Origin of the sequence: Streptococcus sp. VT 162 (assembly GCA_000688775.2) — a bacterium.
Classification (GTDB): domain Bacteria; phylum Bacillota; class Bacilli; order Lactobacillales; family Streptococcaceae; genus Streptococcus.
In genome coordinates, this window is record CP007628.2 from 1 (window position 1) to 115,343 (window position 115,343).

The window sequence follows — 115,343 nt, forward strand, 5'->3', positions numbered from 1 at the left end:
GTGAAAAGGCGGTGTCTTAACCCCTTGACCAACGGACCATCTATCTGTAGCAGATATAACCATTATATCAATTTCTTACTAATTGTCAATCACTTTTTAGATTTTTTCTCTAGAATATCTTTTAGTTTGCGGACTTTTAAACGAGTAATCGGACAACGATGATCTTCATAAAAGACAACTTCTAAATTCTTTCGATCAATTTCTCTCACATTTCCCACATTGACAAGGAAAGATTTATGGGAGCAATAAAATCGCTGGGTATGTTTGTCCTTTTCCTGAATATCTGTCATAGTTCCATAGAATTCTTTTGCAAAATTCTTCCCGATAATTCGCAGTTTATGAGAAACACCTGTGGTTTCGATATACAATATATCGTGGTAAGGGATTTTTAAATCATTTCCCTTATAGTTGTAATCAAAATAGTCTACAACATCTTCGTTTTCAAGTAGCATGCTTTTGGTATAGAAGATATTCTGCTCGATACGTTTTTTAAACAATTCATCATTGATGTCTTTATCAACGAAATCTAGGGCTGATACCTGGTATTTGTAGGTTAAGGTAGCAAATTCAGATCGACTGGTAATAAAGACAATAATAGCATAGGGATTGTGATGACGGATAAATTGTGCTACTTCAAAGCCCTTTTTCTCGATTCCATGAATATCGATATCTAGGAAATAAAGCTGGTTTACTTCATCATTTTCAATATATTCCTTAAACTCACGAACTTTTCCTGTTGTCTTATATGAAATAGGAATATTCGATTCTTCCGAGATTTCATTTAATATTCTCTCTAGTCTCACTTGATGTTCAATAACATCTTCTAAAATTAATACTTTCATTCGAATTCCCTCTTAAATCTAATAATTTGTCTGAATGTGTTGTCTTCCATCTCAGTTTCTAAGATAATGTTGTCATACTTATCTAAGATCTCTTTGACATTATTAAGTCCTAAACCTCTATTTCTTCCCTTGGTAGAAAAACCTAAGGCAAATAGATCCTCTGAAGGAGTCATAGTGATTTTGCATGAATTCTGGATAACTATAACTGTTTCAAAATCCATTTTAATGACTGCAACTTCCATTTGTTTCAAGTAACTATCTGCAGCACCTTCAACGGCATTGTTTAATAAAATGCTCATGATACGAACAAGATCAAGTAAATCTATTGACAGTCTAGTAATGATATCCTTTACTTCCAATGTAAACTCTACATCATTTTTTCGTGCATAGACAATCGATTGAGCAATTAAACTCCGTAAAGCAGAGTCTTCTATATTATTTAAATCAAAGTAAGTATATTTTTCTGATCTCAATTTCTGATTTGCTTTTACTAGGACTTCATTGTAAACCCTGTTAATTTCTTGTAAATCACCACTGTCAATCGCCATTTGCATGCTGACAAGCATCCCTGCATAGTCATGACGAAAACCTCGAATTTCATTATACAACTCCACAATTTCATCAGTATAAGTCTGTAAATGTTTTTGTTCAAATTTCTTTTGTTTTAGAGCAATCTCTTTTTCAATTTGAACCTTGTGAGAATTCATTGCAAAGAAAATCAATAACAAGCAAATAAAAACAATGGTTGATAAAATACTTCCGAAGCTATTTAAATGATGAGTTGTACTTACTATATCTGAAATAAACAATAAAATATGCAAACCAAAGAAAGCAACTATTACTTTTTTTAAAAAAGGGTACAGATAATCTTTATCAAAATATTTAATTTCCAGATGAAAATAACGAATTATTATTAGAATAGAAAAATAAGTCATCAACAATACTACTAAAAGGAATGTACTTTTATAGTGTAATACTACTTCATCTCCTGTTATAGAAGATAAGGTTACGGATATAAAAGTATGAGTACTGTGATATAATAAAGACAATAGTAAACTGATAAAAATAGCTTTGTATTTTTCAGACTTCTTTAACTTTCTTAAATAAAGGTACACAACCAAAGGAAATAAAAATTTAGACAAAGCAAAACTATTAGAAAATACTAGTGTAATAATTTCTTCAAGTATAAAAACTGAGATACATGTGTAACAGAAAAAAACAATTTGTTCTTTTCTATTTATTTTACAAATCCATTCATAACTTTTGCTAATGATGAGAAAATAAAAAATAGCTATCCCTAATCCAAATAAATCCATTACTCTCTACCTTTATTTCATTACTTTCTTCTTGGAAAAATAAGATTACGAATTGTTTCTGAAATTCTCCAATCTCCACCCCGAATCTCCTGCAATTCTGCCTCTGTTACTTCTTTAAATTGTTCCAACTTTACTGTATTTTTCATAATGAAATCTCCTGTATTATTTTTTCTTGTAAGTTAACTTACACACCTATTATACAAAATGAAGACCATGTAAGAAAAAATTCTTCCCAACTGTACATTTTTGCACCTGAAACGCACTTTTTTAAGAAAAAAGCTGGGATTTACCCCAGCTTCACATCTAAAATTGATCCCAGCAGGATTCGAACCTGCGACCGTTCGCTTAGAAGGCGAATGCTCTATCCAGCTGAGCTATGAGACCTAACATGACCATTCTATCAAAAAACAAGAGCTAAGTCAATCTTCTATTTGTGGTAAGGAGAACCCTGTTGAATTGTAAAAGCACGGTAAATTTGTTCAACTAAAACCAATCTCATTAACTGATGTGGTAATGTCAGACGTCCAAAACTGACAGAAAGATTGGCCCTATTTTTTACAACAGGAGCTAGACCCAAACTTCCTCCAATGATAAAAGTAAGCGTTGAATATCCTTTGATAGAAGCTTGCTCTAGTTGCTTACTAAATTCCTCTGAGGAGAGTGTTTTTCCTTCAATGGCTAGTACAACGACAAAGTCTCTTTCTCCAACCTTAGAAAGAATTCTTTCACCTTCTGTTTCCAAGATTTTTTGGTTTTCTAATTCACTGGCTTTGTCAGGTGTCTTCTCATCAGTGAGCTCAATCATTTCTAATTTGGCGAAACGTGAAATTCGTTTGACATATTCAGCAATTCCATCTTTAAGGTATTTTTCTTTTAATTTTCCTACTGTTACAATTTTTATTTTCATTCTTCTATTCTATCATATCCACACTTCATTTCACATCTTATACACAAAAAAATAATTCAAAATTACTAGTGAATTCACAGAATAAAATGAGTTATCCACAACTTGTGTAAAACTTTAAGCTTTTAAGTTTGGATTAAGTTAATAGGTTTATAATCTGAGTAAATAAATAACAAACGGAGGCGTTTATGAAACACTTACAAAAATTTTACAAAAAGGGAGTTAAAGTTCTTGTAATCATTCTAATCGGATTTTTAAGTGGTGCCTTAGGAAGTTTCGTAACATTACAACTTTATCAAAAACAAGGAAATCAAGCTACGAATAATAATTCTGGCACTGTCACTCAAACATCCTATAAAAATGAAAACTCAACCACTCAAGCAGTAAATAAAGTTAAGGATGCTGTTGTCTCAATCATTACTTATTCTTCTTCTAGCAGTAGACAAAGTAGTGTATTTAATGGTGATGAAACTAATTCTGATTCAGACAATCAACAAATCGCAAGTGAGGGATCAGGTGTTATCTATAAAAAGGATGATAAAGATGCCTATCTTGTAACTAATACTCACGTTATCAATGGAGCTTCAAAAGTTGATATCCGCTTAGCAGATGGTACCAAGGTTCCTGGTGAAATTGTCGGATCTGATACCTTCTCTGATATTGCTGTCGTTAAAATTTCTTCAGAAAAAGTTACAACAGTAGCAGAATTTGGGGATTCAAGTCAACTTAGTGTTGGAGAAACAGCGATTGCTATCGGTAGTCCTCTAGGTTCAGAATATGCTAATACAGTTACACAGGGAATCATCTCGAGTCTTAATCGAAATGTTTCTCTAAAATCTGAAGATGGTCAAGCTATTTCAACAAAAGCCATTCAAACAGATACGGCCATTAACCCTGGTAACTCTGGTGGTCCACTTGTAAACATTCAAGGACAAGTAATTGGTATAACATCAAGTAAAATTGCAAGTAATGGTGGAACATCTGTAGAAGGTCTTGGTTTTGCAATTCCTTCAAACGATGCTCAAAATATCATTAAACAGCTTGAAAGTGATGGTAAAGTGACTCGTCCTGCTCTTGGAATTCAAATGGTCAATCTATCAAATGTTGGAGCTAGTGATCTTAGAAAACTTAACATTCCAAGTGGCCTCACTTCAGGTGTAGTTGTTCGATCTGTTCAAAACAATATGCCAGCAAATGGACATCTTCAAAAATACGATGTCATTACCAAAGTTGACGACAAAGAGATTGCTTCATCAACAGACCTACAACACGCTCTTTACAATCATGCTATTGGAGATACTATCAAAGTAACCTACTACCGTAACGGTAAGGAGGAAACTACCTCAATTAAACTAGATAAGAATTCTGGTGATTTAGAGTCTTAATTGACATCAGTGTAAAGAAAACTTTACAGAAAGTAAAAGATATGTTAGTGTAGAATCATGGAAAAATTTGAAATGATTTCTATCTCTGAAATACAAAAGAATCCTTACCAACCTCGGAAAGAATTTGATGTAGAAAAATTAAAGGAATTGGCTCAGTCAATCAAAGAAAATGGGCTCATCCAACCAATCATCGTTCGTCAATCTCCTGTAATTGGTTATGAAATCCTTGCAGGAGAGAGACGATATCGAGCTTCTCTCTTGGCTGGTCTGACTTCTATTCCAGCCGTTGTAAAGCACCTCTCAGATCAGGAAATGATGATCCAGTCAATCATTGAGAATTTGCAGAGAGAAAATTTAAATCCTGTTGAAGAAGCACGCGCCTATGAATCTTTAGTAGAAAAAGGATTTACTCACACTGAGATAGGGGATAAAATGGGGAAATCTCGTCCTTATATCACTAATTTTATTCGTTTGCTTTCCCTACCAGAATATATCTTAACTGAAGTAGAAAATGGAAAAATTTCTCAAGCGCATGCACGTTCTCTAGTTGGTTTAGACAAAGAGCAGCAAGACTATTTCTTCCAACTAATCAAAAATGAAGATATTTCTGTGAGAAAGTTAGAAGCACTTCTTACAGAGAAAAAACACAAGAAGCAAAAAAAAAGTGATTCTTTCATCAAAGACGAAGAAGATAAATTAAAAAAACTACTCGGTTTAAGTGTAGAAATTAAACTTTCAAAAAAAGATACTGGAAAGATTATTATCTCCTTTTCAAGTCAAGAAGAATACGATAGAATTATTAACAGCCTGAGATAAGGCTGTTCTTTTATTTTCTCAACCCACAAATTTATCCACCAATTTTTTTATCAAAAAGCCTAATAAATCAAGGATTTTTCTATTTATCCCCAACCTGTGGATAAATACTACTAACATTGTGGATTCTTTTCCCCAATCTGTGGAAAAATCCTATTATCTATGGTAAAATAAGTCTAGCACTAAACTACTAAAATCATAGTAAAGGAGGAAAATTAGTTGAAAGAAAAGCAATTTTGGAATCGTATTTTAGAATTTGCTCAAGAAAGATTAACTCGATCTATGTATGATTTCTATGCTACACCTGCTGAACTCATCAAAGTAGAAGAAAACACAGCTACTATATTTCTACCGAGATCAGAGATGGAAATGGTGTGGGAAAAGCAATTAAAAGATATTATCATTGCTGCTGGTTTTGAAATTTATGATTCTGAAATCAAACCTCACTATATTTTCACTAAACCTCAGAGCACAGAATCTCCTCAAGTAAATGATACGAATAGTGTCTCTACTTACGATTACACACCTGCACTACCAACGATTCCCTATTCTGAAACAGGATTAAAAGAAAAATATACCTTTGATAACTTTATTCAAGGTGATGGGAATGTTTGGGCGGTGTCTGCTGCACTAGCTGTATCTGAAGATTTAGCTCTGACCTATAATCCTCTTTTCATCTATGGAGGACCTGGTCTTGGAAAGACTCACTTACTCAATGCGATTGGAAATGAGATTTTGAAAAATATTCCTGATGCGCGTGTCAAGTACATTCCTGCCGAAAGCTTTATCAATGACTTTCTTGAACACTTGCGACTTGGGGAAATGGAAAAGTTCAAAAAGACTTACCGTAGCCTTGATCTCTTGTTGATCGATGATATCCAATCTCTCAGTGGCAAAAAAGTCGCGACCCAAGAAGAATTTTTCAATACCTTCAATGCTCTTCATGATAAGCAGAAACAGATTGTCCTAACCAGTGATCGAAGTCCTAAACACCTAGAAGGCCTTGAGGAAAGACTTGTTACACGCTTTAGCTGGGGATTGACGCAAAATATCACCCCTCCTGACTTTGAGACACGTATCGCCATTCTTCAAAGTAAAACAGAGCACTTGGATTACCATTTCCAAAGTGATACTCTAGAGTACTTGGCTGGCCAATTTGATTCAAATGTTCGAGAATTGGAAGGAGCAATCAACGATATCACTTTAATTGCCAGAGTGAAGAAGATTAAGGATATTACTATTGATATTGCTGCGGAAGCTATTAGAGCACGTAAGCAAGACGCCCGCCAGATACTTGTTATTCCAATTGAGAAAATCCAAACTGAAGTTGGTAATTTTTATGGAGTGAGTGTCAAAGAAATGAAAGGTACGAGACGAGTTCAAAACATCGTTTTAGCACGTCAGGTTGCCATGTATCTAGCTAGAGAACTGACAGATAACAGTCTTCCAAAAATCGGAAAAGAATTTGGCGGAAAGGATCACACCACCGTTATTCACGCCCATGCTAAAATCAAATCATTGATTGACGAAGACGATAATTTACGTTTAGAAATAGAAGCAATCAAAAAGAAAATTAAGTAGCTTGTGGATAAGTTTTCCTTTCTTATCTTTTTTATCCACATTTTTTAAACAAGCTTAGAAGCTTAAGTTTACTAAATAGCACTCAGTTTTCCACAGAATTCACACACTCTATTATTACTATTAACTTTCTAATACTAAAAATAAATAAAGGAGAATCCATGATTCATTTTTCAATTAATAAAAATTTATTTCTACAAGCCTTAAATACCACAAAACGAGCAATAAGCTCTAAAAATGCTATTCCAATTTTATCAACAATCAAAATTGACGTTACCAATGAAGGAATTACTTTAATTGGCTCAAACGGGCAAATTTCTATTGAGAATTTCATTTCTCAAAAAAATGAAGATGCTGGTCTCTTAATCACTTCTTTGGGTTCGATTCTTCTTGAAGCTTCTTTCTTTATCAATGTTGTATCTAGTCTTCCAGATGTAACGCTTGATTTCAAAGAGATTGAACAAAAACAAATTGTTTTAACAAGTGGCAAATCAGAAATCACCCTAAAAGGAAAAGATAGCGAACAGTACCCACGAATCCAAGAAATTTCAGCAAGCACACCTTTGGTTCTAGAAACCAAACTACTAAAGAAAATTATCAATGAAACAGCTTTTGCTGCAAGTACACAAGAAAGTCGTCCCATCTTAACAGGTGTCCACTTCGTATTGAGCCAACACAAAGAACTAAAAACAGTTGCGACAGACTCACACCGTCTTAGCCAGAAGAAATTGACTCTTGAAAAAAATGGAGATGATTTCGATGTGGTGATTCCTAGCCGCTCTCTACGCGATTTTTCAGCGGTATTTACAGATGATATTGAAACTGTAGAGATTTTCTTTGCAAATAATCAAATCCTCTTTAGAAGCGAAAATATTAGCTTCTACACTCGTCTCCTAGAAGGTAATTATCCTGATACAGATCGCTTGATTCCAACAGACTTTAACACTACAATTACTTTTGATGTGGTTAATTTGCGTCAATCTATGGAGCGTGCACGTCTCTTATCAAGTGCGACTCAAAATGGTACTGTGAAGCTTGAAATTAAAGGTGGAGTTGTTAGCGCCCATGTTTACTCTCCAGAGGTTGGTAAAGTAAACGAAGAAATCGATACGGAGCAGGTGACCGGGGATGATTTAACTATTAGTTTTAACCCAACTTACTTGATTGATTCCCTCAAGGCTTTAAATAGCGAAAAGGTTACTATTAGCTTTATCTCAGCAGTTCGTCCATTTACTCTTGTGCCAGCAGATACTGACGAAGACTTCATGCAGCTTATTACACCAGTTCGAACAAATTAAGTGAAAGAGGTTGAGCCTGGCTCGCCTCTTTTATGATATAATCGAAAAAGAAAAGGAGAGTAGTATGTATCAAGTTGGAAATTTTGTTGAAATGAAAAAACCACATGCTTGCACCATCAAGTCAACAGGTAAAAAGGCCAATCGTTGGGAAATCACACGTGTAGGGGCAGATATCAAAATCAAATGTAGCAATTGTGACCACCTTGTCATGATGAGTCGCTATGATTTTGAACGAAAAATGAATAAGATTATTGACTAAGAACCCTTAGTTAGAGGGTTAGCAAGTTTTCCCTTTTTGTGTTATAATGTTAGGGATTGAAATGAGAACGGAGAATGAGAAACTATGGCTTTAACAGCAGGCATCGTTGGTTTGCCAAACGTTGGTAAATCAACCCTTTTTAATGCAATTACAAAAGCAGGAGCAGAGGCGGCAAACTACCCATTTGCGACTATTGATCCAAACGTTGGGATGGTGGAAGTTCCAGATGAACGCCTACAAAAACTAACAGAAATGATTACACCTAAAAAGACAGTCCCAACAACCTTTGAATTTACAGATATTGCAGGGATTGTAAAAGGAGCATCAAAAGGAGAAGGTCTAGGTAATAAATTCTTGGCCAATATCCGTGAAGTAGACGCGATTGTTCACGTAGTTCGTGCTTTTGATGATGAAAATGTGATGCGCGAGCAAGGACGTGAAGACGCCTTTGTGGATCCACTTGCAGATATTGATACCATTAACCTAGAGTTGATTCTTGCTGACTTAGAATCAGTTAATAAACGCTATGCACGTGTAGAAAAGATGGCACGTACGCAAAAAGATAAAGAATCAGTAGCAGAATTTAATGTTCTTCAAAAGATTAAACCAGTCCTTGAAGATGGAAAATCAGCACGTACTATTGAATTTACAGATGAAGAGCAAAAAGTAGTCAAAGGTCTCTTCCTTTTAACTACTAAACCAGTTCTTTATGTTGCTAATGTAGATGAGGATGTAGTTTCAGATCCAGATTCTATCGAATATGTGAAGCAAATTCGTGAATTCGCAGCGACAGAAAATGCTGAAGTAGTCGTTATTTCCGCGCGTGCTGAGGAAGAAATTTCTGAGTTAGACGATGAGGATAAGCAAGAGTTTCTTGAAGCACTTGGTTTGACTGAATCAGGCGTTGACAAGTTGACTCGTGCAGCTTATCACTTGCTTGGGCTTGGAACTTACTTTACAGCTGGTGAAAAAGAAGTCCGTGCTTGGACCTTTAAGCGAGGGATGAAAGCTCCTCAAGCAGCTGGTATTATCCACTCAGACTTTGAAAAAGGTTTTATTCGTGCAGTAACCATGTCATATGAGGATCTAGTAAAATATGGATCTGAAAAGGCTGTAAAAGAAGCTGGGCGCTTACGTGAAGAAGGAAAAGAATACATCGTTCAAGATGGCGATATCATGGAATTCCGCTTTAACGTTTAATAATATTTAATAAATAGTGTCAATTAGGTTGGAAAAAAAATTCCAACCCTTTTGGCTTTTGAAAGGAAAAATAAATGACCAAATTACTTGTAGGATTGGGAAATCCAGGGGATAAATATTTTGAAACTAAGCACAACGTTGGATTTATGTTGATTGACCAACTAGCTAAAAAACAAAATGTCACCTTTACACATGACAAGATATTTCAAGCTGACCTAGCATCTTTTTTTCTTAATGGCGAAAAAATTTATCTGGTCAAACCAACGACCTTTATGAATGAAAGTGGAAAAGCAGTTCATGCTTTATTGACTTACTATGGTTTGGATATTGAAGATTTACTCGTTATTTACGACGATCTTGACATGGAAGTTGGGAAAATTCGTTTAAGAGCAAAGGGATCGGCTGGTGGTCATAATGGCATTAAGTCTATAATTCAACATATAGGTACTCAAGTCTTTAATCGTGTTAAAATAGGTATCGGAAGACCTAAAAAAGGTATGTCAGTGGTTCACCATGTTTTAAGTAAGTTTGATCAGGATGACTATGTGGGTATTTTACAGTCTATTGACAAGGTTGACTATGCTGTAAACTACTATTTACAAGAGAAAAACTTTGAGAAAACAATGCAGAGGTATAACGGTTAAATGGTGACTTTATTAGATTTATTCTCAGAAAATGACCAGATAAAAAAATGGCATCAAAATCTGATAGATAAGAAAAGACAACTAATACTTGGTTTATCAACTTCTACCAAGGCTCTTGCAATTGCAAGCAGTCTAGAAAAAGAAAATAAGATTGTGTTACTGACTTCAACTTATGGAGAAGCAGAACGAATTATCAGTGATCTTCTTTCTCTCTTAGGAGAGGAACTTGTCTATCCATTTTTGGTTGATGACTCTCCTATGGTAGAGTTTTTGATGTCTTCGCAAGAAAAAATCATTTCGCGGGTTGAGGCCTTGCGTTTTTTGAGTGATCCGTCTAAGAAAGGGATTTTAGTTTGTAATATCGCAGCGAGTCGGTTAATTTTACCCTCTCCGACTAGATTTAAAGAAAGTATTATAAGGATTGCAGTCGGTGAAGAATATGATCAACATTACCTTCTTCACAAATTAAAGGAAATAGGCTATCGCAAAGTTACTCAAGTACAGACACAAGGTGAGTTTAGTATTCGAGGAGACATTTTAGATATTTTTGAGATGTCTCAGTTAGAACCTTTCCGAATCGAGTTTTTTGGCGATGAAGTAGATGGTATTCGTACTTTTGAAGTCGAAACACAATTATCGAAAGAAAATCAGACAAACCTCACTATCTTTCCAGCTAGCGACATACTTTTGAGAGAAAAAGATTATCAACGAGGACAGTCAGCTTTAGAAAAGCAAATTTCAAAGACTCTATCACCAATTTTAAAATCATATTTGGAAGATATTTTGTCAAGTTTTCATCAAAAACAAGTACATTCAGATAGTCGAAAGTTTTTGTCCTTATGTTACGATAAAGCATGGACTGTATTTGATTATATTGAAAAAGATACACCAGTATTCTTTGATGACTATCAAAAATTGATGAATCAGTATGAAGCCTTTGAAAGAGAATTAGCACAATACTTTACAGAAGATTTACAGAATGGTAAATCATTTTCCGAGATGCAGTATTTTGCAGATACAGAGCAAACCTATAAAAAACAAAGTCCAGTTACCTTTTTCTCTAATCTGCAAAAGGGCTTAGGAAACCTCAAGTTTGATCACATTTATCAATTTAATCAATACCCAATGCAAGAGTTTTTCAATCAATTTTCATTTTTAAAAGAAGAAATTGAGCGATACAAAAAAATGGACTACACTATTGTTTTGCAGTCTAGCAATTCAATGGGAAGTAAAACATTGGAGGATGTTTTAGAGGAATATCAGATCAAATTGGATTCCAAAGATAAGTCAAGTATCTGTAAAGAATCTGTAAACTTGATTGAGGGTAATCTAAGACATGGTTTTCATTTTGTAGATGAAAAAATTCTCTTGATTACTGAACATGAGATTTTTCAAAAGAAATTAAAACGTCGTTTTCGAAGACAACATGCTTCAAACGCAGAGCGATTAAAAGATTATAATGAACTTGAAAAAGGGGATTATGTTGTTCACCATATCCATGGAATTGGTCAATATCTAGGAATCGAAACAATTGAAATCCAAGGCATTCACCGTGATTATGTCAGTGTACAGTATCAAAATGGTGACCAAATCTCCATCCCAGTAGAGCAGGTTCAGTTACTGTCCAAATATGTTTCAAGTGATGGGAAACCTCCTAAACTCAATAAATTAAATGACGGTCATTTCAAAAAGGCCAAGCAAAAAGTTAAGAACCAGGTAGAGGATATAGCTGACGATTTAATCAAACTGTATTCTGAGCGTAGTCAGTTGAAGGGGTTTGCTTTCTCAACTGATGATGATGAGCAACATGCTTTTGATGATGCTTTCCCTTACGTTGAAACGGATGATCAACTTCGCAGTATTGAGGAAATCAAGAGAGATATGCAGGATTCTCACCCCATGGATCGACTTTTGGTTGGAGATGTTGGTTTTGGGAAGACTGAAGTAGCAATGCGTGCTGCTTTTAAGGCAGTCAATGATCACAAACAGGTGGTCGTTCTAGTTCCAACGACGGTTTTAGCGCAACAGCACTATACGAATTTTAAGGAACGATTCCAAAATTTTGCTGTTAATATTGATGTGTTGAGTCGCTTTAGAAGTAAAAAAGAGCAGGCAGAAACACTTGAAAAACTAAAGAATGGTCAAGTCGATATTTTGATTGGAACGCATCGTGTTTTGTCAAAAGATGTTGTGTTTTCAGATTTGGGATTGATGATTATTGATGAGGAACAACGATTCGGTGTTAAGCATAAGGAAACTTTGAAAGAACTGAAAAAACAAGTAGATGTTCTAACCTTGACAGCAACGCCAATCCCTCGTACTCTCCACATGTCTATGCTGGGAATCCGAGATTTGTCTGTTATTGAAACTCCTCCAACCAATCGCTATCCTGTTCAAACCTATGTATTAGAGAAGAATGATAGTGTCATTCGTGATGCTGTCTTGCGTGAAATGGAGCGTGGAGGTCAAATTTACTATCTTTACAATAAGGTTGACACGATTGACCAGAAGGTTTCGGAATTACAGGAGTTGATTCCAGAGGCTTCGATTGGGTATGTTCATGGACAAATGAGTGAAATTCAGTTGGAAAATACTCTACTTGATTTCATTGAAGGTCAGTATGATATTTTGGTGACGACTACTATTATTGAGACAGGGGTAGATATTCCAAATGCCAATACCTTATTTATTGAAAATGCAGACCATATGGGTTTGTCAACCTTGTATCAATTAAGAGGAAGAGTCGGTCGTAGCAATCGTATTGCTTATGCCTATCTTATGTATCGTCCAGAAAAATCAATCAGTGAAGTCTCTGAAAAGAGATTAGAAGCGATTAAGGGATTTACAGAATTAGGCTCAGGATTTAAGATTGCGATGCGAGATCTTTCGATTCGTGGAGCAGGAAATCTCCTAGGAAAATCTCAGTCTGGTTTCATTGATTCTGTTGGTTTTGAATTGTATTCGCAGTTACTAGAGGAAGCTATCGCTAAACGGAACAGTAATGGGAATAAAAGAATCAAAGGAAATGCTGAGTTGATTTTACAAATCGACGCCTATCTTCCTGACACTTATATTTCTGACCAACGACATAAGATTGAAATTTACAAGAAAATTCGTCAAATTGACAATCGTGTCAACTATGAAGAACTACAAGAAGAATTGATGGATCGCTTTGGAGAATACCCAGATGTAGTAGCCTATCTTTTAGAGATTGGTTTGGTTAAGTCATATTTGGACAAGGTCTTTGTAGAACGTGTGGAAAGAAAAGATAACAAGATTACAGTTCAATTTGAAAAAGTCACTCAACGACTATTCTTGGCTCAAGATTATTTTAAAGCCTTATCCGCAACGAACTTAAAAGCAGCCATAGCTGAGAATAAGGGATTAATGGAAGTTGTATTTGATGTCCGAAACAAGAAGGATTATGAAATTTTAGAAGGTTTGCTGATTTTTGGAGAAAGTTTATTAGAGATAAAAGAATCAAAGGAAGCAAATCCCATTTAACATTTTTCTTCTATAAAAAGGATAAAAATGGTACAATAATAATTTGAGGTAGTAAAAATGAGATTAGACAAGTATTTAAAAGTATCACGAATTATTAAGCGCCGCACAGTCGCAAAAGAAGTAGCAGATAAAGGTAGAATCAAGGTGAATGGAATCTTGGCCAAAAGTTCAACGGATTTGAAAGTTGATGACCAAGTTGAAATTCGCTTTGGAAATAAGTTGTTGCTTGTTAAAGTACTAGAAATGAAAGATAGTACAAAAAAAGAAGACGCAGCAGGCATGTATGAAATTCTCAGTGAAACACGGGTAGAAGAAAATGTCTAAAAATATTGTACAGATGAATAATTCTTTTATTCAAAATGAACATCAACGTCGTCGTTACCTGATGAAGGAGAGACAAAAACGAAATCGTTTTATGGGTTGGGTCCTTATTTTGATGATCTTGTTGTTTATTTTACCAACTTATAACTTGGCCCAAAGCTATGATCAGTTACTGCAACGACGTCAGCAATTGACAGAGTTGAAAGAGCAGTACCAAACTCTTAGTGACGAAAAGGATAAAGAATCTGCTTTTGCTGCAAAGTTGAAAGATGAAGACTATGTAGCAAAATATGCGCGCGCAAAGTACTATTACTCAAAGAAACGAGAAGCAATTTACACAATTCCTGATTTGCTTCCGAGGTAATGTCATGGAAAATTTATTGGAAGTTGTTGAGCAATTTTTGAGTTTATCAGATGAAAAATTAGAGGAATTGGCAACTAAAAACCATTTATTACGATTACAAGAAGAAAGGGAAGAGAAGAATGCGTAAGTTCTTAGTAGTTTTATTGCTACCTGCTTTTATCATAACTTCAAGAGTAGTTAGCACAGAAAAACAGCTTCCTTACTCTTCGCAAGAAATTTATTATCTAACTGAGTCTGATTATGGATTCTACTATAAAGAAACTCTGGAATCCCCAATGGTATACGGAGAAACAGCAGTCTATGCTAATGAGGATCTTGTCAAGGAGTCTGGTAAATTGACTCCTGAAAACACCTTTAAAATCATAGAATGGCGTTTGAATAGACAAGGTGTTCCTGTTTTTAAACTAGATAATCACCAGTTTATCCTTGCAGATAAGCGTTTAGTCTATGATCAAAGTCAAGTTCAAACTCAAAATAGACAAGTATGGTTGGAACCAGGGTTTGTTATCTATAACAGCCCCTATGATGCTAAAGAAATTTCTTCATCCCTCTCTCCTTATCAACGCGTAACAGTGGATAGAACCCTCTTTGCTGAGGGACAAGAATTTCTTCATATCGATCAAGTTGGGTGGGTATCAAAAGAGTTCACCTCAGAAGAAGACAATCGCATCCAGAAGGTTCAAGAAGTTTTATCAAACAACTATCAGAATGAAAATTATTCCATTTATGTTAAACAATTGAGTACAGGTAAAGAGGCTGGGGTGAATGAAGACAGCAAACTCTATGCAGCTAGCATCTTGAAACTATCCTACCTTTATTACGCTCAAGATAAGATAAATCAAGGGGAATATACGCTAGACAGTAGCTTCAAGTATATCCCGGAAGTAAATAGTTTCCCTGGGTCCTATAAACCAGAAGGTAGTGGTAGCTTACCTAAAAAAGAAGATAACAAAGAATACAGTCTTCAACAGTTAATTACCAAGGTAACAAAAGAGTCTGACAATGTTGCTCATAATATTTTAGGTTATTACGTGACCAATCAATCTGACGGGGCTTTTAAAGAAAAAATGTCCACTATTATGGGTGAAGATTGGGATGTGAATGATAAATTGACTTCTTCAAAAATGGCTGGAAAGGTCATGGAAGCTATTTATAATCAGAATGGTTTTGTCTTAGAGTCTCTAGGTAAGACTGATTTTGACAACCAACGAATCGCAAAAGGTGTTTCGGTTAAGGTAGCTCATAAAATTGGAGATGCCGATGAGTTTAAACATGACACTGCCATTGTTTATACGGACTCTCCTTTTGTTCTTTCTATTTTTACCAAAAATTCTGATTATGACACCATTACTAAGATAGCTAAGGATGTCTATGAGGTTCTAAAATGAGGGACCAGGATTTTTTAAATCATTTTCTCCGAAAAGAGTATTTCAAAAAACATTCGAAAGTCGTGTTAGCTTTGTCTGGCGGACTGGATTCAATGTTTTTATTCCAGCTATTGTCTACTTATCAAAATGAGTTAGAAATTGAGCTGATTTTAGCACATGTCAATCATAAGCAGAGAAGTGAGTCTGATTGGGAGGAAAATGAACTAAGGAAGTTAGCTGATGTAGCTGAACTTCCTATTTATATCACAAGCTTTTCAGGAGACTTTTCAGAAGCGCGTGCTCGAGAGTTTCGTTATGATTTTTTTAGGAAAATCATGAAAGATGTTGGAGCGACAGCCTTGGTCACTGCCCACCATGCAGATGATCAGGTTGAAACGATTTTGATGCGCTTGATTCGAGGAAGTCGGCTACGTCATTTAACAGGAATAAAAGAAAGTCAGGTAGTTGATGGAATTGAAATCCTCCGTCCCTTGTTGCCTTTTCATAAAAAGGACTTTCCACCAATTGTTCATTTTGAAGATCAAACAAATCAGGAAAATACCTATTTTCGCAATCGCATTCGGAATAGGTATTTACCAGAGCTTGAAAAAGAAAATCCTCGTCTTAAATCCGCCCTTTTAGATTTAGGAAGGGAAATTTCAGATTACCAAGCAACAATAACGGAACTTTCGAAACAAATTGATGTGGAAGATTTGAATGAGCTATTTTCATACTCTCAACAAACTCAAGGAATCTTGCTCCAAAACTATCTTAATCAATTTCCAGACTTAAATCTGACAAAGGCTCAGTTTGCTGAAGTTCGACAGATTTTAGCAACGAAAAGTCAGTATCGTCATTCTCTTAAAAATGGCTACGAATTGATAAAAGAGTATCAACGGTTTCAAATTTGTAAAATCAGTCCTCAGGCCGATGAAAAGGAAGATGAACTTGTGTTACACTATCAAAATCAAGTTCGATATAAGGGCTATTTATTTTCCTTTGGCATCCCTATTGAAGGGGATTTTGTTCAAAAAGTAACGGTTTCACGGGAAACATCTGTACATATTAGATGTCGAAAACCTGGCGATGTTATTATCCTGAATGGTCATCGAAAGAAACTGAGACGCTTATTTATAGATTTAAAAATCCCTATTAAAAAACGAAAAACAACCCCTATTATTGAGCAATTTGGAGAAATTGTCTCAATTTCAGGAATTGCGACCAGTGATTTGAGTAAAAAAACGAAAAATGATATAATGAACACTGTGATTTATATAGAAAAAATAGATAGGTAAAAAGATGTTAGAACACGATATTAAAAAAATCCTCGTTTCACATGATGAAATTACAGAAGCAGCTAAAAAGCTAGGTGCGCAACTAACAAAAGAGTATGAGGGGAAAAATCCAATTCTTATTGGAATTCTGAAAGGATCAATTCCTTTTATGGCTGAATTGGTCAAACATATTGATACGCATATCGAGATGGACTTCATGATGGTATCTAGCTACCATGGTGGAACTGCAAGTAGTGGTGTGATCAATATCAAGCAAGACGTGACTCAAGATACCAAAGGAAGACATGTTCTATTTGTAGAAGATATCATCGATACTGGTCAAACCTTGAAGAATTTGAGAGATATGTTTATTGCAAGAGAAGCAGCTTCTGTTAAAATTGCGACTTTGTTGGACAAACCAGAGGGACGCGTTGTTGAAATTGAGGCAGATTATACTTGCTTTACTATTCCAAATGAGTTTGTAGTAGGTTATGGTTTGGACTATAAAGAAAATTATCGTAACCTTCCTTATGTCGGAGTTTTGAAAGAAGAAGTTTATTCAAATTAGAAAGATTTATCTTTAATGAAAAAACAAAATAATGGTTTAGTTAGAAATCCATTTCTATACTTGTTAATTATCTTCTTCCTAGTGACAGGATTCCAGTATTTTTACTCTGGAAATACTGCTGGACGAAGTGAAAAAATTAACTATACAGAATTGGTAAAAGAAATTACAGCAGACAATGTAAAAGAATTAACCTATCAGCCAAATGGCAGCATCATTGAAGTGTCTGGTGTTTATAAAAATCCTAAGACTAGTAAAGAAGAAACAGGAATTCAATTTTTCACTCCTACAGCTACAACAGTAGAAAGATTCTCAAGTACTATTCTTCCGTCTGATTCAACAGTGTCAGAATTGCAAAAACTTGCTTCTGAACATCAGGCAGAAGTAACAGTCAAACATGAGAGTTCAAGCGGTATGTGGATCAATATCCTTGTGTCTGTTGTCCCATTTGCTATTCTCTTCTTCTTCCTATTCTCTATGATGGGAAATATGGGAGGAAATAGTGGCCGAAATCCAATGAGTTTTGGACGTAGCAAGGCCAAAGCTGCTAACAAAGAAGATATCAAGGTACGATTCTCAGATGTTGCAGGTGCCGAGGAAGAAAAACAAGAATTAGTAGAAGTTGTTGAATTCCTAAAAGATCCAAAACGATTTACAAAACTTGGTGCGCGTATTCCTGCAGGTGTTCTTTTGGAGGGACCTCCGGGAACAGGTAAGACATTACTTGCTAAGGCAGTTGCTGGGGAAGCAGGTGTTCCATTCTTTAGTATCTCAGGTTCTGACTTTGTAGAAATGTTTGTCGGAGTTGGTGCAAGCCGCGTTCGTTCTCTTTTTGAGGATGCAAAAAAAGCAGCGCCAGCCATCATCTTTATCGATGAAATTGATGCCGTTGGTCGCCAACGTGGTGTCGGTCTTGGTGGAGGTAATGATGAACGTGAACAAACCTTGAACCAACTCTTGATTGAGATGGATGGTTTTGAGGGAAATGAAGGAATCATCGTTATCGCTGCGACGAACCGTTCAGATGTTCTAGATCCAGCTCTTCTCCGTCCAGGACGTTTTGATAGAAAAGTCTTAGTTGGTCGCCCTGATGTTAAAGGTCGTGAAGCAATCTTGAAAGTTCATGCTAAAAATAAACCTCTGGCAGACGATGTTGATTTGAAACTAGTTGCCCAACAAACCCCAGGATTTGTGGGAGCTGACTTAGAAAATGTTCTAAATGAAGCGGCCTTAGTTGCTGCTCGTCGCAACAAATCAATCATTGATGCTTCAGATATTGATGAGGCAGAGGACAGAGTGATTGCTGGACCATCTAAGAAAGATAAAACAGTATCACAAAGGGAACGTGAATTGGTTGCTTATCATGAGGCTGGACATACCATTGTTGGTTTAGTCTTGTCAAATGCCCGTGTTGTTCATAAAGTTACCATTGTACCACGTGGACGTGCAGGTGGCTACATGATTGCCCTTCCTAAAGAAGATCAAATGCTTCTATCTAAAGAAGACATGAAAGAACAATTGGCAGGTTTGATGGGTGGTCGTGTAGCTGAAGAGATTATCTTTAATGTCCAAACGACAGGAGCTTCAAATGACTTTGAACAAGCTACACAGATGGCGCGTGCAATGGTCACTGAATACGGTATGAGTGAAAAACTTGGCCCAGTTCAATACGAAGGTAATCATGCTATGTTTGGTGCACAAAGTCCTCAAAAATCAATTTCAGAACAAACAGCCTATGAGATTGATGAGGAAGTTCGTTCATTATTAAATGAGGCACGAAACAAAGCTGCTGAAATTATCCAATCAAATCGTGAAACCCACAAACTGATTGCAGAAGCATTGTTGAAATACGAAACATTGGATAGTACACAGATTAAATCTCTTTACGAAACAGGAAAAATGCCTGAAACCGTAGAAGAGGAATCCCATGCACTATCTTATGATGAAGTGAAATCAAAAATGAGTGAAGAAAAATAAATTTAGAGAGGTTTAACCTCTCTTTTTATGTTCTAATGTGATGGCTACCGAGCGGATGCATTGATAGTTGACCCTCATCGTACAGGCTTAGATGATAAGCTGTTGGATACCATCCTGACCTATGTTCCAGACAAAATGGTCTATGTATCCTGCAATGTTTCGACCTTGGCACGAGATTTGGTTAAACTAGTAAAAGTCTATGACCTCCAGTATATCCAGTCAGTCGATATGTTTCCCCACACTGCACGGACAGAAGCAGTGGTTAAGTTAGTGAAGAAAAGAAAAAATCAACTTCACTGAAAAAAGTCCTTGACAAAGGTAAAAAAGTAGGTTAATCATGATGTCGTAGGTTCGAGTCCTACTGGCGGAGTATAAATCGAAACGTTCAACTGAACGTTTTTTTATTTATAAATATAGTGGACTGTTGAAATTTCAAATTTTAATTTTTAAATCTGTAATTACCTCTTTATTTTATTTTTAGTTCGTTTAGCTTTAAATTCTTCTTTTATAGGATTTGAAGCTTTTTTAGTTCCTTTTTTTGTTAGACTAGTGTTACTAATAAGAAAGGGAATTTTTATATGCTTCAGAAATTTTATGATCAAGCATTTGTCTTTTTGAAACTAGTTGAACAAGAATATGCCTCTTTAGGCCAGAGTTGTTCAGAGTGGGAATCACTTCATCTTCGTTTTTTACTATATTACTTAATCCGATTTAAAATAAAAAGTGATAGGGACTTTTCACTATATCACTTTAGAACAGCTTATCGTCTATATCTAGAGAAATTACTGCAAGGTGGTACAACTCTTATTCAATAGGAAGCATCTATATCATAATTACGAACGATAGTTGTAGTTAGTTTTTAAAAAATATAGAATTAGCTTATAATCAAAGGCTTCAGTATTCAGAAATGAAAGAATTTCCAAATCTTTTCTACTGTTTCTTCTTGATAAAATAGTGTTTTTTTCTTATAATAAATTGTAAGATATAATTGCGGGTGAAATTCCTGCCATGTATATGAGAAAGGACGAGCTACTAGTAGCTCAGACGAATTTTATTATGACTTCAGTTGTTGTTGTAGGTACCCAGTGGGGTGATGAAGGTAAAGGGAAAATTACAGATTTTCTTTCAGCTAATGCAGAGGTAATTGCTCGTTATCAAGGTGGTGATAATGCTGGTCACACGATTGTGATTGATGGTAAGAAATTTAAGTTGCACTTGATTCCATCTGGAATTTTCTTTCCTGAAAAAATCTCTGTTATTGGGAATGGGATGGTTGTAAACCCTAAATCTCTAGTAAAAGAGTTGACTTATCTTCATGAAGAAGGTGTGACAACAGATAATTTGCGCATTTCGGATCGTGCGCATGTTATTTTGCCTTATCACATTGAGTTAGATCGCTTGCAGGAAGAAGCTAAGGGTGACAATAAGATTGGTACTACAATCAAGGGAATCGGTCCAGCATATATGGACAAGGCTGCTCGTGTTGGAATTCGTATTGCGGATCTTTTGGATAAGGATATTTTCCGTGAACGTTTGGAACGCAATCTTGCGGAAAAGAATCGTCTGTTTGAAAAATTATATGATAGCACCCCTATTTCAGTTGATGATATTTTTGAAGAGTATTATGAATATGGTCAACAAATCAAGCAATATGTGACAGATACATCCGTTATCTTGAACAACGCACTTGATAATGGCAAACGTGTGCTGTTTGAAGGTGCGCAAGGTGTCATGTTGGACATTGACCAAGGGACTTATCCATTTGTTACGTCGTCAAACCCTGTCGCTGGTGGTGTGACGATTGGGTCTGGTGTTGGCCCAAGTAAGATTGACAAGGTTGTAGGTGTATGTAAAGCCTACACAAGTCGTGTAGGAGACGGACCTTTCCCAACTGAATTATTTGATGAAGTGGGAAATCGCATCCGTGAAGTAGGTCATGAATACGGTACAACAACTGGTCGTCCACGTCGTGTGGGTTGGTTTGACTCAGTTGTGATGCGTCACAGCCGCCGTGTATCTGGGATTACCAATCTTTCATTGAACTCTATCGATGTTTTGAGTGGTTTGGATATTGTGAAAATCTGTGTCGCCTATGATCTTGATGGCCAACGTATTGATTACTATCCTGCTAGTCTTGAGCAGTTGAAACGTTGCAAGCCAATCTACGAGGAATTGCCAGGTTGGTCAGAAGACATCACTGGAGTCCGTAATTTAGAAGACCTTCCTGAGAATGCACGTAACTATGTTCGTCGTGTAAGCGAGTTGGTTGGTGTTCGTATCTCAACTTTCTCAGTAGGTCCCGGTCGTGAACAAACTAATATTTTAGAAAGTGTTTGGTCATAGGAGATTTTTAAGATTAGTTTAAGACAGGTTGGGTATACTATAGACAGTTACAAGAAGACCTCCTAACTTGTTGTAACAAATATCCTAAACTTTTCTTTTTCATAATAATCTCCCTATTAAGTCACCGCATTCGGTGGCTTTTTTTGTGTTGAGAATCATGATATAATAATAAAATCGACAAGTAGGAAAAGAGAAAAACGATGAATTATACAGTTGAAGAAAAAGAAGCCTTTATGAGAGAGGCTTTGAGAGAGGCTGAGATTGCCTTAGAACACGATGAAATTCCAATTGGTTGTGTGATTGTCAAGGATGGAGAAATCATTGGTAGGGGGCATAATGCGCGCGAGGAGTTGCAACGGGCGGTCATGCATGCAGAAATCATGGCTATAGAGAATGCGAATGTGAGTGAGGAGAGCTGGCGCTTGCTGGATTGCACGCTTTTTGTGACCATTGAGCCTTGTGTCATGTGTAGCGGGGCGATTGGGCTTGCCCGTATTCCAAACGTAGTCTACGGGGCTAAAAACCAGAAATTTGGTGCAGCTGGGAGCTTGTACGATATTTTGACAGATGAACGTCTCAATCATCGTGTAGAGGTAGAAACGGGAATTTTAGAAGATGACTGTGCAGCGATTATGCAGAACTTTTTCCGAAATCGACGGAAAAAATAATTTCTCTTTAAAAACAGAGGGGAATGTGGTATAATGAATAATGGAGCAACAGTTCTGCGTGAAGCGGGTCAGGGGAGGAATCCAGCAGCCCTAAGCGATGTGAATTGTGTGCTCTTTTTTCGTGCTTTTTTCGAATAAATAAGATAAAATAGCCTAGAATAAATGATTATAGAAAAGAGAAAAATATGAAAATTCGTGGTTTTGAATTAGTTTCTAGTTTTACAGATGAAACTTTGTTACCCAAACGTGAGACAGCGCATGCAGCTGGCTACGACTTAAAGGTTGCGGTGCGTACGGTTATCGCTCCAGGAGAGATTGTTCTCGTCCCAACGGGTGTTAAGGCTTATATGCAGCCGACTGAAGTGCTCTATCTTTATGATCGTTCATCAAATCCTCGTAAGAAAGGTCTGGTCTTGATCAACTCTGTGGGTGTCATTGATGGAGATTATTATGGTAATCCGGGAAATGAAGGTCATATCTTTGCTCAGATGAAAAATATTACCGATCAGGAAGTTGTTCTTGAAGTTGGAGAACGTGTAGTTCAGGCTGTCTTTGCTCCATTTTTAATTGCAGATGGAGATGAGGCAGACGGAGTTCGTACTGGTGGATTTGGATCGACTGGGCACTAAGATGAAGATTATTTTTGTACGTCACGGGGAGCCAGATTATAGTATGCTTGATAAACTTGAAAATCCGCAACTATATAGTGGTTTTGGTCGTGATTTAGCACCATTGACAGGAAAAGGTCGCAGTCTGGCAAAAGAAGTTGCTAAAACTGCATGTTTTGGAAAGGCAGAGATTATTATTTCATCGTCTGTGACGAGGGCTTTAGAAACAGCCCATTATATAGCAGTTGAAACAGGATTGGACTTATTTGTGGAGCCGTTTTTTCATGAGTGGCGTCCAGACTTAGATGGCACTAACTCTGATTTAACTAGTGTATTGGTAGCTCATGAATATTATCTAAAGCATCAAGGAGGTTTATCTGAAGATTCTCCTTATCGCTATGAAACAGATCTAGAGATGCGTCATCGTTTTTTAAAAGCTTTGGAAAAATATAAAAATTATAAAACTATTATCATTGTAACTCACGGAATGCTCATGCGCCAATTTGTACCAGACGAGAAGATTGATTTTTGCCAAGTGATTGAGTGTGAGATAGAGATATAGAAAGAAGTACAATGAAATGAGCTATAAAGATTTTCAAGCTTTTACCGCCGAGAATTGTCGAGGGTATAAGAAGATTTTTGAGATTAGTATTGGAGGATTTCTTTACCTAGCATTTCTCCCTGATGCCTATCATGAAATTCTGTGTATTTCTTCAGACTACATGTCAATCATTGATAGCGAAAATGGGCAAGTAACACCAATAGACGGAGATTACGATGAGGTAGAGTTAGTAGCCATGTGTGAGGGCTGTGATTCTCCCATTTCTATTGCGGGACAATATGGTGGAAGTCTCCCTTTGGACAATGGGGAAGATATCCGAGTGACAATGGAAAAAGATCAATCTGGGAAGTATCCGATTTTAACCATTTTTTGGGAAAAGGATAAAGAAACTAGGGTACAAATTTATAAAGGTTATTTACCGTATATTTTTGGTTTTAGTCCGGATGGAGAGTATTATGCTTATGCAGATGATGGCGGATTGACTGTTTTAAAGAAAGATAGTTGATAGCGTGAAAAAAAGAAATTTTAAAATGAGAGGATTAGAATCATCGCAAAGAAAAAAGCGACATTTGTATGTCAAAATTGTGGGTATAATTCCCCTAAATATTTGGGACGTTGTCCTAACTGTGGGTCTTGGTCTTCTTTTGTAGAAGAGGTTGAGGTTGCCGAGGTCAAGAATGCGCGTGTGTCCTTGACAGGTGAGAAAACCAAGCCCATGAAACTGGCTGAGGTGACTTCCATCAATGTCAATCGAACCAAGACGGAGATGGAGGAATTCAACCGTGTACTTGGAGGCGGAGTGGTACCAGGGAGTCTCGTCCTTATCGGTGGGGATCCAGGGATTGGGAAATCAACCCTTCTCTTACAAGTATCGACTCAGCTGTCCCAAGTAGGGACTGTTCTCTATGTCAGTGGGGAGGAGTCTGCCCAGCAGATTAAACTCCGTGCAGAGCGCTTGGGGGATATTGATAGCGAATTTTATCTCTATGCAGAGACCAATATGCAGAGTGTTCGATCTGAGGTGGAGCGCATCCAACCAGATTTTCTCATCATCGACTCTATCCAGACGATTATGTCTCCTGAGATTTCAGGGGTGCAGGGGTCTGTGTCTCAGGTGCGTGAGGTAACGGCTGAACTCATGCAGTTGGCGAAGACTAATAACATTGCTATCTTTATCGTAGGACATGTGACTAAGGAAGGAACCTTGGCAGGTCCTCGTATGTTGGAGCATATGGTAGATACAGTGCTTTACTTTGAAGGGGAACGTCACCATACCTTTCGTATCTTGAGAGCAGTCAAAAACCGTTTTGGCTCCACTAATGAGATTGGCATCTTTGAGATGCAGTCAGGCGGATTGGTTGAGGTGCTCAATCCGAGTCAAGTTTTCCTAGAGGAGCGTTTGGATGGGGCGACTGGTTCATCAATTGTGGTGACTATGGAAGGAACCCGTCCGATTTTGGCGGAGGTTCAGGCTTTGGTGACACCAACTATGTTTGGAAATGCTAAGCGCACAACGACAGGTCTTGATTTCAATCGTGCAAGTCTGATTATGGCTGTTTTGGAAAAACGTGCAGGGCTTCTCTTGCAAAATCAGGATGCCTATCTCAAATCTGCTGGCGGTGTCAAATTGGATGAGCCTGCCATTGACTTAGCCGTTGCAGTGGCTATTGCCTCTAGTTACAAGGACAAGCCAACCAATCCTCAGGAATGTTTTGTGGGTGAACTGGGCTTGACCGGAGAAATTCGGCGCGTGAATCGCATCGAACAACGCATAAATGAAGCGGCAAAACTGGGCTTTACCAAGATTTATGTACCCAAGAATTCCTTGACAGGAATCACTCCACCCAAGGAAATTGAAGTCATTGGTGTGACAACGATTCAGGAAGTTTTGAAAAAGGTCTTTGCATAATCCGTGACAAATCCTCTTAAAAATGATAAGATAGGAGAAATATTTGATTATCAAATTTTTGAGGAGGGAATCGTGTCGTATTTTGAACAGTTTATGCAAGCCAATCAGGCTTATGTTGCCCTACATGGGCAGTTAAATCTGCCACTTAAACCCAAAACCAGAGTAGCGATCGTGACCTGTATGGACTCACGTCTGCACGTTGCGCAAGCTCTAGGTTTGGCCCTTGGGGATGCTCATATCTTGCGGAATGCGGGTGGTCGAGTAACTGAGGACATGATTCGTTCACTGGTGATTTCCCAGCAACAAATGGGGACAAGAGAAATCGTGGTGCTTCACCATACAGACTGTGGAGCTCAAACCTTTGAAAATGAAAGTTTTCATGAACAGTTGAAACACGAGCTCGGAGTTGATGTATCTGATCAAGATTTTTTACCATTCCAGGATGTTGAAGAGAGTGTGAGAGAGGATATGCAATTGCTTAGAGAGTCTCCACTGATTCCTGATGATGTGGTTATTTCAGGTGCTGTCTATGATGTGGATACAGGAAGTATGAGAGAAGTATACTAACTTTGTCTCGAAAAAATTTCATCCTAGCATAAAATCGATTGTTAAAATGTAGGATTTTCAGGTTTAATATAGCTAATATAAAATAGTATAAAACAAGGGTATAAATGTTTGCTCTTGTTTTATTTTTGATTGAAAAATAAAGGAAAAAGCGCTACAATGGTAGATGGAAAATGTTGTGTAAAAACAAGTGATACATAAATACCGGAGGAAATCATGTCTTTTTCTGATTTAAAGCTGTTTGCCCTTTCTTCTAATAGAGAATTGGCAGAGCGTGTGGCGCAAGAAATTGGGATAGAGTTGGGGAAATCGACTGTTCGCCAATTTTCAGATGGGGAGATTCAGGTCAACATTGAAGAATCAATCCGTGGAAAACACGTCTTTATCCTACAATCAACTAGTTCACCTGTAAATGATAATTTACTTGAAATTTTGATTATGGTGGACGCTTTGAAGCGTGCTAGTGCAGAATCTGTCAATGTTGTTATGCCCTACTATGGCTATGCACGTCAGGATAGAAAAGCGCGCGCGCGTGAGCCAATCACTGCAAAACTCGTTGCAAACATGCTAGAAGTTGCTGGCGTAGATCGTTTGTTGACGATTGATTTGCACGCTGCACAGATTCAGGGATTCTTTGATATTCCTGTAGATCACTTGATGGGTGCTCCATTGATTGCGGACTATTTTGAACGTCGTGGCATGGTTGGTTCTGACTACGTGGTTGTCAGCCCAGACCATGGTGGAGTGACTCGTGCTCGTAAATTGGCAGAGTTTTTGAAAACCCCGATTGCGATTATTGACAAACGCCGTAGTGTAGATAAGATGAATACCAGTGAAGTGATGAACATCATTGGTAAGGTAGAAGGTAAGACTTGTATCTTGATTGACGATATGATCGATACAGCTGGAACCATTTGTCATGCGGCGGATGCTCTTGCTGAAGCAGGTGCTGTTGAAGTTTACGCAAGCTGTACGCACCCAGTTCTTTCAGGGCCAGCTATGGACAATATCCAAAAATCAGCTATTAAGAAATTGGTTGTTTTGGATACGATCTACCTACCAGAAGAGCGTTTAATTGATAAGATTGAACAAATTTCGATTGCTCATCTTCTAGGCGATGCTATTATCCGTATCCACGAAAAACGTCCTCTTTCTCCTCTATTTTGTATTGAGAAAAAGATTTAATCTTTCACTTGAAGTAGACAGAACTCCTAGCAGGTTTCTTTTCTTGCTAGGAGATTTTTATAGTCAAAATCTGCAAGCCTTTTCAAAATGTGCTATACTGAGAAAAAGGAGGATTTCTATGAGCCAAGAATTTATCAATCCAAGTGATGGTGTGATCCGTCAGTATCTGGAGACCAGTAAAACGTTAGCGGTAGTGGGCTTGTCTGACCGTGAGGAAACAACTAGTAATCGAGTGACCAAGGAAATGCAAGCTCGGGGCTATAAAATCATTCCAGTTAATCCCAAGGTTGCAGGTGGGGAAATCTTGGGAGAGAAGGCTTATGCGAGTCTAGCTGTGATTCCTTTTCCTGTGGATATTGTCAATGTATACCGACGGAGCGAGTTTTTACCAGATGTGGCGCGTGATTTTCTCAAGGCTGATGCCAAGATTTTCTGGGCACAACTGGGACTTGAAAGTCTGGAAGCGGAAGAAATCTTACGTGCTGGAGGATGCGATGACATCGTGATGAATCGTTGCATCAAAAGAGAACATACACGTTTAATTCTTGAACAATAAAAAGGTAGCCATGGGCTACCTTTTTATTTTATAAAGTACCAATCAATGCTTGCATGCCAAGACTGGTAAGGATGATGGCAATCCAGCAAAGGGCTCCGAGGACAATAGATTTACCACTAGATTTGACCATGGCGACTAGATTGGTTTTGAGACCGATGGCACTCATGGCCATGATAATGAGAAATTTGGAGAGTTGTTTGAGAGGGGTGAAGAAGCTACTAGACACGCCGAGAGAGGTAAGGAGAGTCGTTAAGAGAGAGGCTAAGATGAAATAAAGGATAAAAAGTGGGAAGACTTTTTTTAGTTGGAAATCTTGGCTATTTTTTTGTTGGCGACTTTGCCAGTAGGAGAGAAAGAGCGTAATGGGAATGATTGCTAAGGTGCGTGTGAGTTTCACAATGGTTGCAGACTCAAGGGTATTGGTCTGGTAGAGACTGTCCCATGCGCTGGCTGTGGCCGTTACAGAAGAAGTATCATTGACTGCAGTTCCTGCAAAGAGGGCAAAACCGTCATTGGATAGGTGAAGCCAGGTTCCTAGAGTTGGAAAGATGAGTGCAGCCAAGACATTGAAGAAAAAGATAACGGAAATGGCTTGGGCAACTTCTTTTTCCTTGGCATGGATGACGGGCGCTGTCGCAGCAATGGCAGAGCCACCACAGATAGAAGAACCCACTCCAATCAAGGTAGCTAGTTTTGTGTCTAGCGCAAAGAAACGTTGGAAGAGGTAGGCAACGATTAAGGAAATCGAAATGGTGGAAAGGATGACAGGGAGTGAAGTTTGTCCAACTGCGAAGACTTGCGAGATATTGAGACCAAAACCGAGTAAGATAACGGCATACTGGAGCAACTTCTTTGAACTAAAGGTCAAACCTGCATCTAGTTGTTTGTAGGGTGAGAGCCAGGGGTGGAGGAGCATTCCAGCAAAAATTGCAAAGACAGGTGCACCTACGACGGGGAAAAATCCTCCCAGGAACCAAGATACGATAGAAATGAGAAGGCAGGCCAAGATTCCTGCTCCATTTTTTGATAAAAATGACATATAAACCTCCGAAAATAAGCACTTATTATTATAGTCCTGTCGAGAAGAAAAGTAAAATAGAAAGTGAAAAATACGGGTTTCAGATGGATTTTGCGGTCAGGAAGCTTTTGTAGTATAATAGTACTATGTTCTGTAAGCAAGGGGGATATCTATGGACTTAACCAAACGCTTTAATAAACAATTAGATAAGATTCAAGTTTCCTTGATTCGCCAGTTTGACCAGGCTATTTCAGAGATTCCTGGGGTCTTGCGTTTGACCTTGGGGGAACCTGATTTTACAACGCCAGATCATGTCAAGGAGGCAGCCAAGCGAGCCATTGACCAGAACCAATCCTACTATACAGGGATGAGCGGTTTACTGACCTTGCGCCAGGCTGCTAGCGACTTTGTAAAAGAAAAATACCAGCTAGATTATAATCCTGAAAATGAAATCTTGGTTACAATTGGGGCGACAGAGGCCTTATCTGCTACTTTGACAGCTATTTTGGAAGAGGGAGACAAGGTGCTCTTGCCAGCTCCTGCTTATCCAGGATATGAGCCGATTGCCAATCTAGTTGGGGCAGAGATTGTCGAGATTGATACAACTGAAAATGGTTTTGTTTTGACCCCTGAGATGTTGGAAAAGGCCATTTTGGAGCAGGGTGACAAGCTCAAAGCTGTCATTCTCAACTATCCAGCCAATCCGACAGGAATTACCTATAGTCGGGAGCAGTTGGAAGCCTTGGCAGACATTTTACGCAAGTATGAGATTTTTGTTGTCTGTGATGAGGTTTACTCAGAATTAACCTATACAGGCGAAGCCCATGTATCTCTGGGAACTATGCTGAGAGACCAGGCTATTATTATCAATGGCTTGTCTAAATCGCATGCTATGACTGGTTGGCGTTTAGGCTTTATCTTTGCTCCTGCGGCTTTCACAGCTCAGTTAATCAAGAGTCACCAGTATTTGGTTACTGCTGCAAATACTATGGCTCAACATGCTGCGGTGGAAGCCTTGACCGCTGGTAAAAACGATGCAGAGCCTATGAAGAAGGAATACATCCAGCGTCGAGATTATATCATCGAAAAGATGGCTGCTCTTGGTTTTGAGATTATCAAACCAGACGGTGCCTTCTATATCTTTGCTAAGATTCCAGCGGGCTACAATCAAGACTCCTTTGCTTTTCTGAAGGATTTTGCTCAGAAGAAGGCCGTTGCCTTTATCCCTGGTGCCGCCTTTGGAGGTTACGGAGAAGGCTATGTACGTCTGTCTTATGCAGCCAGCATGGAAACGATCAGAGAGGCCATGAAACGACTTGAGGAGTACATGAGAGAAGCATGATTCAGTCTATCACGAGTCAAGGCTTGGTGCTCTACAATCGTAACTTTCGTGAGGATGACAAGCTAGTCAAGATTTTTACCGAGCAGGCGGGCAAGCGCATGTTTTTCGTCAAACACGCTGGCCAGTCCAAACTAGCTCCGGTTATTCAGCCCTTGGTGTTGGCACGATTTCTCTTGCGAATCAATGATGACGGGCTTAGCTACATCGAGGACTATCACGAGGTGATGACCTTTCCAAAGATTAATAGCGATCTCTTTATCATGGCCTATGCAACTTATGTGGCGGCCCTTGCAGATGCTAGTTTGCAGGATAATCAGCAGGATGCTCCCTTGTTTGCTTTCTTGAAGAAGACTCTGGAGTTGATGGAAGCGGGCATAGATTATCAGGTTTTGACCAATATTTTTGAAATTCAAATCTTGACTCGATTTGGAATCGGCCTTAATTTTAATGAGTGTGTCTTTTGCCATCGGGTGGGTCAGGCCTTTGACTTTTCTTTTAAATATGGAGCCTGCCTTTGCCCAGAGCATTATCATGAGGATGAGAGACGATGCCATCTCAATCCCAATATCCCTTATTTGCTCAATCAATTCCAAGCCATTGATTTTGAAACCTTGGAGACTATTTCGCTTAAGTCCGAAATCAAGCAAGAGCTACGCAAGTTTATGGATCAGCTCTACGAAGAGTACGTTGGGATTCACCTTAAATCAAAGAAATTTATTGATTCCCTAGCAGACTGGGGACAATTACTAAAAGAGGAAAACAAATGAAAAAAATTGCAGTAGATGCTATGGGGGGCGATTACGCACCTCAAGCCATCGTTGAGGGTGTCAATCAAGCCCTTGCTGACTTTTCAGATATTGAGATTCAACTCTACGGAGATGAAAGTAAGATCAAGCAATATCTAACGGCTACAGAGCGCATTAGCATTATCCATACGGATGAGAAAATCAACTCAGACGATGAGCCGACAAAAGCTATCCGTAAGAAGAAAAATGCCAGCATGGTATTAGCAGCCAAGGCAGTCAAAGAGGGAGAAGCAGACGCCGTCCTCTCAGCTGGGAACACAGGTGCCTTGTTGGCTGCAGGATTCTTTATTGTGGGTCGTATCAAAAATATCGATCGCCCAGGACTCATGTCTACCTTGCCGACCATCGATGGAAAAGGCTTTGATATGCTAGATCTCGGTGCCAATGCAGAAAATACAGCCCATCATCTGCACCAATACGCTGTTTTAGGTTCCTTCTATGCAAAGAATGTTCGTGGGATTGCAAAACCACGTGTTGGTTTGCTCAACAATGGAACAGAAAGCAGCAAGGGAGATCCGCTTCGAAAGGAAACATACGACTTGTTAGTAGCTGATGAAAGTTTGAACTTTGTCGGAAACGTGGAAGCGCGTGATCTGATGAATGGCGTTGCGGATGTTGTCGTAACAGATGGTTTCACGGGAAACGCTGTTCTCAAATCCATCGAAGGTACAGCTTTGGGAATCATGGGCTTGCTTAAAAATGCTATTACGGGTGGTGGCCTTCGAGCGAAGCTAGGTGCTCTACTTCTTAAGGATAGTCTTAAGGGGTTGAAGACACAGCTCAACTATTCAGATGTTGGAGGAGCAGTCTTGTTTGGTGTCAAGGCGCCAGTTGTAAAAACTCATGGCTCAAGTGATGCCAATGCTGTGTACAGTACGATTCGTCAGATTCGTACCATGCTAGAAACAGACGTAGTTGCTCAAACTGCGCGTGAATTTTCAGGAGAATAAAAAAGATGACAGAAAAAGAAATTTTTGACCGTATTGTAACTATTATCCAAGAAAGACAGGGAGCAGATTTCGTCGTGACAGAAGCCTTGAGTTTGAAAGACGATCTCGATGCAGACTCAGTGGACTTGATGGAGTTCGTCTTGACACTAGAAGATGAATTTGGTATCGAAATCACTGATGAGGAAATCGATCAACTTCAAAGTGTAGCGGATGTAGTAGCAATTATTAAAGATAAAAAATAGCCAAAAGCAACATGCAAGTCATGTTGTTTTTTATTTGCAGAAAAAAGAGAAACTTTTAGTAGAAATTGCGAATAAAGAGATGAGAAAGAAAAAGGAGGAACGTTTATGTATGTGACCGGTTTTTATCCGTGGTTTATTAAGTGGTTTTTAAAATAAAAATGAATGAATTGTTTATTTTCGAATTGTTTTTCGAATAGATAGGTAAGGCAAAAGGGAAGGAGAGAAGAAAATGATTTCAGTAATTTACCCAATCTGGCTATTTAAGTGGCTTAGAGGTTAAGGATTAAATATATAAAAAAATAAGGAGAAAACAAATGACAAACTTTGACAACATGGAACAGAACTTTGTAGCTCTTACAGAAGAAGAGTTGACGGATGTGAATGGGGGGTCGGTTACCGCTGTAGTTGTAGGAGGTGTCTTACTAATTGGTGGTATTGCTTGGGGCTATTTTATGTAATAATAAGGAGAGAAAAAATGAATTTAAATAAATGGACAGAATTGACAGAAGAAGAATTGATGAATACAGAAGGTGGCTTAATTACCATAGCCACGATTGCTGGAGGAGTAGCAATTTTCCTTGGTGGGCGATTAATTGGTCAAGATTTAAAACGTAAATTTGGATAAAAGTAGACTTGTATGAAAAATCTAAAAAATGTAATGGGAGCATTTCTAATTATTTTTGGAGTGCTTTGCATATTGGGAGATTTAAATGTAATCACCTTTAAAGTTGATCAGTATGTAGGCTCGGAATTATGGATTCCTATCCTTATTTCAATGATGAGTTACTTGGATTCAGCTAAAGAAAAGGTTTAAAGAGAACTATTTTTAGTGTATGGCAACTGCTATTGAATAGTCATCTTTTAGTTATTATCAATGAAATAAGAACTAATTTAGGAATAGTAGGGCTTTTGGTTGGAGTAGCTATTGGATTAGCCAGTATTATTTAAAAAGGAGAGAGAAAAATGAGAAAAATGAAAGAAATGGATGAAAAATTTGATATCATGACAGAAGAAGATTTGGCTCTTACTGAAGGAGGCTTCATTGTCACTACTTCCACAGCAATAGCTTGGGGTGTATTAGGAGTAGCTGCTTATATGTATGGGCGTTATCTAGGAAGTAGACGTTAATCTAAATATAGAAGGAAATTAACTATGAATCGTAACCTAAATCTCAATACATTGTTACCTAAGCTAGCCACTATACTTCCTTTGTTAGGAATAGGTCTTAATCTTACGCTTCATCTAATTTGTACGGGTTCGCTAGTATCTTTTGATTGGCAATGGAGTTTAATAGGTTTGATTGCTGCAGTCTATTTTGGTATTTTTTGTAAGGATTTGAAGAAAAATAATCAAAACTATAAATGATGAATCTGAATGGAAAGGATTTTGTGCATGTAAATGGCGGAGTTTTTCCACCTTGTTTTATGTAGGATACAAGTACAAAACAAAAGAAAGTACGATTGGAAATTGATGAACCATCAGATCGGAGTTTGAGATGAAAGTTGTTCAATTACTACAAAAAGCTTGACCAGAGTTTATTGTATTGTTTAGCTCTATAGCTTATCTAATGATTAGAATTGTGGCTAATATAAACAAAATAAATCTACCTACGTGATTTGAATGTTTTGACATACCTAGGATTCCATCATCCTTGATGACATTTATCTTACTTTATAGAAATATCATTTCAGAATAGTTTATTTCTAGGCATTCATTTTTTAACGGTTACTTTAAGCAGGCAGAACTTTTGTTCTGCTTTTTACATTTAAATGATAGTTTATGCTTTTTAAAGTGCGTTTTAGGTGCAAAAATAGTTTATTTAGGAATATTTTCCTGTTTTTATCCTTATTTGGTTAAAATAATCTTACAAAGTTTTTAAGAGATTGTTAGAAAAAAGGAGATGGATATGAAATTTGGGAAAAGGCACTATCGTCCCCAAGTGGATCAGATGGATTGTGGCGTGGCTTCCTTGGCTATGGTATTTGGCTACTACGGTAGTTATTACTCCTTGGCTCATCTACGAGAACTAGCTAAGACGACCATGGATGGGACGACTGCTTTGGGTCTTGTAAAGGTGGCAGAGGAAATTGGTTTTGAAACGCGGGCTATCAAGGCGGATATGACGCTCTTTGACCTGCCAGATTTGACCTTTCCGTTTGTGGCCCATGTGCTCAAGGAAGGGAAATTGCTCCACTATTATGTGGTGACAGGTCAGGATAAGAAGGCAATCCATATCGCTGATCCAGATCCCAGTGTTAAGCTGACCAAGATTTCCCGTGAGCGATTTGCGCAAGAATGGACAGGAGTCAGTCTCTTTATGGCTCCTTCTCCAGACTATAAACCCCATAAGGAGAAAAAACAGGGGCTCCTATCCTTCTTGCCAATCTTACTCAAACAGCGGGGCTTGATTACCAATATCGTCCTAGCGACACTCTTGGTGACCTTGATTAACATTGTAGGTTCTTATTATCTGCAGTCTATCATTGATAGTTACGTACCAGACCAGATGCGTTCGACGCTGGGTATCATCTCAATAGGACTAGTCATCGTCTATATCCTCCAGCAGATTTTGTCCTATGCGCAGGAATACCTCTTGCTTGTTCTGGGGCAACGGTTGTCCATCGATGTGATTTTGTCCTACATCAAGCATGTTTTTCACCTGCCGATGTCCTTTTTTGCGACACGCAGGACAGGAGAGATTGTATCTCGTTTTACGGATGCTAACAGTATCATCGATGCGCTGGCGTCGACCATTCTGTCGATTTTCCTAGATGTGTCGACGATTTTGATTATCTCGCTTGTCTTGTTTTCACAAAATATGACGCTCCTTGTCATTAGTCTGCTTGCACTTCCTATCTATACCGTGATTATCTTTGCCTTTATGAAGCCTTTTGAAAAGATGAATCGGGACACCATGGAAGCTAATGCGATTCTATCTTCTTCTATCATCGAGGACATCAACGGTATCGAGACCATTAAGTCTTTGACTAGTGAAAGTTCACGCTATCAAAAGATTGATAAGGAATTTGTGGCTTATCTGAAAAAATCCTTTACCTACAGTCGGGCAGAAAGCCAGCAAAAGGCACTGAAAAAAGTTGCTCAGCTCCTGCTAAATGTTGCCGTTCTCTGGCTGGGAGCCATTCTCGTCATGGATGGGAAAATGAGTTTGGGCCAGCTGATTACCTATAACACCCTGCTTGTTTACTTTACCAATCCTTTGGAAAATATCATCAACCTACAAACCAAACTTCAAACAGCGCAGGTTGCCAATAATCGCTTAAATGAGGTTTATCTAGTAGCTTCGGAGTTTGAGGAGAAGAAAACGGTAGAAGATTTGAGCATGATGAAGGGAGATATGACCTTTAAGCAGGTTCACTATAAGTATGGCTATGGTCGTGACGTCTTGTCAGATATCAATTTGACCATTCCGCAAGGGTCTAAGATGGCTTTCGTGGGGATTTCAGGTTCGGGTAAGACCACCTTGGCCAAGATGATGGTTAATTTCTACAACCCTAGTCAGGGAGAGATTAGTCTGGGTGGTGTCAATCTCAATCAGATTGATAAAAAAGCCCTGCGCCAGTACATCAACTATCTGCCTCAACAGCCCTATGTCTTTAACGGAACGATTTTGGAGAATCTTCTCCTTGGAGCCAAGGAAGGGACGACACAGGAAGATATCTTACGAGCAGTTGAATTGGCCGAGATTCGGGAGGATATTGAGCGCATGCCGCTGAATTATCAGACAGAATTAACTTCGGATGGGGCAGGGATTTCAGGTGGACAACGTCAGAGAATCGCTCTGGCGCGTGCTCTCTTGACAGATGCACCTGTCTTGATCTTGGACGAGGCGACTAGCAGTTTGGATATTTTGACAGAGAAGCGGATTGTGGATAATCTCATGGCTTTAGACAAGACCTTGATTTTCATCGCCCACCGCTTGACCATTGCTGAGCGAACAGAGAAGGTTGTTGTCTTGGATCAGGGCAAGATTGTCGAAGAAGGCAACCATGCGAACTTGCTTGCCCGAGGTGAATTTTACGCCCATTTGGTCAATAGCTAGAAAGAGGAGAAGATGAAACCAGAATTTTTAGAAAGCGCAGAGTTTTACCATCGTCGTTACCATAATTTTTCCAGTCGCGTGATTTTACCCATGTCGCTTCTGCTCGTGTTTCTGTTTGGATTTGCAGTCTTTGCTGAGAAAGAGATTAGTTTGTCTACTAGAGCTACTGTCGAACCTAGTCGGATCATTGCCAACATCCAGTCAACTAGCAATCAACGCATTGTGGCCAATTATCTAGAAGAGAACAAACTAGTCAAGCAGGGGGATTTACTCGTTGAATACCAGCAAGGGGCGGAAGCTGTTCAAGCTGAAGCATACGCCAATCAGTTGGAGATGTTAAAGGATCAAAAAAAGCAGTTGGGTTATTTGCAATCCAGTTTGAAAGAGGGGACTGATCAATTTCCAGATGCGGATAAGTTTGGATATCAGGAGATGTTTCGAGACTATCTCAGCCAAGCTAGTAGTCTTAGGAGCAATGTTTCGCAGCAAAATGCCAACATCTCCTCGCAGAATGCGGCAGCAAGTCAGAGCCAGGCCGAGATTGGCAATCTTATCAGTCAAACACAGGATAAAATTCGAGATTACAAAACAGCTAAGTCAGCGATTGAAACAGGAGCTCAACTGGATAGTCAAAATGCAGCCTACTCATTTTATCAGACCTATAAAAACCAAGCTGAAGAAGATTCGCAAGCTAAATCGCAAGTTATTGCACAGGTGGATGCACAAATCGCCCAGCTAGAGTCTAGTTTAGCTACTTATCGTGTGCAGTATGCGGGTTCTGGAGCTCAACAAGCCTACGCAAGTGGACTGGATAGTCAACTGGAATCGCTCAAATCTCAGCACTTAGTCAAAGTCGGTCAGGAATTAACTCTTTTGGATCAGAAAATTTTAGAAGCAGAATCGGGTAAGAAGGTACAGGGAGGTCTCCTAGATAAAGGGAAGATTACAGCAAGTGAGGATGGGGTGCTACACCTCAATCCTGAGACTAGTGAATCTACGATGGTCGCAGAAGGAACCCTGCTAGCCCAACTCTACCCATCCTTGGAAAAAGAAGGGAAAACCAAACTCACAGCTTATCTCAGTTCAAAAGATGTTGCTAGAGTCAAGATTGGGGACTCTGTTCGTTATACTACGACTAATGATGCCAAGAATCAAATTTTCCTGGATTCTACGATTACAAGTATTGATGCGACAGCTACAAAGACTGAACAAGGAAATTTCTTTAAAATTGAAGCGGAGACTAATTTAACTTCAGAGCAGGCTGAAAAACTTCGTTATGGTTTAGAAGGTCGCCTGCAGATGATCACGGGAAAGAAAAGTTATCTCCGTTATTTTTGGGATCAATTTTTGAATAAAGATTAATATTCGTGTTTTTTAGAGGAAAAATGCTTTCAAAACTGTAAGGAGAGTTCATCTTGCAGTTTTTCTTTACGCTTAAAAAAGGGAAACGTTATTTATTCGTAAAAACCTTGAATTTTTCATGCTTTTGTGGTAGAATGTGCTCAAGTAAAACGAAAGGCGAACTTTAAAATGTCAAAACAACTGATCTATTCGGGAAAAGCAAAGGATATCTATACAACTGAGGATGAAAATCTTATTATTTCAACTTACAAGGACCAGGCAACTGCCTTCAACGGTGTCAAGAAGGAGCAGATTGCGGGCAAGGGAGTGTTAAATAATCAGATTTCATCTTTTATTTTTGAGAAATTAAATGCGGCTGGTGTAGCGACTCACTTTGTGGAGAAAATTTCGGACACGGAACAGCTCAATAAAAAGGTTAAGATTATTCCTTTGGAAGTTGTGCTCCGCAACTACACGGCTGGTTCCTTTTCAAAACGTTTTGGCGTGGAAGAGGGCATCGCATTTGAGACTCCGATTGTCGAATTTTACTACAAAAATGATGATTTGGATGATCCCTTTATCAATGACGAGCATGTGAAATTCCTTAACATTGCGGATGACCAGCAGATTGCTTACTTGAAGGAAGAAACGCGTCGTATCAATGAACTTTTGAAAGCTTGGTTTGCTGAAATTGGTCTTAAATTGATTGATTTTAAGCTAGAATTTGGTTTTGACAAGGATGACAAGATTATCTTGGCAGACGAGTTTTCACCAGATAACTGCCGACTTTGGGATGCAGATGGCAACCACATGGACAAGGATGTTTTCCGTAGGGGATTGGGAGAACTAACTGATGTTTACGAAGTTGTCTGGGAGAAATTGCAGGAGTTGAAGTAATAACCTAAAGGCTGTTTGGGAATATTGCAAGAGCTGAAATAAAGGAATAAGAATTGATGAATAAACGTATTTTTGTTGAAAAAAAGGCTGATTTTCAGGTCAAGTCAGAGAGTTTGGTAAGAGAACTCCAGCACAACTTGGGACTGTCAACTTTGAAAAGTATTCGCATTGTGCAAGTTTATGATGTTTTTGACTTGTCAGAGGACTTGTTTGCGCCTGCAGAAAAACATATCTTTTCTGAGCAGGTGACAGACCATGTCTTGGATGAAGCGGCTGTGCAGGCTGATCTTGCCAATTATGCTTTCTTTGCCATTGAAAGTTTGCCAGGACAGTTTGACCAGCGTGCAGCTTCTTCACAGGAAGCCTTGCTTTTGCTGGGAAGTTCTAGTGATGTGACGGTCAACACAGCTCAACTTTACTTGGTTAATAAAGATATTGATGCGACTGAGTTGGACGCGGTCAAGAACTACCTGCTCAATCCAGTGGATTCACGTTTTAAGGACATCACGACAGGGATTGCCAAGCAGGAATTTTCAGAGTCAGACAAGACCATTCCAAAATTGACTTTCTTTGAAAGTTATACGGCAGAAGACTTTGCTCGCTACAAGGCCAAGCAAGGGATGGCAATGGAAGTGGATGATTTGCTCTTTATTCAAGATTATTTCAAGTCAATCGGGCGCGTGCCGACGGAAACAGAGCTCAAGGTTTTGGATACTTATTGGTCTGACCACTGCCGTCACACGACTTTTGAGACCGAGTTGAAACAGATTGACTTCTCAGCTTCTAAATTCCAAAAGCAATTGCAGGCGACTTATGACAAGTATATTGCCATGCGTGATGAGTTAGGTCGTTCTGAAAAACCACAAACCTTGATGGATATGGCGACTATTTTTGGTCGTTATGAGCGTGCTAATGGGCGTTTGGACGACATGGAAGTGTCAGACGAAATCAATGCCTGCTCGGTTGAAATCGAAGTGGACGTTGATGGTGTCAAGGAACCTTGGCTCCTCATGTTTAAAAACGAAACCCACAACCACCCAACTGAGATTGAGCCATTTGGTGGAGCGGCTACTTGTATCGGTGGAGCCATTCGTGACCCGTTGTCAGGCCGTTCCTACGTTTACCAAGCTATGCGTATCTCAGGTGCTGGTGATATTACAGCTCCGATTTCAGAAACTCGCGCTGGTAAATTGCCACAACAAGTCATTTCGAAGACAGCGGCTCATGGTTATTCTTCGTATGGTAACCAAATTGGTCTGGCGACGACTTACGTTCGTGAGTACTTCCACCCAGGCTTTGTAGCCAAACGCATGGAGCTAGGTGCCGTTGTCGGTGCTGCTCCTAAGGAAAATGTAGTCCGTGAAAAACCGGAAGCCGGTGATGTGATTATTCTACTCGGTGGGAAGACTGGACGTGATGGTGTCGGTGGTGCGACAGGATCTTCTAAGGTTCAAACAGTTGAGTCTGTAGAGACTGCTGGAGCTGAGGTTCAAAAAGGGAATGCCATCGAAGAGCGCAAGATCCAACGCCTTTTCCGTAATGGCGATGTCACTCGTCTTATCAAGAAATCCAACGACTTTGGAGCAGGTGGTGTCTGTGTGGCTATCGGTGAATTGGCAGATGGTCTTGAAATTGATCTCAACAAGGTTCCTCTTAAATACCAAGGTTTGAACGGTACAGAAATTGCCATTTCTGAATCACAAGAACGGATGGCAGTTGTGGTGCGTCCTCAAGACGTAGATGCCTTCGTTGCGGAATGTAATAAAGAAAATATTGATGCTGTTGTGGTGGCAACAGTGACTGAAAAACCAAATCTTGTCATGCACTGGAATGGTGAAACGATTGTCGACTTGGAACGTCGTTTCCTTGATACAAACGGTGTGCGCGTAGTTGTTGATGCCAAGGTTGTGGACAAGGATGTCAAACTCCCAGAAGAACGCACAACAAGTGCTGACACACTTGAAGCAGATACCCTTGCGGTTCTGTCTGATCTCAACCATGCGAGTCAAAAAGGTTTACAAACTATCTTTGACTGCTCGGTCGGTCGTTCAACGGTCAATCACCCACTTGGTGGTCGCTACCAACTCACACCAACTGAGGCATCTGTGCAGAAATTGCCAGTTCAACATGGTGTGACTCACACTGCGTCTGTCATGGCGCAAGGATTCAATCCATACGTGGCAGAATGGTCTCCATACCATGGTGCTGCTTATGCGGTTATCGAAGCAACTGCTCGTTTGGTGGCTACTGGTGCAAACTGGTCCAAGGCTCGTTTCTCTTATCAAGAATACTTCGAGCGGATGGACAAACAAGCAGAGCGTTTTGGTCAGCCGGTAGCAGCTCTTCTAGGCTCTATCGAAGCACAAATTCAGCTTGGCTTGCCATCTATCGGTGGTAAGGACTCTATGTCTGGTACCTTTGAAGAATTGACTGTACCGCCAACCTTGGTTGCCTTTGGGGTGACGACGGCAGATAGCCGTAAGGTCCTCTCTCCTGAGTTCAAGACTGCTGGTGAAAACATCTACTACATCCCAGGTCAAGCCCTTTCTGCTGATATTGACTTTGACTTGATCAAGTCTAACTTTGCCAAGTTCGAAGCTATTCAAAAGGCTCACAAAGTGACATCTGCATCAGCTGTCAAATATGGTGGTGTCCTTGAAAGCTTGGCTCTTGCTACTTTTGGGAATCATATCGGTGCAGAGGTAACCTTGCCTGAACTTGAAAGTTCTTTGACAGCTCAGCTAGGCGGATTTGTCTTCACATCTCCTGAAGAGATTGCTGGAGTAGAGAAAATTGGACAAACAAAAGCAGACATTACACTCCTTGTCAACGGTGTGAAGCTAGATGGACAGAAACTTGACAGTGTCTTCCAAGGCAAACTGGAAGAAGTTTACCCAACAGAATTTACCCAAGCAAAAGAATTGGCTGAAGTGCCAGCTGTCGCTTCTAACGCAATCATCAAAGCTAAAGAAACTATTGAAAAACCAGTGGTTTACATCCCAGTATTCCCAGGAACCAACTCAGAATATGACTCAGCTAAAGCCTTCGAAAAAGAAGGGGCTGAGGTCAACTTGGTGCCATTCGTGACCTTGAATGAAGAGGCTATTGTCAAGTCAGTTGAAACCATGGTTGACAACATTAGCAAGGCTAATATCCTTTTCTTCGCGGGTGGTTTCTCAGCTGCAGATGAGCCAGATGGATCAGCTAAGTTTATCGTCAACATCCTGCTTAATGAAAAAGTGCGTGTAGCTATTGATAGCTTTATCGCTCGTGGTGGCTTGATTATTGGTATCTGTAATGGATTCCAAGCCCTCGTCAAATCAGGTCTTCTTCCATATGGGAACTTTGAGGATGCTAGCAGTACTAGCCCAACCCTTTTCTACAATGATGCCAACCAGCACGTAGCGAAGATGGTGGAAACTCGTATTGCCAATACCAACTCGCCATGGTTGGCTGGAGTGCAAGTGGGTGATATCCACGCCATTCCAGTATCGCACGGTGAAGGGAAGTTTGTCGTGACGGCTGAAGAATTTGCTGAACTCCGTGATAATGGTCAAATCTTTAGTCAATACGTTGACTTTGAAGGCAAGCCAAGTATGGATTCTAAGTACAATCCAAATGGTTCTGTAAATGCCATCGAAGGAATTACCAGCAAGAACGGCCAAATCATCGGTAAAATGGGACACTCAGAACGTTATGAAGACGGTCTCTTCCAAAATATTCCAGGAAATAAAGACCAGTACTTGTTCGCGTCGGCGGTTAAATACTTTACTGGGAAATAAGACTTGCAGATTTTCTAATAGATAGTATCCGTAATGTAAAAGTCATGTAGATTTAGTTCTTGGTGATTGCAAAAGGTTTGTTTTGCGAGTGAAACGAGCTTCTACCGTATCATTCGGCTCTACTGAAGGAATGATGCAAAAATAAAAATTAGGTATAAAAAATGACATACGAAGTAAAATCTCTTAATGAAGAATGTGGTGTTTTTGGTATCTGGGGGCATCCAGATGCTGCTAAATTGACCTATTTCGGACTCCACAGTCTTCAGCACCGTGGTCAGGAGGGGGCAGGAATCCTCTCTAATGACCAGGGGAACTTGAAGCGTCATCGTGATATGGGGCTTTTATCAGAAGTGTTCAGAAATCCAGCTAATTTGGATAAACTGACTGGAGCGAGCGCGATTGGGCATGTTCGTTATGCGACTGCTGGCGAAGCTTCTGTAGATAATATCCAGCCCTTTCTCTTCCGCTTTCACGATATGCAGTTTGGACTTGCTCACAACGGAAACTTGACCAATGCTGAATCGCTCAAGAAAGAATTGGAACAAAGAGGAGCTATTTTCAGTTCAACTTCGGACTCGGAAATCTTGGCTCACCTCATTCGTCGGAGTCACAATCCGAACTTGATGGGCAAAATCAAGGAGGCGCTCAGCCTTGTCAAAGGTGGCTTTGCTTATATCTTGTTATTTGAGGATAAGTTGATTGCTGCGCTTGATCCTAATGGCTTCCGTCCGCTTTCTATCGGAAAAATGGCAAACGGAGCGGTGGTGGTTTCGTCTGAAACCTGTGCCTTTGAAGTCATTGGTGCTGAGTGGATTCGTGATGTGAAACCAGGAGAGATTGTAATCGTAGATGACAATGGTATCCAGTACGATAGTTATACGAATGATACCCAGTTGGCGATTTGTTCTATGGAGTATATCTATTTTGCTCGCCCTGACTCTAACATCCATGGGGTCAATGTCCATACAGCTCGCAAACGTATGGGGGCTCAATTAGCGCGTGAGTTCAAGCACGAAGCAGATATTGTGGTCGGTGTGCCAAATTCCTCGCTGAGCGCAGCTATGGGATTTGCAGAAGAATCTGGTCTGCCAAATGAAATGGGTCTGATCAAAAACCAATACACGCAACGCACCTTTATCCAACCGACTCAAGAATTGCGTGAGCAAGGGGTGCGGATGAAGCTATCAGCCGTTTCGGGTGTCGTTAAAGGAAAACGTGTGGTGATGATTGATGATTCCATTGTTCGTGGGACAACCTCTCGCCGTATCGTTCAGCTCTTGAAAGAAGCGGGGGCTTCTGAAGTTCACGTTGCTATTGGTAGTCCAGCGCTAGCTTATCCATGCTTCTACGGGATTGATATCCAGACGCGTCAGGAGTTGATTGCGGCTAATCATACAGTCGAAGAAACCTGCCAAATCATTGGTGCGGATAGCCTGACCTATCTTTCGATTGATGGCTTGATTGAATCCATTGGGATTGAAACAGATGCGCCGAATGGTGGTCTCTGTGTCGCTTATTTTGATGGAGACTACCCAACTCCTCTCTACGACTATGAGGAAGAATATCGTAGAAGCTTGGGGGATAAGACCAGTTTTTACAAATAGACGGATAAAGACTCTCCATGAAAGGAAAGGAAGAGAAGATGACAAATAAAAATGCTTATGCTCCACGTCTCGCTACTGACTAAAAGCTAAAGCATTTGTCAGTAGACGCTTTGTCTTATGGGACCAAAGCTAGAGCCCTGACTAGTATTTTTAGATAAAATAATTGTTTATCTAAAAATACGTCGCAATCTTCTCAAAGAAAAGGAAAAATAAAATGGCAAATAAAAATGCGTATGCCCAGTCGGGTGTAGATGTTGAAGCGGGTTATGAAGTTGTTGAGCGGATCAAAAAGCATGTGGCTCGTACGGAGCGTGCAGGTGTTATGGGAGCTCTTGGTGGCTTTGGTGGCATGTTTGACCTTTCAAAAACAGGTGTAAAAGAGCCGGTCTTGATTTCGGGGACGGATGGTGTTGGCACCAAACTCATGCTGGCTATCAAGTACGACAAGCATGATACCATCGGTCAAGACTGTGTGGCCATGTGTGTCAACGATATCATCGCTGCAGGTGCGGAGCCTCTCTATTTCCTCGACTATGTGGCGACAGGGAAGAATGAACCAGCTAAACTAGAACAAGTGGTTGCTGGTGTGGCAGAAGGTTGTGTGCAAGCTGGTGCCGCCCTCATCGGTGGTGAAACGGCTGAAATGCCTGGTATGTATGGCGAAGATGACTATGACTTGGCTGGTTTTGCGGTCGGTGTGGCAGAAAAATCTCAAATCATTGATGGTTCGAAGGTAGCAGAAGGTGATGTTCTTATCGGACTTGCTTCAAGTGGGATTCACTCAAATGGTTACTCACTCGTTCGTCGTGTCTTTGCCGACTACACAGGCGAAGAAGTCTTGCCTGAGTTGGAAGGCAAAAAGCTGAAAGATGTCCTTTTGGAACCAACGCGTATCTACGTTAAAGCTGTTTTGCCACTCATCAAGGAAGGTTTGGTTCATGGGATTGCCCACATCACAGGTGGTGGTTTCATCGAGAATGTCCCTCGTATGTTTGCAGCTGACTTGGCTGCTGAGATTGAGGAAAGCAAGGTTCCAGTCCTTCCGATCTTCAAAGCCCTTGAAAAATACGGTCAGATCAAACACGAAGAAATGTTTGAAATCTTCAATATGGGTGTGGGCCTCATGTTGGCAGTTAGCCCTGAAAATGTAGACCGTGTCAAGGAATTACTGGATGAACCAGTCTATGAAATTGGTCGCATCGTCAAGAAAGAAAACGAAAGTGTCATCATCAAATGAAAAAAATAGCGGTTTTTGCCTCTGGTAACGGCTCAAACTTTCAGGTGATTGCCGAAGAATTTCCGGTGGAGTTTGTCTTTTCAGACCATCGTGATGCCTATGTGCTTGAGCGTGCAGACAAGCTTGGCGTTCTGTCCTATTCTTTTGAACTCAAGGAGTTTGAGAACAAGGCAGACTATGAAGCAGCACTTGTTGAGCTATTAGAAGAACACCAGATTGACTTGGTTTGTCTCGCAGGCTACATGAAAATCGTTGGGCCGACCTTATTGGTGGCTTATGAAGGTCGAATCATCAATATCCATCCAGCCTACTTGCCAGAATTTCCAGGAGCTCATGGGATTGAGGACGCTTGGAATGCTGGTGTTGCTGAGAGTGGCGTCACCATTCACTGGGTGGACTCCGGTGTGGACACAGGCAAGGTCATCAAACAAGTCCGTGTGCCACGTCTAGCTGATGATACCATCGAAAACTTTGAAGCTCGCATTCATGAGGCGGAGTACAAGTTGTATCCAGAAGTTATTAGAGAATTGTTGGATAAGTAAATGAAAGGAAATAACATGACTAAACGCGCCTTAATCAGCGTCTCAGACAAAGCGGGCATTGTTGAATTTGCCCAAGAACTCAAAAAACTTGGTTGGGATATTATCTCGACAGGTGGGACAAAGGTTACCCTTGATAATGCTGGGGTGGAGACCATTGCAATTGATGATGTGACTGGTTTTCCAGAAATGATGGACGGCCGTGTCAAGACCCTTCATCCAAATATCCATGGTGGGCTCTTGGCTCGTCGTGACTTGGATAGCCACTTGGAAGCAGCCAAGGACAATCAAATCGAGCTCATCGACCTTGTGGTGGTAAACCTTTACCCATTCAAGGAAACGATTCTCAAACCAGATGTGACGTATGCAGATGCAGTGGAGAATATCGATATTGGCGGGCCATCCATGCTTCGTTCAGCAGCGAAAAACCACGCTAGTGTAACGGTTGTAGTAGACCCTGCTGACTATGCAGTGGTGCTTGATGAATTGGCAGCAAATGGTGAAACTACTTATGAGACTCGTCAACGTTTGGCGGCTAAGGTTTTCCGCCACACAGCAGCTTATGATGCTTTGATTGCGGCATATTTCACTGCTCAAGTGGGTGAAAGCAAACCTGAAAAACTCACTTTGACCTATGACCTCAAGCAACCCATGCGTTACGGTGAAAACCCTCAACAAGATGCAGACTTCTACCAAAAAGCTCTTCCTACGGAATACTCCATTGCATCCGCTAAACAGCTAAACGGGAAAGAATTGTCCTTTAACAATATCCGTGATGCGGATGCAGCTATCCGTATCATCCGTGATTTCAAAGACCGTCCAACTGTTGTGGCTCTCAAACACATGAACCCATGTGGAATCGGTCAGGCTGACAACATTGAAACAGCTTGGGACTACGCTTATGAATCTGACCCAGTGTCTATCTTTGGTGGAATTGTCGTCCTTAACCGTGAGGTGGATGCTGCGACAGCTGAGAAGATGCACGGCGTTTTCCTCGAGATCATCATCGCACCGAGCTATACGGATGAAGCGCTAGCCATTTTAACCAATAAAAAGAAAAACTTGCGCATCCTTGCCTTGCCATTTGATGCTCAAGATGCTAGTGAGGTAGAGGCAGAATACACAGGTGTAGTAGGTGGACTTCTCGTGCAAAATCAAGACGTGGTCAAGGAAAGCCCAGCTGACTGGCAAGTGGTGACCAAACGCCAGCCAACCGAGACAGAAGCGACTGCTCTTGAGTTCGCTTGGAAAGCAATTAAGTACGTCAAATCAAACGGTATCATCGTGACCAATGACCACATGACACTCGGTGTTGGGCCAGGTCAAACCAACCGTGTGGCTTCTGTTCGTATTGCGATTGACCAAGCTAAAGACCGCCTTGACGGCGCTGTGCTTGCTTCTGATGCCTTCTTCCCATTTGCAGATAACGTGGAAGAAATTGCTAAAGCAGGCATTAAAGCCATCATCCAACCAGGTGGCTCAGTTCGTGACCAAGAGTCTATCGAAGCTGCTGACAAATACGGCTTGACTATGGTCGTCACAGGAGTAAGACATTTTAGACATTAAAAAACGAAAGGGAAGAAAACAGTTTCTTTCCTTTTTTGGTTTAAAATGCTAAGTGAAACAAGATTAAAACGAACGTTTGTGATATAATATTAGTAAATAATTCGCAAAAGAGGTTGAGAGATGAAGCTGTTAGTTGTCGGTTCTGGTGGTCGTGAACATGCGATTGCTAAGAAATTGCTTGAATCAAAAGACGTTGAAAAAGTCTTTGTAGCTCCTGGAAATGATGGGATGACTCTAGATGGTCTGGAATTGGTGAATATCTCTATTTCCGAACATTCTAAGTTAATTGAGTTTGCAAAGGTCAACGATATTGCTTGGACCTTCATCGGGCCAGATGATGCCCTTGCTGCTGGGATTGTAGATGATTTTAACCAAGCTGGGCTCAAAGCTTTTGGTCCGACTAAGGCTGCAGCGGAGCTGGAGTGGTCCAAAGATTTTGCTAAGGAAATCATGGTCAAATACGACGTTCCGACAGCAGCTTATGGTACATTTTCAGATTTCGAGGAGGCTAAGGCTTATATTGAGGAGAAAGGCGCTCCTATCGTCGTCAAGGCAGATGGTTTAGCGCTTGGTAAGGGTGTCGTCGTTGCTGAGACAGTCGAGCAAGCTGTCGAAGCCGCTCATGAGATGCTCTTGGACAATAAATTTGGTGACTCAGGTGCGCGTGTGGTCATCGAGGAATTCCTTGACGGAGAAGAGTTCTCTCTCTTTGCCTTTGTCAATGGGGACAAGTTCTACATCATGCCAACGGCTCAGGACCATAAACGTGCCTATGACGGCGACAAGGGCCCTAACACGGGTGGTATGGGAGCTTATGCGCCAGTTCCTCACTTGCCACAGAGCGTGGTTGATACGGCGGTTGAGACTATTGTCAAGCCAGTTCTTAAAGGAATGATAAAAGAAGGTCGTCCGTATCTTGGTGTCCTTTACGCAGGGCTTATTTTGACTGCTGACGGTCCGAAGGTTATAGAGTTTAACGCTCGATTTGGAGATCCCGAAACTCAGATTATCTTGCCTCGTTTGACATCTGACTTTGCGCAAAATATCACGGATATTCTCGATGGCAAGGAGCCAAACATCACGTGGACGGACAAGGGTGTGACTCTGGGTGTGGTTGTCGCATCCCAGGGCTACCCGCTAGACTATGAAAAAGGTGTTAAGCTTCCATCCAAGACCGAAGGCGACATTATCACCTACTATGCTGGAGCTAAGTTTGCGGAAAATAGCAGAGCGCTGCTATCAAATGGTGGACGTGTCTATATGCTCGTCACCACAGCAGATACCGTCAAAGAAGCCCAAGAAACCATCTACCAAGAACTCTCCCAACAAAAAACAGAAGGCCTCTTTTACCGAACAGATATCGGAAGCAAGGCCATAAAAGATTAACAGACATATTTGCCATGGCGAGCGAAAGCGAGCCACTACATTAGACGATTATTAAAAAGAAAAATAAAAATTCACAAAATACGTTAATGGTCGTATGGTTTGCGAGCATTAGCGAGCTAATATAGAGCAATCACCGCCGTTGTGAAAGAAGGCTTGGCTTTGTTAGCCAAGCCTTCAGGGAAATCGGAAGACCTTGGGCTTCCGATTTAGGCATGAGACACCTTTGGTGGCTGCTGCCGTCCCTCACAACCTAAGGTGATTGTTGAAAGGAAGAAAAAGGAGAAGAAATGAAACCAGTAATTTCCATTATTATGGGCTCAAAATCCGACTGGGCAACCATGCAAAAAACCGCCGAAGTCCTAGACCGCTTCGGTGTAGCCTACGAAAAGAAGGTTGTCTCTGCCCACCGGACACCAGATCTCATGTTCAGACATGCGGAGGAAGCTCGTAGCCGTGGTATCAAGGTCATTATCGCAGGTGCAGGTGGGGCAGCCCATTTGCCAGGTATGGTTGCAGCTAAAACAACCCTTCCTGTCATCGGTGTACCTGTCAAATCTCGTGCTCTTAGTGGTGTAGACTCGCTCTACTCTATCGTACAGATGCCGGGTGGTGTGCCTGTTGCGACTATGGCTATCGGTGAAGCTGGAGCGACAAATGCGGCCCTCTTTGCCCTCCGTCTCCTTTCAGTAGAGGACCTGGTTATTGCGACAGCTTTGGCTGATTTCGCAGAAGAACAAGGAAAAATCGCAGAGGAGTCTACAAATGAGCTCATCTAAAACAATCGGAATTATCGGTGGCGGTCAGCTAGGTCAGATGATGGCCATTTCTGCTATCTACATGGGGCACAAGGTCATCGCGCTGGATCCTGCGGCGGATTGCCCAGCTTCTCGTGTGGCAGAAATCATCGTGGCTCCTTATAACGATGTGGATGCTCTCCGTCAGTTGGCTGAGCGTTGCGATGTCCTCACCTATGAGTTTGAAAATGTCGATGCCAACGGTTTGGATGCTGTTATCAAGGATGGTCAGCTTCCTCAAGGAACAGACCTGCTTCGCATCTCCCAAAATCGCATTTTTGAAAAGGACTTCCTCTCAAACAAGGCTCAAGTCACTGTGGCACCCTACAAGGTTGTGACTTCAAGCCAAGACTTGGCAGATATTGATCTATCGAAAAACTATGTCCTCAAGACTGCGACTGGTGGCTACGATGGGCATGGACAAAAGGTTATTCGCTCGGCAGAAGATTTGAAAGAAGCCTATGCGCTGGCTGATTCTGCAGACTGTGTCTTGGAAGAATTTGTCAACTTTGACCTTGAAATTTCTGTCATCGTGTCAGGAAATGGCAAGGACGCGACAGTTTTCCCAGTTCAGGAAAATATTCACCGAAACAACATCCTTTCAAAAACTATTGTGCCTGCTCGCATTTCAGAAAGTCTAGCTGAAAAAGCAAAAGCTATGGCAGTACGAATCGCAGAACAGCTCAACCTGTCTGGAACACTTTGTGTGGAAATGTTTGCGACAGCTGATGACATCATTGTCAACGAAATCGCCCCACGCCCACACAACTCTGGGCACTACTCTATTGAAGCCTGCGACTTCTCACAATTTGACACCCATATCTTGGGTGTTCTGGGAGCACCATTACCAGCAATTAAACTGCATGCTCCAGCTGTTATGCTCAATGTCCTCGGCCAGCATGTCGAGGGTGCTGAAAAGTATGTCGCAGAAAATCCAAGCGCCCACCTCCACCTGTATGGTAAAATAGAAGCGAAGCACAACCGCAAGATGGGGCATGTGACTTTGTTTAGTGATGTGCCGGATAGTGTGGTTGAGTTTGGGGAGGGGATTGATTTTTGAAATGACAGAAGAATTTGATGAATTGCTAGATGATGAAATAACGACCGTAACACTGACTTATACGGACGATTTGGTTGTTCCAGAGATTTCGGATAGAGAGGGGATTCATATTTTAGAGAGAGCTGGCAATCAGCTAGTCTTAGAATATTCTTGTTCCGTGAAGGAAGTTAAGGATTATCTGAGTAGTTACGGCCTGCCTAGACATCCCGAGAGAATTTCATTTGAATTTTCTATACATGAAGACTCAGAAAATGATAATCTTTAAAGTTAAATGGAGACCAGTTTATGATTCAAATCATCGTAAACGCTTTTGTGGAAGAAGGCAAAGAAATTGCTGTTGTGGAAGTGCTCTTTGCCCAGTGCCGACCATGAAAAAGTAAAAACCAATATCAGGAATTAAAGATTCAATATCCAAACAATTATCTGGCTATCTATGATTTGCCATTGGATACAGATCTGAGTAGCTTGCCACACTATCCGTCGGTTGTGATAAGCAAGGAGGAGTTTAATTAGCCTATGAAAACTATTGGTCTGATTGGTGGTATGAGTTGGGAAAGTACCACATCTTACTACCAAATCATCAACGAAACCATCAAAAAAAAGCTGGGTGGCTTGCATTCAGCTAAGATTCTACTTTATAGTGTTGATTTTGCAGAGATTGAGCATTATCAAGCAGTCGGAGACTGGGAGAAAAGCGGTCAACTTTTGACAGATATTGCTCAGCGCTTGGAGCAAGCAGGTGCGGATTTCATCGTTATTTGTACAAACACCATGCACAAGGTTGCTCCGCAGATACAAGAAAAGATTACGATTCCAATCTTGCATATTGCGCAGGCAACCGCGCAGGCCTTGTTGGCTGACGGTATTCAAAAAGTCGGTCTCCTAGGGACCAAGTACACCATGACTCAAGATTTTTACAAGGAGAAATTAATAGAGTCTGGGTTAGAAGTGCTGATTCCAGACCAAGCTGGAATTACAGAGGTCAATCGAATCATTTATGACGAACTTTGCCTAGGGAACATCAAAGAAAGCTCAAAGCGGACTTATCTTGCCGTTATAGATGATTTGAAAAAAGCAGGCGCTGAAGCTGTTATCTTGGGATGTACCGAGATTGGTCTCCTCGTCAAGCAATCCGACACTGACCTGCCTCTCTACGACACAACAGTGATCCATGCAGAGAAAGCGGCGGAGTGGGCGGTAAATAAGTGACCATAGAAGACAAGCACAACCGTAGGGTAGGGCATATAACTTTGTTTAGTGATGCGCCGGATGAGGTTGAAGAATTATAGGAGATAAAATCTATGAGTAGAGAAAAACGTGTGACTAATCATGACCATGAAATTGTTTTTAATGAGTCGTTAAAATATGCTAAAGAGTACTTAGGAAAAGAACTTCATCAAAATGATGTTGAGAATGCTAGGACAGGATTTTATTATCTAGTATTTGATTTATTATTTGGAGTTAAAGATAGAGGGGATATTGATAACTATATTATTGATAATCATTTTTTGGATATAGTAAAATCAAAGAAGAATAATGATTTAGGTATTGATGCTGTATTGATTGAAGAGGAAGAAAAGAAAATTAATTTATTTAATTTTAAGTTCCGAAAAGAGTTTCAAGGTAAAGCTAAAGTTCCTAAACATTCGGAAATAAGAAGTTCGGAACCTTTTTTAAATTTAATGAGTTGTAGTGAGGAAGAATTTTACAAGTTTAAAGAACACGAAGATGTTGAAGACTACAGATATACTCTAAATAAGATAGAAGAGATTAGAGAATTAATTCAACAAGATAATTTTGGTATATACCTATATATGGTAACTAATGACCTTTCTAAAGTTAATGAAGATGATCTAGCTACAAAAGCTTTTAAAAATAATTATCCCTGGTTAATTTTAGTAAATTATAATTTGTCAAATGTAGTTAAAGGAATAGCTCTTAGCAGACCAGAAAATGAGGCTAAAATAGAAGTGGAGAACACGTCACTACTGGAGCATAACGTTCCGTATACAAATAGTAAGTCTTATATAACGGAGATGAGTCTTATTGATGTACTGAGAATTTCTAGCACTGACTTGGATTTAAGGAAACATATTTCTATTGGTGATAAAGAGGATGTTTTTGATTTAGAGTTGGACTTTGATATATTATTTGATAATGTTAGAGATTATTTGGGAAATAATAAGATTAATAAGAAAATTGCTACAACCTTATCAGATGAACCTTCTAAATTTTTCCTTTACAATAATGGCTTGACGGTTATTGCTGAAAATATTAAATCTGAGCCAGCAAAATTAAATAAAAGTACAAATTTAACTTTAAAGAACTATCAAGTTGTTAATGGTGGGCAAACACTAAGATCAATTTATCAATATAAAAGTAATATCAAAATTGATAACGAAGATACGCGTATATACAATTTAACTAATGCGACCGTGCTAGTAAGATTGTTAGAAACATCCAATGATGAGGAATTAATAAATAAAATTTCAGAATTTACAAATAGCCAAAATCCAATTAGAGAAATTGACTTACGTTCAGTTGACAATATTCAATTAAAAATTGAACGACGTTTGGAGCAAGAGAATATTCGTTACTATCGAAAGAGAGGGAAAGGTAGAATATTCTCTAAAAAATATGATTATACTATATCTATGGAAAAATTGGGCCAAATATTATTATCTTATGAAGGCAAACCGGAATCGGCTGCGAATAGTAAATCAAAGATATTTAGTGAGTACTATGAAAAATTATTTAATGACGATAAAACATTGTTAAAGAAAATAATTAAACAAATTAAAATATATAAGGAAATTGGGGAAGTATATAAACAACTTAATTATGAATACTATGAACAGAAAGCTTATTACATTTTATTTATGAAACGTTGTTTACAAAAGAATAGTATTGAAGAAATTATTGAAATTCTAGAAGATGTTCTTATAAATTATATTCCGGAAAAAGAAACTACTGAAGCTAGAAAATTTTTACAACCTGCATTTAAGGAACATGTTATTAAAAAAATAAAAAGTTTAGGTGGAGAAGTACAGGGAATCTTTATAGTTAAAAAGAAACGAAAAGATAAACAGGTTGAAGAAAATTTGAGCACAAATAATAAAGAACAATTTTGGAATGGGTTCACTAAATACTTGAATGAGTTAGAGGAATTTAATTATAACTTGCCAACAAAGAAAATTGCTTCATATTACACAATATCAAGAGTAGGACAGGATGATATTAAATGTGAATTTTCTGTTGGAGCTAGAACAATAGGGTTTATATATGGTAAAAAAAGAGACAAGGATTTTTATGATTTTCTAGTTTCAAATAAAAGTTCTCTTTCTGAGAAAATAGGAAGTGAGCTTATTATTAGAGACTGGAATGATACCAACATTTCTAATGTACAAGGTTTAAGGATCTCTATTAAAAATTTTGGATTAAATTATCCTGATAATAATGTTGAGGCCTATAAAATTTTGTCTAGTAAGTTCACTTCATTAGACAAAGCGGTGCAGGAATTATTAAAATAAAATTTGAAATAGAGAGTCAACAGAATATTAATTTTTTATCAACACAAATATTATATTTCTACTACAGCATAATAACTAAAAAAGAAAGGAACAAGGGCACCGTATCCTCTAAACTGAATACGGGCTACGGACTTCCTAATTGTAAACAAAGAAAGGAAAGGGCCATCTAGTTTGCAGAACTGAACCCGGACGGAAAGCTCGGAATTTAGATAAACCTCCTAGGACGTAAGCGTCCGTCGTTGGTTTCCTAAAATTCAGTCGCTTTCTAGTCGCCCTTGGTATCTTAATCATGATCAACCGTTACTCTCGCCCTGAGATGGCGAATATTTGGAGTGAAGAAAATAAATACCGTGCTTGGCTTGAGGTGGAAATCTTGGCTGACGAGGCATGGGCTGAGTTGGGTGAAATCCCTAAGGAAGATGTGGCTTTGATTCGCGAGAAAGCGGACTTTGACATCGACCGTATTTTGGAGATTGAGCAGGAGACGCGCCACGATGTGGTGGCTTTCACACGTGCGGTTTCTGAGACTCTTGGTGAAGAGCGCAAGTGGGTTCACTATGGTTTGACTTCTACCGACGTGGTGGATACTGCCTATGGTTACCTCTACAAGCAGGCCAACGACATCATCCGTCGTGACCTTGAAAACTTCACCAACATCATCGCTGACAAGGCTAAGGAGCACAAGTTCACCATCATGATGGGGCGTACTCACGGTGTGCACGCTGAGCCAACAACTTTTGGTCTTAAATTGGCGACTTGGTACAGCGAAATGAAGCGCAATATCGAGCGTTTCGAGCATGCGGCTGCTGGTGTGGAAGCTGGTAAGATTTCTGGTGCGGTTGGTAACTTTGCCAACATCCCACCATTCGTTGAAAAATACGTCTGCGACAAACTCGGTATCCGTGCTCAAGAAATCTCTACACAGGTGCTTCCTCGTGACCTTCACGCTGAGTACTTCGCAGTTCTTGCCAGCATCGCAACTTCTATCGAGCGTATGGCGACTGAAATTCGTGGTCTTCAAAAATCTGAGCAACGCGAAGTAGAAGAGTTCTTTGCCAAAGGTCAAAAAGGGTCTTCAGCCATGCCTCACAAACGCAACCCTATCGGTTCTGAAAACATGACAGGTTTGGCGCGTGTCATCCGTGGTCACATGGTGACAGCTTATGAAAACGTCGCTCTCTGGCACGAACGTGATATTTCTCACTCATCAGCTGAACGTATCATCACACCAGATACGACCATTTTGGTTGACTACATGCTCAACCGTTTTGGAAATATCGTCAAGAACTTGACGGTCTTCCCAGAAAACATGATCCGCAACATGAACTCTACTTTTGGTCTTATCTTTAGCCAACGTGCCATGTTGACCTTGATTGAGAAAGGCATGACCCGTGAGCAAGCCTATGACCTGGTGCAACCAAAAACAGCCTACTCTTGGGATAACCAAGTAGATTTCAAACCGCTTCTCGAAGCAGATCCAGAAGTGACATCACGCCTCACACAAGAAGAAATCGACGAAATCTTCAACCCTGCATACTACACCAAACGTGTGGATGATATCTTTGAACGTATCGGACTCGGTGATTAATTCTAACAATAAAAAGCGAGATTCAATCTCGCTTTTTCGTATTCTCTTAGAAGAATCTTAGTCTTCTTTTCTCTTAGTCAGTCCGTAGGCTGCTAGAGTCGCCATGAGTCCTGCTGCGACCAAGCCTGCAGAGTCTTGACTTCCTGTTGCAGGGAGTTGTTTTTCATCTGCTTTGACAGTAGTTGGTGCAGTTTGCTCAGCTTTCTCAACGGCAGTGCCGACTTCAACAACTTGAGTGACCGCTTCCTGTGTTACCACGCTATTGACAAGCGTTCTTTCTTCTTTTCCATCAGCAGTAGTGTTCACAGAGTAGAAGGCAGTACGGTGGCCGTTAGCTCCTTTAGTAACAACTTGCGTTTGTCCTTTTGGCAATTGAGGATTTTCACGTGTCACAGTAGTGAATGGAATTTCTTCCTCTTGGATATCCAGTCTTGGTTTTGTTTCTGCGGCTGGAGCAAGACCGTGTTCGTCTCCTACATGGGTTACAAGGGTTCCGACTTCAATAACTTGAGTCACTGCTTCTTGAGTCACAAGGCTATCTACAAGAGTTTTCACTTCCTTACCGTCAGCACTAGTGCTCACAGAGTAGTAATGGCTGCGACGACCGTTAGCGCCTTTAGTAACGACTTGAGTCTTCCCTTTGAGTAAGAGTGGATTTTCATGTGTTACGGTAGTGAACGGAATCTCTTCTTCTTGGATATCCAGTCTTGGTTTCGCTTCGGTAGCTGGAGCAAGGCCACTTTCATCCCCTTTGTGGGTAATAGGGGCACCGATTTCAACCACTTGGGTCACAGGTTCTTTGGTTACTTGGCTATCTAGAACGGTTTCTGTTTGTTTACCATTTTCAGTAAGGACAGAGATGTAATGAGTGCGTTCGCCATCTACACCTGGTGTGACAATCTTTTCTTGCTTAGCTGGGAGGTTCGGATTTTCCTTCTTGATAACTTCAAATGGAATCTTTTCTGCTCTTGTGATGAGTTCCGGTTTGGTTTCAACGTTGGCAGCTAGTTCGTTTTCATCGAGGCTTCCTGAGTGAGTTGCTGCTGGTTTGAGGCCTAGGCGGGCTGCTTTGAGTTTAGCTACAAGAGCGTCTAACTCGGCTTGTTTGCTGCGATTGAGGTTGTAGTTGAGAGCCTCTTTAGCTGCATTTAGAGCATCCAAGCTTTCCTGGCTGTATCCTTCCAAGTTAGTAGGGATTTGAGCAAGCTCCTCACGGAGAGCATTGTAGTCAGCACGGAAGTAGTCTTTGTTGTGATCTGCGAAGGCAGTCATGAGTTCAAAGATTTCTTCTTCCTTGTACTCGGCACTTGGTTTGTCTGCCCAGATAGCAAGCATACTACCAATAGTAGGAAGGTCAACTTCAGGGTATTTAGTTGATGCTAGTTGATTAAATGGAGTTTTCTCGGTATTTTCGAGAGCTTTTTTGAGGAAGCCACCGCCATCTTCTGGTTTTTGACCGAGAATGTAGTACCAGTCCCCGTTGGTATTAAGGAATTTATAGCCTTTACTTGCAAGGTACTGTGGAGATGCAAGGTTGTAGCCCCACCATCCTTTAGACCAGTAAGAGATGATGACATCCTTGTCAAACTCAACATCATCCTTGTCCTCGTAGTAGAAACCATCGTTGAAGGCCATTGGTTGAAGGCCTCTTTCTTTGGCCATGGCAGCAAGGGTGTTAGAGTACTCAGCAAACTTACCATAGAGTCCATACCATTTGAGGTAGTACCAGCCTTGAGCGTTGGTGGCATCATTGGCATATTCGTCTGTACCGTAGTTGAAGATCTTAGTCTTGCCTGCAAAGAAGTCCATGTACTTGCCGATGAGGGCTTTGACAAAGTTCATGGCTTCTTCGTTTTCAAGATCCATGGTTGTTTTGGAGACCTTGTCAAAGTTGGCTTGAGGATTCTTGATTCCAAGTTTTTCCATAGCAACGAGCATGGCGTCCATGTGACCTGGGCTGTTGATTGCTGGGATGATTCCGAGGCCTTTTGATTTTGCGTACTCGATCAATTCAGTGATTTCAGCTTGACTAAGAGTGGTTCCGTTTGGATCATCGTAGTAAGCTTTTGTTCCTTCGATGATAGCCTTCTTGACATCGTCACTTGCATAAGTTTTGCCGTTAGCTGTGATGGTCATGTCATCAAGGAGGAAGCGAAGTCCATCATTTCCTAGGAGAAGATGCACATCAGAGTAGCCGAGCTCGCTCGCCTTGTCTATGATACGTTTGAGTTGGTCGAGCGTGAAGTACTTACGTCCGGCATCGATAGAGATTACCTTGTTCTTGGCAAGCTTTTCAACTTCACGTTTCGCGTCTTCTTCTTTTTGAGCTTCTGGTGTGAAGGTCAAATTGCTGACAGCTTCTTGGAGTTTTGCGATTGCTTGGTCAATGGTATCTTGTTGGGCACGGCTGAGGTTGCTATCAAGTGAGCGAATGGCTTTTTCAGCTTCTTTTACAGCTGCGACACTTTCTGCAGTATAGCGGTTAAGGTCTGTTGGCACTTCTTTCAGGGCTTGCTCAGCAGACTCATAGTCAGCTGCGAAGTATTCAGCATTGGCATTTGCGAAGCTACGCATGAGTTTGAAGAGGCGTGATGGTGAATAGCGTGCAGATGGGGTATCCGCCCAAGCAGCTACCATACCCCCGATGAACGGGATAGTAGCCCCATCAGATTTTGGTACAGAAGTGATTGGAGTGTTCTTGATACCATTGAGTCCTTGGTCGAGGTTGTACCAGCCTTGACCATCGGCATTTCGTCCAAGGACGTAGTACCAAGCATCGTTTGTATTAAGGATTTGGTGGCCTTTTTCAACTAGAAGTTTAGAAGAAGCGACGTCGTATCCGCCCCATCCACCAGTCCACATTGAAACGATGATGTCTTTGTCAAAGGTTCCAAAGCTAGTGTCGCTATTGTAGTAGATTCCATCGTTGAAGGCCATTGGTTTGAGACCGTGAGATTTGACGATGCGAGCAAGGTCATTAGCGTAAGTGATGAATTTACTATATTTTCCTTGTGTTTGAAGGACAGTCCAACCTTTAGCGTTTGTAGCATCATTAGCATACTCGTCTAGCCCGATGTTGAAGATGTCAGATTTGCCAGCGAAGTAAGCTGCATACTTGTCGATTAAAGCTTTTGTGAATTCAACCGCTTCTTTGTTATCAAGGTCAACAGTACGAGCAGATTCCTTACCAAAGTAGTTGAAGTTCGGTTTTTGGATGCCTAGTTCTTTCATAGCATGCAAAATCGCATCCATGTGACCAGGGCTGTTTACAGTTGGGATGAGACCAATGCCTTTGTTTTTAGCATAGTTGATCAAGTCTGTCATCTGACTTTCTGTCAAATGGTTGCCGTTTGGATCCTTGTAGTAGGCATCGGTTCCGTTTTCGAGTGCACGTTTGACATCGTCACTTGCATAGGTTTTGCCATTGGCTTTGATCGTCATGTCGTCCAGCATGAAACGCATGCCGTCATTTCCAACTAGTAGATGAAGATCAGTATAACCGTAGTGTTTGGCTTTGTCGATGATCTCTTTGAGTTGGTCTGGAGAGAAGTACTTGCGTCCAGCGTCGATTGAGATCATTTTTCTTTTTGCCAGTTTTTCATTTACCTGAGCTGCTCGTTCCGTGCTAGGAGTGGCTACTGCAGGTGTGACGGCTTCATTTTTCTTTTCTGAAGAAGTACTTTCGGCAGGAGTTTCAGCTGGGGCAGGGCTTTCTTTCTCGGCAGTAGGAGTTGGAGTAGCATTTTCTGTCACAACTGGTGCGCTTGACTCTTCTGTTTTTGGAGCAACCGTTCGAGGAGCCTCCTGGTCTTCTTTGACCTCCTCTTTTACAGGTTTGTCAGCCTTTTCTTCCAGTTTTTCTGGAACTTTGGAGTCTACAGTTTCTTCGGTTGCTTGTGGACTCTCCTGAATCGTTTGAACAGTTTCTTCAGCTGTTGGAGCTGGAGTAATCCCGTCGGCAGATACGACTTGGGCGCTAAAAGCAAATCCTATAAGTACAGAAGCTGCCCCAACCGCGTATTTACGGATGGAGAAGCGCTGTTTCTTTTCTAGTTTCATGACAAAACCTCCTTGTTATTATCATATATGATAGCGTTTACATAAAACCAATTTTATTTTATTATCTAAGGAGTAAAATGTCAAGTGGGTTTATATAAGAACTATAATAAATAGAGGAAATCATAAGATTTAGGAGAAATTTACTAATAAGGGATAAAACAGAGGAAAAACCAAACGAAATTTTACCTTGTTTTTAGTAAAAATGCTACTAATTAAATAAGAGTTCTTTATAGCGTTTTCACAACTTTTTTCTCGTGCTATAATGAATATAGAAAAAGCCTGAGCTAGGCTCAGGCTTTTTCTTAATGACCTCGGTTACATGAGATGAATTTGATTTTGTAGTAGTCTGCTCGCTTATAAGTTTCACTATAGGCAAGGACTTGGCCAGTGGCCTCAAGTTTTGTAGTCTTCGTTTGGAAGACAGTTGGGAATTGTGTATCGATTCCGAGTACAGAAGCAGCATGCTCTGGTGTTGGGAATGCGATTTCGTTGATTTCCTCAAAATGTTCATCACTCATGTGAATGCGGTAATCCAATTTGAAACGTGTATAGATAGAGCTATAATAGTCAAGATTTGGATAGTTGGCATTGATGTATTGCTCAGGAATATAAGATGTGTGGTAGATGTATGTCACGTCGTTTGTCTGACGAATACGTTCAATCTTATAGTAGAATTGATCTCCACGTAGTCCAAGTTTATCTAAATATTCAAGTTTGTTTCCGCGCTCGATAGAAAGGACAGTAACTTTATCGTCTTTTGTTTCAAAGATTTCGACATCTGAAAACTCAACGAGTTTGTGCTTGCGGGCACGTGAAACGAAAGTACCTTTACCTTGTTGGCGGACAATGTAGCCGTCTTTAGCAAGGTCGTTCAAGGCACGAACAACTGTGATTGAACTCACATCGTACATCGCGATCAATTCGGCTTCTGTATAAAATTTATCTCCACTTGCAAATTGACCAGAGATGATTTTGTTTTTTAATTCATCTTTAATATATTGGTATTTAGGAATAGCCATAAATTTCACCTCGATTCTCTTTCTCCAATTTTGATTTTACCACAAATATAAAGAAAAGAGTAGTATTAAGGTCAAAAAATTAAAATAATAGACTAAAAATGTTATTTTACATGTAAAAAAATTCATTTGATGTTCTTGTGAATTATCATACATAAAAAGATCGTTTTCATGCTATTTTTAGATAATTTCGGTAAACGGTAAGTAAAAAAATAGAAAAATTTTAAATAATTTTCTAAAACCTATTGACAAATGCAAAAGATTTGATTATAGTTAATATTATAATAAATGAAAGCGCAAACTTAATTCGTCAGAGGTAATAACATGACCAGATTTAAAATTGAGGACGATTTCTATTTAGACGAAAAACCGTTCAAGATTTTGTCCGGCGCCATTCATTATTTTAGAATTCCAGCAGAGGATTGGTATCATTCTCTCTATAACTTAAAGGCGCTTGGCTTTAATACAGTCGAGACTTATGTAGCTTGGAATTTACACGAACCTGTTGAAGGGGAGTTTGATTTTGAAGGTGCCAGAAATTTGGAGAGATTTCTTCAAATTGCACAAGATCTAGGTCTCTATGCCATTGTACGCCCGTCTCCATTTATCTGTGCGGAATGGGAATTTGGTGGCTTGCCGGCTTGGCTCTTGACCAAGGACATGCGAATTCGCTCGTCCGACCCGGCCTACATCGAGGCTGTTGCTCGCTATTATGACCAATTATTGCCAAGGCTTGTGCCTCGCTTGTTGGATAATGGTGGAAACATTCTTATGATGCAAGTCGAAAATGAATATGGCTCTTATGGAGAAGATAAGTCTTATCTACGAGCAATTCGGAAATTGATGGAAGACCGAGGGATTGATTGCCCACTCTTTACTTCAGATGGCCCATGGAGGGCTACTCTGAAAGCCGGAACCTTGATCGAAGACGATCTCTTTGTGACAGGAAACTTCGGTTCTAAAGCTCCGTACAACTTTTCACAGATGCAGGAATTCTTTGATGAGCATGGCAAGAAATGGCCCCTCATGTGTATGGAATTCTGGGATGGTTGGTTCAACCGTTGGAAAGAACCCATCATCACTCGTGATCCTAAAGAATTGGCAGAAGCTGTTCGAGAGGTATTGGAGCAAGGCTCTATCAACCTTTACATGTTCCATGGAGGGACAAACTTTGGTTTCATGAATGGTTGCTCGGCTCGAGGGACTCTGGATTTGCCACAAGTCACATCTTATGACTATGATGCCCTTCTCGATGAAGAAGGAAATCCAACTGCTAAATACTTAGCAGTCAAGAAGATGATGGCAACCCACTTCCCAGAGTATCCACAGTTGGAACCACTCTATAAGGAAAGCATGGAGATAGGGTCCATTCCATTGGTCGAAAAAGTTTCCTTGTTTGAAACTCTGGATAGTCTCTCTAGTCCTACTGAGAGCCTCTATCCAAAAGCGATGGAAGAACTTGGTCAAAGTTATGGCTACCTTCTCTACCGCAATGAGGCAAGTTGGGATGCAGAAGAAGAACGTCTCCGTATCATCGATGGACGTGACCGAGCTCAACTCTTTGTAGATGGTCAATGGATTGCTACTCAATACCAGACAGAGATTGGTGAAGATATCTACTGTCAGGGCAACCGAGAAGGCTTTTCAGAGATTGACATCTTGATTGAAAATATGGGGCGTGTCAACTACGGACATAAGTTCTTGGCAGATACGCAACGTAAAGGAATTCGTACAGGTGTCTGCAAGGATCTACATTTCTTACTGAATTGGAAACAATATCCACTGCCACTGGATAATCCTGAGAAGATTGATTTTTCAAAAGGATGGACAGAAGGACAACCAGCCTTTTACGCTTTCGACTTTACTGTTGAAGAGCCGAAGGATACCTACTTAGACTTGTCTGAGTTTGGTAAGGGAGTTGCCTTTGTCAACGGGCGTCACTTAGGACGTTTCTGGAACGTCGGCCCGACCCTCTCACTTTATATCCCTCATAGCTATCTCAAGGAAGGTGCTAACCGCATCATCATCTTTGAAACTGAGGGCGAATATAAAGAAGAGATTCATTTAACTCGTAAACCTACACTAAAACACATAAAGGGGGAAAACTTATGACAATTGTAGGATGCCGTATCGATGGACGTTTGATCCACGGTCAAGTAGCCAATCTTTGGGCTGGAAAACTAAATGTTTCACGCATTATGGTTGTAGACGACGAAGTTGTTAACAACGATATTGAAAAGAGTGGTTTGAAACTTGCGACACCACCAGGTGTGAAACTCAGTATCTTGCCAGTTGAGAAAGCAGCAGTAAATATCCTTGCTGGTAAATACGATAGCCAACGTCTCTTTATCGTTGCACGTAAACCAGACCGTTTCCTTGGTTTGGTCGAAGCAGGTGTTCCGCTTGAAACACTCAACGTTGGCAATATGTCTCAAACACCAGAAACTCGCTCTATCACACGTTCTATCAACGTGGTAGACAAGGATGTGGAAGATTTCCACAAACTAGCAGAAAAAGGTGTGAAACTCACTGCTCAAATGGTTCCAAATGATCCAGTTTCAGACTTTTTGAGCTTATTAAAATAGGAAAAAATTTTTAGGAGGTCATTGTTATGATACAACCGTGGCAAATTTTACTTCTCACTTTGTACTCAGCTTATCAAATCTGTGATGAGTTGACAATCGTTTCATCTGCAGGTTCCCCTGTATTCGCTGGTTTCATTACTGGTTTGATCATGGGAGATGTGACAACTGGTTTGTTTATCGGTGGTAGCTTGCAGTTGTTCGTTCTCGGGGTTGGTACCTTTGGTGGTGCTTCTCGTATCGACGCAACTTCTGGTGCGGTTCTTGCAACAGCATTCTCTATCTCTCAAGGTATTGATACAGATCTTGCGATTACAACAATCGCTGTACCAGTAGCAGCACTTTTGACATACTTCGACGTTCTTGGACGTATGACAACTACTTTCTTTGCACACCGTATTGATGCTGCGATCGAACGCTTTGACTACAAAGGTATCGAACGCAACTACCTACTTGGTGCGCTTCCATGGGCTCTTTCTCGTGCCCTTCCAGTATTCTTCGCTCTTGCTTTTGGTGGAGAATTCGTACAAGGTGTTGTAAACCTTGTTAAAGAATACCAATGGGTTGCAGACGGTTTGACACTTGCAGGTCGTATGCTTCCAGGTCTTGGATTTGCAATCTTGCTTCGTTACCTTCCAGTTAAACGTAATCTTCACTACCTTGCAATGGGATTCGGTTTGACAGCTATGTTGACTGTTCTTTACTCATATGTAACAGGTCTTGGTGGAGCTGTTGCGGGTATCCTTGGTACTCTTCCTGCTGATGTTGCTGAAAAGATTGGCTTTGCTAACAACTTCAAAGGTTTGTCTATGATCGGTATCTCTATCGTAGGTATCTTCCTTGCAGTTGTTCACTTTAAGAACAGCCAAAAAGTAGCTGTAGCAGCACCTTCTACACCATCAGAAAGTGGGGAAATCGAAGATGACGAATTCTAATTACAAACTTACAAAAGAAGATTTTAATCAAATCAACAAACGTAGCTTGTTTACTTTCCAATTAGGTTGGAACTACGAACGTATGCAAGCTTCTGGTTACCTTTACATGATCTTGCCTCAATTGCGTAAAATGTATGGGGATGGAACTCCTGAATTGAAAGAAATGATGAAAGTTCATACTCAATTCTTCAATACTTCACCATTCTTCCACACAATTATCGCTGGTTTTGACCTTGCCATGGAAGAAAAAGATGGTGTGGGTTCAAAAGATGCCGTTAACGGTATCAAGACAGGTTTGATGGGACCATTTGCTCCTCTTGGAGATACAATCTTTGGTTCACTTGTACCTGCTATCATGGGATCTATCGCAGCAACTATGGCGATCGCTGGCCAACCATGGGGTATCTTCCTTTGGATCGCAGTTGCAGTTGCTTATGATATCTTCCGTTGGAAACAATTGGAATTTGCCTACAAAGAAGGGGTTAACCTTATCAACAACATGCAAAGTACCTTGACAGCTTTGATTGACGCTGCATCTGTACTTGGTGTCTTCATGATGGGTGCTCTTGTAGCAACAATGATCAACTTTGACATTTCTTACAAATTGCCAATCGGTGAAAAGATGATTGACTTCCAAGACATCTTGAACTCAATCTTCCCACGCTTGCTTCCAGCAATCTTTACTGCCTTTATCTTCTGGTTGCTTGGTAAGAAAGGTATGAACTCTACTAAAGCGATCGGTATCATTATCGTTCTTGCAGTAGGTCTTTCATTCATCGGTAAATTCTTGCTTGGAATGGGCGCATAATTTATGACAAAATCATTAATTTTGGTGAGTCATGGTCGTTTCTGTGAAGAACTTAAAGGTAGCACTGAAATGATCATGGGTCCACAAGACAACATTCATGCAGTGGCTCTTCTTCCAGAAGATGGTCCCGAAGAATTTACTGCTAAATTTGAAGCTGCTATCGAAGGATTGGATGATTTCCTAGTCTTTGCGGATCTTCTAGGTGGTACACCTTGTAACGTGGTAAGCCGTTTGATCATGGAAGGTCGCGACATTGAACTCTACGCAGGGATGAATCTTCCAATGGTGATTGAATTTATCAATGCAAGCCTTACAGGTGCAGATGCGGATTATAAGAGCCGTGCTGCAGAAAGCATCGTAAAAGTCAACGACCTGTTAGCGGGCTTCGATGATGACGAAGATGAATAAGATGTGACTTAGAGCATCTTATATAGAATATACATGGGAATGGGAGTCACTCCCATTCCCATATTTTCAATAGGAATGAAACAACAATAGATTAGAGGAACTCTATGCTAAATTACACAAAAGAAGAATTACTTGAACTGGGTGCAGAAATCACGACTCGTGAGATCTACCAACAGCCTGATGTATGGAAAGAAGCTTTTGAAGCCTATCAAGCAAAACGGGAAGAAATTGCAGCATTCCTACAAGGAATCGCTGGTAAACATGACTATATCAAGGTCATCTTGACGGGTGCTGGTACTTCTGCTTATGTGGGAGATACCTTGGTGCCTTACTTTAAGGAAGTCTATGACGAACGCAAATGGAATTTCAATGCCATTGCGACAACTGATATTGTTGCCAATCCAGAAACTTATTTGAAAAAAGATGTGGCGACTGTTCTTGTATCCTTTGCTCGTAGTGGGAATTCGCCTGAAAGTGTGGCGACGGTTGATTTGGCTAAAGCCTTGGTGGACGACCTTTACCAAGTGACCATTACTTGTGCAGCAGATGGTAAATTGGCTCTTCAAGCTCATGGTGATGACCGCAATCTTTTGCTCTTGCAACCAGCTGCTTCTAATGACGCTGGATTTGCCATGACTTCTAGTTTTACGTCCATGATGTTGACAGCTCTCTTGGTTTTTGATCCTACAGAATTTGCTGTGAAAGCTGAACGTTTTGAAGTTGTGTCTAGTCTTGCCCGTAAAGTTCTAGAAAATGCAGCAGATGTTAAAGAACTGGTTGACCTCGACTTTAACCGTGTTATCTACCTAGGCGCTGGTCCTTTCTTTGGACTTGCTCATGAAGCTCAGCTCAAGATTTTGGAATTAACTGCTGGTCAAGTGGCGACCATGTATGAAAGCCCAGTTGGCTTCCGTCACGGTCCAAAATCATTGATCAATGAAGATACAGTTGTTTTGATCTTTGGCACAACGTCAGACTACACTCGCAAGTACGACTTGGACTTAGTTCGTGAAGTGGCTGGTGATCAGATTGCTCGTCGTGTTGTGCTCTTGAGTGATCAAGCCTTTGGTCTTGAAAATGTCAAAGAAGTAGCACTTGGTTGTGGCGGTGTCTTGAATGATATTTACCGTGTCTTCCCTTACATCGTTTATGCCCAACTCTTTGCCCTTTTGACTTCACTCAAGGTAGAAAACAAACCAGATACACCGTCTCCTACAGGCACCGTAAACCGTGTGGTACAAGGTGTGATCATTCATGACTATCAAAAATAAGGAAGTGTTTATGAGTAAATTACAATTAAGTCCCAATAAAGTAGCTTGCTTGCAAAAACTCTCTGACGAGAACGGCATTATCTCAGCTCTTGCCTTTGACCAACGTGGTGCTTTGAAACGCCTTATGGCGCAATACCAAACAGAAGAGCCAACAGTGGCTCAAATGGAAGAACTTAAAGTCTTGGTAGCAGATGAATTGACAAAATACGCTTCATCTATGCTCCTTGACCCTGAATATGGACTTCCAGCTACAAAAGCGCTTGATGCCAACGCCGGCCTTCTCCTTGCTTATGAGAAAACTGGTTACGACACAACAAGCACCAAACGCTTGCCTGACTGTTTGGATGTTTGGTCTGCAAAACGTATCAAGGAACAAGGTGCAGATGCTGTGAAGTTCTTGCTTTATTATGACGTAGACAGCGCTGACGAACTTAACCAAGAAAAACAAGCCTACATCGAACGTATCGGTTCTGAGTGCGTGGCAGAAGACATTCCATTCTTCCTTGAAATCTTGGCTTACGATGAAAAAATCGCTGACGCAGGTTTTGCAGAATACGCTAAAGTCAAACCACACAAGGTTATCGGTGCCATGAAGGTCTTCTCAGACCCACGTTTCAACATCGATGTCTTGAAAGTAGAAGTTCCAGTCAACGTCAAATACGTTGAAGGCTTTGGCGATGGTGAAATCGTTCATACACGCGAAGAAGCAGCAGCTTTCTTCAAAGCGCAAGATGAAGCAACTAACTTGCCATACATCTACTTGAGTGCAGGTGTATCAGCCAAACTTTTCCAAGAAACACTTGTCTTTGCCCACGAATCAGGCGCAAACTTCAACGGCGTTCTTTGTGGCCGTGCAACATGGGCCGGATCAGTTGAAGCTTACATCAAAGACGGTGAAGCAGCAGCTCGTGAGTGGCTACGCACAACTGGATTTGAGAACATTGACGAACTCAACAAGGTTCTTCAAACAACAGCAACTTCATGGAAAGAACGTGTAGAAGCATAAAACAAGAATAGAAGAATCCCTTTTTGTTAAGAAGATACTTAAGGTTTTCTGACAAAGGATTCTGAAAATAAAAACTACAACCATAGATGGTAAATACACTCTCTATGGTTTGTTTACTTAAGAGAAATGGATCAAAGGAGAGAAGAATGAAAGCATACACAGAGCGTGTATTTGGAAATCATGAGGGCAAGGATGTCTTGGCTTATCGCTTTGAGACTGATGGTGGTTACCAGCTTGAAATTATGACTTATGGTGCGACCATTTTGCGCTATGTCACACCTGACAAGGCTGGAAATTTTGCTAATGTTATCCTAGGATTTGATGATTTTGCTAGCTATGTAGGCAATAGTCCCAAGCATGGAGCAAGTGTAGGTCCTGTAGCGGGCCGTATTGCAGGTGCGACATTTGAGCTTAATGGCCAGACCTATAATCTTGAAGTCAACAATGCCAGCAACTGTAACCACAGTGGTTCAACAGGTTGGGATTCAAGCTTGTTTGAATTGGTAGAGGTGAGCGCCCATGGCTTGACCCTCTACACAGAGCGTACAGATGGGACCGGAGGATTTCCTGGTAATCTCAAGATTTGGATTAGCTACCACTTGGAAGAAACTGGCGCCTACGAAGTCAGCTATAAGGTGACGACAGATCAGGATACGCTTGTCAATCCAACTAATCACAGCTACTTCAACTTGTCTGGTGATTTCACGCAGACAGTTGACCGCCATGTCTTCCAACTAAATACGGAGGGCATTTACCCAATCGCTCCGGACGGTGTTCCAGATAAGACTCCAGATGCTAATCGTGATGTGGTGAAACACATCTACAATGGAGCTTTGTTGAAGGACATCTTTGCAGAGGAAGATGAGCAAATCCAGTTGGTATCTGGTTTGGATCACCCATTTGCTCTTCCTGCGGGTCATGACAATGCTGGTTTCCTTTATGACCAAAACTCAGGTCGTTTCCTGCTTTTCAAGACAGAGGCCCCTTGCTTTGTGGTCTACACAGCAAACTTTGTGGATGAGAGTGTGCTCATCGGAGGCCAGCCAATGCTGCAACACAATGGGATTGCCCTTGAAGCGCAAGCTTTACCAGATGCTATTCACAGTGATCTCAAAGACCAAGTCATTCTCAAAGCAGGGGAAACTTTCACCAGCAAAACTCGCTATGAGCTTGTTGTAAAATAAAAAGAAGAGCTGGTTTCCAGCTCTTTTGAGTTGTCTTCGTTGACATTTTATCTCAATAGTGTATAATTGATGTAATCTATAAAGTTACAACGTTACAACGTAAAGGAGACACCCAGATGACTTATGCGTACCAAAGCCACATTTACCTAGCCGAGGTGGTTTTAAATGTCAAGGATTTGAAGACTCAAACGGCTTTTTATCACCAGATTATTGGCTTGGAGATTTTATCCCAAACAGAGACAGAAGCGATTTTGGGACTTGGTCGAAAAGCCTTAGTTCACTTGATTCAGGCAGAAAAGACAGGGGAAGTAAGGGAGTATTACGGCCTTTACCATCTGGCGATTTTGTCGCCGACACGAAAAGCCTTGGCAGATGTCTTGAAACACCTAAGTGACTTGCAGATTCCTCTGGTCGGGGGTGCAGATCATGGATACAGCGAGGCAATTTATCTAGAGGATTTGGAAGGAAATGGCATTGAACTCTACCGTGATAAGCCAGTGTCTTCATGGGATATTCGAGAAGACGGCCGCATTATCGGTGTGACCGAAGCTCTTGCGGCACAGGACATCTATGAGTTAGGGGAAAAGGTGGATCCCTTTATCCTAGCTGAAGGGACGAGAATGGGGCATATCCATCTATCGGTGAAGGATAGCCACGCGGCGAGCCAGTTTTATCAAAAGGTGTTAGGACTAGAAGATAAATTTAGCATTCCTAGTGCTAGTTGGATAGCGGCTGGTCAGTACCATCACCACCTGGCTGTCAACGAATGGGCTGGAAAAGGGCTAGCTCCGCGTGAGCAAGGCTTGCCAGGCTTGGCCTACTATGTTCTTGAGGTAGAAAGCAAGGAAGAACTCCTGAACATCGTTAAGCAAGCACAAGAGCTAGAAGTACCAATCAAGTGGTTAAATTCGAGTGAGTTGGATTTGGTAGATCCAGATGGGATTGTGACCCGTATTCGCTTAGCACGATGAGGAAGAGACGTCATTTGTTTTAGAGACATAGAAAAAGGCGGATAAGCTCGCATTCTGTTTTTAGAATGCGGACTTGTTCGCTTTTTTATGAAATGACGAACCCTTTCTTGGATCTAGCAAAGGTATCTGCCGGGGATATTTTACCTTTTCTGGGGGTTCATGCTATAATACTAATAAACTTTTCTTTCTCTAGACGGCAAATGCCGAAAATCGGCTAGACTGCTGGCAATCGTTGTCACGATGCTTTTAAGAGAAAGTAGGATTCTGTTTGAGTATCCGTATTGAGTTTAGGAGACGGGAAATAGATGGACACAAGTGTAAAAAATTTAATCAGTATGGGCCCTCTGGAGGACTCTTTTATCTATTATGATCTGAAGAATCAAGTATTCTATGAAGTAAAACAAGGCATGAATTATTCAGCCATTGCAGCTCCTATTGCAGTCTTTTCCTTGCAACGGCTGTCGAAGTTGCTCAACCAAACCTTTGGAGATGTCTCATCACCTCTTAATCTAATCTTCTTTATCCTGATGTCTCTGTTTTTGATTTTCGGGACCATTCTCCTTGCTAAATCTACTCGACGCAACATGAAGACAGATAGATTTAGAAAAGTTCGGCTGACAAAAGCCAACATCAAAACCCTTAGGAGAAAATCTAGGGCGTTGACAGTAGTTGGCTACATTTTTGTTTTAATAACGATTTTTTCAGCCTATCGTTATCTGGCTGTTTCTGATTTTCAATTTTTAATTATGTACATGTTAGGGATTGGTATTCTTACATATATAGTTTATGATTTTCGGATGAAAACGCGCAAACGACTGTTCAAGGAGCTGATGGAGACATTACAGGACGGTAGCCGAGGGAAAGAGGGAGAAATGTAAGATGAGAAAAATAATCTTTATTGGACAGAGCGGTGATGAAGCTGTCTACTATAACACAAGAACAAAAGAGGCTCTGGTAGCCGATAAGAGCGCCTTATTAAATACAGAAGGAGCTAGGAAGACCAATAAGGCTATTATTCCTTTGATATTACTTTTTGCGTTATTTGGTGGAGGTGTTGGACTTGCTATTTTTTCCTTTACTTCTCCATTTAGATTAAACGAGAGGATGATTCCAATCATTTTACTAGCCATATTTTTAGTTTTTGTTGGAAGTATTTATATGTTGGAAAAAGCATTGTATAAAAATGTTCGTTCCACAGTTTTGGCAAACGAAGAACAATTTAAAGCTGCAGTGAATGGAAATTTATTTTGGGAAGGATTTTCCGATAAGAAAGCAACATTAGGTAAAATTTTCTTTTTCTCGTTTGTTATCTTGGTTCTTCTGTTTTGTTTAGGAATTGTAAGTTTATTTGGAATATCAGGAATGCTTATTCCTTATTATAACCATGAGTGGTTTGATCTTTCATTATTATTTTCACCAGTGGCAGGGGTACTTCCAGCAGTGGTCGTAATTGCTCTATTCCAAAACAACCCTATCCGCTGGCTCTTAGCTGTGCGAAAGTATGAACAGGGGAAAGTGATATTTGCAGAAGAAGAGGAGAAACAATAGGTTTCATACTTATGCTATTGAGACCTTATTTGGTGTATGGGTAGGAACAGTGGTTGATGATGTTTTATCAAAAACCTATGACAAAATTGAAGTTTCTGATTATAGTGATTGATGGAAACCGTGGTGATTAAATATGAGAAAAATAATTTTTATTGGACAGAGCGGTGATAAGGCCGTTTACTATAACACGCGAACAAAAGAGGCTCTCGTAGCCGATAAGAGTGTTTTGTTAAATACGGAAGGGGCTAGGAAGACCAATAATGCTATCATTCCTTTGATGTTTGCTTTTGTTTTTTTGGGTATTATCGGAGGATTAGTAGCTATACCTGCATTTTCAGGTTTTCAATATAGCAGCTGGATGGTTCCGCCTTATATCGTTGCCCAATTCTTTGTCTGCTTTGGCTTTATATGGATGATGGAAGAGGCCTTGTATAAAGAGGTGAAACAGGTTCAAGGGGCAAGTTCTCAACAGTTTGAGAAAGCCGTTTATTCAAATCTGCTTTGGGAAAATTTCAGTAAGAAAAAAGCAACATTTGGGAAAATGATAGTTTTTCTAATAATACAGTTAGTAATTCTATTTATAGCATTTATAGGAATCGCTACCATACTAAATATTATAAATTCATTTATAAATCAGGAGAAATTTGACGCACAAATTTTATTTTCATTATTGATAGGTCTCTTTCCTGCCTTGTTGTACCTTTTCTTATTCCAAAACAATCCTATCCGCTGGTTCTTAGCTGTGCGAAAGTATGAACAAGGGAAAGTGATATTTAGGGAAGAAATAGAAAAGAGGGAATGCTAATGTCACAAGAGAGATATTTGCAGATCAAAAAAGAGCATCAAGTTCGTAAGTTTGTGGGGCGTTTCCTCTTCATTCTTCTCGCTATCCTCGATGTTCTACTGGTATCAAGTCATTCCAATTATGTCCCGCTTGTAACGGTGGCCATGGTAACGATTGTGCCTTTTAATCATTTTCTACTTGGTCCTCTTAGGAGACAGAAAAAAGCCATAGAAAAAGAGCATCCAGAATGGAAAATACTCAGTACAAAGGGAGTAAAGGTTCCCTCGGCTGAAGCCAATAAAAGAACCTTGGCTGGTATTGGGATCTTGATAGCCTTACTGTTGTCTTTTGGGCTATTCTATAAACCTGTAAAACAGCCGAACGACCAAGTAAACAAGCCGCCTAAGCTTGATTCTAAAGCGCCTGAAACGTCCAAGTCTTCAGAGTCTGAGTCGTCCAGTTCCTCTAAGACCAAAGAATCCAGTTCCTCAGAGTCGAAATCCTCGTCTTCGACTGAACAAAGTTCTAAAACCGAAAGTTCAGGAACAAAACCGTCAAAAAGCGAATCCAATAATCCTTATTACCAGATTCCAGGACTTACTGACGAACAGGTGAGAGATATCATATCAAAATCGGTGAAAGATTTGAGAGAAAAACAGTCAAAAGAAAAATCCGAAGAGTAGACTCGAGGACATCAATGTCCTTTCTGGATGAGTTCGTTTTGAGATTTTACTGTATAAAATAACAGGAGGAGTTCATATGAATAAAGAAGTGATTGGTTTGATAGTTGGGACAATCGTCATCTTCCTATCTTTTGTATTTGTGTGTGGGACCTTTCTCTATCTCTATCTTCGAGATCAGAAGTTGTTCCGCCTTGCCAAGTCATCCGTTCCTGGAACGGTTATCGGCTATAGCCGTTTTCGTGAGGGGTATCCACCTATCGTCGAATACACGGTGGATGGGATTGCTTATAAGAAAACCTTGCAGTATTTTATGTTCAAAACGGTCACAATTCCGTGGGGGACTACTAAATTTTTAAAGGACTATACAAGAGAAGATATGCTGGCACCTTCGATCACTCGCTACAGCAACTCCTTTGTTTCTTTCAAACGCTTGATGCAGACCCATTTCCCCCTTCATTCGGAGCTGACAGTCTGGTATGATCCAGACAAGCCGACCAGGGCCTATGTCGAACGTTACAGCGGAATGGACAAGTTTTACAAGTGGTTTGGTATCGGATTTGGGCTGGCTCTAGTTATAGTCTATGGGATAGTGATCCTAGCCTTTTTGTCCAATTTGTCCAAGATATACGCATAAAGGTCAGTTGGTTGAAAGGAAACGTGACTTCCCATCGAGCTTCAAGGAGGACAGAGTTTCTTTTCCATTTCCATGCTTATCAATCTTTTCTATCTGATACAGAGGAGAGGTTGCCTCCTACAAATACAGACAGGAAGTGAATTTTGACAAAGCCCCTTATTCGAGATATAATGAAGAAAAAGTGACCAAGGATAAATTAATGACAAACTCAAAGTATATAACACGCCTGAAACGTTCAGAGGGTCAGTTGCGTGGGATTCAAAAGATGATTGAAGAAGATCGTGACTGCGCAGATATTGTTACGCAGTTGACAGCAGTGAAATCTAGCGTTGAGCGCGTGATTGAGATGATCATTACTGAAAATCTCACAGGCTGTATCAACCAACCATTAGACGACCCCGAGGCTCAAAAGGAACGCCTAGAAAAGGCCATCCGATACCTGATTAAACGGAAGTAAACTAATTTGCTATTGATAAACAATGCAGACAAAGGTATTTAAGTTTATTCCGACAAAAAAATCATGTCAGCCAAACGGATGAGTTCCCCCAATACCAACGAGAAGACCTCTTTTTAGATACCATAAAGTTGCTTCTTTTTTAGAAGCGACGGGCTACGAGCCCTATATCATTGGGTTGCAGAAATGAAAAAATCGATTAAGTTTCTTAATCGGTTTTTTGCTTATTCTACTTGACCGGGCCAAGCATTCATACCACCTTCTACATTGATAACGGTGAGGCCTTGGGCGCTTAGAAATTCACAAGCAGATGCAGAACGGACTCCACCTTGACAGATGACATGGTATTCCTGGTCAGGTTTGAGTTCTTTGTAACCTTGCTCCAAGGTACTTAACGGAAGATTTTTGGCACCTGGTGCATGTCCTGCTTGGAATTCATGTCCCTCACGTACATCGATAAGGTTTAGATTTTCATTTAGGTATTTTTCATAAAAATCAGCCATGCTGATATTAGTTTCCATACTCGACTCCTTCTGGATTAGTCATTTTATATAGTGAATAAGCGTCGTCAAGGTTTTGGACGGAAATTCCTACCACTGGAGGCTACGCTCTGTGATATAGTTGCGCAAAACGCTGTGGCAGCTAAGGATGTAGGTTTGGTTCTTGTCTGGTTCATCCAAGCTCTCCCCTAGTTCATTTAGGGGATATGGATGATATCGATCTTGGGTCGCCCCCCTGAAATTCGCTACTTATCCGTACATCTAGGGATTTTGGCCCTTAGTCAGATCGTCTTTGAGCTGACAACATTGGATATTATCGCTCAGGCCTTCGATAAGGTTCAAGGCTGCCTAGCCCATTTTATGCTTCTAGATGACCTTACCTGTCCAAGCGCTCATACCGCCTCGGACATTGATGACATCATAGCCTTTTTTCTTAAGCTTTTTCGCAGCTAGTTTGCTTCGCACACCAGAATGACAAATGACATAAAGTGTTTCTTTTGTCGCTGGTGTGTAGGAACCAATTTCAGTTAGAGGGACATTCTTGGCATTTTTAATATGACCTCTACGGAATTCCATAGGCGTCCGAACATCCAGTAGTTGAATCGGTTCTCTGAGTTTAGCTTCTAACTCGCTGGTAGAAATACTGTCAATTTTTGTAAATAATAAGTGAAACATTGGCACCTCCTAGCATACCCTTATGGGGTATATTAAACCATGAAGTCAAGCTTTTGTCAAGCAAGTTGTTTTAACTTGGGAGGGGAATGGTTTCGAGAGTCTAGAAAGTAGGCTATTCTTGACCTTTCAAAGGCTTTTTGATATGATGGGTCCAAAGTAAGTGTGAGGTGATAAGATGGCTAGCGAATACCAGAAAATGATAGCAGGGGAGCCTTACCGTCCGTCGGATCCTGAATTACGGACCTTGGCGCAGGCTTCTCGCCAAAAACAGGCTGCCTTTAACAAGGAAGAAGATCCCTTGAAGGGAGCGGAGATTATCAAGACTTGGTTTGGCTCAACTGGGCAAAATCTCTATGTCAATCCACGCTTGGTGGTCGATTATGGAGTCAATATCCATCTAGGGGAAAATTTTTATTCTAATTGGAACTTGACAATGCTGGATGTTTGTCCGATTCGCATTGGGAACAACGCCATGCTTGGCCCCAACTGTCAGTTTTTAACCCCACTCCATCCACTGGATCCGGATGAACGCAATTCAGGGGTCGAATACGGCAAGCCCATCACCATCGGAGACAATTTCTGGGCTGGAGGTGGCGTCATTGTCCTTCCTGGAGTGACACTGGGCAATAACGTCGTCGCTGGAGCAGGAGCCGTGATCACCAAGTCTTTTGGAGACAATGTCGTTCTAGGTGGGAATCCTGCGCGTGTTATCAAGGAAATCCCAGTAAAAGAAAACTAAAAAGAACAGCTTGGGCTGTTCTTTTTATGAGCTTTAATCTTATAGATTTTTCTTCTTTTTGGCTTTCTTGGTCAAGGAAACATCGCACTGAGAAATCTTGCTTGTCAGGTAGCTTGTCAGTTGGAAGTCGTCTACCTGAGGATTGAGATCGACTTCGTAGACGGTTTGCAAGGATTCTTGGATGAGCTGAAAATCTTCTGTATCAAAGTAGATATTGGAAATGGTCGAAGTCGGATAGTCGTCCTCGACGAGGTAGTCTTTCAAATCTTCTATTAAATCCTGTAGGTCTGTTTTAGAGACCAGGTACTTGGTTTCGATCCGTTCAAAGCTTGTTTCTAGGGGTTTCATAAGCAATTTCTCCTTTAGATAAATCATAGATTAAACAAGGTAAACTTGCTTGGAACAAGTCTAGAGGACATTTCTAAAAGTTTTATTAAGCGAAACTTAACTGAAACTGAATTTAAGGAAACTTTCAGAAAAGTTTTAGTTTTGTTTCAGGAATCTTCTGTAGACTGTCTAGCTATATCATACGAAGGAGAGGAAAAAGGTATGAAATCAAAAAAATGGACCCTACTCGCAACGAGTTTAACGGCAATGGTGCTGCTGGCAGCATGTGCCCAGTCAACAACTACATCTAATACCAATGCAACGACAAATAGTGCAACAATAACTTCAACAAAGACAAACCAATCATCCTATTTTACAGAGAAGGACAATGATACCTCTTATGACGAAAGCACAGCCTCTAAGATTGAGTTATCTGGCTCATCAGCAAACGTCTCTGGAGATGGGGTGACAGTCTCTGAATCAACAGTGACCATCACAAAATCTGGGACCTATGTGATTTCAGGTCAGTCTGACGGAGTGCAGATCAAGATCGAGGCAGATAAGTCTGCAGATGTTCACCTAGTCCTAAAAGGTGCGACCATGACCAATACCAATGCAGCGATATCTGCGACATCAGCTGGCCATGTCTACTTGACTCTAGCAGAGGGAGCCACCAACAGTCTCTCTGACTCAAGCTCTAACAGCGACGAAAAAGCTGACGCAGCTCTCTTTTCTAAGGTGGATTTGACCATCAACGGGAAAGGAACTCTCAATGTAGATGGCAAGAAGAACAACGGTATCAAGGCTAATGACACTCTCCACATCACGGGTGGAACCTATAACATCACAGCAGTTGGCGATGCCTTTAATGTTAATGATGAACTCAACATCACTGGTACGACTATGACCATCGATGCCAAAGAAGATGGCGTAAAGGTGGACAATGACGAGGATACTTCAGTCGGAACCATGTACCTATCCAACAACAACATCACCGTTACAGCAGGAGATGATGGCATCCACGCATCAGGTGATTTGGTTATCGATAGTGGTACCTACACCGTCAAGAATTCGACAGAAGGACTTGAAGGTAAGTCCATCACCATCAACGGTGGGGACATTAGCATCTATTCGACAGATGATGGAGTCAATGCAGCTAATAAAAACGCCCAACAGAGTGAAATCTTCTTCACCATGAACGGTGGGAACCTGACAGTAGAAGTCGGCCAAGGAGACACAGACCCAATCGACTCAAACGGCAATATCACGGTCACAGGCGGAACCATTAAAATGACTGGTCAAACAGGTTTTGACTTTGATGGGACAGCGACCTACACAGGTGGAGATATCTATCTCAACGGTGAAAAACAAACGGAAATTGTCAACTCTATGCCTGGAGGTGGCGGTCCAGCCCCTGGCGGACAAGGATAAAAAAGAATCTCCTTTCTCGAAAGAGAAGGGAGAGTTTTTGTGTTTGAGAGATGGATTGTAGCTAAAACAACTCCCAATTAGGTCTTGAAAATTTCTTAGTCTCTTTCATATAAAAATGAGTAAAATGAATTTCCATCGCCAAGGTCATTAGAGTTGCGATAGCAATGACGATAGTAGGATTGGCTGAGAAAAGTAGAGGAAGAATAGGCCTTTAAAAAGTGGACGGGAAAGACCATTTCGGAGTATCGCGAAGAGATTTAGAAACAGCTCTAAAAGTAATAGCTATCCATTATAAGCATCAGATAATAATGTCTGGTGCTCTATTTTTTAAAGAATTTAGATTTTTTTCTTGACAAGTGAGTGATTACTCACTACAATAGGTTTATATTTAGCAAGTGAGTAATCACTCACCAAGGAGGAAGTAAATGAAAACATTACTACATTTACAAGATTTAGTAAAATCTTTTGACCATCAAATAGTTCTGAATCATGTCAGCTTTGAATTGCAGCCAGGAGAAATTATAGGCTTAATTGGTCCGTCTGGTGCTGGTAAATCAACTATGATTAAGACTACGTTAGGAATGGAAAAGGCTGATGGAGGCGTAGCTTTAGTGTTAAATCACACTATGCCCAATCGCTATATTTTAGGAGATATTGGCTATATGGCCCAATCAGATGCTTTATACGAGACCTTGTCAGGCCAAGAAAATCTGGAATTTTTTGGTCAGCTAAAGGGGCTTTCTAAAAAAGACCTGAAGGCGGAAATTGCTTATATAGCTCAAGTAGTAGATCTGACAGACTACTTAAACAAGGCGGTATCTGGTTATTCTGGAGGAATGAAACGGCGTTTGTCACTGGCTATCGCGCTTTTAGGAAATCCTCAACTCTTGATTTTGGACGAACCGACAGTTGGAATCGACCCTTCTCTTCGAAAGAAAATCTGGAAAGAATTATTCGCGCTTAGAGACAATGGGGTAGGGATATTAGTTACTACCCATGTTATGAATGAAGCAGAGTTGACGGATAAGGTCGGCTTATTATTAGGCGGAAAAATCATTGCTTTTGATACACCGCAACACTTAAAAGAAAGTTATCAAGTTTCAAGTATTGAAGAAGTATTTTTAAAAGCAGAAGGTGAGTAAAATGAGAACAATAGCGATTGCAAAAAAAGTCATCAAAGAATTACTTCGTGACAAACGAACTCTAGCCCTGATGTTTATAGCACCTGTTTTTATCATGTGGTTGATGAACCTCATGTTTTCAGCTAGTACAACCGTGAATGTCAAGTTAGCGACACAAGATCTACCAACTGGTTTGGTAACGAAAATGGATGAGCTTGATCATGTGGACATCGAGACTTATCAAGACTTAGATCAGGCCAAAGAAGCGCTAGCAAATGAAAAAGTCGATGCTGTGATTTCTTATAAAGACGGTGAGTATCAGGTCGACTACGCAAATACAGATGCCTCCAAGACATCTATGATACGACAAGTGTTACGAACAAGTATCGCCAGTGAAGGCACCGATCAGTTACTATCTCGTGTCAAACAAGCTCTTCCACAATTGGACTCGGACGCAAAAACACCAGAAATCAAGGAGTCTTATCAGTATGGAGATGAAAATACAAGCTTCTTTACCAGTATGATTCCGGTTTTGATAGGTTTTGTAGTTTTCTTCTTTGTCTTTTTGATTTCAGGTATGGCGCTTTTGAAAGAGCGCACCAGTGGAACACTAGAACGTTTGTTAGCAACACCAGTGAAACGATCTGAAATCGTCTATGGCTATATGTTGTCTTACGGTATTATTGCGATTTTTCAAACGGCAGTTGTCGTCTTAGCAGCAATTTGGCTACTAGATGTAGAAGTTGTAGGAAGTATTTTAAATGTTATAATAGTTAATGTGGTACTGGCTCTTGTAGCACTAGCTTTTGGAATTCTCTTGTCTACTCTAGCAAAATCAGAATTCCAAATGATGCAATTTATTCCTCTCGTGATTATGCCCCAACTTTTTTTCTCAGGAATTATTCCATTGTCATCCATGGGAGAATGGGCTCCAACTGTGGGGAAATTTTTGCCATTAACCTATTCTGGTGATGCAATAAGCCAGATTATTCTTTACGGACACAATCTTGGTGATATTTTGCCAAATCTTGGTGTTTTAATGATTTTCTTGATCATTTTAACAATTCTCAATATTGTTGGATTGCGTCGTTATCGTAAAGTTTAGAAATCAACATAAATAATGCTAAAAAGGTGTGAAGATTAGATGGATAAGACTGTTTTTGAATCGTTTGAAGATTACTTAGAAGAAGCGAATTACCCTCAAGGAAAGAAAAAAATCATGCAGGCAGCAGTGGATCTCATATCAACTAGGAGTTACCATGGGACCTCAACTCTTCACATAGCTGAGCGTGCTGGACTAAGCCAGGCAACTTTGTTTAAGTATTTTAAGACGAAGGATGATCTACTGACGGCTATTTTACATCCTGTAGTCCCAAGCATTTTCGGTAGTTTTTTTGAGGAACTCTTAGCTTTTGAAACGACAGAAGAGAGGGTTCGTTATCTCGTCCACGATCGTATGAGCTATCTCAAAAAAAATCGTGCTTTGATGAAAATCATTCTGCAGGAGAGTTTTTCAAATAAGAAACTAAAAAATGAACAGATTTTTATCTGGAATGCTATTCAAGATAAACTTCGAGTGCTTCATAAGGAATTGCTAGCAGATCCACGTGTAAATCCAGAGATAACGATTCCTCAAATGGTTCGTATTTGTGTTGGTCCATTGTTGGCTTACTTCGCTCAACTTTATATCGTTAGCGACAACGGAGAAATAAAGGAAGAGGACCTAGACTTATTAGAAAAACAGATTTTGGGTGCTTTGTGGAAATAGAGTAGGCCTAGACAAAATGGAGGCTAGATTCTATTGGTTTGGCTTCTTGCACAAGATAATATAAAAGGGTATATATTGCCTGATGCAGATTCGTGCTTTTTTATTGTTGAATTTGCTATTTTGGTGATAGTTCTCAATCACTTTACTAAAACAGAAACCGACCTCTCCAGCAGAGCAACGATTTCTTAAATGTATGGAAGAGGAGTTTTCTGGCTTGCTAAAGACAACTCCTTGACACTTCGTCAGCTTTTGATACAATAGTACAAAATTAGAGGAGGTGGGCTATGATTCAGAAACATGCGATTCCCATTTTGGAGTTTGATGACAATCCCCAGGCGGTCCTTATGCCAACACATGAGGGATTGGACTTAAAGTTGCCAAAAAAGTGCATCTATGCATTTTTGGAGGAAGAGATTGACCGCTACGCTCAGGAAGCAGGAGCGGACTGTGTTGGTGAGTTCGTTTCTGCCACCAAGGCTTATCCAGTCTATGTCATCAACTACAAGGGTGAGACGATTTGTCTAACCCAGGCGCCCGTGGGTTCTGCCCCAGCTGCCCAGTTTATGGATTGGTTGATTGGCTATGGTGTGGAGCAAATCATTTCCACTGGAACCTGTGGCGTCCTAGCCGATATAGAGGAAAATGCCTTTCTCGTCCCTGTTCGCGCTCTGCGAGATGAGGGGACCAGCTACCATTATGTAGCGCCTTCTCGTTATATGGAGATGCAGATTGAGGCTGTCTCTGCCATTGAGCAAGTTTTGGAGCAAAGAGGCATTCCTTATGAGGAAGTTATGACCTGGACGACAGATGGTTTTTACCGAGAGACGGCTGAAAAGGTTGCCTATCGCAAGGAAGAAGGCTGCGCTGTTGTGGAAATGGAGTGCTCGGCTCTTGCGGCAGTGGCTCAGCTACGTGGTGTTGTCTGGGGAGAATTGCTCTTTACTGCAGATTCCTTAGCGGATCTGGACAACTACGACAGTCGTGACTGGGGCTCAGAAGCTTTTGATAAGGCACTCGAACTCTGTCTTGCCATTGTGCACCACATGTGAGTGTTCTGACTGTTTTTATGGTAGAATGTAGTTATGTTATTCAAATCTTTTTTGGAAAAAATCAAGACGATACTGGGACGCTTGTCGCCAGCCCGTCGCATCTTTTTAAGTTTTGCCCTAGTAATCTTCTTGGGTTCTCTCCTTTTAAGTCCCCCCTTTGTGCAAGCAGAAACGTCACAAGCGACCTACTTTGACCATCTCTTTACGACCGTGTCCATGGTCTGTGTGACAGGGCTTTTCACTCTGCCAGTGGCTTCGACTTATAATATCTGGGGCCAGTTGATCTGTATGATTTTGATCCAGATTGGTGGTTTGGGGCTCATGACCTTTATCGGAATCTTTTATATCCAAGGCAAGCAAAAGCTCAGCCTTCGTGGTCGTGAGACTATTCAAGAAAGTTTCAGTTATGGAGAAACCCAGTCTCTAAAGGACTTCATCCGCTCAATCTTTCTGACGACTTTTTTGGTGGAAGGAATTGGTGCCTTTCTCTTGAGTTTTCGCTTTATCCCCGAATTTGGCTGGGGGCGAGGGATTCTAACCTCTATCTTTTTGGCTGTTTCAGCTTTCTGTAATGCTGGATTTGATAATTTTGGAAGTACGAGTTTGGTAGCCTTTCAAACGGATCCCTTGATCAATCTAGTGATTGCAGGCTTGATTATCACTGGTGGTCTAGGATTTATGGTCTGGTTTGACCTAGCGACCCAGTTTGGGAAGAAGAAAAAACGCCGCCTGCGTTTCCATACCAAGCTGGTTCTCTTTTTAACGGCGGGAATTCTGCTCTTTGGAACAGTATCGACTCTCTTAATTGAGTGGAATAATCCTGGGACGATTGGAAATCTCAGCGCTCCAGAGAAACTGCTGGTTAGTTTCTTCCAGACAGTCAGTATGAGAACGGCAGGCTTTGCTTCCATTGACTACACCCAGGCTAGACCAGTTACCTTACTGATCTACATCTTGCAGATGTTTCTGGGCGGGGCACCTGGAGGGACAGCAGGCGGGCTCAAGATTACGACCTTCTTTGTCTTGTTGGTCTTTGCTCGCAGTGAACTATTGGGCTTGCCTCATGCTAATGTGGCTCGGAGGACCATTGAACCCCGAACCGTACAAAAGTCTTTCAGTGTCTTTATTATCTTCTTGCTAACATTCTTGCTGGGCTTGATCCTACTAGGGATAACAGCAGAGGGAAATCCGCGCTTTATCTACCTCATGTTTGAGACCATTTCAGCCCTTGCGACAGTTGGGGTGACGGCAAATTTAACACCAGAGCTAGGCAAGATAGCCCTCAGTATCGTTATGTTGTTGATGTTTATCGGCCGTATTGGTCCCTTGACACTACTGGTCAGTGTAGCGGAATACCAGCCAGACAAGAAAGATACGATTCACTATATGAAAGCAGATATCACTATTGGATAAGAAAGGAAGAACGATGTCAGATCGGACAATTGGAATTTTAGGCTTGGGAATTTTTGGGAGCAGTGTTTTGGCTGCTCTAGCCAAGCATGACATGAATATCATTGCTATTGATGACCACGAGGAACGCATTAATCAATTTGAACCTGTGCTGGCGCGTGGGGTAGTTGGAGATATCACGGATGAAGAACTCCTTCTATCAGCGGGGATTGACACCTGTGATACCGTAGTTGTCGCAACGGGTGAAAATCTAGAATCCAGTGTTCTCGCGGTCATGCACTGCAAGAGTCTAGGGGTGCCGACCGTTATTGCCAAGGTCAAAAGTCATACAGCTAAAAAGGTGTTAGAAAAAATTGGCGCGGACGCAGTCATCTCACCAGAGTTTGAAATGGGGCGCTCATTGGCACAGACCATCCTCTTTCATAACAGTGTAGACGTCTTTCAGCTGGACAAGAATGTATCGATTGTCGAGATGAAAATCCCCCAATCATGGGCAGGTAAAAGCCTCAGTCAGTTGGATTTGCGTGGGCGATACAACCTCAACGTACTTGGCTTTCGTGCCTACGAAAATGCTCCTCTGGATGTCCAATTCGGACCCAATGACCTCTTGCAGGCAGATGCCTACATCATGGCCGTCATTAATAACCAACATTTGGATACCCTGGCTGAACTGAGTGAGTAGGAGAGGAAGGGTACTCTCTTTCCAAATAATTAACGAGTCAATATAAGTATTTTATAAGAGGGATTTAAGAAAAATTTTAACTTTTTCTTAATCCTTTTTAATTTTAGGAGATTATACTAGAGTCATCAAAAAAAAGAAAACTCTAAGGAGAATCCTATGAAATTCAATCCAAATCAGAGATATACTCGTTGGTCTATTCGCCGTCTCAGTGTCGGTGTTGCTTCAGTTGTTGTAGCTAGTGGCTTCTTTGTCCTAGTTGGTCAACCAAGTTCTGCACGTGCTGATGTCGTCAATCCGACTCCTGCCCAAGTCGTGCCAGACGCTGCTTCGGTGAGTGAAAAGAGCGACTTACCAGCAGAGGTTCTCAAAAAAGCAGTCGATGTAGCTCTTCCTTCAGAACAAGCAGACTCAGCACCTAAAGCAAGCTTGGATACGACAAGCTCTTCAGAAAAAGCGGACGCAACTGCTAAAGAGCCTGCAGTAGTGCCAAAAGAAGAAGTGCAAGCACAACCTGACTCTAAGAAACAAACAGAAGATGCAGTTAAACCTGTGGAAAGTCCTGCGTCTACGGTTTCTGGACAAGACCGTGAAGCCAGTGAAGCGCAACCAGCGACCACTCCAGCTGAAGTGCAAAAAGGTGTGGCTGACAACACCAAAGACACAGTAGATGTTCCAGCTAGCTACCTTGACAAAGCCAACTTCCCAGGTCCATTCACAGCTGGTGTCAACCAAGTCATTCCATACGAATTCTTCGCTGGTGACGGCATGCTGACTCGTCTTATCTTGAAAGCATCTGATAAGGCTCCATGGTCCGACAACGGCTCAGCTAAAAACCCTGCTCTCCCACCAGTAGAGAAATTGGGCAAAGGCCTTTACTTCTACGAAGTAGACTTGGCCGGAACCCAAGGCAAATCTGACAAAGAGTTGCTTGATCTCTTGAAACAAAATGGTACTCAAAGCTATAAAGCTACTACTATCAAGGTGTACGGTGCGAAAGACGGCAAGCCTGACTTAACTAACCTCGTAGCAACTAAAGATTTGACTGTTAATTTGAATGGCTTGACCACTCCAGCTGAAGTCCAAAAAGGTGTGGCTGACAATACCAAAGATACAGTAGATGTCCCAGCCACTTACTTGGACAAGGCTAACTTCCCAGGACCATTTACAGCTGGTGTCAATCAAGTCATTCCATATGAATTCTTCGCTGGAGACGGCATGTTAACTCGTCTTATCTTGAAAGCATCCGATAAGGCTCCATGGTCAGACAACGGAACAGCTAAAAATCCTGCTCTCCCACCAGTAGAGAAATTGGGCAAAGGTCTTTACTTCTATGAAGTAGACTTGGCAGGCACCCAAGGAAAATCAGATAAAGAGCTGCTTGACCTCTTGAAACAAAATGGTACTCAAAGCTATAAAGCTACTACTATCAAGGTGTACGGTGCGAAAGACGGCAAGCCTGACTTGACTAATCTGGTAGCGACTAAAGATTTGACTGTTAATTTGAATGGTTTGACCACACCAAATCAGGTTAAAGAGTCTGTTGTTAACAATGTCAAAGACATGATTGATGTTCCAGCTAGCTACCTTGATAAGGCTAAGGTTCCTGGACCTTTCTTGGCCGGCGTCAACCAAGTTATTCCGTACGAAGCTTTTGGTGGAGATGGTATGTTGACTCGCCTCTTGTTAAAAGCTTCAGACAAAGCTCCATGGTCAGACAACGGAACAGCTAAAAATCCTGCCCTATTGCCACTTGAAGGCTTGGCTAAAGGTCAATATTTCTACGAAGTGGATTTGAATGGCAATACGGTTGGCAAAGATGGTCAGGCCTTGCTGGATCAACTTCGAGCTAACGGAACCCATACATATCTAGCTACTGTTAAAGTCTATGGATCTAAAGATGGCAAACCTGATTTGACCAATCTGATTGCTACTCGTCAAGTAACGATTCAGCTTCGTGGAAAAGAAATGGCGACAATACCATCTCAACAAGGTCAGATGAATACGAAGCCTTCTGAAACAGGCTCTACAGGTACGACTGAGGGTATGATGGGTACAAATCACCATATGTCAGATATGAAAGTAGATCAACCAGCTTCTAGCCCAATGGCTAATATGATGAAAAAAGATGATAAAGCGATGTTACCAAATACTGGGGAAGCTAAAACGGCTACAGCTGGCCTTGGTATCTTTGGTCTAGCCTTGGCAGGTCTTGTTGGACTTTTGGGTTTGACAACCAAACGAGAAGATTAAGATTCAAATCACTTAAACATTAGAGAAAATAGTGTTATACTAAAGCAAGTATAACACTGTTTTTATCGAAGGAGTGTCAGATGAAAAAGACAATTTTGCTGGTTGATGATGAGATAGATATTTTAGATATTCAAAACCGCTATCTTTTACAAGCAGGTTACGATGTTTTGGTCGCCCATGATGGTAAGGAGGGATTAGAACTTTTCAGAAAAAAATCTATTGACCTTATTATCACAGATATCATGATGCCCAATATGGATGGCTATGATTTTATCAGTGAAGTTCAGTATATCGCTCCGGATCAACCCTTCCTCTTTACAACTGCTAAGACAAGCGAACAGGATAAGATTTATGGATTAAGTTTGGGGGCAGATGATTTTATAGTCAAACCCTTTAGCCCACGCGAATTGGTTTTAAGAGTGAATAATATCTTGCGTCGCCTTAGCCGTGGAGGAGAGACAGAACAGATCGAGTTTGGTGACTTGGTAATCAACCATGTGACTCATGAGGTCCGCATTGGGGAGCAACCTTTGGAATTGACAGTAAAATCCTTTGAACTTCTATGGATATTAGCCAGCAATCCCGAGAGAGTCTTTTCAAAGACGGAACTTTACGAGAAGGTATGGCAAGAGGACTATGTGGATGATACCAATACACTCAATGTTCATATCCATGCTTTGAGGCAAGAGTTGACCAAGTATACAAATTCAAATGCTCCTGCTATCAAAACTGTCTGGGGTTTGGGCTATAAGATGGAAAGACCAAGAGGTAGAAAATGAAATTAAGAAACTATATTTTAGTGGGGTATCTAGTGTCGACTCTACTAACGATTTTGGTCGTTTTTTGGGCAGTCCAACGAATGTTGATTGAGAAAAGTGAAGTTTACTTTCTAGTTGGAATGACCTTGATTGCTAGTTTCATTGGCGCTGCAGTGAGCATCTTTCTTTTGTCGCCAGTGTTCTCTTCTCTGAAACACTTGAAAAAACAAGCTCAGGATATAGCAAGCAAGGATTTCAGCACAGAAATTGAAACCAAGGGACCATTAGAATTTCAAGAACTGGGCCAGGCTTTTAATGACATGTCCCACAATTTGCAGGCTACCTTTCAATCACTTGATGAGAGCGAGCAAGAAAAGAGAATGATGATTGCGCAGCTCTCTCACGATATTAAAACTCCCATTACCTCCATTCAGGTTACTGTGGAGGGAATTCTAGATGGAGTGATCAAGGAAGAGGAGTGGCTCCACTACTTAACCACGATTGGTCGGCAAACCGAGCGCCTAAACAAGCTAGTGGAGGAATTGGATGTTTTGACTCTGAACACACAACCTCAAGATACTGCTGATGAAGAAGTCGAAGAGGTCTTTTTAGATCAGTTGCTGATTGAGTCAATGAGTGAATTTCAACTCCAGATTGAACAAGAGGAGCGAGATGTTTACATTCAAGTGTCACCTGAGTCTGCGAAAATCAAGAGCCATTCTGACAAACTTTCTCGCATTCTGGTCAATTTGCTAAACAATGCCTTTAAATATTCAGAACCAGGAACCAGAATCGAGGTTCTTGCCCAATTAACAGAACAAGAGCTGACAATCAGTGTGAAAGACGAGGGTCAGGGGATCCTTCCTGAAAATTTGGAAAAGATCTTTAAACGACTTTATCGTGTAGAAACTTCGCGCAATATGAAGACGGGTGGGCATGGCTTAGGTCTTGCGATTGCACGCGAACTAGCCCATCAGCTTGGTGGCGAAATCACAGCAGAAAGTCAGTACGGCTTAGGAAGCAAGTTTACATTCAGCCTTAGTTTGAAATAAAGGCGTAAAATCCCTTTACAAATCTAGCTTTTCATGGTACAATAGCCTTTGTGTGAAATAGCAGCAGGAAAGCATGAAGCTCGTCAACAGGTGTCTTATGACAAGTAACCTTGGCTGTTTAGGCGAAGGGCATCTGCACGAATCAGGGCTTTCTAAGTGACTATTTCCACCGAAATATTATTTATATCAGGAGGACATACACATGTCACGTTATACAGGACCATCTTGGAAACAAGCTCGTCGCCTTGGCCTTTCACTTACAGGTACAGGTAAAGAATTGGCACGTCGTAACTACGTACCAGGACAACACGGACCAAACAACCGTTCTAAATTGTCAGAATACGGTTTGCAATTGGCTGAAAAACAAAAACTTCGTTTCACTTACGGTGTAGGTGAAAAACAATTCCGTAACTTGTTCGTACAAGCTACTAAGATCAAAGGCGGAATCCTAGGTTTCAACTTCATGCTTCTTTTGGAGCGTCGTTTGGATAACGTTGTTTACCGTCTTGGTCTTGCGACTACTCGTCGTCAAGCTCGTCAATTCGTAAACCACGGTCACATCCTTGTTGACGGAAAACGCGTTGATATCCCATCATACCGCGTAACTCCAGGTCAAGTGATCTCAGTTCGTGAAAAATCATTGAAAGTTCCAGCAATCCTTGAAGCAGTAGAAGCTACTCTTGGACGTCCAGCATTCGTATCATTCGACGCTGAAAAGTTGGAAGGTTCATTGACTCGCTTGCCAGAACGCGACGAAATCAACCCAGAAATCAACGAAGCACTTGTCGTTGAATTCTACAACAAGATGCTTTAATTTTAAGAAATATCTTACAGAAAGCCTACAACAGTGGGCTTTTTGCTTTGTCTTAAAAGGTTGATTTCTGGGTTTGTTCAGTTATAAACTTTTTAGTGCAGTTTCATAGAACGAAACTGCTTTTTGGGCGTTCATTTTTGAGAGGTAAAAAGAAGCATGACTCTCCCACAGCAATAGAGCTTTTAGGCGGGAAAACCACACTTCTTTCTTGGATTAATTTTACATCATTTTGACTTAAAAAACAAATAGAGGCGTCCCACCTCCTACCGCAGAAAGATCTGTTTCAAGGGGAGATGGAAAACCTCTATTCATTAAATAGATTATAATCGAAAAAATGAATTGACGCAAGTATATTTAAAGCCCACCCATTGGTGATAGTCGGTTCCTTTGCATGCTATAGCATACGACATTTTACAAGGAAAATAAAGTAGTAAGCTAGTCTAATGGAGTATCTGTAGTACTTTAGCAAACAAGGTGTGCTATAATGCTTTTAACAGGAACTAAAAGCCATTAGTAAATAACTAATATTGGGTCATATTGTTCCGCTGTTAGAGAGAAGGAACTCAATGAAACTATGGGAATGTGTTGATAAAAATGTTCGCCTTATTTTAGAAGATGGGACTTCCATCAAGGGCAGGGTGGTTGATTGGTTTGATGGTTATGATTTAGATGGTCCTGACGAATTAGTCATAGGTGATCGCTCATATCCTGAAGATATTATCAAGAAAATCAAAATTATTAGGGTTTAGTTCAACCTAGGCGATTTTATCGACTAACTATAAAAAGTATAAGAACTATCGAAAAAATAGCAGAGAGGAAAATAAATGAGTAAACAGCTTTGGAAGTATCTTCGATCAAGGGTTCAGATAGTCACTAATTGCGATAAGATAATCAAGGGACGTGTCATAGACTTTGTTGACGAAATGGACAATGATGAGCAAGATGAAATCACTATTCTCATTGCTAATCCTAGTCCAGATGAAGCTACTGAAATTTCTCTCTTTGAGAGTGAGATTGTCTCGATTAAAACAATCTCATAGGACTTAGAACAATCTAGGTGCTTTTACCTGCCTTATTTGAAAGAAAACACTATGGAAAAGGATTTAGTTTATATGGCAATATTAGATGATTTACAAGAGTTATATGACAATGGTTGGGATGCCTCTTTTGATTATAATGGTCAAGTATGTGGGATTTTTCCTAATTCTGTTCATGATATTGTAGTGGTGATTGGAGATAAGGAATACCAGGTATCATCATTCATTGATCTGATTTCTCTAAAAATTGACGATAACACTTTAGTAGAAATTATGGATGGAATTGAAGTGCAGTATTATTAAAATAAAAATCATCTTTGATGAATGAACTGCACCCCAAAAATTAGATTTTGTCTGTTAAATTTTTGGAACGTAGCTCAATATGCTACAACGTTCTTATTAGGAGGGGAAGGGTAATGGGTTATAGTCAACAAGTATTAGACATGCTCCAGCAAACAGTTAGTGGTCAGATTGATAATTTTTGGGATTTTTCCTTTACGTTTAACGCTCTTTTTGGAGAAGATGCGGAATTTTCCGAGGCTTGGGATAATGAAAACTCTGAAATGTTTGACGCTCTCAATGACTTTGAGTTGATGATATTTTTAGAGGAACATGATCCAAGCGACAAACAAGGTTTTATCGATTTCTTAACACCTTACTACGAAAAAGCAAAGCAATTAGCCAATATTGAAAGGAATATTTAAATGACACTCTGGAAATTTAACCGTACAGATGTAATTATCACGTTAAAAAATGGCGCGGTAGTTAGAGGATTTGTAGAAGACTATTGTGACGCCTCTGACAATGACGAGGAGATTGACTCCTTGCTGGTAGATGTTGATGGAACTCTTTATGAATATTTTGAAGATGAAATCGTCAGCATCATAGAAAGCTAGTAGTGGGAATAGAATCTAAGGAAAAAATCTTGTTTGTTGAGATTGTTTTAGTTGGGATGGTCCTATATGAAAAAGGATGAAATTAAAAAATATTTAGACAAAGATCTTGAATTTAATTATAATAGCCGAGGTGCTTGCTTTTTATCGAGTATATGTGTAGTTGGTTATGATTATGAAGGTCAGCAGTTTGATACAATTGATGAAGCTATGGAAGCTAAAGTATTTGACGGGAAAAGCTTAGTAGATATATGGGATGAAGTTTTTCCACAAGTTTTTTAAAATGAAAAGCACCTTTGATGAACTGCACCCCAAAAGTTAGATTTTTTCTGTCTAACTTTTGGGGTGCAGTTCAAATGTATGAGATATTTTTAGTTTTGATTTAATTTCGATATTTTTCCGGAAAATACTTATTTTTCGGAAAGTCAAGATTTTGTTATTATTTATGATATACTGGTACCGTAATTATATCCTTACAGAGGTTAAGTAAGGGTTTCAGTACACGTCAATAGATGTCAAAATATTGATTTTAAGCGATTTTTGATTTTTGGAAACTCATTATATCGCACTACAAATCAATAAAAACTCTACCTTTTACTCTACCTTTTTTAGATAAATATATCATCTGGATATTGAAGTTAAGCCCTGCTATCATTTCGATGGCAGGGCTTTTTAATGTTTGGGACACTACCTTCTTATCTATATTTTGATGGAGCTGAAGTTGACATCTACAAAGTTTAATGTTAGAATACATTCAAAAATATATTTGAATGAGGTGTTTTATGATTCAAAATATTGTTACTTCAATAATCCTGTATTCTGGGACAGCCGTAGACTTACTTATTATCCTAATGTTATTTTTTGCCAAAAGAAAAAGCAGAAAGGACATCATTAACATCTATTTAGGACAATTTCTAGGCTCTGTTAGTCTAATATTCCTAAGTTTGCTTTTTGCATTTGTCTTAAATTATATTCCTAGTAAAGAGATTTTAGGTTTACTCGGTTTGATTCCAATTTTCCTAGGCCTCAAAGTTTTGCTTTTAGGAGATTCTGATGGAGAAGCTATTGCAAAAGATGGTTTGCGAAAAGACAATAAAAACCTGATTTTTCTAGTCGCTATAATTACTTTTGCAAGTTGTGGCGCTGACAATATTGGTGTCTTTGTCCCATATTTTACCACCTTAAATTTAGCGAATTTGATAGTGACTTTACTTACTTTTCTAGTCATGATTTATCTCTTGGTTTTTTCTGCCCAAAAATTAGCACAAGTCCCTTCTGTTGGAGAAACTTTGGAAAAATATAGCAGATGGTTTATTGCCGTTGTCTATTTAGGATTGGGGATGTATATCCTGATTGAAAACAACAGCTTTGACATGCTAAGGACTGTGTTCGGCTAGGAGAAAAAATTATGAAAAAAGATAGTATCTGCCAAGTGAATATTATAAATCAGCAAAATGTTACAACCGCAACGAACTACCTTGAAAAGGAAAAAGTCCAAAAATCACTTCGTATTTTATCAAAGTTTACCGATAATAAACAGATAAATATCATCTTTTATCTCCTTGCTGTTGAAGAACTCTGTGTCTGTGATATAGCCTGTTTACTAAATCTCAGTATGGCATCTGCCTCCCACCATCTTCGTAAACTAGCCAATCAAAACATCTTGGATACTAGAAGAGAGGGGAAAATTATATATTATTTTATAAAAGATGAGGAAATCAAAGACTTTTTTAATCAACTAGGATAACAACTATTTTTACTACTTTATCATGATTATATATAGGACTTATCTATGAAATTTTTTGATAAAAATTACTCACATGAAAGACTACTCGTAGCAAATCTTTAAGAAAAAAGTATAATTTAAAGCAAAGCGACCTAGGTAATGCAGGTCAAGTTAGCCAAGTTTAAAAGGGAGAAATCTGAAAGAAAATGTATCTTTGATAGTAGTCATTTATTGTGAAATATGATATATTTATTAATTAGATGGATGAATACTTCTAGAGTTAAATATAGCATAATAGGGACAGACTTTTTGGTTTATTTTTGTTTGTAGTCGGATTATGAAAGAATATCCAATATTATGCGATAAGATAGAATGTTACAAAAAAGAAAGGGGATGCAATCCGATGAAGAAAGACAGATTAATTGTATTGACAGATGCTGTTCTAGCAATTATTATGACCATCTTGATTTTAGAGTTAGAAAAACCAACAACACCAAGTCTTGAAGCTTTTTGGGATTTACGGCAAAATTTCTTTGCTTGTTTTCTTTCCTTTTTCTGGTTGGGATCGTTATGGATGGCACTAAACACATTATGGGAAAAGGTTGAGAAAATTTCCTCAGAAATTATTTGGTGGAATTTGTTTCTACTCTTGGAGCGGCAGGAGTTCTCTTTGGAGAATTTCATGCCATCCAAGATACCAGTCTGAATGATGTGGTGGACCGGATCTATATAAATGTCAAGGATTTACCGTTTCAGTCCTTGGGAGCTTTAGCTAATATCCTGTCTGATGTTAAGAAGGGACTGATTCAAGACAGTCATATCTGGTCTTTCTTCCAGTCATTTTTCAAACAATATCAGTTGATAATCAGCTTAAATCAGATCTATCAGTTTGTCTATCTTTCTCTGATGGAGATCATGTCCTATCTTCACTTTGATTATTGGAAAAAACGGCTCGGTCAGGAGCTAGTATGAATAAGGAGAACAAATGAGACGTTTAAAAATGTTATGGCATATTATACAGGTTACGGGTTTTACTCGGTTTGCTCTGAGTTTTGTGACCTTTGTTTTTGGGTCAGGAGGCGTGCTTTTCCTAGTTGAACCTGCTATCACAAATTACGGAGACGGTCTTTGGTATGCTTTTGTGACTTCGACGACTGTCGGCTACGGGGATCTCCTAGCTGTGACCTTGATTGGAAGGATTACCAGTGTCTTTTTGACGATTTATGGGCTCATATTTTTTGGCTGTTTATCAGCTGTTATTATTAATTATTATACCGATTTAAATAAGGAAAGAGGAGAGGACAAATGACTGCCAATTATTCAACACGGGAATACCGTGAGAAATTATACGATGACCTTCATGTTCGATTGAGAGATACAGCGATTTTGATGTGTGCAATTTTTATTGCCTCTATCGGTCTAAATATGAATTCAACAGCTGTTATTATTGGAGCCATGTTAATTTCACCTCTCATGACACCGATTGTTGGACTGGGATTCGGTTTAGCTATTTTTGATACGCGTTTAATCAAGCAATCTCTAGAGGTTTTATTGACTCAAGTGTTGGTCAGTTTGCTTGTCTCGACTCTGTATTTCTGGATTTCTCCCTTGTCTTATGCAAGTAGCGAGTTGATCGCACGAACCTCTCCAACCATTTGGGATGTTCTCATTGCTATTGCTGGTGGGATTGCTGGTGTGATCGGTTCAAGGAAAAAAGAAGCAAACAATATCGTGCCAGGAGTAGCCATTGCTACAGCTTTGATGCCGCCTATCTGTACTGCTGGCTATGGTTTAGCTAATGGGAATGTACGATTTTTATTGGGGGCTCTCTATCTTTTCTTGATCAACTGTGTCTTTATCATGCTAGCCAACATTGTTGGAACAAGAATTTTGATGAGAAAATCTCCTTTAACTTCATTTAAAGAGCTGAGCATTAAAATGAGAATTGGCTTGATTTCTTTGATTGTATTGTTGATTCTTCCAGCTAGCTATTCGGCAGTTACTCTGACAATAGAACAAGCGCGCAAAGAAGGGATCAAACAGTTTGTAGGAAAAGAGTTCGCCAATTATACGGTTATTAATCAAGTCTACAAGTCAAGTAACAATGAATTGGTCTTGACGGTTGTTGGAGATCCGATTTCAGAAGAAGAATTAGAAACACTCCACCAAAAACAAGCCTCTTACGGTATTCAATCTGTTCAATTGAAAGTGAATCAAGTTCAGAACTCGCCAACATTAGATAGTGAAGCGACCAAGGAATTTTATGAAAACATTGACAAGTATATTGATCAAAAACTCTCTGAAAAAGATTCACAAAACGATCTCGTAAAAGAAAATGAAGCAGACAAGGATTGAGGACAATGAACTGAATCGGTTTTTACGCCGTGTTTTTCTTGTATCTTCCTCTTTCTTACTTATAGCAGGTTGTTTTTGCTTGAATAAGAAATAAATTAGAAGTTCTATCATCTAAGAAAAATGATGAAAAAAATCATTTAACTAATGGTGTGAACGTTTAGTGTTTATCAGCTCCATTCTCTGTAATTTTGGGGGTAAAATCCACACCATTTAGATAAAATTAGTTGAATTTGATTGGAAAAACGCTTTTATAAAAGCGGAGAAAAGTCTTGATATTACGCTGTTTTTAGTCCAACTGAAATTCATACTTTCCAAACCAGGTCTTACGATTTGTAAGTAAAAGAGCAAATAAAAAAGAGGAGCTTGACACTAAAGTTCCTCTTCTTTTTAAATAAACGAATCAGTTTCTTATTACATAAAAGGTAGTGAAAAAGGTAGTGATTCGATTGATTCATATCGCAATGTAGTGAAATTTCGAAATTCAAGAATTGCTTTAAATCAAGGTTTCTAAAGTCTACTGACGTGTAGTGAACCCTTATTTAACTTCGGTGAACACAACGTGCTTGCGAAGTTTTGGTGAGTATTTCTTCAATTGAAGACGGTCTGGAGTGTTACGTTTGTTTTTAGAAGTAAGGTACAAGCGTTCACCAGATTCTTTGTGTTCAAGTGTAATATTTACGCGCATGGTATCTCCCTTCTATTATTCAGCTGATGCAGCTTTAGCGATTTTACGTCCTTTGTAGTATCCTTTAAGTGATACACGGTGAGAACGTGAGTAATCTCCAGTAGTTTCGTCAAAGTTTACAGATGGAGCTGTTACTTTGTAGTGGGTACGACGTTTGTTTTTCTTCGCTTTTGAAGTGCGACGTGCAGGTACTGCCATTTTGATTTCTCCTTTTAAGATATAATTCAGTTAGGTTTGATTTTCATCAACTTTAATAGTATATCAAAACTTTTTTGTAAAGTAAAGTTACTTGACAAAAAAAGATGAAAAAATTCTCCTGTCCGATCTAGCAGACAGGAGAAGGTGTTAAATATCAATCTCAAATGGTTCGTCAATGGTTTCTGATACGTATTTTCCGTCTTTCTTCCGTTGCTTGACACACTCTGTAAGGAGATATTCGATTTGCCCATTGACTGAACGAAAGTCGTCTTCTGCCCATGATGCGAGTGCAGCGTATAACTTTGTTGAGAGTCGAAGGGGAATCTGCTTTTTTTTAGCTTCAGCCATCTTTAGTAAAGACTTCCTGCGTTGACAATTGGTTGTGCATCATGATTGCCACAGAGAACGACTAGGAGATTTGAAACCATGGCAGTTTTTCGTTCTTCGTCAAGTTCTACCAATTCTCCTTCATTGAGACGTTCTAGTGCCATTTCAACCATTCCCACAGCGCCGTCTACAATCATCTTACGGGCATCAATAATGGCAGATGCTTGTTGGCGTTGAAGCATAACAGCTGCAATTTCTGGTGCATAAGCTAGATAAGTGATACGTGCTTCAAGGATTTCCAAGCCAGCATCTTCTACGCGACTTTGGATTTCTTCACGAATACGGTTAGCTACAATTTCACTAGAGCCACGGAGACTACCTTCATCTGCTTGTCCATCCCCTGTAGTATCTACATTAGGAGACACATCGTAAGGATAGATGCGGACAATATTACGAAGGGCGCTATCACACTGCAATGAGAGATATTCTTTATAGTTATCAACGTTGAAGACTGCTTTGGCTGTATCGACAACTCTCCAAGTTACCGCAATTCCAATTTCAACAGGGTTACCTAAGCAATCGTTAATCTTTTGACGGGAATTGCTCAAAGTCATAACTTTGAGGGAAATCTGTTTCTTGCCAATTTCAAGGTTTACATCATTGCCATTTGATGATTTCATTCCTGAAAAAGGAGATTTTGTGCTAACATCACCACTTTGACCAAGTCGAGTGTGGTTTGCAGGGTTGACTGCTATGCTAAAAGGATTGACAAAGTAAAAACCAGGTTCTTTGATGGTACCTGTATAATTACCAAAGAGGGTCAAAACCAGAGCTTCCTGAGGTTTGACAACTTTTAAACCAGCATGAGCTAGAACTGAAATTAAGATTAATAAAAGACCGATAATAATTCCAAAAACGTTTTCCGAACCAGCACCCATTATAAATATAAAGATACCAAGTACGAGTGTCAATTCAATGAGAATTAATGCGAATACACCATTTGGTTTTGAATTGATTAGTTTTTCAGTCATAAGAATGACCTCCTGCTTTATGATATCTAAATGATATCACTTTAATTTATAAAGTCAAGAAATAAATGTAACATTTTTAAAGAAAATATTGCTGTATAGAATTTTCTGAAAATTCAAGAATTTTCTTCTGTTCATTGCCTTTAAAATGTGCTATAATAGTAAAAACTGAAACGGGAGGGATAAGATGACTGAATTAGATAAACGTCACCGCAGTAGCATTTATGATAGCATGGTTAAATCACCAAACCGTGCTATGCTTCGAGCGACTGGTATGACAGATAAGGACTTTGAAACACCGATTGTGGGAGTGATTTCGACTTGGGCGGAAAATACACCATGTAACATTCACTTGCATGATTTCGGGAAATTAGCTAAAGAAGGTGTCAAATCTGCAGGTGCTTGGCCTGTACAGTTTGGAACCATTACCGTAGCGGACGGGATTGCCATGGGAACGCCTGGTATGCGTTTCTCTCTAACATCTCGTGATATCATTGCGGACTCTATCGAGGCGGCGATGGGTGGTCACAACGTCGATGCCTTCGTTGCTATCGGTGGCTGCGACAAGAACATGCCTGGTTCTATGATTGCTATTGCCAACATGGATATTCCAGCTATTTTCGCCTATGGTGGTACTATTGCACCGGGAAATCTTGATGGCAAAGATATTGACTTGGTTTCTGTTTTTGAGGGAATCGGAAAATGGAACCACGGTGACATGACAGCTGAGGACGTGAAACGTCTCGAATGTAATGCCTGCCCTGGCCCTGGTGGCTGTGGTGGTATGTATACAGCTAATACCATGGCGACTGCTATTGAAGTTCTAGGTATGAGTTTGCCAGGATCTTCATCTCACCCAGCTGAATCAGCCGACAAGAAAGAAGATATCGAAGCAGCAGGACGTGCTGTTGTCAAGATGTTGGAGCTTGGACTCAAACCATCAGATATCTTAACTCGTGAAGCTTTTGAAGATGCCATCACTGTAACTATGGCTCTCGGTGGTTCTACAAATGCCACTCTTCACTTGCTTGCCATTGCCCATGCGGCTAATGTTGACTTGTCACTTGAGGATTTCAATACAATCCAAGAGCGTGTGCCTCACTTGGCCGACTTGAAACCATCTGGTCAGTATGTCTTCCAAGACCTCTACGAAGTCGGTGGTGTGCCTGCGGTTATGAAATACCTCTTGGCAAATGGTTTCCTTCATGGCGACCGTATCACATGTACTGGTAAGACAGTCGCTGAAAACTTGGCTGACTTTGCAGACCTTACACCAGGCCAAAAAGTCATTATGCCACTTGAAAATCCAAAACGTGCAGACGGTCCGCTTATCATCTTGAACGGGAACCTTGCCCCTGACGGTGCGGTTGCCAAGGTATCAGGTGTTAAAGTGCGTCGTCACGTTGGACCTGCTAAGGTCTTTGACTCAGAAGAAGATGCGATTCAGGCCGTTCTGACAGATGAAATCGTTGATGGCGATGTTGTCGTTGTTCGTTTTGTTGGACCTAAGGGTGGTCCTGGTATGCCTGAGATGCTGTCCCTTTCTTCAATGATCGTTGGTAAAGGTCAAGGAGACAAGGTTGCCCTCTTGACGGATGGTCGTTTCTCTGGTGGTACTTATGGTCTGGTTGTCGGACATATTGCTCCTGAAGCTCAGGATGGTGGACCAATTGCCTACCTCCGTACAGGTGATATCGTTACGGTTGACCAAGATACCAAAGAAATTTCCATGGCCGTATCCGAAGAAGAACTTGAAAAACGCAAGGCAGAAACAACCTTACCACCACTTTACAGCCGTGGTGTCCTTGGTAAATATGCCCATATCGTATCATCTGCTTCACGCGGAGCCGTGACAGACTTCTGGAACATGGACAAGTCAGGTAAAAAGTAAACTCATACTCTTCGAAAATCTCTTCAAACCACATCAACATCGCCTTGCCGTACTCAAGTACAGCCTGCGGCTAGTTTCCGGCTAGTTTCCTAGTTTGCTCTTTGATTTTCATTGAGTATCAAAAAGCAAGCCATCTTCGGCTTGCTTCTTTTTATCTTCAAAAGTGATTTGCCTGCTTAACGAGGTGGCAGTCCAAGGGCAATACGGCCGTAGCGACTGATTCGTGTGATCTTCCAGGCAGGCGACCAGGTAACTTCAACCTTGACATCTTCGATACCCTCGATTTGTTTCAGACCGGCCACGATTTCGATAGGCAGGCTTTCGGCGCAATCGCAGGCAGTGTCGGTAAAGGTCATGACAATCTTACAGAGACCTGTTTCATCCAGATTAATTTCATAAATCAAGCCCAGATTGTACACATCCAATTCCACATCTGTATCAAAAACCTTCTCTAGTTTTTCGATAATTTGGTCTTGTAAGGCCAAAGCGCGGTCATTGATTTTGATATCGTCTCTCATAACAGTCCCTCCACGTGATAAATATCCTCTATTTTCTCATAATTCTGACAATTTGGCAAGTTTTTGATGAATTTTCTGAAAAGACTCTCTTGAGATTTTCTCCTCTCACTGTTTTAATCCCTCTATTTATGGTAAAATAAGACTATTAAGTTTAAAGAGGATTCCCTATGAAATTACAAAAACCAAAAGGAACGCAGGATATTTTACCGGCTGAGTCTGCCAAGTGGCAGTATGTTGAGGGCTTTGCCCGTGAAATTTTCAAGCGCTATAACTATGCAGAAGTGCGCACGCCTATTTTTGAGCATTACGAGGTCATCAGTCGCTCTGTCGGAGATACAACGGATATCGTAACCAAGGAAATGTACGATTTTTATGACAAGGGTGACCGCCATATTACCCTCCGTCCAGAAGGAACTGCGCCCGTTGTCCGCTCTTATGTGGAAAATAAACTCTTCGCCCCAGAAGTGCAAAAGCCAAGTAAGTTCTATTACATGGGTCCTATGTTCCGTTATGAGCGTCCACAAGCAGGGCGTTTGCGCCAGTTCCACCAGATTGGTGTCGAGTGCTTTGGCTCTAGTAATCCAGCTACCGATGTGGAAACCATCGCTATGGCGGCTCATTTCTTGAAAGAAATCGGCATCCAAGGTGTCAAATTGCACCTCAATACGCTTGGAAATCCTGAGAGCCGTGCAGCCTACCGTCAGGCCTTGATCGACTATTTAACACCGCTCAAGGAGACCTTGTCGAAGGATAGCCAACGTCGTTTGGAGGAAAATCCTCTCCGTGTCTTGGACTCTAAGGAAAAAGAAGACAAGGTGGCAGTAGAAAATGCGCCGTCTATCTTGGACTTCCTTGATGAAGAAAGCCAATCCCACTTTGATGCTGTGCGTCAGATGTTGGAAAATCTGGGTGTAGACTATATCATCGATACCAATATGGTGCGCGGTCTGGACTATTACAACCACACGATTTTCGAGTTCATCACTGAGATTGAGGGCAATGACTTGACGGTCTGTGCGGGTGGTCGCTACGATGGTTTGGTTGCCTACTTTGGTGGTCCTGAAACTGCTGGATTTGGATTTGGCCTTGGTGTAGAGCGCCTGCTTCTCATCCTTGAAAAACAAGGGGTGGCCCTCCCTATCGAAAACGCTCTAGATGTTTATATCGCAGTCTTGGGTGAAGGAGCAAATGTTAAGGCCTTGGAATTGGTACAAGCCCTTCGCCAACAAGGATTCAAAGCAGAGCGTGATTACCTTAACCGTAAACTCAAAGCTCAGTTCAAGTCCGCCGATGTCTTTGCTGCTAAGACCCTCATCACTCTCGGAGAGAGCGAAGTCGAAAGCGGACAAGTGACAGTTAAGAACAACCAAACTCGAGAAGAAGTTCAAGTATCACTTGAGACCATTAGCCAAAACTTTTCAGAAATATTTGAAAAATTAGGCTTTTAATAGTAGAAAAACTGGTCAGGATCTTATTCCTGACCTTTTTCTTTTGCAAAATGACAAAAATCTTAAACTTTTTGACAAATATGCTTGTCAAAAAGAAAAAGATGTGTTACAATGTAAGCAAGTTAAGAGTAAAGGAGAAGGGAATGCTTAAAAATCGTTTAAAAGAGCTTCGGGCTCGCGATGGTCTCAATCAGACCGAACTTGCCAAGCTAGCAGGAGTTTCCAGACAGACCATCAGTTTGTTAGAACGGGATGAGTACACCCCATCCATCGTTATTGCCCTGAAGATTGCTCAGATATTCCATGAGCCAGTCGAGTCAGTCTTTCGTATAGAGGAGGATGAGGAATGAATAAGTATAAAGTAATTTATTATATGAGTGTTTTTGCCTTTATTGTGAATGCTTTTGCTATGATTGGAACATTACTGGGTTGGTTCTATTTTGTTGAAAGTAAGTATTTGTTTTGGATTAATTTAGTCCTCTTGTCCATTTTCAATCGGTTGAAGAAAAAGGAGAAAAATGATGAACAAGTATAAAGTAATCTATTATGTAGTTGCCATAGCTCTATTAGTCAGCGTATTTCTACTGATTGGGATGGACCTAGGCTGGTTTAATCCATATCAAAGCGACCAATTTGTTTGGACCTACTTTGCTCTCATCCCAGTAGTTGACTGGATTGAAAAGAAATCCAAAAATCTAGCAAGTGAAAAAGGAGAATGAATATGAAAAAGTTTTTAGCAGGTTTTCAAGTCGATACTGAGCACAAAGAACTTGCGGGTGTTTGTGCAGGTTTAGGAAATTATTTTAACATTCAAGCCAATATCGTTCGTTTGGTGACAGTCTTGCTGTTTCTCTCTTCGACAGAGATTGGGATTATAACAGTAACTCTCTATGCCTATCTAGCAGGTTGGCTTGGCAATGAACCCTTGGGAGATGGAGCAAAAAAAGCTAGAAACCAAGCTATTCTCTTGTTTGCTGTTTGTTTGATTTTGGTGTCACTTGGAACAGAAGGTTTGGTCGCTATCTTTGAGTCAGGTAAGGACTTTGGTCAATGGTTGGTTGGATTAGTTTAGAAAGAGGATGAATATGAAAAAGAAACGTGGATTGTTATTTTTAATGGCTTTGATCTTGGGAGGCTTCTTGGGCATGTTTGCAGGGATGTTTAAGGCCTATACCGAAAACTATGGAACCATTTTAGATGTCAAAATCGTGATTCCATGGATATCATCTATTTGTTTACTGTTAGGTTTCATTAGTATGTTTTTGACTTTCGATTTCTTAAAGAAAAGCAGAAAATTTCACTCCTTGTATCAAGAGGAAATGGATGATGATCTGAATGAAACCTATTATGTACAAATGTATCGTAATCTCGAGTTTGGAACTATTGCTTTTAATAGTGCAGGCGTAGCGATTTTTTTGGCTCTTTTCATCTCAGGTAGTGAAGTAATTGTACTAAATATCAGCTATATAACCTTATCTCTTTCTTTTTTGGCATTAGTGATGATTTTCAGTGCTCAAAAATATCTCTATAAGACCATTGCGATCGTTCGTCAGTTTGATTTGGAATTCTTCTCTACACCAAAAGATGTCTTGGACTATATAAACTCCTACGATGAAGGGGAGCGCAAGGCTAATTTAGAACAGAGTTTTCGAATTTTATTCCAATTAAACCAGTATGTCTTGCCAACTCTCTATTTTCTAATCGTTCTCTTTTCCTTACTGACAGGAGAAATTCAGTTACTAGCCTTCTTGCTTGTAGGAGCGATCCATATTTATATCAATGTGATGCAATTACCTATGGTAAAACGTTATTTCAAATAGGAGTCTTTTATGAAATTACTTAAAAATCTTGGCTGGTTTCTTCTAGCTGTCCTATCCTTTTACTTTGGCTATGGTCTGATTCAGAGTATGGCTTTATCAGCGCTTGACCTAGGGGCTTCGATCTTTGGAGTCTTGCCACTCTATATCGCTCTGTCAGGGGCCTATGTTTATGGAGTTTACAGATGGTATCAGACAGAAAAGGTTAGCATCCAGACGACAGCTTTTAATCGTTATATCTGGTTGCCTACTCTGGTTTTGCTAGTGGCGATTACAGCTCAGTTCTTTTTGCCAGAAGATCCGTCAGTCAATCAACAAATCGTATCACAATTGACAGTTGCTCAGCCTGTATTTGGTTTCTTTATGGTGGTAGTCTTTGCTCCTCTGACGGAAGAACTCATCTTTAGAGGGATGCTGGCGCGTTATCTCTTTCCTAAGCAGAACAACAGCAAACAGACAGCTCTGTTTCTCCTCGTATCAAGTGTGCTTTTTGCCTTGATTCATTTTCCAGGGACTTTGCAACAGTTTTTCGTCTACGCTAGTCTTGGTTTTAGTTTAGGGCTGGCTTATATCAATAGAAGAGGTCTTCTTTACAGTATTTCTCTCCACGCTTTGAATAATTTAGTCGGCTTTTTGATGATACTCATGCTATAATAGAGTCAGGAGGTCACATGAAACGAGTAATTTTATTAGCAGTGATACAGGCAGTCGTTCTCTTCTTTATTATCGGAGGCCTTGCCTATGCCTTTAAAGGCGATTTCTTTTACAACAATCTAGCAGTGATTTTTGCACCTATTGCAGGAATCATGCGCTTTGCGACGGCCTATGCTACAGTGATTGTTCTGCCAAAAAAAGCGGCTGAAATCGCGGAAAAACGTAAAGAAGGTCAAGAATCAAAATAAGAAAATCCGATGGTGTCTTCATCGGATTTTTTGATGTTGTCACGATTTTTTAGCTCTTCGTTTTGATTTCTAAAGACAATCAAACTTTTCTGATGATTTTCATGAAGAGCTTGCGCTTTTATGGTAAAATAGTAACAGAATAAAAGAGGAGAGAAACAATGAAACGTAGTATGTATGCTGGTCGTGTTCGTGAGGAACATATCGGACAAGAAATTACCTTGAAAGGATGGGTTGGCCGTCGTCGTGACTTGGGTGGTTTGATCTTTATCGACCTTCGTGACCGTGAAGGGATCATGCAGCTGGTTATCAATCCAGAAAAAGTTTCTGCAGAGGTTATGGCAACAGCTGAAAGCCTTCGTAGTGAGTTTGTCATCGAGGTGACGGGTCAGGTTACTGCGCGTGAGCAAGCCAATGATAAATTGCCGACTGGTGCGGTTGAGTTGAACGTGACAGCTTTGACAGTGCTGAATACAGCTAAAACAACACCTTTTGAGATTAAAGATGGGATTGAGGCCAATGACGATACACGTTTGCGTTACCGATACCTTGACCTTCGTCGTCCAGAGATGTTGGAAAACCTTAAGCTTCGTGCCAAGGTGACTCATTCTATCCGTAACTACTTGGATGAGTTGGAGTTTATTGATGTGGAGACGCCATTCCTTTCTAAGTCAACACCAGAAGGGGCGCGTGACTATTTGGTGCCATCTCGTGTCAACAAAGGTCATTTCTACGCTCTTCCTCAAAGCCCACAGATTACCAAACAGCTCTTGATGAATGCTGGATTTGACCGTTACTACCAAATCGTTAAATGTTTCCGTGACGAGGACTTGCGTGGTGACCGTCAGCCTGAATTTACCCAGGTCGACTTGGAAACTTCCTTCCTTAGTGAGCAAGAAATCCAAGACATCACAGAAGGCTTGATTGCGCGCGTGATGAAAGAAACAAAAGGCATCGAAGTGACGCTTCCATTTCCTCGTATGAAGTACGATGATGCCATGGCCCTTTATGGTTCTGACAAGCCAGATACGCGTTTTGACATGTTGCTTCAGGACTTGACAGAAGTTGTCAAGGGTGTTGATTTCAAAGTCTTTTCAGAAGCACCTGCCGTTAAAGCCATTGTGGTCAAAGGAGCAGCAGATAACTACTCACGTAAAGACATTGACAAGATGACTGAAGTAGCCAAACAATATGGTGCCAAAGGTCTTGCTTGGGTCAAGGTGGTTGATGGAGAATTAAACGGACCAGTTGCAAAGTTCTTGACTGGCATTCAAGCAGAATTGACTGCAGTACTTGGTCTTGAAGATAAGGACTTGGTTCTCTTTGTGGCGGATACGCTTGAAGTGGCGAATGCAACCCTTGGTGCCCTTCGTGGTCGTATTGCCAAAGAGCTTGGCTTGATTGATAGCGATAAATTCAATTTCCTTTGGGTGGTTGATTGGCCAATGTTTGAATGGTCTGAAGAAGAAGACCGCTACATGAGCGCCCACCATCCATTTACCCTTCCACAGGAAGAAACAGCTCACGAATTAGAAGGTGATTTGGCTAAGGTTCGTGCCATTGCTTACGATATCGTCTTGAACGGTTATGAGCTTGGTGGTGGTAGCCTTCGTATCAACCAAAAAGACCTTCAAGAACGCATGTTCAAGGCTCTTGGTTTCTCAGCCGAAGAAGCAAATGACCAGTTTGGTTTCCTTCTTGAGGCTATGGACTATGGTTTCCCACCACACGGTGGTTTGGCGATCGGTCTTGACCGTTTTGTGATGCTCTTAGCAGGAGAAGAAAATATCCGTGAAGTCATTGCCTTTCCTAAGAACAACAAGGCAACCGATCCAATGACACAAGCTCCATCAACAGTCGCTCTCAAACAACTAGAGGAACTCAGCTTACAAGTAGAAGAAGATGAAACAAGCAAAACAAATTAAGCGGTGGCGCTATTATCTGCGCCGCTTTGCTTATCAGATAAAAATCTTACGAGTTTTACAAAGTATCTCTCGGGAAAAATATGATGAGAAAGTCTCGGCTTCTCTGGTTTATGGCTTTTTGTCAGCAGTAGCAGTCAATTTCTTTTTTCAACCAGGACACGTTTACTCCAGTGGTGCGACGGGTTTGGCACAGATTATCTCTGCTTTGAGTAATCACTGGTTTGGTTTTTATATTCCGATATCGCTGACCTTTTACGCCATCAATTTTCCCTTGATGATTTTGGCTTGGTATCAGATTGGGCATAAGTTTACAATCTTTACCTTTATCACAGTATCCATGAGTTCCCTCTTTATCCAGCTTGTGCCAGTTGTGACCTTGACAGAGGATCCCATCATCAATGCTCTTTTTGGGGGTGTTGTCATGGGCTTGGGGATTGGTTTTGCGCTCCGTAACAATATTTCTAGCGGAGGTACAGATATCGTCAGTCTCACCATTCGAAAGAAAACGGGTAAGAATGTCGGCAGTATTTCTTTCTTGGTAAATGGAACCATCATGCTGATAGCAGGTCTGACCTTTGGTTGGAAATACGCCCTCTACTCTATGATTACCATTTTTGTATCGAGCCGTGTGACAGACGCGGTCTTTACAAAGCAAAAACGAATGCAGGCCATGATTGTGACCAATAATCCTGACAAGGTAATCGCAAAAATCCATAAAAAATTGCACCGTGGAGCAACCATGATCCACGATGCAGAAGGAACCTATAATCATGAGAGAAAAGCAGTCTTGATCACTGTTATCACGCGAGCAGAGTTTAATGATTTTAAACACATCATGAAACAGGTCGATCCAACAGCCTTTGTCTCTGTATCTGAAAATGTCCACATCCTAGGACGATTCGTAGAAACAGACAATTAATCATACTCAAAAGACCAGCCTTGGGGCTGGTCTTTATTTTTCGATAATTTTGTGTCCAATCAACTGGCGGTAACAAATCTGTTTATTGTTTTTGGCATCGTTAATAATCTGGAGAATGGTTTCAAAGGAAACGCGCCCGAGTTCTAAGCTATTGATATCCACATAGGCTGCCAAGTTCAGTTTAGGGTTGACCGAGTCAAAGCTGAGGACAGGGACATCCAGTTGGTGTTTTGCGATGTAATCACAGACCCCTGCAGCAAGAAGGCTATCAATAGTAATAATAGCATCAATATTTGGATCATGCTCGAAGAGAAGTTTACTAAAGCGATAACCATTATCTTCAAGAAATTCGGTCGCAAAGTAGGTCAGATTTGGATCAATAGGAAGTTGGTATTGTTTAAGAGCTAACTCATAACCCATTAGACGATCTTGTGTTACGAAAAGTTTTTTGGTTCCTCCGATGAAGGCAATTCGCTTGCATCCTTTTTTGATGAAATATTCTGTTGCATCAAAACCTGCCTGGACATTGTCATTATCGACGAGCGGAATGAAGGGAGATAGAGATTTACCTAAGATAAGGAAAGGAAATTGCTCATCTGCTACTAGCTTAACCAAAGGATCTTCTTCTTGGGCATAGAGGAAAATCAAACCATCTACACGCTTACCATAGACCATCTGGGAAATAGCTTTGAGCCGCTCTTTTGCATCTTTCCCCGTTGCAATCTGAATAGCATAGTGGTTCTCAGATGCCACTTGGGCGATCCCTCGTAGAACAGATGGGAAGAAAGGATTTTGGTAAAAGGCATCCGAGTCGTCAGGGAGCACTAGGCCGATAACTTGAGTATAGCTACTTACCAAGCTACGAGCATTGAGATTGGGGTGGTAGTTGAGCTCCTTCATCGCCTTGCGAACTCGTTTTTTGGTTTCATCACTAATCGTTGATTTGTTTTGAATAACGCGGGTAACAGTTGAAGGTGAGACACCTGCTGCCTTGGCCACGTCTTTAATCGTAACGGGCATAAAAATCTCCTATTTATGATAATCTGGATCACGGAAGTGTGTCTTGTAAAAAATGGTGACCAGATAAAGAACAAAAAGAATGTTTTGTACAGTGATAAGGGTCGCCATATTTTGGCCAAAAAGTCCCAAAATAAGCGTAATCAGAGTGGGTAATCCTAAACAGTTCAAGATAAAATGGTAGCACTCTTTAAAGCTCCTAAATGAAAAGAGGCGTGATTTTTTGGTGATATAAAGGAGGAGACTAGCTCCAAGAGAGACAATAAAGAAATTCAATCCAAAGAGGAAGCTTGCACCAAGAACGAGAAAGAGACTGATATAGACACGGTTCTGTTGGTACCAGTCTTTAGAAATAGCCTGGGTTAAAGTTTCCTTACTCTGGAAACTCTCCGTTTGAATGGCGTGGTAGCGAATGCGAGTTAGTTCCTTACTTTCCTTACTGATGACGAGTTCTTTCGTATCAAAATGAAGTTGCAAATCCTTTGGCAATTCCTTACTTGGACTTGGGCCAATCAAAAGAGAAGGCTGCTGATTCTTTGTACCTGAGTAGTTCAGCTTTCCATCAACGATTTGTGCATTCTCTGACAAGTCCATGATGGCTTCATCTGTCAGTGGAGTATAGACATTATCGATAAAGGTATCCAGTGGATACGTTTCCTGTGAGCTGTTTTGAATGGCAATTGGAATCATGGACAAGCTGATGAGGAAAATGCTCGTAAAGAGGAGTTGAAACCAGTTGAGTCCAAAACGTTTTGACAGGGGATTACGAAATCCCCAGATACTAGTAAAATACGAGAATGGATATGGAAGCATAGGCATCTTTCTAAAAGGTGTTTTCTATATGAGTATTATTATATAGAGAAATGTGCTTTATTTCAAGTCTAGTAGATAAATTGCTTACTGAAAAGCTGATTTTGCTACTATTTGCGGTCTTGTGTCTAATCTTTCAACTTTAGAAACAAGATCAAAATGAAAAAGGGTGGCGGGGATAAATTATCCCTTGTCGCCACCACTTGTAAGTCCTGAAACAAAGTTCTTTTGTAGGAAGAAGAAGAGAATACAGATTGGAAGGGCGATGAGGATAGCACCTGCTGAGAAGTAGGCAATCTTCAAGTTTTTCACATTGCTGACAAAGGTCTGTAGACCAACGGCAACTGTAAAGTATTCTTTCTCACGAAGCAAGAAACTAGAGAGGATATAGTCTCCGAAAGGTCCCATGAAGGCCCAGAGCGCTTGTACTGCAACCATTGGGCGAACGAGTGGGAGAACAATTTGCCAGAAGCGACGGAAGTGTCCTGCACCATCTAGTTTTGCTGATTCATCAAGAGACATTGGTACTGTGTCGAAGTAACCTTTCATCAACCAAGCGTTCATTGGGATACCACCACCGACATATAGGAAGATGAGGAACCAGCTATGGTTAAGGGCGTTCAACATAAGGGCCATAACGAAGAAGGCTGTCAAAGCGGCCATAGTTGGCACCATTTGGATGATCAAGAAGAAGACCAAACTTTGTTTACGAGCCAAGAAGTTGTAACGGCTGTAGGCGTAACCAGCAAGTACGATGATACTTGTTTGAACAGCCATTGTAATCAAGGCGATGATCAAGGTATTGAGATACCAAGTGCCGTATAAGGTTTCAGTGAAGAGTCCTTTAAAGTTATCAAAACTAAAATCGACGTTACCATCTAGTTTAAAGGCTACCACGTTACCAGACTTGAAGGCTGACATAATGGTGATCAAAAGTGGATAGATAATCACGATTGATAAGCCAATCAAGTAGAGGTAAGTGAGGGTTTGAGTCAGTCTACGTTTGAGTTTGATTGAGTTATTCATCTTAGACGTCCTCCATATCAAATGCGTGTAGTTTCTTGAATGCAATCATAGAGATAGAGATGACAATGATTGAGATAATCAAGGTAACAGCTGCCGCCATAGAGTATTGAGGAGATGTACCTGTTGTCAAACGATAAATCCATGAGATCAAGATATCAGTTGAACCGGCTCCACCACCAACGCTACCAGGACCTCCGCCGTTGAAGAGGTACATGATAGAGAAGTTGTTAAAGTTGAAGGTGTATTGGCTGATCAATGTTGGTGCCGCAACAGCCAAAATCATAGGGAAAGTGATGTTGCGGAATTTTTGCCAAGCATTGGCACCATCGATGTAAGCCGCTTCGTAGAGGTCGTTAGGAATCGACTGCAAGATACCCAAAGTCAAAACGTAGATGTATGGGAATCCTAGCCAACCTTGCATCATAATCAAGGCAATCTTAGTCCAAGTTGGGTCTGTTTTCCAAGGGATAAGCGCTCCGTCAAGGAAAGGAAGGACCTTAGCCAAGATAGGCAATACTTGAGTGTTGATCGCTCCGACACTATCGTTAAACATGTTTGAGAATGTCAAGATAGTGATGAAGGCTGGAACAGCCCAAGGAAGAAGGAAAATAACACCAAAGATACGTTTTCCTTTGATAAATGGTTGGTTAGCAATGATTGCTGTGAAGATACCAATCACAATCTGCAAAGTAGAAGCAGACAAGGCCCAGATGATGGTCCAAGAAAGAACCGCACCGAAGGCTGAACGGAAGGTACTTAAGCTCCAGATATTAGTGAAGTTCGTCAAGCCAACCCAGTCCAACAATTTGTTTGGTGGCAAGTGTTGGAAGTCATAGTTGGTAAAGGCAATCATCAAGGTTACGATAACTGGGAAGATAATCGCAAATGTCATAGCGACGTAAGATGGGATGATCAAGAGGTAAGGGAAACCATTCTCATAAATACCTTTGATCATATCTTTAAAAGTACGTGGGACAGGAATTCCATTGTTAATACGTTTTGCGATTGTATGTGCATCTTTAATATTTGAGAAATAAAAGAGCACATAAACGACTACAAAGATTAAATGGAAGGCACCACGAATCAGCATAAAGAGGGAATTATCACGACCTGGCTTGTCACCAAGAGTGATCAAATTGTGCAATTCCGGCGCAGCAAGTGCTAGGAAATAAAGAACAAATACGATAGTTACACCAAGGAAGATAAAACCTTTGGCCTTTTGTTTATTGTAAATCTGTCCTAACCCAGGAATCACTGAAAGCAAGGCTGCTTTGCTAGGTTGTTGGTTTTCCATGAATACTCCTTTCATAGGATACGAGATTGAAGTTTGTCTCCAATCACTAGATAGGCAACTGCAATCATTCGTAAATTTATAAAATCAAAGGGGGATCTGTATTCTCCCCCCTTGTAACGAATTCAATTATTCACCAAATTTTTGTTTGATTGTTTCTTTGATCAATGTTACAGCATCGTTAGCAGCTGTCTTAGCATCTTTCTTACCGCTTACAGCGTCAAAGAGCATTGTTTTAGCTGGATCCCAAACAGCTGACATTTGAGAAATGTTTGGCATTGGTTGAGCGTTCTTGAACTGTTTGATAACAGCTGTTGTCAACTCATCGTTTTTACCTTCAGCGTATGAACGAGCTTCAGTGTTAGCTGGGATTTCGTTAGTTGCATCGTAGAATGCTTTTTGTTGTTCAGTTGAAACAAGGAAGTCTACAAATTTTTGTGCAGCTTCAAGGTTCTTAGTGCTTGATGGGATGATCCAAGCTTTACCACCACCGAATGGTGTGTATTCTTTACCATTTGGAAGAGTTGGAATAGTAGCAACACCGTAGTTTACTTTAGCATCTTTGAATGCTTGAGCTTTCCAAGGACCGTCGATGATAGCAGCTGTTTTACCTTCTTGGAATTGAGTTTGGATCAAGTTTGCAGCACCTTCAGTATCTTGCATACCTTTAGGCCATTTTTCATACCAAGATTTAGCGTAGTTGACACCAGTGATAGAACCGTCGTTTGCAAGACCGATGTCTTTAGCGTCTTTACCGTTTTGTCCGAATACGTAACCACCGTTACCAGCAAGAAGTCCGTATGCGTAGTAGAAGTTTGTCCAGTCAGCTAGGAATGCAGTAGTTTTGCCATCTTCACCAGCGAAAGCGTATTTGCTGTCTTTAGCAAGTTCTTCTAATTCAGCAAAAGTTTTTGGAGCTTCTTTTAGCAAGTCTTTGTTGTAGTACATAACAAGTGACTCAATAACGGCAGGAGCACCGTAAACTTTACCGTCAGCAGCTGTTACAAGAGATTTAGTCTTATCATCTGTTTTTGCACCATCGCTCAAAGTAACTTCTGAAAGTTGTCCGTCAGTACCAAGGCTACCTACGCGGTCGTATGGTGCCATCATAACGTCAGCAGCTTGACCTGATTGGTTGTCAAGAGAAAGTTTGTCAAGTCCACCAAGTTGGTCACCTGATTTGATGTTAACTTTTGTACCTGATTCTTTTTCATAAGCTGCAGCAACTTTTTCAGCGTAGGCTTTGTATTGGTCTTCAACGTAGAAAGTGATTTCTTTTGCTTCAGATGAGCTAGTATCAGCTGCTTTATCAGCAGTTTTGCTTCCGCAAGCTACCAAAAGTAAGCTAGCAAGAGTAGCAGTTCCGAGCACAGCAGCGCTCTTCATGAATTTAGATGACATAGTGTATTCCTCCTAAAGAATAACAAAAATAATTTAATGAGAAAACGCAAACGTTTTCTTTTACGAACTTAGTATAGCACAAATAGAAAACGGTTGCAAGCTTTTTTAGAAAAATTTTTAAAAAAATTTTAAGGTTTCAAACATTTGTTAAAGCCCATATATAGGAAAGAACTTAAAATGTTTGTTTTTTTTGAATTGAAAATATATTAGGAAAACGATTGCGTAAATTCGGCTCGGTTTTTCAGAAAATAGAGCAGATATTGGGAATGAATTATCTTAAATCAGAAAATCTTTAAAATTTTTTCGCTTATTTCATAAAATATCAGTGGCAACAAGTTTTGTTTGATTAAAATAATTCAAAAAAATTTTTTAAAAACGCTTGCATTTGTTTTTGAAATGCGTTATACTTAAATTAACGCAAACGTTTGCGCCTTAATTGCGCAACGTTTTATAACAAACACATGAGGTGCTATTATGAAAAAACGTCAAAGTGGTGTGTTGATGCACATCTCTTCTCTGCCAGGAGCATACGGGATTGGATCATTTGGGCAGACTGCCTATGATTTCGTTGATTTCTTGGTTCGTACGAAGCAACGTTACTGGCAAATCCTCCCTCTTGGGACAACAAGCTATGGAGATTCTCCATACCAATCATTCTCAGCCTTTGCTGGAAATACGCATTTTATCGACCTTGATATCTTGGTAGAGCAAGGCTTGCTCGAAGCTAGAGATCTTGAAGGTGTTGACTTTGGTAGTGATGCATCGGAAGTCGACTATGCGAAGATTTATTACGCACGTCGTCCGCTTTTAGAAAAAGCAGTTAAACGTTTCTTGGAAGTGGGAGACGTCAAAGCTTTTGAGAAGTTTGCTCAAGACAACCAATCATGGCTTGAACTCTTCGCAGAATATATGGCTATCAAAGAGCATTTTGACAATCTTGCTTGGACAGAATGGCCAGATGCAGACGCTCGTGCTCGTAAAGCTTCAGCACTTGAAAGCTACCGTGAGAAATTGGCAGACAAGTTGGTTTACCACCGTGTGACTCAATATTTCTTCTTCCAACAATGGTTGAAATTGAAAGCCTACGCTAACGACAACCACATCGAAATTGTTGGAGACATGCCTATCTACGTTGCGGAAGATTCAAGCGACATGTGGGCAAATCCACATCTCTTCAAGACAGATGCCACTGGTAAAGCAACTTGCATCGCAGGATGCCCACCAGATGAGTTTTCTGCCACTGGTCAGCTTTGGGGAAACCCAATCTATGACTGGGAAGCAATGGACAAAGACGGGTACAAATGGTGGGTTGAACGCTTGCGTGAAAGGTTCAAAATCTACGATATCGTTCGTATCGACCACTTCCGCGGTTTCGAATCTTACTGGGAAATTCCTGCTGGTTCCGATACAGCAGCACCTGGTAAATGGGTGAAAGGTCCAGGCTACAAACTCTTCGCAGCCGTTAAGGAAGAGCTTGGTGAGCTAAACATCATCGCAGAAGACCTTGGTTTCATGACAGATGAAGTTATCGAGTTGCGCGAACGTACTGGCTTCCCAGGGATGAAGATTCTTCAATTTGCCTTCAACCCAGAAGACGAAAGTATCGATAGCCCACACTTGGCACCTGCTAACTCTGTTATGTACACAGGAACACACGATAACAATACAGTTCTTGGTTGGTACCGTAATGAGATCGATGATCCAACTCGTGAGTACATGGCGCGTTACACCAACCGTAAAGAGTATGAAACAGTGCCGCACGCAATGCTTCGTACAGTATTTTCATCAGTGAGCTTCATGGCTATTGCAACCATGCAAGACTTGCTAGAACTAGATGAGGCGGCTCGCATGAACTACCCATCTACTCTTGGTGGAAACTGGTCATGGCGTATGACAGCAGACCAACTCACACCAGCTGTTGAAGAAACTTTGCTTGACTTGACTACAATTTATCGCCGAATTAATGAAAATTTGGTAGAATTAAAGAAATAAGACAATATCAGGAGACACAAAAATGTTACCATTAAAAGAATTTGTACAAAAGCGTTACAATAAAACTATTGCAGAATGTAGCAATGAAGAGCTTTACCTTGCTCTTCTCAACTACAGCAAGCTTGCTAGCAGCCAAAAACCAGTCAACACTGGTAAGAAAAAAGTTTACTACATCTCAGCTGAGTTCTTGATTGGTAAACTCTTGTCAAACAACTTGATCAACCTTGGTCTTTACGACGATGTGAAAAAAGAACTTGCTGATGCCGGTAAAGAGTTGATCGAAATCGAAGAAGTAGAATTGGAACCATCACTTGGTAACGGTGGTTTGGGACGTTTGGCAGCCTGCTTTATCGACTCAATCGCTACACTTGGTTTGAATGGTGACGGTGTTGGATTGAACTATCACTTTGGTCTTTTCCAACAAGTTCTTAAAAACAACCAACAAGAAACGATTCCTAATGCTTGGTTGACAGAGCAAAACTGGTTGGTTCGCTCAAGCCGTAGCTACCAAGTGCCATTCGCACACTTCACATTGACATCTACTCTTTACGATATCGACGTACCTGGTTACAAGACAGCTACTAAAAACCGCTTGCGTTTGTTTGACTTGGATTCAGTTGATTCTTCTATCATCGAAGATGGTATCAACTTTGACAAGACAGATATCGCTCGCAACTTGACTCTCTTCCTTTACCCAGACGATAGCGACAAGCAAGGTGAATTGCTCCGTATCTTCCAACAATACTTCATGGTTTCAAACGGTGCGCAATTGATCATTGACGAAGCGATCGAAAAAGGAAGCAACTTGCATGACCTTGCAGACTACGCAGTTGTACAAATCAATGATACTCACCCATCAATGGTGATCCCTGAATTGATCCGTCTTTTGACTGCACGTGGTATCGAACTTGACGAAGCAATCTCTATCGTTCGTAGCATGACTGCCTACACTAACCACACAATCCTTGCTGAAGCCCTTGAAAAATGGCCTCTTGAATTCTTGCAAGAAGTGGTTCCTCACTTGGTACCAATCATCAAAGAATTGGACCGTCGTGTGAAAGCAGAATACAAAGACCCAGCTGTTCAAATCATTGATGAAAACGACCGTGTACACATGGCTCACATGGATATCCACTATGGATACAGCGTGAACGGGGTGGCAGCCCTCCACACTGAGATCTTGAAGAACTCAGAGTTGAAAGCTTTCTACGACATCTACCCAGAAAAATTCAACAACAAAACAAACGGTATCACATTCCGTCGTTGGCTCATGCATGCCAACCCAAGACTGTCTCACTACTTGGATGAGATTATTGGACATGGTTGGCACCATGAAGCAGATGAGCTTGAAAAACTCTTGTCATACGAAGACAAGGCTGCTGTTAAAGAAAAATTGGAAAGCATCAAGGCTCACAACAAACGTAAATTGGCTCGTCACTTGAAAGATCACCAAGGTGTGGAAATCAATACAAA

At 40.6% G+C, this 115,343-nt stretch carries 116 protein-coding genes, 1 tRNA gene and 3 pseudogenes (1 of these 120 running past the window's edge); 99 read left to right on the forward strand and 21 right to left on the reverse strand.

Annotated features, from left to right (window positions below; genetic code table 11):
- Positions 1–89: 89 nt before the first annotated feature.
- From V470_00005 to V470_00025, 5 genes are all read right to left on the reverse strand, one after another.
- Complete coding sequence (locus V470_00005) at positions 90–842, reverse strand: LytR family transcriptional regulator (protein ID AHZ46843.1); 753 nt, start codon at positions 840–842, stop codon at positions 90–92.
- Complete coding sequence (locus tag V470_00010) at positions 839–2,158, reverse strand: histidine kinase (GenBank protein AHZ46844.1); 1,320 nt, start codon at positions 2,156–2,158, stop codon at positions 839–841. Before V470_00010 ends, V470_00005 begins: the two co-directional genes overlap by 4 nt.
- 20 nt (positions 2,159–2,178) lie before the next feature.
- Entirely contained in the window at positions 2,179–2,304 is a 126-nt protein-coding gene (locus V470_00015) for a competence-stimulating peptide (protein AHZ46845.1), read from the reverse strand.
- A gap of 164 nt (positions 2,305–2,468) precedes the next feature.
- Positions 2,469–2,542: transfer RNA gene (locus V470_00020), tRNA-Arg, on the reverse strand.
- 43 nt (positions 2,543–2,585) lie between these two features.
- A complete protein-coding gene (locus V470_00025) occupies positions 2,586–3,065 on the reverse strand; it encodes an rRNA methyltransferase (GenBank protein AHZ46846.1) in 480 nt (159 codons plus the stop codon).
- 185 nt (positions 3,066–3,250) lie between these two features.
- On the opposite strand from V470_00025, the gene V470_00030 reads away from it, so the two are divergent.
- The 25 genes from V470_00030 (at position 3,251) to V470_00160 (ending at position 28,006) form a co-directional block, all read left to right on the forward strand.
- Positions 3,251–4,447 carry a serine protease gene (locus V470_00030; GenBank protein AHZ46847.1) on the forward strand — a complete coding sequence of 399 codons (1,197 nt, stop codon included), beginning with the start codon at positions 3,251–3,253 and terminating at the stop codon, positions 4,445–4,447.
- A 57-nt stretch (positions 4,448–4,504) separates the two neighbouring features.
- Positions 4,505–5,263 carry a chromosome partitioning protein ParB gene (locus tag V470_00035; GenBank protein AHZ46848.1) on the forward strand — a complete coding sequence of 253 codons (759 nt, stop codon included), beginning with the start codon at positions 4,505–4,507 and terminating at the stop codon, positions 5,261–5,263.
- Positions 5,264–5,479: 216 nt separating this feature from the next.
- Positions 5,480–6,841, forward strand: coding sequence for a chromosomal replication initiator protein DnaA (locus V470_00045; protein AHZ46849.1), 1,362 nt, complete (start codon positions 5,480–5,482; stop codon positions 6,839–6,841).
- Between the two features lie 158 nt (positions 6,842–6,999).
- Positions 7,000–8,136, forward strand: a complete 1,137-nt coding sequence (locus V470_00050; GenBank protein AHZ46850.1) for a DNA polymerase III subunit beta — start codon at positions 7,000–7,002, stop codon at positions 8,134–8,136.
- Between the two features lie 64 nt (positions 8,137–8,200).
- Positions 8,201–8,395: a hypothetical protein gene (locus V470_00055; protein ID AHZ46851.1), complete on the forward strand. Its 195-nt coding sequence runs from the start codon at positions 8,201–8,203 to the stop codon at positions 8,393–8,395.
- An 84-nt stretch (positions 8,396–8,479) separates the two neighbouring features.
- A complete protein-coding gene (locus V470_00060) occupies positions 8,480–9,595 on the forward strand; it encodes a GTP-binding protein (GenBank protein AHZ46852.1) in 1,116 nt (371 codons plus the stop codon).
- 74 nt (positions 9,596–9,669) lie between these two features.
- Positions 9,670–10,239 (forward strand): peptidyl-tRNA hydrolase, encoded by a 570-nt coding sequence (locus tag V470_00065; GenBank protein AHZ46853.1) that lies wholly within the window; start codon positions 9,670–9,672, stop codon positions 10,237–10,239.
- A complete protein-coding gene (locus V470_00070; GenBank protein ID AHZ46854.1) occupies positions 10,240–13,743 on the forward strand; it encodes a transcription-repair coupling factor in 3,504 nt (1,167 codons plus the stop codon).
- 57 nt (positions 13,744–13,800) lie between these two features.
- The gene (locus V470_00075) at positions 13,801–14,067 is read left to right on the forward strand and encodes a hypothetical protein (protein ID AHZ46855.1); all 267 of its coding nucleotides are present in this window, start codon (positions 13,801–13,803) and stop codon (positions 14,065–14,067) included.
- Positions 14,060–14,428, forward strand: a complete 369-nt coding sequence (locus V470_00080) for a septum formation initiation protein (GenBank protein AHZ46856.1) — start codon at positions 14,060–14,062, stop codon at positions 14,426–14,428. Before V470_00075 ends, V470_00080 begins: the two co-directional genes overlap by 8 nt.
- A gap of 119 nt (positions 14,429–14,547) precedes the next feature.
- The gene (locus tag V470_00090) at positions 14,548–15,816 is read left to right on the forward strand and encodes a beta-lactamase (protein ID AHZ46857.1); all 1,269 of its coding nucleotides are present in this window, start codon (positions 14,548–14,550) and stop codon (positions 15,814–15,816) included.
- Complete coding sequence (locus tag V470_00095) at positions 15,813–17,090, forward strand: tRNA(Ile)-lysidine synthase (protein ID AHZ46858.1); 1,278 nt, start codon at positions 15,813–15,815, stop codon at positions 17,088–17,090. Before V470_00090 ends, V470_00095 begins: the two co-directional genes overlap by 4 nt.
- Positions 17,091–17,094: 4 nt before the next feature.
- A complete protein-coding gene (locus V470_00100) occupies positions 17,095–17,637 on the forward strand; it encodes a hypoxanthine phosphoribosyltransferase (protein AHZ46859.1) in 543 nt (180 codons plus the stop codon).
- Positions 17,638–17,652: 15 nt separating this feature from the next.
- Positions 17,653–19,611 (forward strand): cell division protein FtsH, encoded by a 1,959-nt coding sequence (locus V470_00105; GenBank protein AHZ46860.1) that lies wholly within the window; start codon positions 17,653–17,655, stop codon positions 19,609–19,611.
- A gap of 60 nt (positions 19,612–19,671) precedes the next feature.
- On the forward strand, positions 19,672–19,911 hold the full coding sequence (locus V470_00110) for a hypothetical protein (GenBank protein AHZ46861.2): 240 nt from the start codon (positions 19,672–19,674) through the stop codon (positions 19,909–19,911).
- A gap of 278 nt (positions 19,912–20,189) precedes the next feature.
- Entirely contained in the window at positions 20,190–20,426 is a 237-nt protein-coding gene (locus tag V470_00115) for a recombination protein RecX (GenBank protein ID AHZ46862.1), read from the forward strand.
- A gap of 241 nt (positions 20,427–20,667) precedes the next feature.
- Entirely contained in the window at positions 20,668–21,954 is a 1,287-nt protein-coding gene (locus V470_00120; protein ID AHZ46863.1) for an adenylosuccinate synthetase, read from the forward strand.
- Between the two features lie 200 nt (positions 21,955–22,154).
- Complete coding sequence (locus V470_00125) at positions 22,155–22,622, forward strand: hypothetical protein (GenBank protein AHZ46864.1); 468 nt, start codon at positions 22,155–22,157, stop codon at positions 22,620–22,622.
- Between the two features lie 185 nt (positions 22,623–22,807).
- Positions 22,808–23,251 carry a deoxyuridine 5'-triphosphate nucleotidohydrolase gene (locus V470_00130; GenBank protein AHZ46865.1) on the forward strand — a complete coding sequence of 148 codons (444 nt, stop codon included), beginning with the start codon at positions 22,808–22,810 and terminating at the stop codon, positions 23,249–23,251.
- Position 23,252: 1 nt separating this feature from the next.
- The gene (locus V470_00135; protein AHZ46866.1) at positions 23,253–23,792 is read left to right on the forward strand and encodes a phosphoglycerate mutase; all 540 of its coding nucleotides are present in this window, start codon (positions 23,253–23,255) and stop codon (positions 23,790–23,792) included.
- Positions 23,793–23,808: 16 nt separating this feature from the next.
- Positions 23,809–24,297, forward strand: coding sequence for a hypothetical protein (locus tag V470_00140; protein ID AHZ46867.1), 489 nt, complete (start codon positions 23,809–23,811; stop codon positions 24,295–24,297).
- 180 nt (positions 24,298–24,477) lie between these two features.
- Positions 24,478–25,701 (forward strand): DNA repair protein RadA, encoded by a 1,224-nt coding sequence (locus V470_00145; protein ID AHZ46868.1) that lies wholly within the window; start codon positions 24,478–24,480, stop codon positions 25,699–25,701.
- Positions 25,702–25,773: 72 nt separating this feature from the next.
- Positions 25,774–26,268: a carbonate dehydratase gene (locus tag V470_00150; GenBank protein ID AHZ46869.1), complete on the forward strand. Its 495-nt coding sequence runs from the start codon at positions 25,774–25,776 to the stop codon at positions 26,266–26,268.
- A 213-nt stretch (positions 26,269–26,481) separates the two neighbouring features.
- Entirely contained in the window at positions 26,482–27,450 is a 969-nt protein-coding gene (locus V470_00155) for a ribose-phosphate pyrophosphokinase (GenBank protein ID AHZ46870.1), read from the forward strand.
- Positions 27,451–27,568: 118 nt separating this feature from the next.
- On the forward strand, positions 27,569–28,006 hold the full coding sequence (locus V470_00160) for a CoA-binding protein (GenBank protein AHZ46871.1): 438 nt from the start codon (positions 27,569–27,571) through the stop codon (positions 28,004–28,006).
- A gap of 28 nt (positions 28,007–28,034) precedes the next feature.
- Here the strand turns inward: V470_00160 and V470_00165 are convergent, their stop codons facing one another.
- Positions 28,035–29,045, reverse strand: a complete 1,011-nt coding sequence (locus V470_00165; protein ID AHZ46872.1) for a membrane protein — start codon at positions 29,043–29,045, stop codon at positions 28,035–28,037.
- Between the two features lie 151 nt (positions 29,046–29,196).
- Here V470_00165 and V470_00170 point away from each other — a divergent pair, with 151 nt between their 5' ends.
- The 23 genes and pseudogenes from V470_00170 to V470_00290 all read left to right on the forward strand — a co-directional run bounded on the left by V470_00170 (position 29,197) and on the right by V470_00290 (position 55,748).
- A complete protein-coding gene (locus V470_00170; GenBank protein ID AHZ46873.1) occupies positions 29,197–30,366 on the forward strand; it encodes an aromatic amino acid aminotransferase in 1,170 nt (389 codons plus the stop codon).
- Positions 30,363–31,133, forward strand: coding sequence for a DNA recombination protein RecO (locus V470_00175; protein ID AHZ46874.1), 771 nt, complete (start codon positions 30,363–30,365; stop codon positions 31,131–31,133). The genes V470_00170 and V470_00175 overlap by 4 nt, the downstream gene beginning before the upstream one ends.
- Positions 31,130–32,122, forward strand: a complete 993-nt coding sequence (locus V470_00180; GenBank protein AHZ46875.1) for a phosphate acyltransferase — start codon at positions 31,130–31,132, stop codon at positions 32,120–32,122. Before V470_00175 ends, V470_00180 begins: the two co-directional genes overlap by 4 nt.
- A gap of 5 nt (positions 32,123–32,127) precedes the next feature.
- Positions 32,128–32,364, forward strand: a complete 237-nt coding sequence (locus V470_00185; GenBank protein ID AHZ46876.1) for an acyl carrier protein — start codon at positions 32,128–32,130, stop codon at positions 32,362–32,364.
- Positions 32,365–32,678: 314 nt separating this feature from the next.
- On the forward strand, positions 32,679–32,822 hold the full coding sequence (locus tag V470_10445; protein ID AJZ74433.1) for a bacteriocin: 144 nt from the start codon (positions 32,679–32,681) through the stop codon (positions 32,820–32,822).
- Between the two features lie 17 nt (positions 32,823–32,839).
- Positions 32,840–32,989, forward strand: a complete 150-nt coding sequence (locus V470_00195) for a bacteriocin (protein ID AHZ46877.1) — start codon at positions 32,840–32,842, stop codon at positions 32,987–32,989.
- Positions 32,990–33,516: 527 nt separating this feature from the next.
- Complete coding sequence (locus V470_00210; GenBank protein ID AHZ46878.1) at positions 33,517–33,729, forward strand: bacteriocin immunity protein; 213 nt, start codon at positions 33,517–33,519, stop codon at positions 33,727–33,729.
- 541 nt (positions 33,730–34,270) lie between these two features.
- Positions 34,271–36,424, forward strand: a complete 2,154-nt coding sequence (locus V470_00215) for a peptide ABC transporter ATP-binding protein (GenBank protein AHZ46879.1) — start codon at positions 34,271–34,273, stop codon at positions 36,422–36,424.
- A gap of 12 nt (positions 36,425–36,436) precedes the next feature.
- Complete coding sequence (locus V470_00220) at positions 36,437–37,786, forward strand: competence protein ComB (protein ID AHZ46880.1); 1,350 nt, start codon at positions 36,437–36,439, stop codon at positions 37,784–37,786.
- Positions 37,787–37,954: 168 nt separating this feature from the next.
- Complete coding sequence (locus V470_00225) at positions 37,955–38,662, forward strand: phosphoribosylaminoimidazole-succinocarboxamide synthase (GenBank protein ID AHZ46881.1); 708 nt, start codon at positions 37,955–37,957, stop codon at positions 38,660–38,662.
- A gap of 56 nt (positions 38,663–38,718) precedes the next feature.
- A complete protein-coding gene (locus V470_00230; protein AHZ46882.1) occupies positions 38,719–42,444 on the forward strand; it encodes a phosphoribosylformylglycinamidine synthase in 3,726 nt (1,241 codons plus the stop codon).
- Positions 42,445–42,605: 161 nt separating this feature from the next.
- Entirely contained in the window at positions 42,606–44,048 is a 1,443-nt protein-coding gene (locus tag V470_00235) for an amidophosphoribosyltransferase (protein ID AHZ46883.1), read from the forward strand.
- Positions 44,049–44,262: 214 nt separating this feature from the next.
- The gene (locus tag V470_00240; protein AHZ46884.1) at positions 44,263–45,285 is read left to right on the forward strand and encodes a phosphoribosylaminoimidazole synthetase; all 1,023 of its coding nucleotides are present in this window, start codon (positions 44,263–44,265) and stop codon (positions 45,283–45,285) included.
- Complete coding sequence (locus V470_00245) at positions 45,282–45,827, forward strand: phosphoribosylglycinamide formyltransferase (GenBank protein AHZ46885.1); 546 nt, start codon at positions 45,282–45,284, stop codon at positions 45,825–45,827. The genes V470_00240 and V470_00245 overlap by 4 nt, the downstream gene beginning before the upstream one ends.
- 15 nt (positions 45,828–45,842) lie before the next feature.
- Complete coding sequence (locus V470_00250; GenBank protein AHZ46886.1) at positions 45,843–47,390, forward strand: IMP cyclohydrolase; 1,548 nt, start codon at positions 45,843–45,845, stop codon at positions 47,388–47,390.
- A gap of 120 nt (positions 47,391–47,510) precedes the next feature.
- Complete coding sequence (locus V470_00255; GenBank protein ID AHZ46887.1) at positions 47,511–48,776, forward strand: phosphoribosylamine--glycine ligase; 1,266 nt, start codon at positions 47,511–47,513, stop codon at positions 48,774–48,776.
- A gap of 287 nt (positions 48,777–49,063) precedes the next feature.
- Entirely contained in the window at positions 49,064–49,552 is a 489-nt protein-coding gene (locus V470_00260; protein AHZ46888.1) for a phosphoribosyl carboxyaminoimidazole mutase, read from the forward strand.
- Positions 49,539–50,630 (forward strand): phosphoribosylaminoimidazole carboxylase, encoded by a 1,092-nt coding sequence (locus V470_00265; GenBank protein ID AHZ46889.1) that lies wholly within the window; start codon positions 49,539–49,541, stop codon positions 50,628–50,630. The genes V470_00260 and V470_00265 overlap by 14 nt, the downstream gene beginning before the upstream one ends.
- Position 50,631: 1 nt before the next feature.
- Positions 50,632–50,895, forward strand: coding sequence for a hypothetical protein (locus V470_00270; protein AHZ46890.1), 264 nt, complete (start codon positions 50,632–50,634; stop codon positions 50,893–50,895).
- Positions 50,896–50,915: 20 nt separating this feature from the next.
- Positions 50,916–51,143 (forward strand): annotated as a pseudogene (locus tag V470_10455) (phosphoribosylaminoimidazole carboxylase).
- A 3-nt stretch (positions 51,144–51,146) separates the two neighbouring features.
- On the forward strand, positions 51,147–51,839 hold the full coding sequence (locus V470_00280) for an aspartate racemase (GenBank protein ID AHZ46891.1): 693 nt from the start codon (positions 51,147–51,149) through the stop codon (positions 51,837–51,839).
- A 92-nt stretch (positions 51,840–51,931) separates the two neighbouring features.
- Positions 51,932–53,686 (forward strand): annotated as a pseudogene (locus tag V470_10460) (hypothetical protein).
- A 763-nt stretch (positions 53,687–54,449) separates the two neighbouring features.
- Entirely contained in the window at positions 54,450–55,748 is a 1,299-nt protein-coding gene (locus tag V470_00290) for an adenylosuccinate lyase (GenBank protein ID AHZ46893.1), read from the forward strand.
- 57 nt (positions 55,749–55,805) lie between these two features.
- On the opposite strand, the gene V470_00295 is transcribed toward V470_00290, so the two are convergent.
- On the reverse strand, positions 55,806–59,807 hold the full coding sequence (locus tag V470_00295; GenBank protein AHZ46894.1) for a beta-N-acetylhexosaminidase: 4,002 nt from the start codon (positions 59,805–59,807) through the stop codon (positions 55,806–55,808).
- Between the two features lie 302 nt (positions 59,808–60,109).
- Positions 60,110–60,826 carry a GntR family transcriptional regulator gene (locus V470_00300; GenBank protein AHZ46895.1) on the reverse strand — a complete coding sequence of 239 codons (717 nt, stop codon included), beginning with the start codon at positions 60,824–60,826 and terminating at the stop codon, positions 60,110–60,112.
- Positions 60,827–61,147: 321 nt separating this feature from the next.
- Here V470_00300 and V470_00305 point away from each other — a divergent pair, with 321 nt between their 5' ends.
- The 15 genes from V470_00305 to V470_00375 all read left to right on the forward strand — a co-directional run bounded on the left by V470_00305 (position 61,148) and on the right by V470_00375 (position 74,094).
- Entirely contained in the window at positions 61,148–62,935 is a 1,788-nt protein-coding gene (locus V470_00305; GenBank protein ID AHZ46896.1) for a beta-galactosidase, read from the forward strand.
- Entirely contained in the window at positions 62,932–63,408 is a 477-nt protein-coding gene (locus V470_00310) for a PTS mannose transporter subunit IIAB (protein AHZ46897.1), read from the forward strand. The genes V470_00305 and V470_00310 overlap by 4 nt, the downstream gene beginning before the upstream one ends.
- A gap of 26 nt (positions 63,409–63,434) precedes the next feature.
- On the forward strand, positions 63,435–64,340 hold the full coding sequence (locus tag V470_00315; GenBank protein AHZ46898.1) for a PTS fructose transporter subunit IIC: 906 nt from the start codon (positions 63,435–63,437) through the stop codon (positions 64,338–64,340).
- A complete protein-coding gene (locus V470_00320; protein ID AHZ46899.1) occupies positions 64,327–65,148 on the forward strand; it encodes a PTS fructose transporter subunit IID in 822 nt (273 codons plus the stop codon). The genes V470_00315 and V470_00320 overlap by 14 nt, the downstream gene beginning before the upstream one ends.
- Positions 65,149–65,151: 3 nt before the next feature.
- On the forward strand, positions 65,152–65,556 hold the full coding sequence (locus V470_00325) for a PTS fructose transporter subunit IIA (GenBank protein AHZ46900.1): 405 nt from the start codon (positions 65,152–65,154) through the stop codon (positions 65,554–65,556).
- A gap of 104 nt (positions 65,557–65,660) precedes the next feature.
- The gene (gene agaS / locus V470_00330) at positions 65,661–66,827 is read left to right on the forward strand and encodes a tagatose-6-phosphate ketose isomerase (protein ID AHZ46901.1); all 1,167 of its coding nucleotides are present in this window, start codon (positions 65,661–65,663) and stop codon (positions 66,825–66,827) included.
- A 10-nt stretch (positions 66,828–66,837) separates the two neighbouring features.
- A complete protein-coding gene (locus V470_00335) occupies positions 66,838–67,833 on the forward strand; it encodes a tagatose-bisphosphate aldolase (GenBank protein ID AHZ46902.1) in 996 nt (331 codons plus the stop codon).
- Between the two features lie 146 nt (positions 67,834–67,979).
- Positions 67,980–69,017, forward strand: coding sequence for an aldose epimerase (locus V470_00340; GenBank protein AHZ46903.1), 1,038 nt, complete (start codon positions 67,980–67,982; stop codon positions 69,015–69,017).
- A gap of 116 nt (positions 69,018–69,133) precedes the next feature.
- Complete coding sequence (locus tag V470_00345; protein AHZ46904.1) at positions 69,134–69,988, forward strand: glyoxalase; 855 nt, start codon at positions 69,134–69,136, stop codon at positions 69,986–69,988.
- A 305-nt stretch (positions 69,989–70,293) separates the two neighbouring features.
- Positions 70,294–70,866, forward strand: a complete 573-nt coding sequence (locus V470_00350; protein ID AHZ46905.1) for a hypothetical protein — start codon at positions 70,294–70,296, stop codon at positions 70,864–70,866.
- 1 nt (position 70,867) lies between these two features.
- A complete protein-coding gene (locus tag V470_00355; protein AHZ46906.1) occupies positions 70,868–71,536 on the forward strand; it encodes a hypothetical protein in 669 nt (222 codons plus the stop codon).
- Positions 71,537–71,669: 133 nt separating this feature from the next.
- Positions 71,670–72,341, forward strand: a complete 672-nt coding sequence (locus V470_00360; GenBank protein AHZ46907.1) for a hypothetical protein — start codon at positions 71,670–71,672, stop codon at positions 72,339–72,341.
- On the forward strand, positions 72,341–73,003 hold the full coding sequence (locus V470_00365; protein ID AHZ46908.1) for a hypothetical protein: 663 nt from the start codon (positions 72,341–72,343) through the stop codon (positions 73,001–73,003). The genes V470_00360 and V470_00365 overlap by 1 nt, the downstream gene beginning before the upstream one ends.
- Positions 73,004–73,079: 76 nt before the next feature.
- A complete protein-coding gene (locus tag V470_00370) occupies positions 73,080–73,637 on the forward strand; it encodes a hypothetical protein (GenBank protein AHZ46909.1) in 558 nt (185 codons plus the stop codon).
- A 199-nt stretch (positions 73,638–73,836) separates the two neighbouring features.
- Positions 73,837–74,094 (forward strand): hypothetical protein, encoded by a 258-nt coding sequence (locus tag V470_00375; protein AHZ46910.1) that lies wholly within the window; start codon positions 73,837–73,839, stop codon positions 74,092–74,094.
- A 221-nt stretch (positions 74,095–74,315) separates the two neighbouring features.
- Here the strand turns inward: V470_00375 and V470_00380 are convergent, their stop codons facing one another.
- Together V470_00380 and V470_00385 are read right to left on the reverse strand one after the other, a co-directional pair.
- Entirely contained in the window at positions 74,316–74,612 is a 297-nt protein-coding gene (locus V470_00380) for a rhodanese (protein ID AHZ46911.1), read from the reverse strand.
- Between the two features lie 345 nt (positions 74,613–74,957).
- The gene (locus V470_00385) at positions 74,958–75,266 is read right to left on the reverse strand and encodes a sulfurtransferase (GenBank protein ID AHZ46912.1); all 309 of its coding nucleotides are present in this window, start codon (positions 75,264–75,266) and stop codon (positions 74,958–74,960) included.
- Between the two features lie 175 nt (positions 75,267–75,441).
- Between V470_00385 and V470_00390 the strand changes: the two genes are divergently transcribed.
- On the forward strand, positions 75,442–76,005 hold the full coding sequence (locus tag V470_00390) for an acetyltransferase (GenBank protein AHZ46913.1): 564 nt from the start codon (positions 75,442–75,444) through the stop codon (positions 76,003–76,005).
- Between the two features lie 42 nt (positions 76,006–76,047).
- On the opposite strand, the pseudogene V470_00395 reads toward V470_00390, so the two are convergent.
- A pseudogene (locus tag V470_00395) lies at positions 76,048–76,380 on the reverse strand (transporter).
- A gap of 174 nt (positions 76,381–76,554) precedes the next feature.
- Between V470_00395 and V470_10465 the strand changes: the two are divergent.
- From V470_10465 to V470_00510, 22 genes are all read left to right on the forward strand, one after another.
- Positions 76,555–77,763 (forward strand): lipoprotein, encoded by a 1,209-nt coding sequence (locus V470_10465; protein AJZ74509.1) that lies wholly within the window; start codon positions 76,555–76,557, stop codon positions 77,761–77,763.
- 425 nt (positions 77,764–78,188) lie between these two features.
- On the forward strand, positions 78,189–78,905 hold the full coding sequence (locus tag V470_00410; GenBank protein AHZ46917.1) for a glycosyl transferase family 2: 717 nt from the start codon (positions 78,189–78,191) through the stop codon (positions 78,903–78,905).
- Position 78,906: 1 nt separating this feature from the next.
- Positions 78,907–79,989, forward strand: a complete 1,083-nt coding sequence (locus V470_00415; GenBank protein AHZ46918.1) for an antibiotic ABC transporter permease — start codon at positions 78,907–78,909, stop codon at positions 79,987–79,989.
- Between the two features lie 39 nt (positions 79,990–80,028).
- On the forward strand, positions 80,029–80,652 hold the full coding sequence (locus tag V470_00420; GenBank protein ID AHZ46919.1) for a transcriptional regulator: 624 nt from the start codon (positions 80,029–80,031) through the stop codon (positions 80,650–80,652).
- Between the two features lie 284 nt (positions 80,653–80,936).
- Positions 80,937–81,701 carry a phosphorylase gene (locus tag V470_00425; GenBank protein AHZ46920.1) on the forward strand — a complete coding sequence of 255 codons (765 nt, stop codon included), beginning with the start codon at positions 80,937–80,939 and terminating at the stop codon, positions 81,699–81,701.
- A 33-nt stretch (positions 81,702–81,734) separates the two neighbouring features.
- The gene (locus V470_00430; protein ID AHZ46921.1) at positions 81,735–83,114 is read left to right on the forward strand and encodes a potassium transporter Trk; all 1,380 of its coding nucleotides are present in this window, start codon (positions 81,735–81,737) and stop codon (positions 83,112–83,114) included.
- 13 nt (positions 83,115–83,127) lie between these two features.
- On the forward strand, positions 83,128–83,793 hold the full coding sequence (locus V470_00435) for a potassium transporter Trk (protein ID AHZ46922.1): 666 nt from the start codon (positions 83,128–83,130) through the stop codon (positions 83,791–83,793).
- A 156-nt stretch (positions 83,794–83,949) separates the two neighbouring features.
- Complete coding sequence (locus tag V470_10470; GenBank protein AJZ74434.1) at positions 83,950–86,043, forward strand: cell surface protein; 2,094 nt, start codon at positions 83,950–83,952, stop codon at positions 86,041–86,043.
- An 80-nt stretch (positions 86,044–86,123) separates the two neighbouring features.
- The gene (locus tag V470_00445; GenBank protein AHZ46924.1) at positions 86,124–86,822 is read left to right on the forward strand and encodes a transcriptional regulator; all 699 of its coding nucleotides are present in this window, start codon (positions 86,124–86,126) and stop codon (positions 86,820–86,822) included.
- Positions 86,819–87,853: a histidine kinase gene (locus tag V470_00450; protein ID AHZ46925.1), complete on the forward strand. Its 1,035-nt coding sequence runs from the start codon at positions 86,819–86,821 to the stop codon at positions 87,851–87,853. The genes V470_00445 and V470_00450 overlap by 4 nt, the downstream gene beginning before the upstream one ends.
- A gap of 202 nt (positions 87,854–88,055) precedes the next feature.
- Entirely contained in the window at positions 88,056–88,667 is a 612-nt protein-coding gene (locus V470_00455; GenBank protein AHZ46926.1) for a 30S ribosomal protein S4, read from the forward strand.
- Positions 88,668–89,233: 566 nt separating this feature from the next.
- Complete coding sequence (locus V470_00460; GenBank protein ID AHZ46927.1) at positions 89,234–89,416, forward strand: 4-hydroxy-3-methylbut-2-enyl diphosphate reductase; 183 nt, start codon at positions 89,234–89,236, stop codon at positions 89,414–89,416.
- A gap of 75 nt (positions 89,417–89,491) precedes the next feature.
- Complete coding sequence (locus V470_00465; protein ID AHZ46928.1) at positions 89,492–89,707, forward strand: hypothetical protein; 216 nt, start codon at positions 89,492–89,494, stop codon at positions 89,705–89,707.
- Positions 89,708–89,779: 72 nt separating this feature from the next.
- Positions 89,780–90,007, forward strand: a complete 228-nt coding sequence (locus V470_00470; protein AHZ46929.2) for a 16S rRNA processing protein RimM — start codon at positions 89,780–89,782, stop codon at positions 90,005–90,007.
- 113 nt (positions 90,008–90,120) lie between these two features.
- Complete coding sequence (locus V470_00475; protein AHZ46930.1) at positions 90,121–90,408, forward strand: hypothetical protein; 288 nt, start codon at positions 90,121–90,123, stop codon at positions 90,406–90,408.
- The gene (locus V470_00480) at positions 90,409–90,600 is read left to right on the forward strand and encodes a hypothetical protein (GenBank protein ID AHZ46931.1); all 192 of its coding nucleotides are present in this window, start codon (positions 90,409–90,411) and stop codon (positions 90,598–90,600) included. It begins immediately after the preceding gene.
- A 66-nt stretch (positions 90,601–90,666) separates the two neighbouring features.
- The gene (locus V470_00485) at positions 90,667–90,879 is read left to right on the forward strand and encodes a hypothetical protein (GenBank protein ID AHZ46932.1); all 213 of its coding nucleotides are present in this window, start codon (positions 90,667–90,669) and stop codon (positions 90,877–90,879) included.
- A 488-nt stretch (positions 90,880–91,367) separates the two neighbouring features.
- Positions 91,368–91,994: a cadmium transporter gene (locus tag V470_00490; protein AHZ46933.2), complete on the forward strand. Its 627-nt coding sequence runs from the start codon at positions 91,368–91,370 to the stop codon at positions 91,992–91,994.
- An 11-nt stretch (positions 91,995–92,005) separates the two neighbouring features.
- Entirely contained in the window at positions 92,006–92,344 is a 339-nt protein-coding gene (locus V470_00495; protein ID AHZ46934.1) for an ArsR family transcriptional regulator, read from the forward strand.
- Positions 92,345–92,953: 609 nt separating this feature from the next.
- Positions 92,954–93,295 (forward strand): hypothetical protein, encoded by a 342-nt coding sequence (locus V470_00500; protein ID AHZ46935.1) that lies wholly within the window; start codon positions 92,954–92,956, stop codon positions 93,293–93,295.
- A 13-nt stretch (positions 93,296–93,308) separates the two neighbouring features.
- A complete protein-coding gene (locus V470_00505) occupies positions 93,309–93,632 on the forward strand; it encodes an Ion channel (GenBank protein AHZ46936.1) in 324 nt (107 codons plus the stop codon).
- On the forward strand, positions 93,629–94,678 hold the full coding sequence (locus V470_00510) for a membrane protein (GenBank protein ID AHZ46937.1): 1,050 nt from the start codon (positions 93,629–93,631) through the stop codon (positions 94,676–94,678). The genes V470_00505 and V470_00510 overlap by 4 nt, the downstream gene beginning before the upstream one ends.
- A gap of 535 nt (positions 94,679–95,213) precedes the next feature.
- Here the strand turns inward: V470_00510 and V470_00515 are convergent.
- From V470_00515 to V470_00530, 4 genes are all read right to left on the reverse strand, one after another.
- Positions 95,214–95,363 (reverse strand): 50S ribosomal protein L33, encoded by a 150-nt coding sequence (locus V470_00515; protein ID AHZ46938.1) that lies wholly within the window; start codon positions 95,361–95,363, stop codon positions 95,214–95,216.
- Positions 95,364–95,378: 15 nt separating this feature from the next.
- Positions 95,379–95,561 (reverse strand): 50S ribosomal protein L32, encoded by a 183-nt coding sequence (locus V470_00520; GenBank protein AHZ46939.1) that lies wholly within the window; start codon positions 95,559–95,561, stop codon positions 95,379–95,381.
- A 147-nt stretch (positions 95,562–95,708) separates the two neighbouring features.
- A complete protein-coding gene (locus tag V470_00525; GenBank protein ID AHZ46940.1) occupies positions 95,709–95,909 on the reverse strand; it encodes a PTS ascorbate transporter subunit IIC in 201 nt (66 codons plus the stop codon).
- Positions 95,910–95,911: 2 nt separating this feature from the next.
- Positions 95,912–96,919 carry a membrane protein gene (locus V470_00530; protein ID AHZ46941.1) on the reverse strand — a complete coding sequence of 336 codons (1,008 nt, stop codon included), beginning with the start codon at positions 96,917–96,919 and terminating at the stop codon, positions 95,912–95,914.
- 184 nt (positions 96,920–97,103) lie between these two features.
- On the opposite strand from V470_00530, the gene V470_00535 reads away from it, so the two are divergent.
- Entirely contained in the window at positions 97,104–98,807 is a 1,704-nt protein-coding gene (locus V470_00535) for a dihydroxy-acid dehydratase (GenBank protein AHZ46942.1), read from the forward strand.
- Positions 98,808–98,983: 176 nt separating this feature from the next.
- Here the strand turns inward: V470_00535 and V470_00540 are convergent, their stop codons facing one another.
- Positions 98,984–99,325 carry an aromatic ring hydroxylase gene (locus V470_00540; GenBank protein ID AHZ46943.1) on the reverse strand — a complete coding sequence of 114 codons (342 nt, stop codon included), beginning with the start codon at positions 99,323–99,325 and terminating at the stop codon, positions 98,984–98,986.
- A gap of 167 nt (positions 99,326–99,492) precedes the next feature.
- Here V470_00540 and V470_00545 point away from each other — a divergent pair, with 167 nt between their 5' ends.
- The 10 genes from V470_00545 (at position 99,493) to V470_00590 (ending at position 106,333) form a co-directional block, all read left to right on the forward strand.
- A complete protein-coding gene (locus V470_00545) occupies positions 99,493–100,773 on the forward strand; it encodes a histidyl-tRNA synthase (protein ID AHZ46944.1) in 1,281 nt (426 codons plus the stop codon).
- 143 nt (positions 100,774–100,916) lie between these two features.
- Positions 100,917–101,123 carry an XRE family transcriptional regulator gene (locus V470_00550; GenBank protein ID AHZ46945.1) on the forward strand — a complete coding sequence of 69 codons (207 nt, stop codon included), beginning with the start codon at positions 100,917–100,919 and terminating at the stop codon, positions 101,121–101,123.
- The gene (locus V470_00555) at positions 101,120–101,308 is read left to right on the forward strand and encodes a membrane protein (GenBank protein AHZ46946.1); all 189 of its coding nucleotides are present in this window, start codon (positions 101,120–101,122) and stop codon (positions 101,306–101,308) included. The genes V470_00550 and V470_00555 overlap by 4 nt, the downstream gene beginning before the upstream one ends.
- Positions 101,295–101,492, forward strand: a complete 198-nt coding sequence (locus tag V470_00560) for a membrane protein (protein ID AHZ46947.1) — start codon at positions 101,295–101,297, stop codon at positions 101,490–101,492. Before V470_00555 ends, V470_00560 begins: the two co-directional genes overlap by 14 nt.
- Positions 101,493–101,494: 2 nt before the next feature.
- A complete protein-coding gene (locus V470_00565) occupies positions 101,495–101,845 on the forward strand; it encodes a PspC family transcriptional regulator (GenBank protein ID AHZ46948.1) in 351 nt (116 codons plus the stop codon).
- Positions 101,846–101,858: 13 nt separating this feature from the next.
- Positions 101,859–102,593 (forward strand): membrane protein, encoded by a 735-nt coding sequence (locus V470_00570; GenBank protein ID AHZ46949.1) that lies wholly within the window; start codon positions 101,859–101,861, stop codon positions 102,591–102,593.
- Positions 102,594–102,602: 9 nt separating this feature from the next.
- Positions 102,603–103,244, forward strand: a complete 642-nt coding sequence (locus V470_00575; GenBank protein ID AHZ46950.1) for a CAAX protease — start codon at positions 102,603–102,605, stop codon at positions 103,242–103,244.
- Between the two features lie 17 nt (positions 103,245–103,261).
- Positions 103,262–103,492, forward strand: a complete 231-nt coding sequence (locus tag V470_00580; protein AHZ46951.1) for a membrane protein — start codon at positions 103,262–103,264, stop codon at positions 103,490–103,492.
- 158 nt (positions 103,493–103,650) lie between these two features.
- Complete coding sequence (gene aspS / locus V470_00585) at positions 103,651–105,414, forward strand: aspartate--tRNA ligase (GenBank protein ID AHZ46952.1); 1,764 nt, start codon at positions 103,651–103,653, stop codon at positions 105,412–105,414.
- Positions 105,392–106,333: a tyrosyl-tRNA synthetase gene (locus V470_00590; GenBank protein AHZ46953.1), complete on the forward strand. Its 942-nt coding sequence runs from the start codon at positions 105,392–105,394 to the stop codon at positions 106,331–106,333. Before aspS ends, V470_00590 begins: the two co-directional genes overlap by 23 nt.
- A 33-nt stretch (positions 106,334–106,366) precedes the next feature.
- Here V470_00590 and V470_00595 read toward each other — a convergent pair whose 3' ends face one another.
- From V470_00595 to V470_00615, 5 genes are all read right to left on the reverse strand, one after another.
- Positions 106,367–107,353: a LacI family transcriptional regulator gene (locus tag V470_00595; protein ID AHZ46954.1), complete on the reverse strand. Its 987-nt coding sequence runs from the start codon at positions 107,351–107,353 to the stop codon at positions 106,367–106,369.
- A 9-nt stretch (positions 107,354–107,362) separates the two neighbouring features.
- The gene (locus V470_00600) at positions 107,363–108,163 is read right to left on the reverse strand and encodes a maltodextrose utilization protein MalA (protein AHZ46955.1); all 801 of its coding nucleotides are present in this window, start codon (positions 108,161–108,163) and stop codon (positions 107,363–107,365) included.
- 180 nt (positions 108,164–108,343) lie between these two features.
- A complete protein-coding gene (locus V470_00605) occupies positions 108,344–109,186 on the reverse strand; it encodes a sugar ABC transporter permease (protein ID AHZ46956.1) in 843 nt (280 codons plus the stop codon).
- A gap of 1 nt (position 109,187) precedes the next feature.
- A complete protein-coding gene (locus V470_00610; GenBank protein AHZ46957.1) occupies positions 109,188–110,480 on the reverse strand; it encodes a sugar ABC transporter permease in 1,293 nt (430 codons plus the stop codon).
- Between the two features lie 126 nt (positions 110,481–110,606).
- Positions 110,607–111,878, reverse strand: a complete 1,272-nt coding sequence (locus V470_00615) for a sugar ABC transporter substrate-binding protein (protein AHZ46958.1) — start codon at positions 111,876–111,878, stop codon at positions 110,607–110,609.
- Between the two features lie 474 nt (positions 111,879–112,352).
- Here V470_00615 and V470_00620 point away from each other — a divergent pair, with 474 nt between their 5' ends.
- Together V470_00620 and V470_00625 are read left to right on the forward strand one after the other, a co-directional pair.
- On the forward strand, positions 112,353–113,870 hold the full coding sequence (locus V470_00620; protein AHZ46959.1) for a 4-alpha-glucanotransferase: 1,518 nt from the start codon (positions 112,353–112,355) through the stop codon (positions 113,868–113,870).
- Positions 113,871–113,892: 22 nt separating this feature from the next.
- A protein-coding gene (locus V470_00625) for a maltose phosphorylase (GenBank protein AHZ46960.1) crosses the window boundary here: on the forward strand, positions 113,893–115,343 show its 5' portion. The gene runs 808 nt beyond the window's last position; the window shows 1,451 of its 2,259 coding nt (coding positions 1–1,451); the start codon lies at positions 113,893–113,895; the stop codon falls past the right edge of the window.

Bases quoted from the DNA above. Each gene is read 5' to 3' on its own strand.
- V470_00005 (AHZ46843.1), bottom strand. From the start codon at position 842: ATGAAAGTATTAATTTTAGAAGATGTTATTGAACATCAAGTGAGACTA.
- V470_00010 (AHZ46844.1), bottom strand. From the start codon at position 2,158: ATGGATTTATTTGGATTAGGGATAGCTATTTTTTATTTTCTCATCATT.
- V470_00015 (AHZ46845.1), bottom strand. From the start codon at position 2,304: ATGAAAAATACAGTAAAGTTGGAACAATTTAAAGAAGTAACAGAGGCA.
- V470_00025 (AHZ46846.1), bottom strand. From the start codon at position 3,065: ATGAAAATAAAAATTGTAACAGTAGGAAAATTAAAAGAAAAATACCTT.
- V470_00030 (AHZ46847.1), top strand. From the start codon at position 3,251: ATGAAACACTTACAAAAATTTTACAAAAAGGGAGTTAAAGTTCTTGTA.
- V470_00035 (AHZ46848.1), top strand. From the start codon at position 4,505: ATGGAAAAATTTGAAATGATTTCTATCTCTGAAATACAAAAGAATCCT.
- V470_00050 (AHZ46850.1), top strand. From the start codon at position 7,000: ATGATTCATTTTTCAATTAATAAAAATTTATTTCTACAAGCCTTAAAT.
- V470_00055 (AHZ46851.1), top strand. From the start codon at position 8,201: ATGTATCAAGTTGGAAATTTTGTTGAAATGAAAAAACCACATGCTTGC.
- V470_00060 (AHZ46852.1), top strand. From the start codon at position 8,480: ATGGCTTTAACAGCAGGCATCGTTGGTTTGCCAAACGTTGGTAAATCA.
- V470_00065 (AHZ46853.1), top strand. From the start codon at position 9,670: ATGACCAAATTACTTGTAGGATTGGGAAATCCAGGGGATAAATATTTT.
- V470_00070 (AHZ46854.1), top strand. From the start codon at position 10,240: ATGGTGACTTTATTAGATTTATTCTCAGAAAATGACCAGATAAAAAAA.
- V470_00075 (AHZ46855.1), top strand. From the start codon at position 13,801: ATGAGATTAGACAAGTATTTAAAAGTATCACGAATTATTAAGCGCCGC.
- V470_00080 (AHZ46856.1), top strand. From the start codon at position 14,060: ATGTCTAAAAATATTGTACAGATGAATAATTCTTTTATTCAAAATGAA.
- V470_00090 (AHZ46857.1), top strand. From the start codon at position 14,548: ATGCGTAAGTTCTTAGTAGTTTTATTGCTACCTGCTTTTATCATAACT.
- V470_00095 (AHZ46858.1), top strand. From the start codon at position 15,813: ATGAGGGACCAGGATTTTTTAAATCATTTTCTCCGAAAAGAGTATTTC.
- V470_00100 (AHZ46859.1), top strand. From the start codon at position 17,095: ATGTTAGAACACGATATTAAAAAAATCCTCGTTTCACATGATGAAATT.
- V470_00105 (AHZ46860.1), top strand. From the start codon at position 17,653: ATGAAAAAACAAAATAATGGTTTAGTTAGAAATCCATTTCTATACTTG.
- V470_00115 (AHZ46862.1), top strand. From the start codon at position 20,190: ATGCTTCAGAAATTTTATGATCAAGCATTTGTCTTTTTGAAACTAGTT.
- V470_00120 (AHZ46863.1), top strand. From the start codon at position 20,668: ATGACTTCAGTTGTTGTTGTAGGTACCCAGTGGGGTGATGAAGGTAAA.
- V470_00125 (AHZ46864.1), top strand. From the start codon at position 22,155: ATGAATTATACAGTTGAAGAAAAAGAAGCCTTTATGAGAGAGGCTTTG.
- V470_00130 (AHZ46865.1), top strand. From the start codon at position 22,808: ATGAAAATTCGTGGTTTTGAATTAGTTTCTAGTTTTACAGATGAAACT.
- V470_00135 (AHZ46866.1), top strand. From the start codon at position 23,253: ATGAAGATTATTTTTGTACGTCACGGGGAGCCAGATTATAGTATGCTT.
- V470_00140 (AHZ46867.1), top strand. From the start codon at position 23,809: ATGAGCTATAAAGATTTTCAAGCTTTTACCGCCGAGAATTGTCGAGGG.
- V470_00155 (AHZ46870.1), top strand. From the start codon at position 26,482: ATGTCTTTTTCTGATTTAAAGCTGTTTGCCCTTTCTTCTAATAGAGAA.
- V470_00160 (AHZ46871.1), top strand. From the start codon at position 27,569: ATGAGCCAAGAATTTATCAATCCAAGTGATGGTGTGATCCGTCAGTAT.
- V470_00165 (AHZ46872.1), bottom strand. From the start codon at position 29,045: ATGTCATTTTTATCAAAAAATGGAGCAGGAATCTTGGCCTGCCTTCTC.
- V470_00170 (AHZ46873.1), top strand. From the start codon at position 29,197: ATGGACTTAACCAAACGCTTTAATAAACAATTAGATAAGATTCAAGTT.
- V470_00175 (AHZ46874.1), top strand. From the start codon at position 30,363: ATGATTCAGTCTATCACGAGTCAAGGCTTGGTGCTCTACAATCGTAAC.
- V470_00180 (AHZ46875.1), top strand. From the start codon at position 31,130: ATGAAAAAAATTGCAGTAGATGCTATGGGGGGCGATTACGCACCTCAA.
- V470_00185 (AHZ46876.1), top strand. From the start codon at position 32,128: ATGACAGAAAAAGAAATTTTTGACCGTATTGTAACTATTATCCAAGAA.
- V470_10445 (AJZ74433.1), top strand. From the start codon at position 32,679: ATGACAAACTTTGACAACATGGAACAGAACTTTGTAGCTCTTACAGAA.
- V470_00195 (AHZ46877.1), top strand. From the start codon at position 32,840: ATGAATTTAAATAAATGGACAGAATTGACAGAAGAAGAATTGATGAAT.
- V470_00210 (AHZ46878.1), top strand. From the start codon at position 33,517: ATGAATCGTAACCTAAATCTCAATACATTGTTACCTAAGCTAGCCACT.
- V470_00215 (AHZ46879.1), top strand. From the start codon at position 34,271: ATGAAATTTGGGAAAAGGCACTATCGTCCCCAAGTGGATCAGATGGAT.
- V470_00220 (AHZ46880.1), top strand. From the start codon at position 36,437: ATGAAACCAGAATTTTTAGAAAGCGCAGAGTTTTACCATCGTCGTTAC.
- V470_00225 (AHZ46881.1), top strand. From the start codon at position 37,955: ATGTCAAAACAACTGATCTATTCGGGAAAAGCAAAGGATATCTATACA.
- V470_00230 (AHZ46882.1), top strand. From the start codon at position 38,719: ATGAATAAACGTATTTTTGTTGAAAAAAAGGCTGATTTTCAGGTCAAG.
- V470_00235 (AHZ46883.1), top strand. From the start codon at position 42,606: ATGACATACGAAGTAAAATCTCTTAATGAAGAATGTGGTGTTTTTGGT.
- V470_00240 (AHZ46884.1), top strand. From the start codon at position 44,263: ATGGCAAATAAAAATGCGTATGCCCAGTCGGGTGTAGATGTTGAAGCG.
- V470_00245 (AHZ46885.1), top strand. From the start codon at position 45,282: ATGAAAAAAATAGCGGTTTTTGCCTCTGGTAACGGCTCAAACTTTCAG.
- V470_00250 (AHZ46886.1), top strand. From the start codon at position 45,843: ATGACTAAACGCGCCTTAATCAGCGTCTCAGACAAAGCGGGCATTGTT.
- V470_00255 (AHZ46887.1), top strand. From the start codon at position 47,511: ATGAAGCTGTTAGTTGTCGGTTCTGGTGGTCGTGAACATGCGATTGCT.
- V470_00260 (AHZ46888.1), top strand. From the start codon at position 49,064: ATGAAACCAGTAATTTCCATTATTATGGGCTCAAAATCCGACTGGGCA.
- V470_00265 (AHZ46889.1), top strand. From the start codon at position 49,539: ATGAGCTCATCTAAAACAATCGGAATTATCGGTGGCGGTCAGCTAGGT.
- V470_00270 (AHZ46890.1), top strand. From the start codon at position 50,632: ATGACAGAAGAATTTGATGAATTGCTAGATGATGAAATAACGACCGTA.
- V470_00280 (AHZ46891.1), top strand. From the start codon at position 51,147: ATGAAAACTATTGGTCTGATTGGTGGTATGAGTTGGGAAAGTACCACA.
- V470_00290 (AHZ46893.1), top strand. From the start codon at position 54,450: ATGATCAACCGTTACTCTCGCCCTGAGATGGCGAATATTTGGAGTGAA.
- V470_00295 (AHZ46894.1), bottom strand. From the start codon at position 59,807: ATGAAACTAGAAAAGAAACAGCGCTTCTCCATCCGTAAATACGCGGTT.
- V470_00300 (AHZ46895.1), bottom strand. From the start codon at position 60,826: ATGGCTATTCCTAAATACCAATATATTAAAGATGAATTAAAAAACAAA.
- V470_00305 (AHZ46896.1), top strand. From the start codon at position 61,148: ATGACCAGATTTAAAATTGAGGACGATTTCTATTTAGACGAAAAACCG.
- V470_00310 (AHZ46897.1), top strand. From the start codon at position 62,932: ATGACAATTGTAGGATGCCGTATCGATGGACGTTTGATCCACGGTCAA.
- V470_00315 (AHZ46898.1), top strand. From the start codon at position 63,435: ATGATACAACCGTGGCAAATTTTACTTCTCACTTTGTACTCAGCTTAT.
- V470_00320 (AHZ46899.1), top strand. From the start codon at position 64,327: ATGACGAATTCTAATTACAAACTTACAAAAGAAGATTTTAATCAAATC.
- V470_00325 (AHZ46900.1), top strand. From the start codon at position 65,152: ATGACAAAATCATTAATTTTGGTGAGTCATGGTCGTTTCTGTGAAGAA.
- agaS (AHZ46901.1), top strand. From the start codon at position 65,661: ATGCTAAATTACACAAAAGAAGAATTACTTGAACTGGGTGCAGAAATC.
- V470_00335 (AHZ46902.1), top strand. From the start codon at position 66,838: ATGAGTAAATTACAATTAAGTCCCAATAAAGTAGCTTGCTTGCAAAAA.
- V470_00340 (AHZ46903.1), top strand. From the start codon at position 67,980: ATGAAAGCATACACAGAGCGTGTATTTGGAAATCATGAGGGCAAGGAT.
- V470_00345 (AHZ46904.1), top strand. From the start codon at position 69,134: ATGACTTATGCGTACCAAAGCCACATTTACCTAGCCGAGGTGGTTTTA.
- V470_00350 (AHZ46905.1), top strand. From the start codon at position 70,294: ATGGACACAAGTGTAAAAAATTTAATCAGTATGGGCCCTCTGGAGGAC.
- V470_00355 (AHZ46906.1), top strand. From the start codon at position 70,868: ATGAGAAAAATAATCTTTATTGGACAGAGCGGTGATGAAGCTGTCTAC.
- V470_00360 (AHZ46907.1), top strand. From the start codon at position 71,670: ATGAGAAAAATAATTTTTATTGGACAGAGCGGTGATAAGGCCGTTTAC.
- V470_00365 (AHZ46908.1), top strand. From the start codon at position 72,341: ATGTCACAAGAGAGATATTTGCAGATCAAAAAAGAGCATCAAGTTCGT.
- V470_00370 (AHZ46909.1), top strand. From the start codon at position 73,080: ATGAATAAAGAAGTGATTGGTTTGATAGTTGGGACAATCGTCATCTTC.
- V470_00375 (AHZ46910.1), top strand. From the start codon at position 73,837: ATGACAAACTCAAAGTATATAACACGCCTGAAACGTTCAGAGGGTCAG.
- V470_00380 (AHZ46911.1), bottom strand. From the start codon at position 74,612: ATGGAAACTAATATCAGCATGGCTGATTTTTATGAAAAATACCTAAAT.
- V470_00385 (AHZ46912.1), bottom strand. From the start codon at position 75,266: ATGTTTCACTTATTATTTACAAAAATTGACAGTATTTCTACCAGCGAG.
- V470_00390 (AHZ46913.1), top strand. From the start codon at position 75,442: ATGGCTAGCGAATACCAGAAAATGATAGCAGGGGAGCCTTACCGTCCG.
- V470_10465 (AJZ74509.1), top strand. From the start codon at position 76,555: ATGAAATCAAAAAAATGGACCCTACTCGCAACGAGTTTAACGGCAATG.
- V470_00410 (AHZ46917.1), top strand. From the start codon at position 78,189: ATGAAAACATTACTACATTTACAAGATTTAGTAAAATCTTTTGACCAT.
- V470_00415 (AHZ46918.1), top strand. From the start codon at position 78,907: ATGAGAACAATAGCGATTGCAAAAAAAGTCATCAAAGAATTACTTCGT.
- V470_00420 (AHZ46919.1), top strand. From the start codon at position 80,029: ATGGATAAGACTGTTTTTGAATCGTTTGAAGATTACTTAGAAGAAGCG.
- V470_00425 (AHZ46920.1), top strand. From the start codon at position 80,937: ATGATTCAGAAACATGCGATTCCCATTTTGGAGTTTGATGACAATCCC.
- V470_00430 (AHZ46921.1), top strand. From the start codon at position 81,735: ATGTTATTCAAATCTTTTTTGGAAAAAATCAAGACGATACTGGGACGC.
- V470_00435 (AHZ46922.1), top strand. From the start codon at position 83,128: ATGTCAGATCGGACAATTGGAATTTTAGGCTTGGGAATTTTTGGGAGC.
- V470_10470 (AJZ74434.1), top strand. From the start codon at position 83,950: ATGAAATTCAATCCAAATCAGAGATATACTCGTTGGTCTATTCGCCGT.
- V470_00445 (AHZ46924.1), top strand. From the start codon at position 86,124: ATGAAAAAGACAATTTTGCTGGTTGATGATGAGATAGATATTTTAGAT.
- V470_00450 (AHZ46925.1), top strand. From the start codon at position 86,819: ATGAAATTAAGAAACTATATTTTAGTGGGGTATCTAGTGTCGACTCTA.
- V470_00455 (AHZ46926.1), top strand. From the start codon at position 88,056: ATGTCACGTTATACAGGACCATCTTGGAAACAAGCTCGTCGCCTTGGC.
- V470_00460 (AHZ46927.1), top strand. From the start codon at position 89,234: ATGAAACTATGGGAATGTGTTGATAAAAATGTTCGCCTTATTTTAGAA.
- V470_00465 (AHZ46928.1), top strand. From the start codon at position 89,492: ATGAGTAAACAGCTTTGGAAGTATCTTCGATCAAGGGTTCAGATAGTC.
- V470_00470 (AHZ46929.2), top strand. From the start codon at position 89,780: ATGGCAATATTAGATGATTTACAAGAGTTATATGACAATGGTTGGGAT.
- V470_00475 (AHZ46930.1), top strand. From the start codon at position 90,121: ATGGGTTATAGTCAACAAGTATTAGACATGCTCCAGCAAACAGTTAGT.
- V470_00480 (AHZ46931.1), top strand. From the start codon at position 90,409: ATGACACTCTGGAAATTTAACCGTACAGATGTAATTATCACGTTAAAA.
- V470_00485 (AHZ46932.1), top strand. From the start codon at position 90,667: ATGAAAAAGGATGAAATTAAAAAATATTTAGACAAAGATCTTGAATTT.
- V470_00490 (AHZ46933.2), top strand. From the start codon at position 91,368: ATGAGGTGTTTTATGATTCAAAATATTGTTACTTCAATAATCCTGTAT.
- V470_00495 (AHZ46934.1), top strand. From the start codon at position 92,006: ATGAAAAAAGATAGTATCTGCCAAGTGAATATTATAAATCAGCAAAAT.
- V470_00505 (AHZ46936.1), top strand. From the start codon at position 93,309: ATGAGACGTTTAAAAATGTTATGGCATATTATACAGGTTACGGGTTTT.
- V470_00510 (AHZ46937.1), top strand. From the start codon at position 93,629: ATGACTGCCAATTATTCAACACGGGAATACCGTGAGAAATTATACGAT.
- V470_00515 (AHZ46938.1), bottom strand. From the start codon at position 95,363: ATGCGCGTAAATATTACACTTGAACACAAAGAATCTGGTGAACGCTTG.
- V470_00520 (AHZ46939.1), bottom strand. From the start codon at position 95,561: ATGGCAGTACCTGCACGTCGCACTTCAAAAGCGAAGAAAAACAAACGT.
- V470_00525 (AHZ46940.1), bottom strand. From the start codon at position 95,909: ATGGCTGAAGCTAAAAAAAAGCAGATTCCCCTTCGACTCTCAACAAAG.
- V470_00530 (AHZ46941.1), bottom strand. From the start codon at position 96,919: ATGACTGAAAAACTAATCAATTCAAAACCAAATGGTGTATTCGCATTA.
- V470_00535 (AHZ46942.1), top strand. From the start codon at position 97,104: ATGACTGAATTAGATAAACGTCACCGCAGTAGCATTTATGATAGCATG.
- V470_00540 (AHZ46943.1), bottom strand. From the start codon at position 99,325: ATGAGAGACGATATCAAAATCAATGACCGCGCTTTGGCCTTACAAGAC.
- V470_00545 (AHZ46944.1), top strand. From the start codon at position 99,493: ATGAAATTACAAAAACCAAAAGGAACGCAGGATATTTTACCGGCTGAG.
- V470_00550 (AHZ46945.1), top strand. From the start codon at position 100,917: ATGCTTAAAAATCGTTTAAAAGAGCTTCGGGCTCGCGATGGTCTCAAT.
- V470_00555 (AHZ46946.1), top strand. From the start codon at position 101,120: ATGAATAAGTATAAAGTAATTTATTATATGAGTGTTTTTGCCTTTATT.
- V470_00560 (AHZ46947.1), top strand. From the start codon at position 101,295: ATGAACAAGTATAAAGTAATCTATTATGTAGTTGCCATAGCTCTATTA.
- V470_00565 (AHZ46948.1), top strand. From the start codon at position 101,495: ATGAAAAAGTTTTTAGCAGGTTTTCAAGTCGATACTGAGCACAAAGAA.
- V470_00570 (AHZ46949.1), top strand. From the start codon at position 101,859: ATGAAAAAGAAACGTGGATTGTTATTTTTAATGGCTTTGATCTTGGGA.
- V470_00575 (AHZ46950.1), top strand. From the start codon at position 102,603: ATGAAATTACTTAAAAATCTTGGCTGGTTTCTTCTAGCTGTCCTATCC.
- V470_00580 (AHZ46951.1), top strand. From the start codon at position 103,262: ATGAAACGAGTAATTTTATTAGCAGTGATACAGGCAGTCGTTCTCTTC.
- aspS (AHZ46952.1), top strand. From the start codon at position 103,651: ATGAAACGTAGTATGTATGCTGGTCGTGTTCGTGAGGAACATATCGGA.
- V470_00590 (AHZ46953.1), top strand. From the start codon at position 105,392: ATGAAACAAGCAAAACAAATTAAGCGGTGGCGCTATTATCTGCGCCGC.
- V470_00595 (AHZ46954.1), bottom strand. From the start codon at position 107,353: ATGCCCGTTACGATTAAAGACGTGGCCAAGGCAGCAGGTGTCTCACCT.
- V470_00600 (AHZ46955.1), bottom strand. From the start codon at position 108,163: ATGCTTCCATATCCATTCTCGTATTTTACTAGTATCTGGGGATTTCGT.
- V470_00605 (AHZ46956.1), bottom strand. From the start codon at position 109,186: ATGAATAACTCAATCAAACTCAAACGTAGACTGACTCAAACCCTCACT.
- V470_00610 (AHZ46957.1), bottom strand. From the start codon at position 110,480: ATGGAAAACCAACAACCTAGCAAAGCAGCCTTGCTTTCAGTGATTCCT.
- V470_00615 (AHZ46958.1), bottom strand. From the start codon at position 111,878: ATGTCATCTAAATTCATGAAGAGCGCTGCTGTGCTCGGAACTGCTACT.
- V470_00620 (AHZ46959.1), top strand. From the start codon at position 112,353: ATGAAAAAACGTCAAAGTGGTGTGTTGATGCACATCTCTTCTCTGCCA.